At 57.1% G+C, this 111,979-nt stretch carries 111 protein-coding genes, 1 tRNA gene and 1 pseudogene (2 of these 113 cut by a window edge); 65 read left to right on the plus strand and 48 right to left on the minus strand.

Annotated features, from left to right (window positions below; genetic code table 11):
- The 3 genes from NIZ92_RS02855 to gcvH form a co-directional block, all read left to right on the plus strand.
- Positions 1–1,333 carry the 3' portion of an arginine/lysine/ornithine decarboxylase gene (locus tag NIZ92_RS02855; protein ID WP_026485019.1) on the plus strand. The gene continues 941 nt to the left of window position 1, outside the view, so 1,333 of the gene's 2,274 nt are visible here — the last part of the coding sequence; the start codon falls outside the window, past its left edge; it ends in the stop codon at positions 1,331–1,333.
- A gap of 6 nt (positions 1,334–1,339) precedes the next feature.
- Positions 1,340–2,569 (plus strand): NAD(P)/FAD-dependent oxidoreductase, encoded by a 1,230-nt coding sequence (locus tag NIZ92_RS02860; protein WP_009461126.1) that lies wholly within the window; start codon positions 1,340–1,342, stop codon positions 2,567–2,569.
- 86 nt (positions 2,570–2,655) lie between these two features.
- On the plus strand, positions 2,656–3,030 hold the full coding sequence (gene gcvH, locus NIZ92_RS02865) for a glycine cleavage system protein GcvH (RefSeq protein WP_021446974.1): 375 nt from the start codon (positions 2,656–2,658) through the stop codon (positions 3,028–3,030).
- A 171-nt stretch (positions 3,031–3,201) separates the two neighbouring features.
- Here the strand turns inward: gcvH and NIZ92_RS02870 are convergent, their stop codons facing one another.
- The 3 genes from NIZ92_RS02870 to NIZ92_RS02880 are packed head-to-tail and all read right to left on the minus strand — an operon-like array spanning position 3,202 to position 4,923.
- On the minus strand, positions 3,202–3,696 hold the full coding sequence (locus NIZ92_RS02870; RefSeq protein WP_254002672.1) for a dihydrofolate reductase: 495 nt from the start codon (positions 3,694–3,696) through the stop codon (positions 3,202–3,204).
- Positions 3,693–4,487 (minus strand): thymidylate synthase, encoded by a 795-nt coding sequence (locus NIZ92_RS02875; protein ID WP_301555097.1) that lies wholly within the window; start codon positions 4,485–4,487, stop codon positions 3,693–3,695. Before NIZ92_RS02875 ends, NIZ92_RS02870 begins: the two co-directional genes overlap by 4 nt.
- A 13-nt stretch (positions 4,488–4,500) precedes the next feature.
- Positions 4,501–4,923: an OsmC family protein gene (locus tag NIZ92_RS02880; protein WP_009461122.1), complete on the minus strand. Its 423-nt coding sequence runs from the start codon at positions 4,921–4,923 to the stop codon at positions 4,501–4,503.
- A gap of 593 nt (positions 4,924–5,516) precedes the next feature.
- On the opposite strand from NIZ92_RS02880, the gene NIZ92_RS02885 reads away from it, so the two are divergent.
- From NIZ92_RS02885 to coq7, 6 genes are read left to right on the plus strand one after another with little or no spacing between them, the layout of a single operon-like run.
- On the plus strand, positions 5,517–7,172 hold the full coding sequence (locus tag NIZ92_RS02885) for a cbb3-type cytochrome c oxidase subunit I (RefSeq protein ID WP_035271261.1): 1,656 nt from the start codon (positions 5,517–5,519) through the stop codon (positions 7,170–7,172).
- A gap of 7 nt (positions 7,173–7,179) precedes the next feature.
- Entirely contained in the window at positions 7,180–7,770 is a 591-nt protein-coding gene (locus NIZ92_RS02890; protein ID WP_026485025.1) for a cbb3-type cytochrome c oxidase subunit II, read from the plus strand.
- Positions 7,771–7,825: 55 nt separating this feature from the next.
- On the plus strand, positions 7,826–8,413 hold the full coding sequence (locus NIZ92_RS02895) for a cytochrome c (RefSeq protein ID WP_026485026.1): 588 nt from the start codon (positions 7,826–7,828) through the stop codon (positions 8,411–8,413).
- A 21-nt stretch (positions 8,414–8,434) separates the two neighbouring features.
- Positions 8,435–9,070, plus strand: a complete 636-nt coding sequence (locus NIZ92_RS02900) for an SCO family protein (protein WP_009461119.1) — start codon at positions 8,435–8,437, stop codon at positions 9,068–9,070.
- Positions 9,070–9,705 (plus strand): hypothetical protein, encoded by a 636-nt coding sequence (locus NIZ92_RS02905; RefSeq protein ID WP_035271257.1) that lies wholly within the window; start codon positions 9,070–9,072, stop codon positions 9,703–9,705. Before NIZ92_RS02900 ends, NIZ92_RS02905 begins: the two co-directional genes overlap by 1 nt.
- A 31-nt stretch (positions 9,706–9,736) precedes the next feature.
- Positions 9,737–10,405, plus strand: a complete 669-nt coding sequence (gene coq7, locus NIZ92_RS02910; RefSeq protein ID WP_009461117.1) for a 2-polyprenyl-3-methyl-6-methoxy-1,4-benzoquinone monooxygenase — start codon at positions 9,737–9,739, stop codon at positions 10,403–10,405.
- A gap of 616 nt (positions 10,406–11,021) precedes the next feature.
- Here coq7 and pyk read toward each other — a convergent pair.
- From pyk to gcl, 6 genes are all read right to left on the minus strand, one after another.
- Complete coding sequence (gene pyk / locus NIZ92_RS02915) at positions 11,022–12,443, minus strand: pyruvate kinase (protein ID WP_009461116.1); 1,422 nt, start codon at positions 12,441–12,443, stop codon at positions 11,022–11,024.
- A 29-nt stretch (positions 12,444–12,472) separates the two neighbouring features.
- Positions 12,473–12,871, minus strand: a complete 399-nt coding sequence (locus tag NIZ92_RS02920) for a heme-binding protein (protein WP_009461115.1) — start codon at positions 12,869–12,871, stop codon at positions 12,473–12,475.
- A gap of 22 nt (positions 12,872–12,893) precedes the next feature.
- Positions 12,894–14,171, minus strand: coding sequence for a glycerate kinase (locus NIZ92_RS02925; protein ID WP_254002674.1), 1,278 nt, complete (start codon positions 14,169–14,171; stop codon positions 12,894–12,896).
- Between the two features lie 224 nt (positions 14,172–14,395).
- The gene (locus NIZ92_RS02930) at positions 14,396–15,280 is read right to left on the minus strand and encodes a 2-hydroxy-3-oxopropionate reductase (protein WP_035271253.1); all 885 of its coding nucleotides are present in this window, start codon (positions 15,278–15,280) and stop codon (positions 14,396–14,398) included.
- A gap of 39 nt (positions 15,281–15,319) precedes the next feature.
- The gene (gene hyi, locus NIZ92_RS02935; RefSeq protein WP_254002675.1) at positions 15,320–16,108 is read right to left on the minus strand and encodes a hydroxypyruvate isomerase; all 789 of its coding nucleotides are present in this window, start codon (positions 16,106–16,108) and stop codon (positions 15,320–15,322) included.
- Positions 16,109–16,136: 28 nt separating this feature from the next.
- Positions 16,137–17,912 (minus strand): glyoxylate carboligase, encoded by a 1,776-nt coding sequence (gcl, locus tag NIZ92_RS02940; protein WP_035271252.1) that lies wholly within the window; start codon positions 17,910–17,912, stop codon positions 16,137–16,139.
- A gap of 110 nt (positions 17,913–18,022) precedes the next feature.
- Between gcl and NIZ92_RS02945 the strand changes: the two genes are divergently transcribed.
- Positions 18,023–18,940 carry a LysR family transcriptional regulator gene (locus tag NIZ92_RS02945; protein ID WP_026485032.1) on the plus strand — a complete coding sequence of 306 codons (918 nt, stop codon included), beginning with the start codon at positions 18,023–18,025 and terminating at the stop codon, positions 18,938–18,940.
- A gap of 63 nt (positions 18,941–19,003) precedes the next feature.
- Here the strand turns inward: NIZ92_RS02945 and NIZ92_RS02950 are convergent, their stop codons facing one another.
- The 6 genes from NIZ92_RS02950 to uraD form a co-directional block, all read right to left on the minus strand.
- A complete protein-coding gene (locus NIZ92_RS02950) occupies positions 19,004–19,879 on the minus strand; it encodes a hypothetical protein (protein ID WP_115634274.1) in 876 nt (291 codons plus the stop codon).
- A 195-nt stretch (positions 19,880–20,074) separates the two neighbouring features.
- A complete protein-coding gene (locus NIZ92_RS02955; RefSeq protein ID WP_254002676.1) occupies positions 20,075–21,559 on the minus strand; it encodes a nucleobase:cation symporter-2 family protein in 1,485 nt (494 codons plus the stop codon).
- A 373-nt stretch (positions 21,560–21,932) separates the two neighbouring features.
- Positions 21,933–22,118, minus strand: coding sequence for a 4-oxalocrotonate tautomerase (locus NIZ92_RS02960; RefSeq protein ID WP_009461108.1), 186 nt, complete (start codon positions 22,116–22,118; stop codon positions 21,933–21,935).
- A 27-nt stretch (positions 22,119–22,145) separates the two neighbouring features.
- Positions 22,146–22,937, minus strand: coding sequence for a class II aldolase/adducin family protein (locus NIZ92_RS02965; RefSeq protein WP_254002677.1), 792 nt, complete (start codon positions 22,935–22,937; stop codon positions 22,146–22,148).
- Positions 22,934–23,446: an ureidoglycolate lyase gene (locus NIZ92_RS02970; protein ID WP_035271249.1), complete on the minus strand. Its 513-nt coding sequence runs from the start codon at positions 23,444–23,446 to the stop codon at positions 22,934–22,936. Before NIZ92_RS02970 ends, NIZ92_RS02965 begins: the two co-directional genes overlap by 4 nt.
- A gap of 145 nt (positions 23,447–23,591) precedes the next feature.
- Positions 23,592–24,122, minus strand: a complete 531-nt coding sequence (gene uraD, locus NIZ92_RS02975; protein WP_035271248.1) for a 2-oxo-4-hydroxy-4-carboxy-5-ureidoimidazoline decarboxylase — start codon at positions 24,120–24,122, stop codon at positions 23,592–23,594.
- Between the two features lie 289 nt (positions 24,123–24,411).
- Here uraD and NIZ92_RS02980 point away from each other — a divergent pair, with 289 nt between their 5' ends.
- The 9 genes and pseudogenes from NIZ92_RS02980 (at position 24,412) to NIZ92_RS19665 (ending at position 35,149) form a co-directional block, all read left to right on the plus strand.
- Positions 24,412–25,368 (plus strand): LysR family transcriptional regulator, encoded by a 957-nt coding sequence (locus NIZ92_RS02980; protein ID WP_009461103.1) that lies wholly within the window; start codon positions 24,412–24,414, stop codon positions 25,366–25,368.
- Positions 25,369–25,566: 198 nt separating this feature from the next.
- Positions 25,567–26,691, plus strand: coding sequence for a glycosyltransferase (locus NIZ92_RS02985; RefSeq protein WP_009461102.1), 1,125 nt, complete (start codon positions 25,567–25,569; stop codon positions 26,689–26,691).
- Positions 26,692–26,746: 55 nt separating this feature from the next.
- Positions 26,747–28,021 (plus strand): Vi polysaccharide biosynthesis UDP-N-acetylglucosamine C-6 dehydrogenase TviB, encoded by a 1,275-nt coding sequence (tviB, locus tag NIZ92_RS02990; protein WP_026485039.1) that lies wholly within the window; start codon positions 26,747–26,749, stop codon positions 28,019–28,021.
- A 14-nt stretch (positions 28,022–28,035) separates the two neighbouring features.
- Positions 28,036–29,061 carry an SDR family oxidoreductase gene (locus NIZ92_RS02995; RefSeq protein WP_022983250.1) on the plus strand — a complete coding sequence of 342 codons (1,026 nt, stop codon included), beginning with the start codon at positions 28,036–28,038 and terminating at the stop codon, positions 29,059–29,061.
- Positions 29,058–30,419, plus strand: coding sequence for a murein biosynthesis integral membrane protein MurJ (gene murJ, locus NIZ92_RS03000; RefSeq protein WP_035271247.1), 1,362 nt, complete (start codon positions 29,058–29,060; stop codon positions 30,417–30,419). The genes NIZ92_RS02995 and murJ overlap by 4 nt, the downstream gene beginning before the upstream one ends.
- Positions 30,420–30,425: 6 nt before the next feature.
- Positions 30,426–31,568: a glycosyltransferase family 4 protein gene (locus NIZ92_RS03005; RefSeq protein ID WP_137430719.1), complete on the plus strand. Its 1,143-nt coding sequence runs from the start codon at positions 30,426–30,428 to the stop codon at positions 31,566–31,568.
- Positions 31,569–31,631: 63 nt separating this feature from the next.
- Positions 31,632–32,759, plus strand: a complete 1,128-nt coding sequence (locus NIZ92_RS03010; protein WP_009461098.1) for a glycosyltransferase family 4 protein — start codon at positions 31,632–31,634, stop codon at positions 32,757–32,759.
- A 5-nt stretch (positions 32,760–32,764) separates the two neighbouring features.
- Positions 32,765–33,778, plus strand: a pseudogene (locus NIZ92_RS19660) (glycosyltransferase); the annotation flags it as partial.
- 255 nt (positions 33,779–34,033) lie between these two features.
- The gene (locus tag NIZ92_RS19665; RefSeq protein WP_031232434.1) at positions 34,034–35,149 is read left to right on the plus strand and encodes a glycosyltransferase family 4 protein; all 1,116 of its coding nucleotides are present in this window, start codon (positions 34,034–34,036) and stop codon (positions 35,147–35,149) included.
- A 294-nt stretch (positions 35,150–35,443) separates the two neighbouring features.
- Here NIZ92_RS19665 and NIZ92_RS03020 read toward each other — a convergent pair whose 3' ends face one another.
- Positions 35,444–36,832: a phosphomannomutase/phosphoglucomutase gene (locus NIZ92_RS03020; RefSeq protein ID WP_254002679.1), complete on the minus strand. Its 1,389-nt coding sequence runs from the start codon at positions 36,830–36,832 to the stop codon at positions 35,444–35,446.
- 129 nt (positions 36,833–36,961) lie between these two features.
- Here NIZ92_RS03020 and NIZ92_RS03025 point away from each other — a divergent pair, with 129 nt between their 5' ends.
- Entirely contained in the window at positions 36,962–38,377 is a 1,416-nt protein-coding gene (locus NIZ92_RS03025) for an FAD-binding oxidoreductase (RefSeq protein WP_009461095.1), read from the plus strand.
- 93 nt (positions 38,378–38,470) lie between these two features.
- Positions 38,471–39,085: a phosphatase PAP2 family protein gene (locus NIZ92_RS03030; protein WP_235332480.1), complete on the plus strand. Its 615-nt coding sequence runs from the start codon at positions 38,471–38,473 to the stop codon at positions 39,083–39,085.
- Between the two features lie 136 nt (positions 39,086–39,221).
- Here NIZ92_RS03030 and fahA read toward each other — a convergent pair whose 3' ends face one another.
- The 6 genes from fahA to mutM form a co-directional block, all read right to left on the minus strand.
- Positions 39,222–40,547, minus strand: coding sequence for a fumarylacetoacetase (gene fahA, locus NIZ92_RS03035; protein WP_009461093.1), 1,326 nt, complete (start codon positions 40,545–40,547; stop codon positions 39,222–39,224).
- Positions 40,544–41,848: a homogentisate 1,2-dioxygenase gene (gene hmgA / locus NIZ92_RS03040; protein ID WP_254002680.1), complete on the minus strand. Its 1,305-nt coding sequence runs from the start codon at positions 41,846–41,848 to the stop codon at positions 40,544–40,546. Before hmgA ends, fahA begins: the two co-directional genes overlap by 4 nt.
- Before the next feature lie 15 nt (positions 41,849–41,863).
- Entirely contained in the window at positions 41,864–42,073 is a 210-nt protein-coding gene (locus NIZ92_RS03045) for a DUF2783 domain-containing protein (protein ID WP_009461092.1), read from the minus strand.
- Positions 42,061–43,734 carry an FAD-dependent oxidoreductase gene (locus NIZ92_RS03050; RefSeq protein ID WP_254002681.1) on the minus strand — a complete coding sequence of 558 codons (1,674 nt, stop codon included), beginning with the start codon at positions 43,732–43,734 and terminating at the stop codon, positions 42,061–42,063. Before NIZ92_RS03050 ends, NIZ92_RS03045 begins: the two co-directional genes overlap by 13 nt.
- A gap of 24 nt (positions 43,735–43,758) precedes the next feature.
- Positions 43,759–44,715 (minus strand): MBL fold metallo-hydrolase, encoded by a 957-nt coding sequence (locus NIZ92_RS03055; protein WP_009461090.1) that lies wholly within the window; start codon positions 44,713–44,715, stop codon positions 43,759–43,761.
- A 164-nt stretch (positions 44,716–44,879) separates the two neighbouring features.
- Positions 44,880–45,707, minus strand: a complete 828-nt coding sequence (gene mutM, locus NIZ92_RS03060; protein ID WP_035271243.1) for a bifunctional DNA-formamidopyrimidine glycosylase/DNA-(apurinic or apyrimidinic site) lyase — start codon at positions 45,705–45,707, stop codon at positions 44,880–44,882.
- A gap of 122 nt (positions 45,708–45,829) precedes the next feature.
- On the opposite strand from mutM, the gene NIZ92_RS03065 reads away from it, so the two are divergent.
- The 9 genes from NIZ92_RS03065 to ychF all read left to right on the plus strand — a co-directional run bounded on the left by NIZ92_RS03065 (position 45,830) and on the right by ychF (position 53,734).
- A complete protein-coding gene (locus tag NIZ92_RS03065) occupies positions 45,830–47,575 on the plus strand; it encodes a tetratricopeptide repeat protein (protein WP_254002682.1) in 1,746 nt (581 codons plus the stop codon).
- Entirely contained in the window at positions 47,572–48,168 is a 597-nt protein-coding gene (locus NIZ92_RS03070; RefSeq protein WP_254002683.1) for an outer membrane lipoprotein LolB, read from the plus strand. The genes NIZ92_RS03065 and NIZ92_RS03070 overlap by 4 nt, the downstream gene beginning before the upstream one ends.
- A gap of 21 nt (positions 48,169–48,189) precedes the next feature.
- A complete protein-coding gene (gene ispE, locus NIZ92_RS03075; protein WP_254002684.1) occupies positions 48,190–49,128 on the plus strand; it encodes a 4-(cytidine 5'-diphospho)-2-C-methyl-D-erythritol kinase in 939 nt (312 codons plus the stop codon).
- A 5-nt stretch (positions 49,129–49,133) separates the two neighbouring features.
- Positions 49,134–49,210 (plus strand) — tRNA-Gln (locus tag NIZ92_RS03080).
- A 104-nt stretch (positions 49,211–49,314) separates the two neighbouring features.
- Positions 49,315–50,265, plus strand: a complete 951-nt coding sequence (locus tag NIZ92_RS03085) for a ribose-phosphate pyrophosphokinase (protein ID WP_009461085.1) — start codon at positions 49,315–49,317, stop codon at positions 50,263–50,265.
- Between the two features lie 96 nt (positions 50,266–50,361).
- Positions 50,362–50,961 carry a 50S ribosomal protein L25/general stress protein Ctc gene (locus NIZ92_RS03090; protein WP_254002685.1) on the plus strand — a complete coding sequence of 200 codons (600 nt, stop codon included), beginning with the start codon at positions 50,362–50,364 and terminating at the stop codon, positions 50,959–50,961.
- Between the two features lie 128 nt (positions 50,962–51,089).
- Positions 51,090–51,686 carry an aminoacyl-tRNA hydrolase gene (gene pth, locus NIZ92_RS03095; RefSeq protein ID WP_009461083.1) on the plus strand — a complete coding sequence of 199 codons (597 nt, stop codon included), beginning with the start codon at positions 51,090–51,092 and terminating at the stop codon, positions 51,684–51,686.
- Positions 51,687–51,689: 3 nt separating this feature from the next.
- On the plus strand, positions 51,690–52,511 hold the full coding sequence (locus NIZ92_RS03100; protein ID WP_060186287.1) for a CPBP family glutamic-type intramembrane protease: 822 nt from the start codon (positions 51,690–51,692) through the stop codon (positions 52,509–52,511).
- A 131-nt stretch (positions 52,512–52,642) separates the two neighbouring features.
- Positions 52,643–53,734: a redox-regulated ATPase YchF gene (ychF, locus tag NIZ92_RS03105; RefSeq protein ID WP_026485056.1), complete on the plus strand. Its 1,092-nt coding sequence runs from the start codon at positions 52,643–52,645 to the stop codon at positions 53,732–53,734.
- Between the two features lie 144 nt (positions 53,735–53,878).
- On the opposite strand, the gene NIZ92_RS03110 is transcribed toward ychF, so the two are convergent.
- Positions 53,879–54,676, minus strand: coding sequence for a helix-turn-helix domain-containing protein (locus NIZ92_RS03110; protein WP_035271234.1), 798 nt, complete (start codon positions 54,674–54,676; stop codon positions 53,879–53,881).
- A gap of 96 nt (positions 54,677–54,772) precedes the next feature.
- Here NIZ92_RS03110 and NIZ92_RS03115 point away from each other — a divergent pair, with 96 nt between their 5' ends.
- The 4 genes from NIZ92_RS03115 (at position 54,773) to NIZ92_RS03130 (ending at position 59,373) form a co-directional block, all read left to right on the plus strand.
- On the plus strand, positions 54,773–55,543 hold the full coding sequence (locus NIZ92_RS03115; RefSeq protein WP_115634262.1) for a crotonase/enoyl-CoA hydratase family protein: 771 nt from the start codon (positions 54,773–54,775) through the stop codon (positions 55,541–55,543).
- Between the two features lie 103 nt (positions 55,544–55,646).
- Complete coding sequence (asnB, locus tag NIZ92_RS03120; protein ID WP_254002686.1) at positions 55,647–57,554, plus strand: asparagine synthase (glutamine-hydrolyzing); 1,908 nt, start codon at positions 55,647–55,649, stop codon at positions 57,552–57,554.
- Between the two features lie 50 nt (positions 57,555–57,604).
- Positions 57,605–58,489: an EamA family transporter gene (locus NIZ92_RS03125; RefSeq protein WP_254002687.1), complete on the plus strand. Its 885-nt coding sequence runs from the start codon at positions 57,605–57,607 to the stop codon at positions 58,487–58,489.
- A 107-nt stretch (positions 58,490–58,596) separates the two neighbouring features.
- On the plus strand, positions 58,597–59,373 hold the full coding sequence (locus tag NIZ92_RS03130) for an aminoglycoside adenylyltransferase domain-containing protein (RefSeq protein ID WP_254002688.1): 777 nt from the start codon (positions 58,597–58,599) through the stop codon (positions 59,371–59,373).
- Positions 59,374–59,461: 88 nt separating this feature from the next.
- On the opposite strand, the gene NIZ92_RS03135 is transcribed toward NIZ92_RS03130, so the two are convergent.
- Positions 59,462–61,075: an ABC-F family ATP-binding cassette domain-containing protein gene (locus tag NIZ92_RS03135; RefSeq protein WP_254002689.1), complete on the minus strand. Its 1,614-nt coding sequence runs from the start codon at positions 61,073–61,075 to the stop codon at positions 59,462–59,464.
- Between the two features lie 488 nt (positions 61,076–61,563).
- Here NIZ92_RS03135 and NIZ92_RS03140 point away from each other — a divergent pair, with 488 nt between their 5' ends.
- Positions 61,564–62,205, plus strand: a complete 642-nt coding sequence (locus tag NIZ92_RS03140) for a DsbA family protein (protein ID WP_035271231.1) — start codon at positions 61,564–61,566, stop codon at positions 62,203–62,205.
- A gap of 85 nt (positions 62,206–62,290) precedes the next feature.
- On the opposite strand, the gene NIZ92_RS03145 is transcribed toward NIZ92_RS03140, so the two are convergent.
- Positions 62,291–64,090: an autotransporter outer membrane beta-barrel domain-containing protein gene (locus NIZ92_RS03145; protein ID WP_254002690.1), complete on the minus strand. Its 1,800-nt coding sequence runs from the start codon at positions 64,088–64,090 to the stop codon at positions 62,291–62,293.
- 260 nt (positions 64,091–64,350) lie between these two features.
- Positions 64,351–65,001: a carbonic anhydrase gene (locus tag NIZ92_RS03150; RefSeq protein WP_035271229.1), complete on the minus strand. Its 651-nt coding sequence runs from the start codon at positions 64,999–65,001 to the stop codon at positions 64,351–64,353.
- A gap of 108 nt (positions 65,002–65,109) precedes the next feature.
- Between NIZ92_RS03150 and cynR the strand changes: the two genes are divergently transcribed.
- Positions 65,110–65,997, plus strand: coding sequence for a transcriptional regulator CynR (gene cynR / locus NIZ92_RS03155; RefSeq protein WP_035271228.1), 888 nt, complete (start codon positions 65,110–65,112; stop codon positions 65,995–65,997).
- 45 nt (positions 65,998–66,042) lie between these two features.
- Here cynR and NIZ92_RS03160 read toward each other — a convergent pair whose 3' ends face one another.
- A complete protein-coding gene (locus NIZ92_RS03160) occupies positions 66,043–66,579 on the minus strand; it encodes an ureidoglycolate lyase (protein ID WP_254002691.1) in 537 nt (178 codons plus the stop codon).
- 222 nt (positions 66,580–66,801) lie between these two features.
- On the opposite strand from NIZ92_RS03160, the gene ccmA reads away from it, so the two are divergent.
- From ccmA to NIZ92_RS03210, 10 genes are read left to right on the plus strand one after another with little or no spacing between them, the layout of a single operon-like run.
- Positions 66,802–67,422, plus strand: coding sequence for a cytochrome c biogenesis heme-transporting ATPase CcmA (gene ccmA / locus NIZ92_RS03165; protein WP_254002692.1), 621 nt, complete (start codon positions 66,802–66,804; stop codon positions 67,420–67,422).
- Positions 67,416–68,084 carry a heme exporter protein CcmB gene (gene ccmB / locus NIZ92_RS03170; RefSeq protein ID WP_022983243.1) on the plus strand — a complete coding sequence of 223 codons (669 nt, stop codon included), beginning with the start codon at positions 67,416–67,418 and terminating at the stop codon, positions 68,082–68,084. Before ccmA ends, ccmB begins: the two co-directional genes overlap by 7 nt.
- Positions 68,085–68,089: 5 nt before the next feature.
- Positions 68,090–68,821: a heme ABC transporter permease CcmC gene (gene ccmC / locus NIZ92_RS03175; protein ID WP_009462363.1), complete on the plus strand. Its 732-nt coding sequence runs from the start codon at positions 68,090–68,092 to the stop codon at positions 68,819–68,821.
- The gene (ccmD, locus tag NIZ92_RS03180; protein WP_080655600.1) at positions 68,821–69,006 is read left to right on the plus strand and encodes a heme exporter protein CcmD; all 186 of its coding nucleotides are present in this window, start codon (positions 68,821–68,823) and stop codon (positions 69,004–69,006) included. Before ccmC ends, ccmD begins: the two co-directional genes overlap by 1 nt.
- Positions 68,999–69,448, plus strand: a complete 450-nt coding sequence (ccmE, locus tag NIZ92_RS03185; protein ID WP_022983242.1) for a cytochrome c maturation protein CcmE — start codon at positions 68,999–69,001, stop codon at positions 69,446–69,448. The genes ccmD and ccmE overlap by 8 nt, the downstream gene beginning before the upstream one ends.
- The gene (locus NIZ92_RS03190; protein ID WP_035271224.1) at positions 69,445–71,412 is read left to right on the plus strand and encodes a heme lyase CcmF/NrfE family subunit; all 1,968 of its coding nucleotides are present in this window, start codon (positions 69,445–69,447) and stop codon (positions 71,410–71,412) included. Before ccmE ends, NIZ92_RS03190 begins: the two co-directional genes overlap by 4 nt.
- Positions 71,409–71,939, plus strand: a complete 531-nt coding sequence (locus NIZ92_RS03195) for a DsbE family thiol:disulfide interchange protein (protein ID WP_009462261.1) — start codon at positions 71,409–71,411, stop codon at positions 71,937–71,939. Before NIZ92_RS03190 ends, NIZ92_RS03195 begins: the two co-directional genes overlap by 4 nt.
- Positions 71,936–72,409, plus strand: coding sequence for a cytochrome c-type biogenesis protein (locus tag NIZ92_RS03200; protein ID WP_009462259.1), 474 nt, complete (start codon positions 71,936–71,938; stop codon positions 72,407–72,409). The genes NIZ92_RS03195 and NIZ92_RS03200 overlap by 4 nt, the downstream gene beginning before the upstream one ends.
- The gene (ccmI, locus tag NIZ92_RS03205) at positions 72,406–73,281 is read left to right on the plus strand and encodes a c-type cytochrome biogenesis protein CcmI (protein ID WP_022983240.1); all 876 of its coding nucleotides are present in this window, start codon (positions 72,406–72,408) and stop codon (positions 73,279–73,281) included. Before NIZ92_RS03200 ends, ccmI begins: the two co-directional genes overlap by 4 nt.
- A 1-nt stretch (position 73,282) precedes the next feature.
- On the plus strand, positions 73,283–74,020 hold the full coding sequence (locus NIZ92_RS03210) for a cytochrome c biogenesis CcdA family protein (RefSeq protein WP_254002693.1): 738 nt from the start codon (positions 73,283–73,285) through the stop codon (positions 74,018–74,020).
- 64 nt (positions 74,021–74,084) lie between these two features.
- On the opposite strand, the gene NIZ92_RS03215 is transcribed toward NIZ92_RS03210, so the two are convergent.
- The 4 genes from NIZ92_RS03215 to NIZ92_RS03230 all read right to left on the minus strand — a co-directional run bounded on the left by NIZ92_RS03215 (position 74,085) and on the right by NIZ92_RS03230 (position 76,951).
- Positions 74,085–74,834 (minus strand): SDR family oxidoreductase, encoded by a 750-nt coding sequence (locus NIZ92_RS03215; protein WP_254002694.1) that lies wholly within the window; start codon positions 74,832–74,834, stop codon positions 74,085–74,087.
- A 117-nt stretch (positions 74,835–74,951) separates the two neighbouring features.
- Complete coding sequence (gene ada, locus NIZ92_RS03220; protein WP_254002695.1) at positions 74,952–76,016, minus strand: bifunctional DNA-binding transcriptional regulator/O6-methylguanine-DNA methyltransferase Ada; 1,065 nt, start codon at positions 76,014–76,016, stop codon at positions 74,952–74,954.
- A 229-nt stretch (positions 76,017–76,245) separates the two neighbouring features.
- Positions 76,246–76,440, minus strand: a complete 195-nt coding sequence (locus NIZ92_RS03225; RefSeq protein WP_022983238.1) for a heavy-metal-associated domain-containing protein — start codon at positions 76,438–76,440, stop codon at positions 76,246–76,248.
- Between the two features lie 73 nt (positions 76,441–76,513).
- Positions 76,514–76,951: an Ivy family c-type lysozyme inhibitor gene (locus NIZ92_RS03230; protein WP_254002696.1), complete on the minus strand. Its 438-nt coding sequence runs from the start codon at positions 76,949–76,951 to the stop codon at positions 76,514–76,516.
- A gap of 325 nt (positions 76,952–77,276) precedes the next feature.
- Here NIZ92_RS03230 and NIZ92_RS03235 point away from each other — a divergent pair, with 325 nt between their 5' ends.
- From NIZ92_RS03235 to serA, 7 genes are all read left to right on the plus strand, one after another.
- Positions 77,277–78,446: an ABC transporter substrate-binding protein gene (locus NIZ92_RS03235; RefSeq protein ID WP_009462245.1), complete on the plus strand. Its 1,170-nt coding sequence runs from the start codon at positions 77,277–77,279 to the stop codon at positions 78,444–78,446.
- A 20-nt stretch (positions 78,447–78,466) separates the two neighbouring features.
- Positions 78,467–79,387, plus strand: a complete 921-nt coding sequence (locus tag NIZ92_RS03240; protein WP_022983237.1) for a branched-chain amino acid ABC transporter permease — start codon at positions 78,467–78,469, stop codon at positions 79,385–79,387.
- A gap of 3 nt (positions 79,388–79,390) precedes the next feature.
- Positions 79,391–80,353 (plus strand): branched-chain amino acid ABC transporter permease, encoded by a 963-nt coding sequence (locus tag NIZ92_RS03245; RefSeq protein WP_254002697.1) that lies wholly within the window; start codon positions 79,391–79,393, stop codon positions 80,351–80,353.
- Positions 80,350–81,171 (plus strand): ABC transporter ATP-binding protein, encoded by an 822-nt coding sequence (locus NIZ92_RS03250; RefSeq protein WP_009462241.1) that lies wholly within the window; start codon positions 80,350–80,352, stop codon positions 81,169–81,171. The genes NIZ92_RS03245 and NIZ92_RS03250 overlap by 4 nt, the downstream gene beginning before the upstream one ends.
- Positions 81,164–81,868: an ABC transporter ATP-binding protein gene (locus NIZ92_RS03255; protein ID WP_009462239.1), complete on the plus strand. Its 705-nt coding sequence runs from the start codon at positions 81,164–81,166 to the stop codon at positions 81,866–81,868. Before NIZ92_RS03250 ends, NIZ92_RS03255 begins: the two co-directional genes overlap by 8 nt.
- A gap of 275 nt (positions 81,869–82,143) precedes the next feature.
- Positions 82,144–83,145, plus strand: coding sequence for a cytochrome-c peroxidase (locus NIZ92_RS03260; RefSeq protein ID WP_009462237.1), 1,002 nt, complete (start codon positions 82,144–82,146; stop codon positions 83,143–83,145).
- Between the two features lie 219 nt (positions 83,146–83,364).
- The gene (serA, locus tag NIZ92_RS03265) at positions 83,365–84,573 is read left to right on the plus strand and encodes a phosphoglycerate dehydrogenase (RefSeq protein ID WP_045930875.1); all 1,209 of its coding nucleotides are present in this window, start codon (positions 83,365–83,367) and stop codon (positions 84,571–84,573) included.
- 226 nt (positions 84,574–84,799) lie between these two features.
- On the opposite strand, the gene NIZ92_RS03270 is transcribed toward serA, so the two are convergent.
- A complete protein-coding gene (locus NIZ92_RS03270; RefSeq protein ID WP_009463896.1) occupies positions 84,800–85,252 on the minus strand; it encodes an Rrf2 family transcriptional regulator in 453 nt (150 codons plus the stop codon).
- Positions 85,253–85,254: 2 nt separating this feature from the next.
- Positions 85,255–85,659, minus strand: a complete 405-nt coding sequence (locus tag NIZ92_RS03275) for a group III truncated hemoglobin (protein WP_009463895.1) — start codon at positions 85,657–85,659, stop codon at positions 85,255–85,257.
- A 343-nt stretch (positions 85,660–86,002) separates the two neighbouring features.
- Here NIZ92_RS03275 and NIZ92_RS03280 point away from each other — a divergent pair, with 343 nt between their 5' ends.
- Together NIZ92_RS03280 and NIZ92_RS03285 are read left to right on the plus strand one after the other, a co-directional pair.
- Positions 86,003–87,022 (plus strand): glycosyltransferase family 2 protein, encoded by a 1,020-nt coding sequence (locus NIZ92_RS03280; protein WP_060186300.1) that lies wholly within the window; start codon positions 86,003–86,005, stop codon positions 87,020–87,022.
- A 142-nt stretch (positions 87,023–87,164) separates the two neighbouring features.
- Positions 87,165–88,835: a glycosyltransferase family 39 protein gene (locus NIZ92_RS03285; protein ID WP_254002698.1), complete on the plus strand. Its 1,671-nt coding sequence runs from the start codon at positions 87,165–87,167 to the stop codon at positions 88,833–88,835.
- Here the strand turns inward: NIZ92_RS03285 and NIZ92_RS03290 are convergent.
- The gene (locus NIZ92_RS03290; RefSeq protein ID WP_254002699.1) at positions 88,774–89,151 is read right to left on the minus strand and encodes a GtrA family protein; all 378 of its coding nucleotides are present in this window, start codon (positions 89,149–89,151) and stop codon (positions 88,774–88,776) included. The two genes, NIZ92_RS03285 and NIZ92_RS03290, sit on opposite strands and share 62 nt — an antisense overlap.
- Before the next feature lie 60 nt (positions 89,152–89,211).
- Between NIZ92_RS03290 and NIZ92_RS03295 the strand changes: the two genes are divergently transcribed.
- Positions 89,212–89,970, plus strand: coding sequence for a ChbG/HpnK family deacetylase (locus tag NIZ92_RS03295; protein ID WP_254002700.1), 759 nt, complete (start codon positions 89,212–89,214; stop codon positions 89,968–89,970).
- A gap of 9 nt (positions 89,971–89,979) precedes the next feature.
- Here NIZ92_RS03295 and NIZ92_RS03300 read toward each other — a convergent pair whose 3' ends face one another.
- Positions 89,980–90,576: a GNAT family N-acetyltransferase gene (locus NIZ92_RS03300; protein ID WP_254002701.1), complete on the minus strand. Its 597-nt coding sequence runs from the start codon at positions 90,574–90,576 to the stop codon at positions 89,980–89,982.
- Between the two features lie 50 nt (positions 90,577–90,626).
- Between NIZ92_RS03300 and NIZ92_RS03305 the strand changes: the two genes are divergently transcribed.
- A complete protein-coding gene (locus NIZ92_RS03305; protein WP_009463890.1) occupies positions 90,627–90,968 on the plus strand; it encodes a TIGR01244 family sulfur transferase in 342 nt (113 codons plus the stop codon).
- Between the two features lie 87 nt (positions 90,969–91,055).
- Positions 91,056–91,517 (plus strand): universal stress protein, encoded by a 462-nt coding sequence (locus tag NIZ92_RS03310; protein ID WP_035271213.1) that lies wholly within the window; start codon positions 91,056–91,058, stop codon positions 91,515–91,517.
- Positions 91,518–91,578: 61 nt separating this feature from the next.
- Here NIZ92_RS03310 and NIZ92_RS03315 read toward each other — a convergent pair whose 3' ends face one another.
- Genes NIZ92_RS03315 through NIZ92_RS03335 form a run of 5 tightly spaced genes read right to left on the minus strand, consistent with a single transcriptional unit; the run spans position 91,579 to position 97,732 of the window.
- Positions 91,579–91,830 carry a formate dehydrogenase subunit delta gene (locus tag NIZ92_RS03315; protein ID WP_009463888.1) on the minus strand — a complete coding sequence of 84 codons (252 nt, stop codon included), beginning with the start codon at positions 91,828–91,830 and terminating at the stop codon, positions 91,579–91,581.
- Positions 91,827–92,693, minus strand: coding sequence for a formate dehydrogenase accessory sulfurtransferase FdhD (gene fdhD / locus NIZ92_RS03320; RefSeq protein ID WP_254002702.1), 867 nt, complete (start codon positions 92,691–92,693; stop codon positions 91,827–91,829). The genes NIZ92_RS03315 and fdhD overlap by 4 nt, the downstream gene beginning before the upstream one ends.
- Positions 92,694–92,725: 32 nt before the next feature.
- The gene (gene fdhF, locus NIZ92_RS03325) at positions 92,726–95,647 is read right to left on the minus strand and encodes a formate dehydrogenase subunit alpha (RefSeq protein WP_060186304.1); all 2,922 of its coding nucleotides are present in this window, start codon (positions 95,645–95,647) and stop codon (positions 92,726–92,728) included.
- Positions 95,648–95,660: 13 nt separating this feature from the next.
- Positions 95,661–97,229, minus strand: a complete 1,569-nt coding sequence (locus NIZ92_RS03330; protein WP_083054150.1) for an NADH-quinone oxidoreductase subunit NuoF — start codon at positions 97,227–97,229, stop codon at positions 95,661–95,663.
- The gene (locus NIZ92_RS03335; RefSeq protein WP_254002703.1) at positions 97,226–97,732 is read right to left on the minus strand and encodes a formate dehydrogenase subunit gamma; all 507 of its coding nucleotides are present in this window, start codon (positions 97,730–97,732) and stop codon (positions 97,226–97,228) included. Before NIZ92_RS03335 ends, NIZ92_RS03330 begins: the two co-directional genes overlap by 4 nt.
- Positions 97,733–97,932: 200 nt before the next feature.
- Between NIZ92_RS03335 and NIZ92_RS03340 the strand changes: the two genes are divergently transcribed.
- From NIZ92_RS03340 to mobA, 3 genes are all read left to right on the plus strand, one after another.
- Positions 97,933–99,039, plus strand: a complete 1,107-nt coding sequence (locus NIZ92_RS03340) for a substrate-binding domain-containing protein (protein WP_026485086.1) — start codon at positions 97,933–97,935, stop codon at positions 99,037–99,039.
- A gap of 69 nt (positions 99,040–99,108) precedes the next feature.
- Positions 99,109–100,353, plus strand: a complete 1,245-nt coding sequence (gene moaA, locus NIZ92_RS03345) for a GTP 3',8-cyclase MoaA (protein ID WP_254002704.1) — start codon at positions 99,109–99,111, stop codon at positions 100,351–100,353.
- Positions 100,350–100,949: a molybdenum cofactor guanylyltransferase MobA gene (gene mobA, locus NIZ92_RS03350; RefSeq protein ID WP_115634241.1), complete on the plus strand. Its 600-nt coding sequence runs from the start codon at positions 100,350–100,352 to the stop codon at positions 100,947–100,949. Before moaA ends, mobA begins: the two co-directional genes overlap by 4 nt.
- A gap of 229 nt (positions 100,950–101,178) precedes the next feature.
- Here the strand turns inward: mobA and glp are convergent, their stop codons facing one another.
- The 7 genes from glp to NIZ92_RS03385 all read right to left on the minus strand — a co-directional run bounded on the left by glp (position 101,179) and on the right by NIZ92_RS03385 (position 106,950).
- Complete coding sequence (glp, locus tag NIZ92_RS03355; RefSeq protein ID WP_254002705.1) at positions 101,179–102,384, minus strand: gephyrin-like molybdotransferase Glp; 1,206 nt, start codon at positions 102,382–102,384, stop codon at positions 101,179–101,181.
- A gap of 100 nt (positions 102,385–102,484) precedes the next feature.
- The gene (locus NIZ92_RS03360) at positions 102,485–103,015 is read right to left on the minus strand and encodes a molybdenum cofactor synthesis domain-containing protein (protein ID WP_060186308.1); all 531 of its coding nucleotides are present in this window, start codon (positions 103,013–103,015) and stop codon (positions 102,485–102,487) included.
- Entirely contained in the window at positions 103,008–103,487 is a 480-nt protein-coding gene (locus NIZ92_RS03365; protein ID WP_042483149.1) for a molybdenum cofactor biosynthesis protein MoaE, read from the minus strand. Before NIZ92_RS03365 ends, NIZ92_RS03360 begins: the two co-directional genes overlap by 8 nt.
- 1 nt (position 103,488) lies before the next feature.
- Positions 103,489–103,746, minus strand: a complete 258-nt coding sequence (gene moaD / locus NIZ92_RS03370; RefSeq protein ID WP_009463873.1) for a molybdopterin converting factor subunit 1 — start codon at positions 103,744–103,746, stop codon at positions 103,489–103,491.
- A 19-nt stretch (positions 103,747–103,765) separates the two neighbouring features.
- The gene (gene moaC, locus NIZ92_RS03375; RefSeq protein WP_009463872.1) at positions 103,766–104,269 is read right to left on the minus strand and encodes a cyclic pyranopterin monophosphate synthase MoaC; all 504 of its coding nucleotides are present in this window, start codon (positions 104,267–104,269) and stop codon (positions 103,766–103,768) included.
- 79 nt (positions 104,270–104,348) lie between these two features.
- Positions 104,349–104,987, minus strand: a complete 639-nt coding sequence (locus NIZ92_RS03380; RefSeq protein ID WP_254002706.1) for a response regulator transcription factor — start codon at positions 104,985–104,987, stop codon at positions 104,349–104,351.
- A complete protein-coding gene (locus tag NIZ92_RS03385; RefSeq protein WP_170978552.1) occupies positions 104,980–106,950 on the minus strand; it encodes a PAS domain S-box protein in 1,971 nt (656 codons plus the stop codon). The genes NIZ92_RS03380 and NIZ92_RS03385 overlap by 8 nt, the downstream gene beginning before the upstream one ends.
- 115 nt (positions 106,951–107,065) lie before the next feature.
- Between NIZ92_RS03385 and NIZ92_RS03390 the strand changes: the two genes are divergently transcribed.
- The 3 genes from NIZ92_RS03390 to NIZ92_RS03400 all read left to right on the plus strand — a co-directional run bounded on the left by NIZ92_RS03390 (position 107,066) and on the right by NIZ92_RS03400 (position 110,126).
- Positions 107,066–108,049: a TRAP transporter substrate-binding protein gene (locus NIZ92_RS03390; RefSeq protein WP_026485094.1), complete on the plus strand. Its 984-nt coding sequence runs from the start codon at positions 107,066–107,068 to the stop codon at positions 108,047–108,049.
- Between the two features lie 119 nt (positions 108,050–108,168).
- The gene (locus tag NIZ92_RS03395; RefSeq protein WP_035271196.1) at positions 108,169–108,804 is read left to right on the plus strand and encodes a TRAP transporter small permease; all 636 of its coding nucleotides are present in this window, start codon (positions 108,169–108,171) and stop codon (positions 108,802–108,804) included.
- Positions 108,801–110,126, plus strand: coding sequence for a TRAP transporter large permease (locus NIZ92_RS03400; protein ID WP_035271195.1), 1,326 nt, complete (start codon positions 108,801–108,803; stop codon positions 110,124–110,126). Before NIZ92_RS03395 ends, NIZ92_RS03400 begins: the two co-directional genes overlap by 4 nt.
- A 187-nt stretch (positions 110,127–110,313) precedes the next feature.
- On the opposite strand, the gene tetR is transcribed toward NIZ92_RS03400, so the two are convergent.
- Entirely contained in the window at positions 110,314–110,949 is a 636-nt protein-coding gene (gene tetR / locus NIZ92_RS03405; protein ID WP_035271194.1) for a tetracycline resistance transcriptional repressor TetR, read from the minus strand.
- A 194-nt stretch (positions 110,950–111,143) separates the two neighbouring features.
- Between tetR and tet the strand changes: the two genes are divergently transcribed.
- Positions 111,144–111,979 carry the 5' portion of a Tet(A)/Tet(B)/Tet(C) family tetracycline efflux MFS transporter gene (gene tet, locus NIZ92_RS03410; RefSeq protein ID WP_254003199.1) on the plus strand. Its footprint extends 352 nt past the window's final position, so 836 of the gene's 1,188 nt are visible here — the first part of the coding sequence; its start codon is at positions 111,144–111,146; its stop codon lies off the right edge, out of view.

Here is a 111,979-nt window from a genome sequence, read left to right on the forward strand (position 1 = left end):
CTTTGCCAGCAAGGCCAAGAACAAGAAGCCTCGTATTCTGACGCTGACGCAAAGCACCTATGACGGTGTGATCTACAACGTGGAAATGATCAAGGAAACCCTGGACTCCAAGATCCCCACGCTGCACTTTGATGAGGCCTGGTTGCCGCATGCGGCTTTCCACGACTTCTATCACGACATGCATGCCATTGGTGCGGACCGTCCGCGCACCAAAGACACCATGATTTACGCTACGCACTCCACGCACAAAATGCTGGCTGGCTTGTCGCAGGCTTCCCAAATTACGGTGCAGGATGCGGAAAACCGTCCCTTGGACCGCAACGTGTTCAACGAAGCCTACCTGATGCACACCAGCACCAGCCCGCAGTACGCGATTATTGCGTCCTGTGATGTGGCGGCGGCCATGATGGAGCCGCCCGGCGGTACCGCACTGGTCGAGGAAAGCATTTGCGAGGCCATGGACTTTCGTCGCGCCATGCGCAAGGTGTCCAAGGAATACGGCGAGAACGACTGGTGGTTCAAGGTTTGGGGACCAGACAATCTGCCTGAAGAAGGCATAGGCGAGCGCGACGACTGGATTCTGCGCTCCGATGCGGAGTGGCACGGCTTTGGCAAGTTGTCGACCAACTTCAACATGCTGGACCCGGTCAAAGCCACGGTAGTGACTCCTGGCCTGGATATTTCCGGCACCTTTGCTGAACAGGGTATTCCTGCCGCTCTGGTCTCCAAGTATCTGGCCGAGCACGGCGTGGTAGTCGAGAAAACCGGCCTGTACTCCTTCTTTATTCTGTTCACTATTGGCATCACCAAGGGCCGTTGGAATACCTTGTTGACCGCCTTGCAGCAGTTCAAGGACGATTACGACCGCAATCAGCCCATGTGGCGCATTTTGCCGGACTTCTGCAAGACTCAGCCTACCTACGAGCGCATGGGTTTGCGTGACCTGTGTCAGCAGATTCACCAGGCCTATCGCAAGTATGATCTGGCCCGCCTGACCACCGAGGTGTACCTGAGCGACATGATTCCCGCTCTGAAACCCTCGGACGCCTATGCCAAGATGGCGCACGGCGATATCGAGCGCGTTGGCATTGACGAACTGGAAGGCCGTGTGACGGGTGTCTTGCTGACGCCTTACCCCCCAGGCATTCCTTTGCTGATTCCTGGCGAACGCTTTAACTCGCGCATTGTGGAGTACCTGCAATTTGCGCGCGAGTTCAATGCCCGCTTCCCTGGCTTTGAGACCTATGTGCATGGACTGGCGCAGGATATCGGCCCTGATGGACTGCCACGCTACTACGTAGATTGTGTGCTTGAGTCTGAAACCAACGAGTAACCCCGCGTGATCCCTTTTTTTGATGTTGCCGTCATCGGCGCAGGTGCGGCCGGTATGATGGCTGCCAGTATCGCAGGCCAGCGTGGCCTGCGAGTGGTACTGATTGATCACGCTGAAAAGCTGGCCGAGAAAATCCGTATTTCCGGTGGAGGGCGCTGCAACTTCACGAATACGGGCACCTCGCCCGAGAATTTTCTGTCCAAGAACCCGCATTTTTGCCGTTCGGCCTTGGCGGGCTATACCCCCCAGGATTTTCTGGAGCTGGTGCGGGAGTACCGCATCGGCTTTCATGAAAAGCACAAAGGCCAGTTGTTCTGTGATGACTCCAGCGAGTCCATCATCCAGATGCTGCGTCAGGAGTGTTTGAAAGGGCAGGTGTCCTGGCGCATGCCCTGTTCGGTGCAGTCCATCGGCCGTACCGAGGATGGCTTTGTACTGCGCACCGGTCAGGGGGATTTGAATGCCTTGCAAGTGGTGATTGCCACGGGCGGCATGGCGATTCCGCAGCTGGGTTCCACGGACTATGCCTTGCGCGTGGCACGTCACTTCGGCTTGAAAGTGATTGAGCCACACCCCGCTCTAGTCCCTTTGACCTTTGACGGTCGGGATTGGAAGCCATTTTCTGCCTTGAGCGGCATGGCTTTGGAGGTGGAGGTCAGCACAGGGCAGGGCAAGCAACGTCAGGCCTTTTTGGAAGATCTGCTGTTTACGCACCGTGGCTTGTCCGGGCCGGGTATCTTGCAGATCTCCAGCTACTGGCAGTCGGGCGAGAGCATTAGTGTGGACCTGGCTCCCGGTCAGGACATCGCGCAACAATTATTGGATCTGAAGGCGGGTAACCGTCAGCAACTGGTCACTGTCTTGTCGACCTTGTGGCCGCGCCGTCTGGTCGAACAATGGCTGGATACCTCGGACTTGTTGCCCAAAGGCGTGGGACAGCAACGTCTGGCTGATCTGCCGGATCGCGTGTTGCGCACGGTGGGACAGGTGATTAATGGCTGGGAGTTGAAACCTAGTGGCACCGCAGGCTATAAAAAGGCGGAAGTGATGAGCGGTGGCGTGGATACACGCGAGCTGAATCAGAAGAGCATGGAAGCGCGTAAAGTACCTGGTCTGTACTTCATCGGTGAAGCGGTCGATGTCACCGGCTGGCTGGGCGGGTATAACTTCCAATGGGCCTGGGCGTCGGCAGCAGCGTGTGCACGCGCCTTGAAGACACAGGCAGAGCAGGGTTAAGTATGCGAGCAGGAAGGGCAGTGGGCATGGTCTGCTGCCGTTTCTGAAATCATCGGAATTGTTGGCTGGTCAGTCAGGGAGGCGATATGCAGCTGCCAGGAGATAGAAAGTACGTGGTAAGCCACGAGTGGGCCAAAGATGAAGACGGTGTTGTGCTGGTTGGCATTACCGACTTTGCTCAAGATCAGTTGGGCGACCTGGTGTTTGTGGGTGACTTCACCCCAGGGACGCGTCTGGCTGCGGGTGCTACAGCGGGTGTGGTGGAGTCGGTGAAGGCCGCCTCCGACATTTACGCGCCTGTGGCGGGCGAGCTGGTGGAGTTCAACCAGGCCCTGTCCGATGCACCGCATCTGATCAATGAAGCTCCATTTGATACCTGGATTTTCAAGCTCAAGGCTGACAATCCGGCTGATCTGCAAGGTTTGCTGGATGGCCCTGCTTATGCCGCGGTGGCTGAGTAAGTTCAGATATTGAGTTAGCAGGAATACGCCTTGGTCTTGCCTGATTTCGGCGGACTGATCGCAAAAAAGGCCTGAATCCGTGTCATCGGATTCAGGCCTTTTATTTGGTTTCGAGCCTACGCGGTTAAGCCTGCAGTGAGACGGATAGCTTGGGCCAAGTAGCCGGTTTTCTTAACTACGGCGGCGGTACGTCACGTAGTCGTAAGTGAAACCGTTTTCCTCAGGCTGAGGCAGGCGCTCCACTTCTTGCCACTCTCCGGTAGGCAGTTCGGGAAAGAACGTATCGCCATCCACATCAGCCTTGATCTCGGTTGCGATCAGTTCCTGCGCCACAGGCAGGGCCAGACGGAAAAGTTGTTCGCCACCAATCACACAAGCGGTTTCAAAGCCGGGGCAGGCTGCCAGGGCTTCGTCCAGATTGCTGAATACCTGCGCACCTTTTGCCTGGTAATCCGCATTGCGGCTGATCACCAGATTCGGGCGGCCGGGCAAGGGGCGGCCCAGAGACTCCCAGGTTTTACGGCCCATGATGATGGGCAAACCCATGGTTACGCGTTTGAAGTGCTGCAAATCGGAAGGCAGGCACCAGGGCAGGTCATTGTCCTTGCCAATGCAGCGATTGGCCGCATAGGCAACGACCAGGCGAATGAAAGGAGTGGAACTCATACGGCAACCGGCGCCTTGATGTGGGGATGAGGATCGTAGTCGGTGATTTCGAAGTCTTCGTACTCGTAATCAAACAGACTGGCAGGTTTGCGCTTGATCGTCAGCTTGGGGTAGGGGCGAGGTTCACGCGACAGTTGCAGTTCAGCCTGCTCGAAGTGGTTCGAGTACAGGTGGCAGTCGCCGCCTGTCCAGATGAAATCACCCACTTCCAGATCACATTGCTGGGCCATCATGTGGGTCAGCAAAGCGTAGCTGGCGATATTGAAGGGTACGCCCAGGAAAATGTCGGCGCTGCGCTGGTAGAGCTGGCAGGAAAGCTTGCCATCGGCCACGTAGAACTGGAACAGGGCGTGGCAAGGGGGCAGAGCCATCTGGCTGACATCGGCCACGTTCCAGGCCGAGACGATCAGGCGACGCGAATCGGGATTCTTGCGGATCTGCTCCACCAACTGGCTGATCTGGTCGATATGACGGCCATCGGGAGTAGGCCAGGAGCGCCATTGCACACCATAGACCGGACCCAGATTGCCGTTTTCATCAGCCCATTCGTCCCAGATGGACACGCCGCGCTCTTGCAGCCAGCGCACATTGGACTCGCCGCGCAGGAACCACAGCAATTCAATGAAGATGCTGCGGGTATGCAGTTTCTTGGTGGTGATCAGCGGGAAACCCTGCGACAGATCGAAGCGCATTTGGTGGCCAAATACCGAGTTCGTGCCGGTGCCGGTGCGGTCCCCTTTGGGAGTGCCTTGGGTGTAGACCAGGCGCAGCAGGTCTTCGTAGGGATACAGGGACATGGTGGCCTCAGGCTTGCTGAATGTCGACGGAATAGGTGATCTCGGCTGTTTTGCCCAGCATGGCCGAAGCGGAGCAGTACTTGTCGTGCGACAGTTGTACGGCACGCTCAACGGCGGCCTGGGGCAGGTCCTTGCCAGTGACCACAAAAGTGAAGTGAATCTTGGTAAAGACTTTGGGGTCGGTGTCGGCGCGTTCGGCCGTCAGCTTTACCTGGCAGCCGGTAATGGCGTGACGACCACGCTTGAGGATCAGCACCACGTCGTAGGCTGCGCAGCCACCGGCGCCGGTCAGCAGCATTTCCATGGGGCGTGGAGCCAGGTTATTGCCGCCACCTTCGGGTGCACCGTCCATGGCCGTCACATGACCACTGCCTGTACGGGCAACGAACAACATTCCGTCTTTGCCGCCCCAGTCGATTGTGCATTCCATATGAATTCCTTTGTTTGCAGTGCGAGCCAAGACTCGTCAGTAGATTGATAGCGGTGATTGTACTTTTTGATGAGGGCTGTGTCGCGCCTGGATGGAAACCAGGTTTAGCGTGATTTGATGCGGATTTTTGCAGCTTTATTGCTAATTGAAATGTGAAGCCCGGATGTGGGCCTGGTTACTTCTCAGGGCATGTGATGGTGGCGGATGTGGCACCCGTATAAGAAATTCCATATGGACAAATCAGAGCAGAACCATGCTCTTTGTAAGATTTAGACTGGTTTTGTTGTTTGTCCTAGGATAAACTGCTGTGCGGTACACGGCATTTTGAAACAGATATGTCACAGGGGTTTACCCTCGCCTATAATGGCTGTCGCCCGTATACCAAAAAATGTCGTGCTCGTATTTGTTCTGTCTCAATAAACCTTGCTTTCAATGGGGGCTTTATTCGGACGTCACAAGCGGGTGTTTTAACATGACGGCTCTCGCGACCTAGGCAGTCGCAGATTTTTTGCGTCCATGCTCTTTTGATCTGCGACGCGTCAAGGTGCCGCCGAGCTGCTTGGCAGCTTCACATTAACCAGGCCTGGATCATTGTGAATACCGTTTCAATACTGCTACTAGCTTTCATATTGTCCGTTACAGGACTCTTTGTTTTCATCTGGTCGTTACGCCGTAACTTCTTTGACCACAGTCCCGCTGCTTCGCGAGAGATCTTCTCCAAAGGCGAAATCGGGCAGGTAGATGACCCCTCCGCCACCCCTGAGCAACGTCAGGCACTTCAAGAAGAAATGGGCCGCAAGGCAATTTCGGCTGAAGATCGTCAGGCGCTGAGCCTTGAATTGGCAGAACGCGTGGAAGCCGACCGCTCCTCCGCCAAGGTCACTTTCATTTTGCTGGCCTGTTCGGTCTTCTGGCTGATCTTTGCCTCGACGGCAGGTTTGATCAGCTCGATCAAGCTGCACGATCCCGAATTTCTGACGCAACACGCCTGGATGACCTTTGGTCGCATGCGTACGTTGCACCTGAACGGTGTGGCTTACGGCTGGGCTCCAATGGCCGCGTTCGGCGTTGCCATGTGGATGCTGCCTCGTTTGCTCAAGACTCCCCTGATCGGTGCGCGTTATGCCATCACGGGCGGGATCTTGTGGAACATTGGCCTGGCTATCGGCCTGACATGTATCGCGATGGGTATCACCGACGGTATGGAATGGCTGGAAATGCCTTGGCAGGTTGATATCCTGATGGTTATCGGTGGTGCCCTGGCTGCCTTGCCTTTGGTCTTCACCTTGCAAAACCGTCGTGCTCACCACCTGTATGTGTCGGTGTGGTACATGGGCGCAGCCCTGTTCTGGTTCCCCATCCTGTTCCTGGTCGGTAACCTGCCTGCCGTGCACGTGGGTGTTGAACAGGCAACCATGAACTGGTGGTTTGGCCACAACGTGCTGGGTCTGTTCTACACCCCGATGGCTCTGGCTTCGGTGTATTACTTCCTGCCCAAGATCATCGGTCAGCCTATCAGCTCCTACAACCTGTCTCTGGTGGGTTTCTGGGGTCTGGCATTTTTCTACGGTCAGGTTGGTGGTCACCACCTGGTTGGCGGTCCTGTGCCGCAGTGGATGGTTACCCTGTCCATCGTGCAAAGCATGATGATGATCATCCCCGTGCTGGCTTTCTCGATCAACCAGCACTACACCATGAAGGGTCACTTCCGTACCCTGATTCACTCGCCCACCCTGCGCTTTATCGTGCTGGGCGGCATGATGTACACCGTCAGCTCCATTCAAGGTTCTTTTGAAGCGCTGCGCAGCATCAACACGATTACCCACTTCACGCACTTCACGGTTGCCCACGCCCACATCGGCTTGTACGGCTTCTTTACCATCGTGATGTTCGGTGCCATCTACTACGTGATGCCACGCGTGCTGTCCTGGGAGTGGCCTTACCCCAAACTGATCTCCCTGCACTTCTGGCTGGTTGTGATTGGTTTCTCCATCTACGCTATTGGTCTGAGCATTGGCGGTTGGCTGCAAGGTCTGGCCATGCTTGATCCTGCCAAAGCCTTCATGGAATCGGTGTTTGTCACGATGCCTTACCTGAAGTCGCGCTCGATTGGTGGTGGTTTGATGACTCTGGGTCACCTTGTGTTTGCCTTCCACTTTGTGGCAATGGCTTTGCGCTATGGCAGCCGTCGTATTGGTCCAGCCCTGTTTCACCAGCGCTCGGCAACTCGCAATGTAGTGGAGGCATGATTTAGTCATGGAAAGCGAATACAAACTATTGGGCGGCGCCATGGTGACGCTCGCCCTGGCCACATCGGCTCTGGTCGTTGTCCCTTACCTGCAAGTTAAAAAGGTGGAGCCTTCTCCAGGCCTGAAGCCTTACACGGAAGTGCAACTGCGCGGCCGTCAGCAATACATTGATATGGGCTGTGTCTACTGTCACTCGCAGCAGCCACGCAGCCAGAACCAGGCTCCTGACTTCCAGCGTGGCTGGGGTCGTGCCTCGGTAGCAGGCGACTACTTCTACGACACACCTCACCTGCTCGGCACCATGCGTACTGGTCCAGACTTGCTCAATATTGGTGCTCGTCAGCCTAGCGTGGACTGGCACCTGGGTCACTTGTATCAGCCTCGTGCTTATACCCCTGGCAGCAATATGCCTTCTTACCCCTTCATGTTCGAGCTCAAGGACAAGGCAGAGGAAGGCGACAAGGTTGTCAACTTGCCAGGTGATTTCGCACCAGAAGGCAAGGTGGTTGTGGCCAAGCAAGAGGCCCTGGACCTGGTTGAATACCTGTTGGCGCTGGATCGTACGTATCCCGTAGCGCCAGCCAGCGTTATCAAATAAACAGGCATTGCTGAGCTAGCGCGCCCCGCAAGGCGGGGCGCCTCGGAGAATTAGAATGAGCGACAATCGTAAATATGAAGCACAGCTGCGTGAGCATTCCGATCCGGAAGAAAACGCAGCACCGATCCCTTGGGTGGTTCTGCTGATCATTGCAGGTCTGTTCCTGTGGGGCATCTACTATATTTTCAGCAGTGACCTGAGCCATGACGCAACCGTGGGCGACAACCGTATCGTTGCCGACTTCGAATTGCCAGAAGGCGCGGTAGATGGTCAGCAGCTGTTCGTAGCCCAATGTGCCGCCTGTCACCAGGCAACGGGTGCCGGTGTTCCAGGCGTGTTCCCTCCGCTGGTGGGTTCCGAATGGGTACTGCGCAAGCCTGAAGTTTTGGTCCAGATCATGCTGCACGGTATTACGGGTGAGATCACGGTCAAGGGGAATAAGTACAATGGTGCGATGCCCGAGTTCCGCGAGAAGTTCAATGACGAGGAAATGACGGCCGTTGTTAATTACCTGCGTACAGAATTGGGTGGCAATAGCGCCGATCCTGTGGACGTGGCCTTTGTCAAAGCCGAACGTGAAAAAACAGCTGATAAAACCGATCATTGGAATGGGGACGCTGATCTGGCTCCCATGGAAGAGTAAGACTGAAACGATGGGCCAGCGATGAGACTATTTATAAGTATTCTCCTGGTCTTCGCCCTGGGTATTGGGGCACTGGCCCATTTGACGCAAGGGTTCTCCGCCCTGACAGCCGAGACGGCCCGTCGCAATGATGTTGCCGCCTCGCCGCGTCTGATCTCCGATGTCGAAGTACTGCTCCCTGCCGGGGGCAGTACCCAGCTAAGCTCTCTGCTGCAAAACGATGGCCGTATTACCATCGTCAATTTCATCTATACCCGCTGTGTCACGCTATGTCTGGCGATGGGCTCGGAGTATCAGCAACTGCAAAAAGCGATTGTGGACGAAGGCTTGCAGGACCGTATCCGCCTGCTGAGCATCAGTTTTGATCCCACCGATTCGCCTGATCACCTGCGCCGCTATAGCAAAACCATGAAGGCCAACCCGGATGTCTGGCAATTTGTCACCATGATGCCCGGCGAACAGCGTCAACGTGTGCTGGATGATTTTGGTATCGTCGTTATTCCCGCCCCTTTTGATGAGTACGAGCACAACGCGGCCTATCACGTTGTCAGTGCCGAACCGCGCCTGGGTCGTATCGTGGATTACGGTGAACCTATGTTGGCCCTGGCGTATGCCAAGCGTGCCCTCGAGGATCTGGATAAGAAGGGAGCGATGTAATGTCTTTAAAACGTGTCGTCGAATCCCCTAAAGTACGTCCTTATTTTGGTAGTGCCCTGGCATTGGTGGCAGCTTTGCTGTTTGCTGCCGCCGCCTTCTGGGATCGCCCGCTGACCGCCTCCATGAGTCTGCACATGCTGGTGCATATTCCCTTGTTGGTCCTGTCGGGCATTACCTTGCAACTGGCCTTGCGCTACCAGGGAGTTGGACGTTCGGCTGCCATGCAGTCTTTACTACGCCCGTATTACGCCTTGAATGAGTATGGTTTGCCTGGCCTGATCATGGTCAGCTTTGCGGCGGCTTACTGGATGGTTCCCAAAGCACTGGACGATGTGCTGGTATCGCCTCCCATGGCTACTGCCAAATATATCGGTCTGGTCTTGATGGGCATGTTGTTCATGGAGTCCTGGCGCCGCGCCCATCTGGTGTTTCGTCTGTTCTTCTTTGGTAACTTCAGTTGGATGATGGCCATTGTTGGTCTGCTGTATTACGACAATCCGGTTCGGCTCTGTAATTTCTATCTGCAGTCTGACCAAGAGATTGCCGGCATAGGCCTGGTTATCATGGCTTGTGTGCTGCCATTGCTTTGGCTCTTGTCTGAGAGCAAGGCAGTGATCGCCTTTTTGCGGCAATAATACCCATCCATTTTGTTTTGCAGGTGTCCTCATGAGCCATACCGTTTCCAACAGCGATACCCGTCTGTACCGACGCAACAGCTTTTTTGACCAGATTCTGAGCGAGACGAATCGGGCCCTGGAAGTATTGGGACGTTCGGCACGCGCGTCGCGCCCGAATCCCGCTGGCAAGGAAGTGTCCGAGATTACGGCTGACGAAGCCCGCCATGCTGCCGGCTTGATGCGTGTGAACCATGTAGGCGAGATTTGCGCCCAAGCCTTGTACCGTAGCCAGGCCATGTTGTGCAAAGATCCCCAGGCAACCGAAGTGCTGCTGCAAGCTGCGCAGGAAGAGGTGGATCACCTGTCCTGGTGCGATGACCGTTTGCGCGAGCTCGATAGCCGCCCCAGCGTGTTCAACCCCTTGTGGTATGCCGGTTCTTTCGCGTTAGGCTTGCTCGCCAGCCGGGCAGGGGTGCCTTATAACCTGGGCTTTATGGCCGAGACCGAGCGCCAGGTTGAAGAGCATCTGGAAAGCCATCTGGAGTCCTTGCCTGCTACAGACAATCGCTCGCGCCGGATCGTAGAAAAAATGCGCGATGACGAGATTGAGCATCGTCGTACAGCCGAGAATCACGGGGCTGTGGGTTTGCCTCCACCCGTTAAAACCTTGATGCGCATGATGTCCAAAGTCATGACGACGACGGCTTATCGCCTGTAAAAGGGAGCTCTGGGCCAAATCATTTATTGATGAGTGCCGAGCCTTCATGGATGCAAGTAGCAAAACGGGTCAGTAATTGACCCGTTTTTCTTTGTAGGTTTGGAGCTTGTTTGGCGGCTTAGGGTTAACGACTAGATACCTGGAATGAGATTTGCGCTAGGAAATTGATGCATTAAAGCGACAAGATGGGCATCTAAGGGTTTTCCACAGCATTTATCTTGCATTGCACCATTTTTGTGGGTAGACTTTAGTTATTGGATGTTGAAAAGAAAGCGGGAAATAAGCAAAAGCACAAGCGTAATAACCCTTAGCTTTCTGGCTCGATACTTTATCTGGTAGCCCAACTTGCCACGATTGTCTCCTCCACCCTCCTCCTTTGGTGGATTTGCCCGAGATCTCTAGATCTCGGGTTTTTTTTTGCCCGTATCCTTTGTTTGTGAATGTCCTGCCTTGAAGGGCCAGTGTTTACGGGGCTTCTGGCCTTGTTGATGCCCGTGCGGCTCGTCGTCGCTGTTTTGGCTTCACATGAAAAAAATACTGCACAGTCTGAATAGGAAAAGCCTTGCCCATCATTGTGGATGGACAAGGCTTTTTTTATCGCCAAGGTTGAGCGAACTTACTTCTGTGGAACCGTGGCCACATGCAGCAGGTTGGTGCGACCGCTGGTGCCAAAAGGAACACCGGCAATCATCACGATGGTGTCGCCCGCCTGGGCGAACTCATGTTGCGCTGCCATATCGGTAGCGTGGTCGATCATCTCGCCCAGATCGCTGACGTCCTCGCAAGGCACGGCATGGACGCCCCAGGCCAAGGCCAGACGGCGTGCGGTTTCCACACGGGGTGTCAGTGCCAGGATAGGGGCGATGGGCCGTTCACGGCTGGCACGCAAGGCGCTAAAGCCAGTCGTGGTGTAGGCCACGTTCGTTGCCGGTTCCAGAATGCTGGCCACGCGACGCAGGGCGCAGCAGATCGCGTCTGCGGTGCTGGCTTCAGCGGTGCTGTGGTTGGCTTCCAGAATGGTGCGCCAGCTAGGATCGTTTTCGATCTCCTTGATGATGCTGTCCATGATGGACACCGCTTCCAGTGGAAACTGGCCGGAGGCCGATTCGGCGGACAGCATGACGGCATCGGCACCCGAATAGATGGCGGTAGCTACGTCGGAAGCTTCAGCTCGTGTAGGCACAGGCGAGGTAATCATGGATTCCAGCATCTGTGTAGCGACAACCACCGGACGGCCTGCCGCACGGGCAGTACGCACGATTTGACGCTGCAACACAGGCACGCGCTGGGGTGGGACTTCCACGCCCAGGTCGCCACGTGCCACCATCACGCCATCACACAGCTGGACAATTTCTTCCAGGTGTTCCAGCGCTTGTGGTTTTTCCAGCTTGGCCATGATCCAGGCCTTGTCGCCGATCAGCTCGCGGGCTTCACGGATGTCGCCAGGACGTTGCACAAAGGACAGCGCAACCCAATCCACGCCCAATTCCAGTCCAAACTTCAGATCGATCAGGTCTTTTTCGGTCAAGGGCGAGATAGGCAGTACCACGCCGGGTACGTTCACGCCCTTGCGGTCGGACAGCGGGCCGCCGACCATGACCGTGGTTTCTGCAAAATCCGGACCAAAGCTGTCCACACGCAGACGCAGCTTGCCGTCATCGAGCAGCAGGTCTGTCCCATCTTCCAGTGCAGCGAAGATTTCGGGGTGAGGCAGGTAGGCACGCTGGCTGGTCCCTTCGGCGGGGTCCAGATCCAGGCGGAATTTCTGGCCGGTTTCCAATGTCACGCGGCCATCTTGCATTTTGCCAACGCGCAGCTTGGGCCCTTGCAGGTCCATCAGAATACCGATGCTGCGACCGGTTTCCTTTTCAATCTGACGAATGGTGTGATAGCGCGCGGCATGGTCTTCATGTGTGCCGTGGCTGAAGTTCAGGCGGAACACATCAGCGCCGGCCTCGAACAGTTCACGAATGCGTTCTGGCGTAGAACTGGCAGGACCCAGGGTAGCCAGAATGCGGGAATGACGTTGACGTTTCATGGGTTGTTGTCCTTAGGGGGATCGATAGCTCAAAGAGCAGCGATACCGGCGCGGGCGATCTGAGCGTCTTCAGGTGCCTTTACGCCGGACACGCCGACTGCACCAATGACTTGACCGTCCACCACAATCGGCTCGCCGCCTTCCAGTGGCGTGATGGGCATGGACAGAGCGGCAAAGCGACCATTGTTGACCATGTCTTCAAAAACCTTGCTGGGCTTGCCACCGCCCAGCACGCATGTGTGTGCCTTGGCGGGAGCAACCTGCGCGCTCATCAAGGGAGCGCCGTCCATACGTTGCATCCAGAGCGCGTGACCGCCTGCATCGCAAATGGCGATGCTGACAGCCCAGTTGTTCTTCAGCGCTTCTTGCTCGGCAGCAGCAGCAATTTTTTTAACATCGGCCAGGGTCAGTACTTTCGTGTCTCTCATGTCCAGTCCTTTAAGAAAAGCGTTAATCGCTAGGGGGTAAAACCAGAATTGCACGGAAATCGTTGACGTTGGTCAGGGTAGGGCCCGTAACCAATGCGTCATCCAAGGCTTCAAAGAAGCCATGACCATCATTATTGTCCAGACTGGCCCTTGGGCGTATACCTTGTTGCCAAGCACGCTCCAAAGTGTCCGGACCGCAGAAGGCTCCGGCAATTTCTTCCTGGCCATCCACACCGTCGGTATCGCCTGCCAAACCGTAGACACCGGGTGCCCCGTTCAAGGCAATGGCGGTGGACAACAGAAACTCCACATTGCGACCGCCACGGCCCTGGCCGCGCAAGGTCACGGTGGTTTCTCCGCCCGAGAGCAGCACGCAGGGGGCCTGGGCAGGCTGGCCATGCTGGGAAACGCTCAGGGCAATACCAGCCATGACTTTGCCTACATCGCGCGCTTCGCCTTCAATGCTGTCGCCCAGCAAGACGGGACGCACGCCACGGGCTTCAGCGACACGAGCTGCAGCCAGCAGGGCCAATTGGGGTGTAGCAACCAGATGGGTGGTGACATGAGCCAGGCGTGGATCGTCGGGTTTGATGGTTTCGCCATCGCCGCTCTCCAGCAGGGCACGGGCTGCGGCTGGAATCTCGATGCCGTAGCGGGTAATGATTTCCAGCGCTTGCTCGCACGTGGTGGGATCTGCCACCGTGGGGCCAGAAGCGATGTCCATGGGCTTGTCGCCGGGAACATCGGAAATCAGCAGGTTCAGGACGCGGGCGGGGGCACAAGCCGCTGCCAGACGGCCACCTTTGATGGCAGACAAGTGGCGGCGTACCGTGTTCATCTCACCAATTGAAGCGCCCGATTTGAGCAGCGCTTTGTTGATGGCTTGCTTGTCCGCCAGGGTGATGCCTTCTCCGGCAAGAGGCAGCAGAGACGAGCCGCCACCGGAAATCAGGCAAATAACCAGATCGTCTTCGTTCAAATCGCTGACCGTGCGCAAAATTTCGCGGGCCGCGTCTTCACCGGCTTGATCGGGGACCGGGTGAGAGGCCTCCAGAATCTTGATGTGATCACAAGGCACGCCGTAGCCATAGCGGGTGACGACAACACCGCTGATGGGGCCTTTGTCCCAGTGACGCTCCAGTGCCTGGGCCATCGCCGCCGATGCTTTGCCAGCACCGATCACAATGGTGCGGCCTTTGGGCGCATCGGGCAGATAAGGCGGGATGCAATGTTCAGGCTGAGCCGCGTTGACGGCAGCTTGAAACATTTTGCTGAGTAAGTCTTGTGGCTCGATCTTCATGGGTCAATCCTAATGCAGAGTGACGGCAACAAACCATCTTACTGCGCTACAACACGCCTTCACATCCCCGCTTTGACTTGCAGCCTTCTAGAAAGGGGGGGCTGTCTGGGGGGGGGCTTGGCGGTAAAAAAAAGCGGGCCGCAGCCCGCTTGCTGGATGTCCCGGTCGTACTGGCTTGATATCTGGAAAAAATCAGTCCGGACGGGAGCATCCTTGAACCGATCTTATTGACCAATCTCGTAGTTGGCCATGATTTCCAGAGCGCGGACCATGGCGGAGTGGTCTTGTGCGGCGCCACCGTGGGCGGCGCAGGTATTGAACAGCTCCTGGGCCGTTGCGGTGTTGGGCAGTGCTACACCCAGCTGGCGCGCCGTGGTCAGGGCCAGGTTCAAGTCTTTCTGGTGCAGTTCGATGCGGAAGCCTGGATCAAACGTGCGCTTGACCATGCGCTCACCGTGAACTTCCAGAATACGGGAGTTTGCGAAACCGCCCATCAGCGCTTCACGAACCTTGCCCGCATCGGCACCGGCCTTGGAGGCCAGCAGCAGGGCTTCGCCCACGGCTTCAATGGTCAAGGCCACGATGATCTGGTTGGCCACTTTGGTGATCTGGCCGTCGCCGTAGCCGCCGACCAGGGTGATGTTCTTGCCCATCAGTTCAAACAGGGGCTTGACCTTGTCGAAGGCTTCTTGCTTGCCGCCGACCATGATGGTCAGCGAGCCAGCCTTGGCACCGACTTCGCCACCGGACACAGGCGCGTCCAGGTATTCGCAGCCCAGCTTGACGATGCGCTCGGCAAAGTCTTTCGTGGCCACGGGGGAGATGGAGCTCATGTCCACCACGATCTTGCCAGCGCTCAGACCGGCGGCAATGCCGTCTTCGCCAAACAGCGCATCTTCCACGTGCGGGGTGTCGGGCACCATCGTGATGATGATGTCAGCCTGACGGGTTACTTCGGTGCCGTTGGCGCAAACGGTGGCGCCGGCTTCTTTCACGCTTTTGGGGAAGTCGCCACGGGTGTAGGCAAACAGCTCATGACCACCTTTGATCAGGTTGACGGCCATGGGTGCGCCCATGATGCCCAAACCAATAAAACCGATTTTAGCCATTGTGTAATCTCCTAATAATTATCTGCAGGTATTCGACGATCAGGCAGTGACTTCAGTCAGTTCAGTCATCCAGCTCAGGCCATCCTTGGTCACGCCGGCGGGCTTGTACTCGCCGCCGATCCAGCCCTGGTAGCCAATGCTGTCGATGTACTTGAACAGCCAGGCGTAGTTGATCTCGCCTGTGCCCGGTTCGTTGCGGCCTGGGTTATCCGCGATCTGGATGTGTGCAATCTTGTCCAGGTGCTTTTTCATGGTGGCGGCCAGCTCGCCTTCCATGCGCTGGGCGTGGTAGACGTCGTACTGGATGAACAGATTGTCCGAACCCACGTCCTGCAACAGCGCCGCGGCCTGTTCGGTACGGTTCAGGTAGAAACCTGGAATGTCGAAGGTATTGATGGGTTCAACCAGCAGGCGCAGGCCGGCGTCTTTCAACTTGGCGGCAGCAAACTGCAGATTGCTGACCAAGGTCTTGTGAGCCAGTTCGCGGTCTGCACCTTCGGCCAGCTTGCCAGCCAGGCAGTTGACTTGCTTGCAGCCCAGCGCGGTGGCGTATTCAATGGCACGGCCTACGCCGTCCTGGAATTCACCCACGCGCTCGGGCAGGATTGCAATGCCGCGCTCGCCGCTGTCCCAGTCGCCCGCAGGCAGGTTGTGCAACACTTGGGTCAAACCGTGTTGTTGCAGTTTGTCAGCCAGCTGCTGTTTGTCGTAGGCGTAGGGGAACAGGTACTCCACTCCCTTGAAACCAGCTTCGGCCGCTGCCTGGAAGCGATCCAGGAAGTCGTGCTCGTTAAACAGCATGGTCAGGTTGGCGGCAAATTTTGGCATAGTGCTACTCCGTTTTTTAAATCAGCAATCAGTCCATCAGCGAGATGGCGGTGGGGGCGTCAATACCCGCTTCGGCCAGGGACTCGAATTCCGTCACATTGTGCAGTTCGGTACCCATGGCAATGTTGGTGACGCGCTCCAGGATCAGTTCGATCACAACCGGCACGCTGAACTCTTTCATCCATGCGCGAGCCTGTTCAATGGCGGGCTGGATGTCTTCGGGTTTGTGTACGCGGATGGCCTTGCAACCCAGACCTTCCACCACGGTGATGTGATCCACACCATAACCTTCGGTTTCAGGGGCGTTGATGTTGTCAAAGGCCAGCTGTACACAATAGTCCATCTCAAAGCCGCGCTGTGCCTGACGGATCAGACCCAAGTAGGCGTTGTTGACCAGAATGTGCAGGTAAGGCAGCTTGAATTGTGCGCCTACGGCCAGCTCTTCAATCATGAACTGGAAGTCGTAGTCGCCCGAAATGGCTACCACTTCGCGACCGGGGTCAGCCGCAACCACACCCAGTGCAGCAGGAATCGTCCAGCCCAATGGGCCTGCCTGACCGCAGTTGATCCAGTGACGTGGTTTGTACACGTGCAGGAACTGGGCGGCAGCAATCTGCGACAGGCCAATGGTGCTGACGTAGGTGGTCGAAGGGCCAAAGGCGCGGTTCATTTCTTCGTAAACGCGCTGAGGCTTCAGGGGCACGTTGTCAAAATTGGTCTTGCGCTGCAAGGTGGCCTTGCGTTTCTGGCAGTCGGCTACCCAGGCGGCGCGGTCGCGCAGCTTGCCGGCAGCCTTGTACTCCTTGGCCACTTCAATGAACAGCTTCAGTGCAGCGCCAGCGTCCGAGGCAATACCCAGATCAGGGCCAAATACACGGCCAATCTGTGTCGGCTCGATGTCCACGTGCACGAACTTGCGGCCTTCGGTGTAGACGTCTACGGAACCGGTGTGGCGGTTGGCCCAGCGGTTACCGATACCGAATACAAAGTCCGATGCCAGCAAGGTCTGGTTGCCGTAGCGGTGCGAGGTTTGCAGGCCAACCATGCCAGCCATCAATGGGTGATCGTCGGCCACAGTACCCCAGCCCATCAGGGTCGGGATAACGGGTACGTTGACCAGCTCGGCAAATTCCTGCAGCAGCTCGGATGCGTTGGCGTTGATGACGCCGCCACCGGATACGATCAGCGGACGCTCGGAAGCGTTCAGCAGTTCGATGGCTTTTTCAGCCTGGGCACGGGTGGCAGCAGGCTTGTAGGCTTCCAGCGGGGAGTAGGTATCCAGATCAAATTCGATCTCGGCCATTTGCACGTCGATAGGCATATCGATCAGTACAGGACCAGGACGGCCAGAGCGCATGATGTGGAAAGCCTGCTGGAACACGCGCGGGATCAGATCGGGTTCGCGCACGGTGACGGCCCACTTGGTCACAGGCTTGGCAATGGATTCAATATCCACAGCCTGGAAGTCTTCCTTGTACAGGCGGGCACGAGGGGCCTGGCCGGTAATGCACAGAATTGGGATCGAGTCAGCCGATGCGGAGTACAGGCCGGTGATCATGTCTGTGCCAGCGGGGCCGGAAGTACCGATACATACGCCGATATTGCCGGGATTGGCACGGGTAAAACCTTCGGCCATGTGGGAAGCGCCTTCCACGTGGCGGGCGAGAATGTGATCAAAGCCACCTTCCTTGCGCAGTGCGGAGTAGAAGGGGTTGATTGCGGCGCCAGGCACGCCAAATACGGTGCTCACGCCTTCTTTACGTAAAATCGCGGCGGCGGCGTCCACTGCTCTCATTCGAGCCATTGATATCTCCTAGATCATCGTTTGACGAAATTCACAACTCGATAATAAGGAGTGATAGCCCTGCCTAGAAATGGTGGTACGATTGTTTCTATCGATACTTGGAGTATTGAATGAGCCGTTATACCGAAATTCGAAGTTTTGCGCTGGTCGCTGAAAAAGGCAGTTTTGCGGCTGCGTCCGTGATCGAAGGCGTTACCCCGGTGGTGATGGGTAGGCGCCTGGATGCCTTGGAGCAGAGACTGGGAGTGCGTTTGATGCACCGGTCCACGCGCGGGCTGACGTTGACTGATCTTGGCGAGCAGTTTCTGGAGCAGTGCAAACAAATTCTGAAGGACTTTGAAGAGGCCGAAGCCAGCATCAGCGCCCAGCGTAAAGTGGTGCGCGGGCACCTGGTGGTATCGGCTCCGGCTGCCTTTGGGCGTCGTCATGTGGCACCGCATGCCTTGTCCTTCAAGAAGCGTTACCCCGAGCTGAAGCTGTCTTTCAACTTCACCGACAGCGTGGTGGATCTGGTGCGCGAAGGTTATGACATGGCCTTGCGTATTGGCGAGGTCACCGACCCCAACTATGTGGCGGTACGTCTGTATCCGAACCGGCGTGTGGTGTGTGGTACGCCCGAGTATTTCGAGCGTCACGGGGTGCCGCGCGTACCGGAAGATCTGGCTCGTCATAACTGCCTGGCGTTCAACTTGCAGGGTGGGCAGCAACGCGGCTGGACCTTCTTGCGGGATGGTCGTCCTTTGGCGGTACGGGTTGATGGTGATCTGGACTGCAATGACGGTGAATTGCTCTTTAATTGGGTCAAGCAAGGTTGGGGGATTGGCTGGCGCTCCACCTGGGAAATTCAGCCAGAACTCAAGCGGGGCGAGCTGGTGACGGTGCTGAATGAGTTCGAGATTCCCAGCTACGACATCCAGGCGGTGTATCAGCAACAGCGTTATCTGCCAGCCAAAGTGCGACGTTTTATCGACTATTTGCGAGCCATCTACAACACCCCGGGTTATTGGGACGGCGAGGTGCAGTTCTAACTGCTTTGGTCTTCTGAAAAAAAAAACCGCTTCGAAAAGCGGTTTTTTTATGCTGCATGGCGCTTAGAAGTGCCATTCCACTTGTACGGTGGGGGCGCTGGTTTTGATGCCAGGCTTCAGGTTGCCGTTCGCCATATAGCGATTACCGAACTTGTTGTACCAGTACTCGTAGCCAATACCCACCCACAGGGTGTTCTTCTTGTCGAAGGCCACTTTACCCACGTCAGCCATCAGGGAGGTACGGACCAGCACTTCAGACTTGGTGCTGATGCCTGCGTAATCGTCACCCTTGGGGCCGGCGTAGTTGGCAAAGCCCTGGAACTTCAGCGGGACCGAACCCACATCGAAGGGCAGGTTCCAGTTCAGGCTGGCCAGAAACTGGGTGTGGAAGGAGCTGCGACTGTCGGGGCAGGCGGGAGCACCCAGACCGCAGTGGTTCCATTCCTTACCTACCATCAGGCTCAGGTCCACAAAACCTCGGGGGACATCGAATTTGAAGGTCGGGCCCAGTACCAGCAGGCGTTTGCGCGGTGCAAAGGCAGTGTTCTTGGTGTTCAGGTCAAACCCTGCAGTAATGGCCACATCTTTCACGGGACCGAAGCTCAGATCCTTGTCGAATACCTTGCCCATGGAGAGCTGGTGACGGTAGGTGGCGTAGAACTCGGTGGCGCCATTGCTGCCATTGCCGCTGGACGGGTCGTAGCGATCCGACTGCAGAATATCCAGGTTAAAGAAGTTCTGGCCCAGGCTGTAGCCGTTGACGTGTGTCAGGCTCAGGATGTGCTTCTGGATAGTCCGATCGTTCATCGGCTCGGTGTATTGCGTGCTGAAACGGTAGCCTAAAAAGGTGTCGCTCCAGTCGGCTGCCAAGGCGGGGCTGGACAGCAGTGGGGCGGCCAGCAGGGCGCATGCCCAGCGAGCAGGGTGTAGCTTTTTCATGGTGTCTCCTCTTTGTTTGAGCGCAAGCAGGTCCTTGGGATCTGATGTCCCTTACGGCCTGCGGCCTTAGTTTTCTTTGAGTGGGTGTTACTGACCTTGCTTAGATTAATTATGGACAGTCGATACTTTTATGAAGGTACTGCGGAAATTTGAACAGCCGCCCATTTCAGGCAGGGCGGCTGATCAAAAAGGGGCTTAGCCGTTTTGCGAGGCCAGGTGATTGCCGCTGTCTTCAGTCGCGTTTTGAGCGGCGGCCTGTTTGCGGGCCTGGGTAGCAGCGGTGGATTCAACGGTGTGACCTTGGTCGGCGTATTTTTCCATGCCGTTGAAAAACAGGTTCAACAAGATGGCAGATACGGCAGCCAGCAAGATTCCGCTATGCAGCAAGGGAGCCAGAGCAGGGGGCATCTTGTCCAGCAGGTGCTCGGCAACCAGGGGAATCATGCCAAAGCCCAGGCTGATGGCCACGATATAGGGGTTGTAAGGGTTACGGTTCAGGTTGGCCGACATCAGGATCTTGATGCCGGTAGCGGCCACCATGCCGAACATCACAATGCCAGCACCGCCCAGAACGTAGTTGGGGATGGAGGCCACAATGAAAGCCATTTTGGGGAACAAGCCCAGCATGATCAGGAAGGCACCGCCCATGACACATACCCAGCGGCTGCGCACGCCGGTCACGCTGACCAGGCCCACGTTTTGCGAGAACGAGCTATGCGGGAAGGTGTTCATGATGCCGCCCACCAGGGTACCCAGACCGTCGGTACGCAGACCGCGCACCAGCGCTTCTCGGTCGGTAGGACGGCCGCAGATGGAACCCAATGCCAGGAACATGCCCAGAGACTCAACCATGATCACAACCATGATCAGGGACAGGACTGCCGCTGCGCCCAGCAGGGCCCAGCTGAAAGTAGGCACGCCAAAGTGGAATGGAGTCACCACCGCAAACCAGCTGGTCTGATCCAGACCTTCAAAGGTGATGCGACCCATGGCCAAAGAGACAAAGAAACCGACCAGCAGGCCAATCAGCACTGCCACGTTTGCCAGGAAACCGCGTGCAAACTTGGTGATCAGCAGGATCACAATCAGCACCATCAGGGCAATGCCCAGGTTTTCCAGCGAGCCGTATTCGGGGTTGGGGATGGACAGGCCGGTGGCGGCGTCAGTAATAGTAGGGGAGCCGCCGCCGATCCAGTTCAGGCCCACGCGCATCAGCGTCACGCCAATCACGGTAATGATGATGCCGGTCACGACCGGGGGGAACAGGCCCATCAGACGGCTAAATACCGGAGCAATCAGAATACTGAAGATACCGGCCAGAATGGTGGCGCCGAAAATACCGGGCAGGCCCAGTTGCGGATCCAGGCCAATGGCGATCATGGGGCTGACCGCTGCAAAGGACACGCCCATCATGACGGGCAGTTTGATACCAAACATACCCAGGCCACGAGCCTGGATGATGGTGATCAGGCCACAGCACAGCAGGTCGGCATTAATCAGGAATGCGATCTGTTCCTTGGACAGGCCCAAGGCCGCACCAATGATCAGGGGGACAGCAACTGCGCCCGCGTACATCACCATGACGTGTTGCAAACCAAGGGTTGCCAGGCGCCCCGTTGGTAGGCGTTCGTCTACACCGTCACAAGCAGCAGGTGTGGACACTTCTGGGTTGGCGGACATCCGGGTCTCCTTATTAATACGTTATGCGCAGCCGATGCCTGGGCCGCGTAAGCATAAAGTTATCGGATGGGCCGTATCACTGGAAGGCAGTACGGCTTGATAAGTAGAATACGTAAAAGCGTATGGCAGGCTGATGCTGACAGGGGGGAAAGGATATAAGCCCTGTAGATGGGGCCTGTGTTCAGGCCACGCCCTAGCAGATTCCTGCTTTTTTCATGCATTTTTCAGTGCTAGGGGTATTGCCCACCTAGTCCGTCCTGAAAATCTATGTTAGCAGCCTCCAAACTACTGTTTGATTTACGTTTGAGGATTCGTTAAGGTGTTGAAAGATATAAAAAAAGCGGCCCTGTGGCCGCTTTTTCATGGGTCTGATTTATTTGTCCGACCACAGGACGCCGGCCGTGGCCCAGTCCTCGCGTTTGACGTCGGTAAAGACCACATCGACGGCCTCCGGGGTACAGCCAAGCACGCGACAGGCTTCTTTAGTCAGGGCCTGGGCGAGCTCACGCTTGATTTCCACGGGACGGCCGTCGAATAGTTGTACGTTAATAGAAGGCATAAAAGCTCCGTAGGGGTGGAAAGGGTCTTAGCGGCAAAAATCCGGCTCGCTCTGATAGAGCTTGCGCAGCAAGGCTGGCCATTCTAACAAGCCCTCTGGCTCATCCCCGGGTAAAAGCTGGCGATGTGTCAAATCCAGCACATCCGTCGGGGGCAGGTGCAGTTGCGGGCTGGCAGCCATGGCCGAGAGCTGAATGCGACAGGCGCGCTCCAAGGCATCCATCAGGACATAAGCTTCGGCAACAGTACGGCCACAGGTCAGGGCGCCGTGATTGCGCAAGAGCAGGGCGGGATAGGAGCCTAATTGCTTGAGCAGGGCCTCTTGCTCCTGGGGCGGGAAGGCCAGACCGGCATAGTCGTGATAGCCAATATCCTGCCAGAACCGCATGGCGTGTTGCGATAGAGGCAGCAATCCACAGGACAGAGCCGAGACGGCAATCGAGGCATCTGTATGTAAGTGGATGACACAGTGTGCATCCGCTCGGGCGCGGTGAACGGCGCCGTGAATGGCAAAACCGCTGGGGTTGGCACGACGGCCTGTGCCGTCCACAACCTGGCCCTGGGTATCAATCAAGAGCAGATTGGAAGCGCAGATTTCATCAAAGCGCAAACCGAAGGGATTGATCAGGAAAGTGTCGTCGTGGCCGGGCAGGCGCAGGGAAATATGGGTGTAGATGATATCGTCCCAGCCCTGGCGGGCCGCCAGCCGGTAGGCGGCGGCCAGATTGACACGGGCGCGCCAGTGCTCAAGATCAATATCGGCCGGACGATGGGCGTAAATGGCCGCTATGTCCGGCGTGATGGGACAGGACTGGCTCACGCTGCTGTGGTTTCCAGTTCAGCAATGATGGCTTTTTCTTCCAGCTGAATCACATCGCAGTTGTCGCCGGGACCTTTGCGATCAATCACGATGAAGTCGGCCACTTGATTCAGTGCCATCAAGGGGTGGTGCCAAACGCCAGTTGCGTAGTTCACGCCCTGGTCGCCACGGGCCAGGAACAGGCGTAGATCGCTTGCCTTGGGAGTCGGGCCAGCAGGGGCCACAATCACCAGATACGGTTGGCCGGACTGCGGAATGAAGGCCTGGCTACCTTTGGGGTGGCGTTCCATCATTTCCACGGTAAAGGGCAGGGTGCGTGGCTGACCACGGAAAATGGACACAATCGCGTGGCCGTCTGCACCCGGCTCGATCTTGGCCAGGTCGTGGTAGCGCTCGGTATTGCCTTCATTGATGGTGAAATGCTGAACCGTGTCGGAGGCCTCGATGACATCACCAAAGGGGGCGAAGGCTTCGGCTGTCAGGGTTTCCAACTTCAATGTGATTGTCATGGCAGAGGTCCTTGATAAGGCAGACCCGCGTGGGGCTGAAAGCAGCCGCGCCACGAAGGGTCAGAGGAAACAAAGGGCAGCGTGCCCGCAGGCTGGCGCTACCCCGTGAACTGGATGGGTCAACAAGACCCGGCAGGCAGCAAAATCAGCCCAGCAGCGCATCCAGACGGAAACGGGCAATCTTGCCGATTTCAGTCAGACAAGCTTGAAACTCGGTTTCAGCACTGTTGTTCAGACGAGCTTCTACTGTATCCATGATTTGGTAACGGCTCAAACCCTTGACGGCAATCACGAAGGGAAAACCGAAGCGCTCACGGTATTGGGCATTCAGGCCACGCAGACGGGCCAGCTCTTCGGCCGAACACTGATCCAGGCCGGCGCCACGTTGTTCGCCTGTCGATGCGGTGGTCAGTGTCCCTTGCTCGGCTTCTTTACCAGCCAGCTCGGGGTGAGCACAGATCAGGTTCTTCTGTTCTTCGTGCGATGCTTCTTGGACCACTTGCACCATGCAGGCGTGCAACTGATCCACGCTTTCAAAGGGACGCTGGTTCCAGCTACGCTCAGGGACCCAGGGGGAATGTTCAAAAATACCTTCGAGCTTGTCCACAAATTGGCTCTGATCCAGGCTGGAGAGTTCGGTGAGCGCTTGTGTGGTGGTAAGGGTTTGAGTAGTCATGTGTCAGTCCGATTATCTAAGCGTAAATAGTGCGAGCCGAGGCGGCTCCAGGGCCAGGCCTGGAGGCCGTTTTATCAAGGGTAGTGGGTGGGCGTTTACACGGTATGTTTGAATTATTCAAACCCTTATAAACCACCGCCTGTGGGCTATGATTTTCTTATATGGGACCAGTTTAAGTTTTCTGTTTATAAATAAAATAGAATTAGGCGTATAAATGATATATGCCATCTCGTATTGTGCATGTATGTCATTATCATGCTGGAAAAAAGCGTAAGAAGGAGAGAATAAGATGGCCGCCCGACGTGGGGATAACCCGCTTGATACCTATCTCTTGAGGGTATTTTGCTTACTCGTTACCGAGCGCAGCGTCTCGCGTACCGCGTTCAAAATGAACCAGTCGCAGCCTGCTATCAGTGCGGCCTTACGACGCTTGCGTGACATTATTGGCGATCCTTTGCTGGTGCGCGAAAAAGGGGGCATGGTGCCTACCGAGCGCGCCATTGGCCTGCTGGCCCACGCTAAAGGAGCTCTGGCCGAGATCGACTGTATGGTTAATGCACCCGACAGTTTCGACCCACAGGTAAGTCGCAGTGAGTTTCATATCGGAGCGCCAGATTATCTGGCGCCTGTCTTTATTGGCGGAGTGGTCGAGCGCATGCGTCGCGAGGCACCGGGGGCACGCTTGAATCTGCATTCCCTGGATGCCAGCTTTGATTTTGAGCGTTCTTTGGCGGAAGGCGACCTGGATATGGTTATTGGGAACTGGCCCGAACCGCCCGATCGCATGCACCTGTCCGTGCTGCTGGAAGATCAGATTGTCTGCCTGGTAGCGGCAACGCACCCCTTGGCTCGCAAGGGGTTGACCATGGATGATTACGTGCGGGCGCGCCATGTGGTGCCCATGCCGTATTCCATCAACCAGCGCGGTGTCATCGATACGACCTTGGCGACCCTGCGTATTCAGCGTGATGAAAGCGTGGCGGTGCAGTCCTTTTCGGCAGCACCGTATTTGCTACAGAATACAGACCTGATTTTTACGACTTCGCGTCATTTCGCCGAGTTTTATTGTCGACTATTGCCCCTGGCGATTCTGGAGGCCCCGCTGGAGTTTCCGCCCATGCGCTTTTATCAGCTCTGGCATGAACGTAACCGGCATTCGCCCAGCCATCGCTGGTTACGGCGACTCCTGACCGAGTGCGGTAATCAGCTGGCCTCGACAGAACCGTTGCCGCAACCCGATTCCTGAGCCCCAATCCCGCAAAATACTTGCTTTCGGGCTCGCGCTCGGGCAAATTAGCGAGCTACTCCTGCCTACACGAAAGTGATACGGGACTTGACGGAAATTGTTGCATTTAATGCGACTGGTCACGGACACAAGCCGGAAGGCAGGTTGATAATGTGTAGTTCCTAACCTAGCAGGTGTTTTGCGGTGTCTTTACCTCAGATGGGGGAGTCTCTTACCTGGTTGTATATCTGTGTCGTGGCTTTTATGGTCGGCGGGCTGATCGTGGCCTCCGAACGTTGGCATGGCCGTCTGACCGGGGACAGCGACCTTAGTAAACCCCAAGCGTCCCATTCTCGTCCTACCCCGCGTGTGGGTGGTCTGGCCGTGGTGGCAGGCAGTTTGGCTGGCTTGCTGGTCCTTGGGCCCAGCAATATGACACTGACCTGGCTGTGGCCGGTCTTGTTTCTGGCTGCCATGCCGGTATTTGTGGCGGGCCTGGTCGAGGACATCACCAAGGACGTAGGTTCTCTGAAACGCTTGCTGGCCGCTTTCCTGTCGGCCGCGATTGCCTGGTGGTTGCTGGGCGGCGTGTCGCGTGTTGGGGTGAGCTGGGCTGATTGGGTTCTGGGTTTCTGGCCCATTTCGCTGCTCTTTACCATGATTGCGGTAGGCGGCTGTACCCATGCCCTGAATATTATTGACGGTATGAATGGCCTGGCCGGCATGATCGCCACCTTGATGGCGCTGTCCCTGGCTCTGGTGGCCTTGCAGGTGCAGGACATTCCGATTTTCCTGATTGCCGCCTCGCTGGCGTCGGCCACCCTGGGCTTTCTGGTATGGAACTTTCCTTTTGGACGGGTCTTTCTGGGGGATGGGGGCGCATATTTCCTGGGCTTCATGCTGGCTGAACTGGCTGTGCAACTGGTGGTGCGCAACCCCAGTGTGTCGCCGTTTTACGCCTTGGCCGTGCTGTTTTACCCTGTTTTTGAAACCATGTTTTCGATCTGGCGTCGCCGTTTCAAACGCGGTGTGCCTGTGGATCAGCCGGACGCGCTGCACCTGCATCAACTGGTGTTCCGTCGTCTGGTGCGTTCCACGTTCAGTCGTGACAGTGGCGGAGCCTTGCCCGCGTTTTGTAATGCCATGACCTCGCCGTACCTGTGGGTACTGGCCCTGATCGGTTTGGTGCCGGCCACGATCTGGTGGGACAATACCTGGGCTTTGTGTGCCAGCATGCTGGCCTTCTCACTGGTTTATATCTGGCTCTATTCCCGTCTGGTTTCGTGGCGTCGCCCTTCCTGGCTGCTGCTACCCTCGGTACGGCGGCGGATAGATCGGGACTGATACTGTCAGGCGTTCAAGATTATTCCTTGCGCATAGCGCTAACTGGAGAATGAAGTTGCAACTTGAGAATGTGAAACTGGCCGTCATCGGCTTGGGATATGTCGGTTTGCCTTTGGCTGTAGAGTTTGGCAAAAAGCGTTCCGTTATTGGTTTTGACATTAACGCGCGTCGTGTCGCCGAACTCAAGGAAGGGGTAGACCGCACGTTGGAGGTCGAGAGCGAAGAACTGGCCCAGGCCAGTGGCTTGAGCTACTCCTGCGAGGCCGATGAACTGGCCCAGGCCAATGTGTTCATTGTGACTGTGCCCACGCCTATCGATGAATTCAAACAGCCTGATCTGACTCCCCTGGTCCGCGCTTCCGAGACCATCGGTAAAGTGCTCAAGCGTGGTGACATCGTGGTTTATGAATCCACGGTTTACCCCGGCGCGACCGAAGAAGTGTGTGTGCCTGTGCTGGAGCAAGTGTCGGGCCTGCGCTTTAACGAAGATTTTTACGCGGGGTACAGCCCGGAGCGTATCAATCCGGGCGACAAGGAACACCGCGTCTCCACCATCAAGAAAGTCACTTCCGGCTCGACCCCTGAAGTCGCTGAATTGGTCGACGCCTTGTACCGCGAGATCATTGTGGTGGGTACCTTCAAGGCCAGCTCCATTCGTGTGGCAGAAGCGGCCAAGGTGATCGAGAACACCCAACGCGACGTGAACATCGCCCTGATCAACGAATTGGCTCTGATCTTCAACCGCCTGGGCATTGACACCCTGGACGTGCTGGAAGCGGCGGGTACCAAGTGGAACTTCCTGCCTTTCCGTCCTGGTCTGGTGGGTGGTCACTGCATTGGCGTGGACCCCTACTACCTGACCCACAAGGCGCAAGCCATTGGCTACCACCCCGAGATCATTCTGGCTGGCCGCCGTCTGAACGACTCCATGGGCGGCTATGTGGCCTCCCAACTGGTTAAAGCCATGACCAAGCGCCGCATTCAGGTGCAAGGTTCGCGCGTCCTGTTGCTGGGTCTGGCCTTTAAAGAAAACTGCCCTGACCTGCGTAACACCCGCATTGTCGATATCGTGCATGAACTCAAGCAATACGATGTTCACGTAGATGTATACGATCCATGGGTTGACCCTAAAGAAGCGCAACATGAATACGGTATTACTCCGGTCGAGACTCCTAAAGCGGGTGAGTACGACGGGGTGATCGTGGCTGTGGCCCACAAGCAGTTCAAGGAACTGGGTGTGGAAGGTGTGCGCCAATGGGGCAAGCCCGAGCATGTGCTCTACGACTTGAAGTATGTGTTTGATCGCGAACAATCCGATCTGCGTCTTTAATTTTGGAAAGCATTATGAGCGCTGCATTTGAACAGGCGAGCCAGCAACTGCGTAATCAGCCTAAAACCTGGCTGGTTACGGGTTGTGCCGGCTTTATCGGTTCCAACCTGCTGGAAGCCCTGCTGAAAATGGATCAGCAGGTGGTAGGTCTGGATAACTTTGCAACCGGCCATCAATACAATCTGGACGAAGTGCGCGATCAGGTTGGTGCCGAGCGCTGGGCTCGTTTTCGCTTTATTGAAGGCGATATCCGCAATCTGGATACCTGTCGCGAAGCTGTTAAAGGCGTGGACTATGTGCTGCACCAGGCCGCTTTGGGGTCGGTGCCTCGTTCCTTGAACGATCCGCTGACTTCCAATGAGGTCAACGTGAACGGCGCCTTGAACGTGATGGTGGCTGCGCGTGACGAACAGGTTAAAGCCTTTGTTTATGCGGCTTCCAGTTCCACCTATGGCGACCATCCCGGTTTGCCCAAGGTGGAGGATACGATTGGTCGTCCACTGTCCCCCTACGCCGTCACCAAGTTCGTGAACGAGCTGTATGCGGACGTGTTTGCCCGTGCCTATGGCTTTTCCAGCGTGGGCCTGCGTTACTTCAATGTATTTGGCAAACGTCAGGACCCTAACGGTGCTTACGCTGCGGTGATCCCCAAATGGGTATCGGCCATGATCCAGAACCAGGATGTGCAAATCAATGGGGATGGCCAGACCAGCCGCGATTTCTGCTTTATCGACAACGTTATTCAGATGAATATCCTGGCCGCCGTGCAGCAAAAACCCGCTGTGGCCGAAGTCTATAACGTGGCCGTCAATGCTCGCACCAGTTTGAACGAGCTGTTCGAGCACTTGAAGCAGACCTTGAGTGCAAATGGTGTGAACTACACCAAACAGCCCATCTATGCGGACTTCCGCGCGGGCGATGTGCTGCACTCTCAAGCCGATATCACTAAGGCTCGCACCCAATTGGGTTACGAGCCGACTCACACGATTTTGCAGGGCCTGAACACAGCCATGCCCTGGTACGTGGCGTTTCTGAGTTGATTTGGGCCAGCCTGAAAGCACGTCTGTCTAGTTTGCATGACGACCACCGTCGCATCGCCCTGGGGGCGATGCGGGTGGCGTTTTTTCTGTTGCTGGGCAAGGCAGCGGGCGCTTTCAAAGAAATGGCGGTGGCTTATCGCTACGGTGTGAGCGATGTAGTCGATGCCTATCAGTTCACGATGGTCATGGCCAATTGGCTGCCAGTGACAATCGTTGGCTCCATGTCCGTTGTGCTGATTCCCGTTCTGGTGCGCTTGCATCGTCTGGAACCGGCTGCGCGCAGCCGTTTTCTGGGTGAACTCAAGGCCTGGTGCATTGTGCTGGGCTGCGTGCTGGGTGCATTGATCTGGATTAGCTGGCCCTGGGTGCTGCAATGGACGGGACAGGGTTTAAGCCCTGCAGTCCATGAAATGAGCCAGGAACTGCTGTTTGCCTTTGCGCCAGCGGCGGTTCTGACCCTGATGATTGGCCTGAGTGCCGCCCGTTTGCGGGCGCATGAGCGTCACATCAACACCTTGCTGGAAAGTGTTCCTGCCTTTGTCATCCTGATCTGGGTGCTGGCCGCAGGCGCCAATGCTGGCATTGGCCCCTTGTTGTGGGGCACCTTGCTGGGCATGACTATCCAGGCCGTGTGGCTGATGATTCTGGCTTCTCGGGCTGATCAGATCTGGGCTCGTCCCACGATCAGCTTGCGTGCCGAACAGTGGCCGGATTTGCTCAAGGCCGCCACCATCATGTTAGTGGGGCAGGTTGCCATGAGCTTTGTCGGCCCTATCGACCAATATACGGCGGCCAATCTGGGCGCGAATGCCAACGCGACCTTGGGTTATGCCACGCGCTTGCTGGCCCTGGTTCTAGGTGTGGGGGCGGCCTCTGTAGGCCGTGCTGCCTTGCCTGTGCTGGCTGATATTCAAAGCCGGGGCGATAACGCCCGTGCTCGTTCCATGGCCTTGAAATGGTCGGTCATGATGTTGGCGGCTGGTGGAGTAGCGGCGGCCATCGGCGTCCTGCTGGCTCCTTGGGGCGTGGCACTGCTGTTTGAGCGTGGCGCGTTTACCGCGCAGGATACGGCCACCGTCGCCCAGGTTTTTAGCTGGGGACTGGTGCAACTGCCTTTTTATTTTGGGGTGCTGATTCTGGTGCAGCTACTGGCCAGTCAGAACCGTTATAAATCCATGGCAATTATTGCCGTGATCAATTTTTTGGTGAAAGCGGCCCTGAACCCGATTCTGGCGGCGCGCATGGGTCCGTCGGGCATCATGCTGGCGACCAGCCTGATGTATGCGGCTTCTTTCACTTGTTATTTCATCTTGGCCTTGAAGCCAGCCAGTGCCTTTGCGCCTGGTTCGCAGGAATAGGAAAACGTGCACAGTCATTCGGTAGTTCGCCCTCATATCATGCTGCTTATCCACTCTTTGGGTGGGGGCGGGGCAGAACGTGTCGCCGTCGATTTAAGCGCAGCCTGGGTGGCGCGCGGCTATCGAGTGTCTCTGGTGACGCAGGCCGGCCGTGACAAAGACGCGTATACCGTAGCAGAGGGCGTAGAGCGCCACGTGCTGGGAACGGCAGGCAGCAGTCGTGGCCGCCTGGATGCCTTGTGGAAGAACTGGCGGCGCGTGAGCCGGGTGCGATCCCTGATACGCAAGACCAAACCCGATGTGGTTCTGGGCATGATGACCACTTCCTCGGTACTGGCCATTTCTGCCGCCAAAGGCTTGCCCTGCAAGGTGATTGCTACCGAGCATACGCATCCGCCCTCCCAGTCCTTGTCCTCTTTTTGGCAAAAAGCCCGTTTGCGTACCTATCCGCAAGCTCATGCCGTGATCGCGCTGACTGCTGGTACTGCAGACTGGTTGCGCGAGCATGTGCCCGGCAGCCAGGTTCAGGTAATTCCTAATGCCGTACGCTGGCCTATGGATAGTGCCGAGCCTGTCGTGCCGGTGCCCGAACTGCCAGAAGGCCGCAAACGTTTGCTGGCTGTGGGGCGACTGCACCCGGTTAAAGGGTTTGACACCCTGATCGAATCCTTTGCCATGTTGTCCAACTATTTCCCGGATTGGGACTTGGTGATTCTGGGCGAAGGCGAGCAGCGTGCTCCTCTGGAAGCACGAATTGAAGAGTTGGAGCTGCAAGAGCGGATTCAGCTTCCCGGCCGCGTCGGCAATATGGCGGACTGGTACGAGCAGTCAGATCTGTATGTACTCAGCTCCCGCATGGAAGGCTTGTCCAACAGCCTGCTGGAAGCCATGGCCAGCGGTTTGACCGCTGTTGCCTTTGATTGCGATACCGGCCCGCGCGAGATTATCCGCGCCAATATTGACGGCGTCTTGGTACGCCCGATTGAAGACGTGGAAGCCCTGGCAGCCCATTTATCCGACCTGATGTCCAACGACGACAAGCGTCAGCGATTGGCACGCCGCGCCACGGATGTGCGCGATCGTTTTTCCTCGGCCCGAGTTCTGGCGCTATGGCAGCAAGTGTTGGAACAGTGCTTGCGTCGGCCTTAAAATGGCGCTTTGCCTAGTGCCAGCAGGCCCAAGCTACCCGGTCGATGAGCCCACGGAGGCCCAGTGAATATTCTGTTTTTCGTCAGCTCCCTGAACGCAGGCGGCGCCGAGCGCGTCGCTTCCACCCTGGCCAATGCCTGGGGTTTGCGGGGCGATCAGGTCACCCTGGTGCCTACTTATAGTGGAGGAGGCAGCGCCTTTTACCCTATTGACTCCAAGGTGGAACTGGTGTGGCTGGCCCATCGCATGCGCGGTAGCTGGTTGCCCAAACCCTTGGCCAAGCTGCGCGCCATGCGCAAGCTGGTGCATGAAAAACAGCCTGATGTCATCGTGTCTTTTCTGACCAATGTGAATATCAATGTGTTGCTGGGGCTGGGCGGCATGGGCGTCCCTATTGTGGTGGGTGAACGCACCAACCCGGCCTTTAGCAGCAGCGCAGGCAAGCTGCTGCAAAGCCTGCGCCGCCGTCTGTACCCCAAGGCGCAGGTAGTGACTGTGCAAACCCGAGCCAGTGTGGCGGCGTTCCAGGCCATGGTGCCGGGCATGAAGCAGGTCATGGTGGTTCCCAACCCCTTGCCGCAGGCCTTGAATGCCGTGCAGCGCGAGGTGCGGGTGGAGGAGAACCGTCACTGCACCTTGATGGCCATGGGGCGTCTGGTGCCCTCCAAACGTTTTGATGTCTTGATCCGCGTATTTGCAGGCCTGGCCGCCGAGCATCCGGAATGGAAATTGAAAATCTGGGGCGATGGCCCGCAGCGTGCCCAATTGGTGCAGCAGATTGCCATGTCCGGCGCGGGCGATCGTATCGAACTGGCCGGCAAGACCGCTGAGCCCTGGCAGGAAATGGCGCGCTCCCATGCCTTTGTCATGACTTCGGAAGTAGAGGGTTTTCCGAACGTGTTGCTGGAAGCCATGGCCATGGGCCTGCCCGCCGTGACGGTTGATTGCCCCAGCGGCCCGCGCGAAATCAGTTCCGATGGCAAGGATGCCCTGCTGGTGCCGGTAGGGGATGAAGGTGCCTTGACTGCCGCCCTGGCCGAGCTGATGGGGGATGGCGTCTTTCGGGGCGTCTTGGGCCGTCGTGCCGCTGCAGCGGTGCGTCAGCGTTATGAACTAGAGCAGGTTTTGCTTAACTGGGACCAGGTCTTTCAGGCCGCCCGTGGCGGTATCGAAGAGGGAGCCAAAGCATGAGTGCAATGCAGCCAAGGTCGTTGAATCAGGAAACAGACGCCGTGGATGACAAGCTGGAAAAAGTAACGCCGCCTTTGCGAGTCGTGCATATTATTGCTGGGCTGGGGCAGGGGGGGGCAGAAACCGTCTTGTTTCGCTTGGTGACGGCGCCAGGTCAAGAAACCGAGCATATTGTGATTTCTCTGGGCGAGGAAGACGTTTTCGGGCCGCAATTGCGGGCTGCAGACATTCCTTTGTACTGCCTGCACATGCACTCGCCGCTGGGCTTTTTGAAAGGTCTGCGATCGCTGACGCGCTTGCTGCGCGATTTGCAGCCCGATGTGGTGCAGACCTGGATGTATCACTCCGATCTGATCGGTGGTGCCGCAGCGCGACTGGTCGGGATTCCGGCTGTGTCCTGGGGTATTCGTAATTCCGGCGCGAATCTGTATCAAGGCAGCCCGAAAGCTCGTATGGTGGCCTGGCTGTGCGCCCGCCTGTCACGCTTTATTCCCAATTTGATTGTGTCCTGCGCAGAAAATGCCGCCCGACGTCACAAGCAGTGGGGTTATCGTGCGGACATCATGAAAGTGATTCCCAATGGCTACGATCTAAGCCGTTGGCATCCTGACCCGCAGGCACGTGAAGAAGTGCGCGAAGAATTGGGCCTGTCACTGGATACGCCTGTTATTGGCAGTGTGGCCCGCTGGAATCCGCTTAAAGATCATCCCAATCTGCTGGCCGCCTTAGCTCGCAGCCTGCACCGTCATCCGGGCTTGCGTTGCCTTTTGATTGGCGATGGCATGGACAGCAATAACGAAACCTTGATGCGCTTGCTGGATCAGCATCAGTTGCGCGAGAGCGTCATCCTGATGGGACGACGCAGCGATGTCCCTCGCCTGATGAATGCGCTGGACGTGCATGTCTTGTCCAGCTCGGCAGAAGGTTTTCCCAACGTGGTCTGCGAAGCAATGGCTGCGGGGGTGTCCAATGTGGTCACCGATGTGGGTGATGCTGCCTTGATCGTCGGTAATGAGGGCTGGATTGTTCCCCCCAGCAATGCTGAAGCCTTGGCAGGCGCGATCAATAGCGCGGTTGATGAACTGGGTGCGCCTTCCTGGCAGGCTCGTCATGAGCATGCGCGTGAACGGGTTGCCCGCCTGTTCTCCCTGGAAGGCATGGTCAAGAATTACACGCAGGCCTGGAAGACCTTGACGGCGCAGTATCCCCCCAAGCGCAAGCGCAGCCGTCAGGCCTTGAGTGCCTTGACGGACGAAACCAGCAAGAAAACGCGCATGCTGATGTTCGTGGTCAATAACCCCGCTTTTTTCCTGTCACATCGTTTGCCTTTGGCGCAAGCCGCTCAACGTGAGGGTTATGACGTGCATGTCGCCACCATGGACGGCCCGGCGGTTGCCGAGATCGAGCGTCACGGCCTGCATCACCATGCTTTGCCCATGACACGCAGCGGGACCAACCCATTGCAAGAGCTGCACACCATTTGGGCTCTATGGCGCTTGTTTCGCCGTGAGCGTCCGGAGCTGGTGCATGCGGTCACCATCAAGCCGGTTCTGTATGGCGGGATTGCAGCGCGACTGGCCGGTGTGCCTGGTTTTCTGGCCGCTGTATCCGGGCTGGGCTATGTATTTACCAAGCGCGACAAGTCCTTTGATCCGGTGCGCTGGATTGCCCTGCAGCTTTACCGCATTGCCTTGGGACATCCGAATAGCCGCGTGATTTTCCAGAACAGCAATGACCGTGATGTCTTGCTGGAAGACCGTGTTGTCAAACGCGATCAGTGCGTCCTGATTCGTGGCTCAGGCGTGGACTTGAATCAGTTTCAGGCTTTGCCGGAGCCCGAAGGCCCGCCCGTTGCCCTGATGGTATCGCGCCTGCTGGTAGATAAAGGTGTGCGTGAGTTTGTTGAAGCTGCACGCATCAGCGCTGCTCAAGGTAGCCCGGTTAAATGGGTACTGGCCGGCAGTCCCGACCCCGGTAATCCGGCCAGTATCAGCGATCAGGAGTGGCAGAGCTGGCAAAAGCAGGGCGTGGTGGAGTGTCTGGGCGAACGTAGCGATATTGCGCAGCTTTACGCTCAATCACACATTGCCGTGCTGCCGTCCTACCGTGAGGGCCTGCCTAAGTCCTTGGTAGAAGCCGCAGCCTGCGGGCGCGCGGTGGTTACAACGGATGTACCCGGTTGCCGTGATGCCATCGAACCTGGAGTAACGGGCGTGCTGGTGCCAGTACGTAATGCACAGGCTTTGGCGGCGGCTGTGATGGACTTGGGTGAAGATACGGCCAAGCGGCAAGCCATGGGGGCGGAAAGCCGCCGTCTGGCTGAAGAGGCTTTTGATATAGGCCGTATCAGCGAGGCTCATCTGGATCTGTATCAGTATTTGAGCCGTTAAGGCTTTGGCTGCCTTGGTCCTGGGCCAAAGCATAAAAAACGGGCTGAACTGCTTGCTGTGACTTAGGGTTGAATTCAAGGTTTCAGAGGCAGTGCAGCTCTTTTTTTATCGCTGGGCTGCCCCAAGGCTGGTCGTCCCGGTAAAAAGTGCCCCCTTGGGGGACAGCAAGCCAAAGTTGCCGCGTGGAGGCATTTTTATACTGCGCTGGAGACTAGAGACTAGAGACTAGAGACTAGAGACTAGAGACTAGAGACCAGCGAGCAGGGATCTGGGTATGAGTGCACTTCCACGGCCTTAGAAAGGCAATGCTGCATCCGGCTTCAAAGCCAACAGTGCCGCCCGGAATTCTCCCTGGATCCGATCCAGCGCCTCTTGGGACTGGGCCTCAAAACGCAGCACAATCACTGGAGTGGTATTGGAGGCGCGAGCCAGACCGAAGCCGTCCGGATACTCGGCACGTACACCATCAATCGTGTTGAGCTGATTGGAACTGGGGAAACGGCCTTCTTTTTGCAGGCGGGCAATCAAGGCATGAGGCTCGCCTTCGGCCAGCGGCAGTTTCAGTTCCGGTGTGGACAGGTCTTGCGGCAAGGCTTCCAACTCTGCCGTCGGGTTGTCACCGCGCGAGAGAATCGCCAGCAGACGTGCGCCTGTGTACAGGCCATCATCAAAGCCGTACCAGCCTTCCTTGAAGAACACGTGGCCGCTCATTTCGCCCGCTAAAGGGGCACCCGTTTCGGCCAGTTTGGCCTTGATCAGCGAATGGCCGGTTTGCCACATCAAGGGCTCACCCCCGGCCTTGGCAATTTCCAGAGCGACGTGGCGGCTGCATTTCACGTCAAAAATAATCGTGGAGCCAGGTTCGCGCTGCAAAATATCGCGGGAGTACAGAATCAACTGACGATCAGGCCAGATGATCTGACCCGTTCGAGTCACCACACCCAGGCGGTCGGCATCGCCGTCAAAGGCCAGACCCACTTCGCAGTCCGTGTTTTGAACATGGGTGATCAGGTCTTGCAGGTTGTGCGGCTCGGCCGGGTCCGGGTGGTGATTGGGGAAGCTGCCGTCTACATCCTCAAACAGCATGTCCACTTCGCAACCCAGGGCCTTGAACAGGCGAGCAGCCACGACGCCACCCACGCCGTTGCCGCAGTCCAGGGCGATTTTCATGGGACGGGCCAGTTTGACACGTTCGGCGATGGTGCTGACGTACTGGTCCAGCAAGTCCTTTTTCTCGCCAGTACCTGCTTGAGCCGCAGGCTCAATACCGGCTTGCATGCGTTTCATCAGGCCCTGGATATCCTGGCCGTGCAAGGTCTTGCCGGCCATCATCATCTTGAAGCCGTTGTAGTTGGACGGATTATGGCTACCTGTGATGGCTACGCCCGAGCCGGTTTCCAGTACATTGGCCGCAAAATAGACGACGGGAGTAGGAACCATGCCCAGATCGACTGTGTTGATTCCGCCTGCCTGGATCCCTTGTTGCAGGGCACGAGACAGAGCAGGGCTGCTGTGGCGGCCGTCGTAACCCACTACCAGGGTTTGCACGCTTTGTTCACGGGCCAAGGCCGCCAGGGCCAGACCTAATTGGTAGGCGAAGTCGGGATTCAGTTGCTCGGGAACGGTGCCCCGAATATCGTAGGCTTTGAATACAGCGGTCGGTAGAGTGGGAATGTGGGTCACTGTCACGTCCTGAACGAATACACAAAGAAAGAAGTTTAGCGCGAATGCCACCGGCTTTCGTGAGTTACCATTAAGAGCTGTAGCGCGACAGCAAGAGCGCCTGATTGTTTTTCTTGAGTGGCTTGGGTCATGACTTTTCTGAACGAACTTGAACAGCGTATTGGTCAGCAACATGTGCTGACAGGACAATCCATGCAGCAGTACCTGGAGGATTGGCGTGGACGCTATACCGGTACTGCCTTGGCGGTGGCCCGGCCTGCAACGACGGAAGAAGTGGCCCAGGTTGTGCGTCTATGCGCGCAGCACCGCGTGCCTATTGTCCCTCAAGGCGGCAATACCGGTTTGTGCGGGGGCGCAACGCCGGACAACAGCGCCACTGCGCTGGTGCTGTCTTTGGAGCGCCTGAACAAGATTCGCAGCGTGGATACCGACAACGACACCATGGTGGTGGAAGCAGGCTGCATTTTGCAAAATGTGCAGCAGGCCGCCCGTGATCATCAGCGTCTGTTCCCCTTGAGCCTGGCCGCAGAAGGCAGTTGCACGATTGGCGGCAATCTGGCCACCAATGCAGGCGGTACGCAGGTTTTGCGTTACGGCAATGCTCGCGACCTGACCCTGGGACTGGAAGTGGTGACTGCCCAAGGTGAAATTCTGCATGGGCTGCTTGGGCTGCGCAAAGACAATACCGGTTACGACCTGCGCAACCTGTTTATTGGTAGCGAAGGCACCCTGGGTATCATCACCGCCGCGACCATCAAGCTCTATCCCCAGCCCGTAGCAGCGTGCACCGCTTTGTTGGCGCTCAACACAATTGAAGATGCCGTACAAGTGCTGGCTCTGGCCCGTCAGGGTCTGGCCGCTTCCTTGACGGGCTTTGAGTTGATTGCAGGCAACTGCTTGCAAGCTGTGTTGCACTGCTACCCCGATCAACGCATGCCTTTCCAGGGCCCAGCTGAAAAAGCAGCCTGGTATGCCTTGCTGGAGCTGTCTGATAGCGAAAGCCTGGAGCATGCCCGCGAGCGTTTTGAAAGCGTGATCGGTCAGGCTCTGGAACAAGATCTGGTGCAAGACGCCGTTATCGCCGAGACCATCGCACAAAGCAAGGCGCTCTGGCATTTGCGTGAAAGCATTCCACTGGCAGAGAAAGCCTATGGGAAAAGCATCAAGCATGATGTGTCCATCCCTGTGTCCGTGATGTCCCAGTTCGTGCACGAGACGGACAAGGCTTTGCAAGAAGCCTTCCCTGGTTTGGAGAATGTGACATTCGGGCACTTGGGTGATGGCAACCTGCACTACAACGTCGCGCGCGGCACCGCCTTCACGGAGGAAGAGCTGCTGAAGCGTCAGGACGAGATCTATGCGCTGGTCCATGACAGCGTGCACCGTTTCCATGGCTCCATCAGTGCCGAACATGGCGTAGGCCAGCTCAAGCGCCAACTGCTGCCCCGTTATAAAGACCCGGTTTCCCTGGCCTTGATGAAGCAGATCAAGACGGCGCTGGATCCTTTGGGGATCATGAACCCCGGTAAAGTATTGCCCGACTGATTGAAGCTACTTGGTGTGTAGATGTTTTTTCGTCCTTATATCGTTGCCAGTGCCGTTTTTTTTACTGTTTTGGGAATCGTTGCGGCAGTGACGATGGGTTCAGCAACGGACCTGTCACTCAGTGCCTATTTCTATGACCCACAAGTCCAGGATTTTTCCTGGCGATTGCAGCCTTTTGTCGATTTATTCGGGCGCAGGCTGGTGTGGTTCGTTCCCTTTGGCGGCGCAGTGGTATGGACGATCGTGGCCTGGCGGCAGCCCAAGGGTTCCCGCCGCCAACTGGCTTGGGCGGGGGCGGCTTTCTTCATGGGTAGTGGCCCGTTAATGGTAGGCGTACTGAAACATCTGACCGCCATGCCAAGACCCTTTAATCTGGCCATGTTTGGCGGTATAGAATCCATGCCCACCTACTTCTGGGCGCATTCCTGGGCTGAGGCAGGCAATGCCTTGCCCAGTGCTCATGCCGCATCCGGCTTTGTGCTCCTGTCCCTGTTCTTTGTGGGCGTCATGACAGGCTGCCGCAAACTGGCCGCCGGGGGCTTTGTGCTGGGTATCAGCGCCGGTTTGCTGTTCGGCTTTCTACGCATCATGCAGGGCTACCATTTTCTTAGCCAGGTGCTGGCTTCAGGCGCTGTTCTGGGGCTATATGGCTGCGTTCTGTTTTATATCCTCTGGTCTTGGGCCAGACATAAGCAATTGCCTGCCTAGGGCTCTCCGAGTTTGCAGAAAGGGGACTTCAAGTCCCTTTTTTGTTTTTACGAGCCTGTTTCGATAAAGCTTTACGTAAAAACACCCCGAAGCCAGATACCGGCTGCGGGGTGTCGTTTACAAGGGTGTCTTGAACTTAAGGAACGGCAGGCAATACTCGACCGGCACATTCACCAAAAGACAGGGTCGGGTAGCCATCTTGACGGCACAGGCCTTTCAAAATGATCTCGTCCTGATCTTCCAGGAATTTACGCTGTTCGCCCCAAGGCAGGTCGATGGGGTTTTTGCCGCCCTGGTTCATTTCCAGCAAGGAGCCTTCCTGACCCTTGGCCGGGCCGGACAAGGTGCCGGTGCCCAGCAGGTCTCCAGTTTGCAGATTGCAGCCGTTGACGCTGTGATGGGCGACCAGTTGGGCCACAGTCCAATACGCTTCCTTGAAGTTGCTGCGCGAGAGCAAAGCGGGGTCTTTCTTTTGCTGGCGAGACTGCTCGGTGCTCAGGTACACCTCCAGTTCCACGTCCAGAACGCCACTTTCCTGGTTGGTCTGATCCTGCAAATAAGGCAGAGGCTGGGGATCAGACTCGGGGCGGCTGAAGGGGCGACGGAAGGGAGCCAGGGCTTCCAGCGTCACTACCCAGGGGGAGATCGTCGAGGCAAAGTTCTTGGCCAGGAAGGGGCCCAGAGGCTGGTATTCCCAGGCTTGCAGATCGCGCGCCGACCAGTCATTGAACAGGCACAGGCCAAAAACGTGCTCGTCTGCCTGAGCGATAGGGATACGGCGACCGGCTTCGTTGCCTTTGCCAATCAGAATGCCCATTTCCAGTTCGAAGTCCAGGCGTTGGCAAGGACCAAAATTGGGCTGCTCCTGCCCTTCGGGTGGGCGGGTCTGGCCGACGGGTCGTGGGAATTGCTGGCCGGACACACCGATGCTGGAGGCACGGCCGTGGTAGCCAATGGGTACCCACTTGTAGTTGGGCAGCAAGGGCGCATCAGGGCGGAACTGTTTGCCCACCGCCGTTGCGTGGTGCACGGAAATATAGAAATCGGTGTAGTCCCCAATTTGGGCGGGCAGGGCGTATTCCAGCTTGCTGCGCTCGATCAGCATGGGGCGCAGGCGCGACTCAGCTGAGGAGCCTTGGCGCAAGTCATGTGACAAGGCGGCACGCAGCGCGCTCCAGTATTCCTGGCCCAAGGCCATCAGGCCGTTCAGTGCAGGTTTGACGCAAGCGGCCAGGGCGTCGGCGGCTTTGCCGTGCCAGGGGGTATCGCAGGCCAGCAGGCCCAGGTCCAGCGCGTAAGGGCCGATAGCCACCATGACGCGGAAGTCTTCCTGACTGTCACGGCGACGGGCCACGGCAAAGGGCAGGTTCTGGATGGGGAAACCGTTATCGGCCTCGTTGGCGCCGGGCACCCAGCTTTGCAGCTTGGGGTCGTGAGTGTCATTCAGATAAGGTCGGGTCATGCCTTTTGTTCCGTAGAGAAGTGTTTTTCCAGTCCGTCCCAGACGGCATCGTAATTGGCTTGCAGGCTGCCGTTTTGCAAGGCCTGTGGCGAGGGGCGGATGACTTTGCGGGTCTCGAACATAAAGGCCATGGTACCGCGCAGATAGTCTGCCTTGCTCAAGTCCGCACTGCTGGCCTTGTCAAAGGTGTTGGCATCGGGGCCATGCGGGCTCATGCAATTGTGCAGGCTGGAGCCGCCGGGGGCAAAGCCATCGGCCTTGGCATCGTACACACCCTGGATCAGGCCCATGAATTCGCTGGCGAAGTTACGGTGGAACCAAGGGGGGCGGAAGGTGTTTTCCATGGCCAGAATGCGTGGCGGGAAAATCGCAAAGTCCAGGTTGGCCGTGCCGGGGGTGTCGGAGGGCGAGGTCAATACACTGAAAATGCAGGGATCGGGGTGATCGTAGCTGATCGAGCCGATCACATTGAAGTCGCGTAAATCGTATTTGTAGGGGGCGTGCGTGCCATGCCAGGCCACCACGTCCAGCGGCGAGTGCGTCAGTTGCGCAACCCAGAAGCCGCCTGTGAATTTGGTGACCAACTCATGAGGCTCGCTGACATCTTCGTACCAGGCTACCGGCGTTTTGAAGTCACGGGCATTGGCCAGGCCGTTAGAGCCGATCGGACCCAGTTCGGGCAAACGCAGAGGGGCGCCGAAGTTTTCCAGCAAGTAACCACGGGCCACATCGTCCAGCAACTCTACCTTGAAGCGCACGCCACGCGGCATGACGGCAATCTCGCAAGGCTCGATTTCCATGATGCCCAATTCGCTGACCAGACGCAGGCGGCCCTGTTCAGGCACGAACATCATTTCGGCGTCGGCGTTGTAGAACACGCGCCGCCCCATGGACTGGTTGATGGCGTACAGATGGATGGCAACGCCGCTTTGCGAGTCGCTGCTGCCATTGCCTGCCCAGGTATGGACACCAGCCAGAAAATCGGTCGGTTTGCTGGGCAGATTCAGCGGGCTCCAGCGCAGGCGATTGGGGTTGGCCGGGCCTTGACCAAAGTCTTCATTCCAGTGGGGAGCGCCTTCAAATACCGTAAATGCCCCTTGCTTGGCGCTGGGGCGAATGCGGTACAGCCAGGAGCGGCGGTTATCGGCGCGCGGAGCGGTAAAGGCCGTGCCGGACAACTGCTCGGCATACAGCCCATAAGGGCAACGCTGCGGCGAGTTGCGTCCCAGTGGCAGCGCGCCGGGCAGAGCCTCGGTGGCAAAAGCGTTACCAAAACCAATCTGATAATTCAAAGAGCTCATTAGGGGTCTCCAGATTCAGGCAGCCTGCTCCAGGCAGGTCTGGCGGGCGGCGTCCAAGGCTTGCTTGATCACATCCAGCGAGCCGACATGATTGCACAGCAACAGCACCAAAGCGGCATTCATGGCATGACTTTGTGCTGTGCTCAGGCCTTGGTGGGCATCGATCAACATTTGGTAGAAATCGTCAGCCCGTTCCAGGGGGGTATCGGTATTCAGTGTAGACATGAAGCACTCTCCAGGAAATGGCCACAGGCTTTGTACAAGGCAGCCTGGACAGCTTGCCCATCCAGATGACGCCAGCGGGCGCACAGGTGTTGATCGGGGCGAATCAGATAGCAGGAACCGGGTTGGGCGTCGTAACGCTGACGCAGCATATCCTGGCTGTCGATGATGCCGCCCTGGGCCTGGGTAGCGCTGGTGCCAGCGGGCCAGACACGCAGGCGGGTCAAGAGACCTTGGGCGACCAGTTCGTCTACCACTTCAGACTGGCTGGCCTGGCCTTCGCCAAATTCCAGCAGGGTGAAGCCGCTGCCCAATTGACCCAGCCACCAGCCTTGCTGACCGTTTTGTTCTATAGGTGCATCGGGGACGCAGGCTCCTAGCGGTGTGGCCGTGGCGGAGAACTCGTGTGTGTCAGCCGTATTCAAGGGGCTGTCTGGGTAGGCGCTGGGCAAGGACAGGCGGCCGCTATTGACCAGTACACGGGCAAAGGTGTGGCGACGCGCCAGAATCAGGGCCGCATCACGGAACAGGCGACTGACTTCGCTTTTAGGCGTGATGAAATCTGTTGAACGGCTGGAATGGCGAATGTTCTCGTCTGCAGCCAATTCACGTTCATGGCTGTAGCTGTCCAGCAGGCTGTCGGGAGCCTGGGCATTCAGAACCAGATTCAGCTTCCAGGCCAGGTTGTCGGCGTCCTGGATACCGCTGTTGGCGCCGCGTGCGCCAAAAGGCGAGACACGGTGGGCCGAGTCTCCGGCAAACAGAATACGGCCATGGCGAAAGCGCTCCATGCGCTCGCAGGCAAAGGTGTAAATGCTGACCCATTCCAGTTCAAAGGGGGCGTCGGCACCCAGGAGGGCACGAATGCGGGGCAGCACGTTTTCTGGTTTGACGGCTTCAACCGGGTCGGCATCCCAGCCCAATTGGAAGTCGATACGCCAGACGTTGTCCGGCTGGCTGTGCAGCAAGACAGATTGATTGGGGTGGAAGGGTGGGTCAAACCAGAACCAGCGCTCGGCGGGGAAGTCGGCTTGCATGCGCACGTCTGCAATCAGGAAACGGTCCTTGAATACGCGTCCGCTGCTGCTTTCACCCAAGGCACGGCGAATGGCCGAGCGCGAGCCGTCGCAGGCCAGCAGCCATTCTGCTTCCAGGGTGTAATTGCCTTGCTGCGTTTCTACGTCCAGATGCACGCCTTCTGCCTGATTCACCACGTTCAGCACTTTATGGCCGGACCGCAGTTCGATCAGGGGCTGAGCGCAGACTGCTTCGTAGAGATAACCTTCGCAGTAATACTGCTGCAAATTGATAAAGGCGGGGCGCTGGTGGCCTTCTTCGGGCCGCAAATTGAAGCTCCAGACTTCCTGATTGCGGAAAAAAACCTTGCCCACATTCCAGGACACGCCTTTGTCCATCATGCGCGAGCCCACGCCCAATCGATCCCAGATATCCAGGGTGCGTTTGGCAAAGCAAATGGCCCGCGATCCTTTGGACAGCGTGGTGTCGTCGTCCAGAATCACGACCCGGTGGCCTTTGGCCGCCAGATCCAGGGCCATGGTCAGCCCCACCGGGCCGGCACCCACCACCACAACGGGGTGGCGGGCATGGGTAGCCGGTGGGGGCGCTTGCGTCAGCTCCAGGGTCTGGTAATTAATGTCTCCCATTTTCTTTCTCCCTGGCCTTGCGTCTTACTGACCTTCGAGTTGTTTCCACATCTCCAGATCGCGTTCGGCGGTCCAGATGCGTGGGTCTTCGTGTCCGTTGACTTCGTCGTAGGCACGGGACACGTCAAAGGGCATGCAGTGATCAAAAATGACCCAGTCTGCGTAGCGAGGCTTCATGAAATCGTAGGTTTCGCGGTAAATGGTCTTCAGGTCTTTACCGGCGGCTGCGCCTTGCTGCACGCTGGAGTACAGGTCTGTCAGAAACGCGCGTGTGCCAGCCAGGGCTTGACGCACTTCGGTGGCGTTTTTCAGTGCCGGGCCACGGCCAGGAACCATTTGTTCAGCTTTGAAGTCTCCCAGACGGTCCAGTGTGCGTGGCCATTCGCGAAAGTAGCAGTCGCCTGCGTACGGGGTGGATTGGTATTCCACCAGGTCACCGGCGAACAGGATTTTTTGCTTGGGCAGCCAGGCAATGGTGTCGCCCTTGGTGTGGCCACGACCCACTTGCATCAGGTGCACTTCCAGATTGCCCAGGTCCACGGTCATGTGGCCTTCAAAGGTCATGGTGGGCCAGGTCAGGCCGGGAGGAATGGATTCGGCGTTGCGGAACAGGCGGGGGAAACGGCCGATTTCGCTGGCTTTGTCCTGCTCGCCACGTTCCACGATCAGGTCGTAGGTGTCGCGGCTGGCCAGGATTTCCTGGGCGTTGTAGGCCGAGGCACCCAGCACCCGTACGGCGTGGTAGTGCGATAGCAAGACATACTTGATCGGTTTGTCGCTGACTTCGCGGATGCGGCGAATCACGTCTTCAGCCATGACAGGCGTGGCCTGGGTGTCGATCACCATAATGGCCTCGTCACCAATGATGATGCCCGTGTTGGGATCACCTTCAGCCGTGTAGGCGTAGGCGTTGTCGGACAGTTTTTCAAAGGCAACGACTTTGTCTTCCAGGTCGTTATGCGAGGCGAAGGACTTGCTCATGAAAATGACTCCACAGTCGATAGGGATGGTGTCAGATTAGTTTATGGTGAATCAGTTAGATATAGGTGAATACCTGAATAGGGTAGGCTTAGTTGGAAAAAAAGCAGACGAGCGCCTGCCTGCCGGAACCGGCATCAGACGCTGTCAGAAAAAAGGGGGAGGGTTTAGCGGCGCTGGCAGCGCGAGCAGTAATAGGTCGCGCGTTGGCCTTGGACTATCCGTTTGATAGGCTGTTGGCAGCGTGGGCAGGGTTTGCCGGCACGCTCATATACATTGGCGTGAATGTCGAAGTAAGCGCCCGGTTCACCACTGGCATTGACGTAATCGCGCAAGGTGCTGCCCCCGGAGTCCAGGGCGGATTGCAAGGTGCTCAAGATGGCCGAGTGCAGTTTTTCGCAGCGATGCAAGGAAACTTCACCGGCGGGCAGTTCGGGGTGAATACCGGCCAGGAACAAGGATTCGGACGCGTAGATATTGCCTACTCCCACCACAATCTTGCCGCCCAGCAGGGCCTGTTTGATGGCGACGCGCCGCCCTTGCAGATGTCGGTGCAGATACTCGGGGGTGAACAGGGGATCGAAAGGTTCTACGCCTAAAGTACGTAGTAAAAGGTGGTTTTCCAGAGGGCCGTCCCTATGGGCGTGCCATAATATCGCACCAAATCGTCGTGGGTCGTGCAGCAGGAAGCGGGCCTCATCAAAGATCCATTCCGCATGATCGTGCTTGCGGCGTTCTTCATCCAGATCCACACGACGCAGGGAGCCGGACATTCCTAAATGGATGATCTGGACGCCTTGTTCAAAATGCAACAACAAGTATTTGCCTCGACGCGTGCAATTCTGGACGGCCTGGCCTTCAATCCATTGCGGCAAAGAGGCAGGCACGGGCCAGCGCAGACGGGGCTCGTGAACCAGGAATTGTCGGACATTTTTTCCCTGGATAACCGTCGCAATTCCGCGACGAGTTGTTTCAACTTCTGGCAGTTCAGGCATGGGGGGGTGATACCATCAACAAATCTGATTCCTTTATTGTGCCATCGGGCGTTTTGTCGCGCGTATCAGGGCACGGGTTTTTCTGGATGAATGCTCTGACCTTAGCACTAAAGCTGGGCCTGATGTCGTTGCTTGCAGCGGTTTCGGTGCAAGCCCAACCCTCACTTCCCATACTCAAGGCGGAGCCGCCTGCTGACAAGATTCGTTTGCGCAGCGGGCAATTGCCTTTGGTCAGCCTGACTTCGGACATTCTGTATCGCATTCTGGTTGCCGAAGTGGCTGCTTCGCGTGGTGAATACGACGTTGCCAGCCAGACTTTCCTGTCTTTGGCGCGTGACACCAGCGATCCTCGCCTGGCTCAAAACGCCTTTCAATACGCCATGGCCGACCGTGATTTGGGTCGTGCGCTGCGCGCCGCTAAAGAATGGGCCTTGCTGGCCCCGAATGATCCCGAAGCTAAAGCAACGGCTCTGGCCCTGGAAGCCTCCAGCGGTCAGACCGAAGGCTTGGCCGATGCCTTGTGGCTGCGTATCTCTCGCGCCCAGGATAAAGAGCAGGCCGTGGTGCAAGCCATGAGCATGGTCAGCAAGATGGTGGATCGCCGTTTGGCGCTGGAAGTGCTGGACAAGGCCTTGCAGCAACCCGTGCGCTCCTTGCCCATTGCCCGTCTGGCCTTGGCGGATACCGCCTGGAGCGCCGGGGATATGAGCCGGGCCGAGCGCGAAGCACGGGAAGCCCTGAAGCTGGACCCGCATTCCGAAGCCGCCGCGCAGCGCGTGCTGGAATACGGTATCAAGATTGATCCTTCGGCTGCCTTGCAAAGTGCACGTACCTTTGTGCGAGCCAATCCGGATAGCCGCAAGTTGCAACTGCTGCTGGCCAACCGGCTGGTAGAGCGCCAGCAGTTCGACGAAGCCCAATCCATCGTCAGCACCTTGCAACGCGCCAATCCTGAAGATTTTGATCTGCTCTACACCCAGGCCGAAATTCATATTCGTGCCCAGGAGTTTGACCAGGCCCGTAAATTGCTGGAGCAATACATTGCGGTCCAGCAGCAGCGCCGCCAGTCCTTGAACGACGCCGTCAATACGGCTTTGGCCAGTATTTCTGAAGCCCGCTTGTCCTTGGTGCAAATTGCTGAAGCTCAGGGCGATATGAACGAAGCCATTCGCCAGCTGGACTTGATTGAAGAGCCCGCGCTGCGTTTCCAGGCCCAGATTCATAAAGCCGTCCTGCAGGCTCGCCAAGGCAATCTGCCGCAAGCACGTCGTACCCTTGAAAACTCCCGGCCACGCGACATGAGCGAGCAGGTCGTTGTGGCTTTGACGTATTCCTCTATCTACCAAGACAGCGGTCGTACCGACCAGGCTCTGGAAGTGCTGGAGCGGGCGGACCGTGAGTTGCCTGATAGCGCCGAGATCAAATACAACCTGGCCATGTTGTACGAGCAGCGCGCCAAGCACGACAAGTTTGAAACCTTGATGCGTCGTGTTATTGAGCTGCGCCCGGACCATGCCAATGCGTATAACGCCTTGGGCTACACCTATGCGGATCAGAATCGCCGTCTGGACGAGGCCCAGGATTTGCTGGAACGCGCCATGGAGCTGGAGCCGGACAATCCTTATATTCTGGACAGCGTGGGCTGGTATCTGTTCCGTGTTGGCGATCTGCAAGCCGCGCTGGAATACTTGCAGCGTTCCTACGAGCGCCTGCCTGAAGCGGACGTTGCCGCCCACTTGGGTGAAGTGCTGTGGGTCAAAGGCCGTCGTGATGATGCCATGCTGGTCTTTCGGGCTGGCTTGAGCAAAGACCCCGAAAACCGAACACTGACAGAAACCATCAAGCGTCTGGGAGTACCGCTGCCGTGAGTATCTTGAAACAGCGGGCTTGGACCCGAGCAGGGGCTTTGGCCCTGGTTGCTTTGCTCAGTGCTTGTGCGACACCGCCCAAATCTGACCTTGGCAGCGTTACGGATGCGTCGCAAGAGGCAAGCGCCTTGTCTCGTTCAGGCCGTTTTGCGCTGAGCGTGACTCATTCCAGCTCGCAGGTCGAAGCCGTGCAGGGGGGCTTTTCCTGGCGCGACGACGGCCAAAAGCTGATGCTGGATTTGAGCAATCCTTTGGGTAATACCTTGGCGCGAGTCTGGGTGTTACCGGGGCGCGCCATTCTGGAACGCACAGACGGTAGTCAGGAAATGGCCTCCCATCCCGATGCCCTGGTTGAACAGGTCTTGGGCAGTCCCGTTCCTGTTGCAGGCTTGCGTGACTGGCTGCATGGCCGCACGGGTAGTGCCCCGGTTCAAAGCGAACGCCGGGATGACCAGCAAAAGCTAAGCAGTTTTGAGCAGTCCGGCTGGCGTGTGACGCTCTCGCGTTACGACGAACAAGGCCCGCGCCTGCTGCAATTGAATCGTCATGAAGCCAACCGCTCCATCAGCGTGCGCTTGGTCGTGGATCAGTAAAGTCCCGAGCAGGTTTGTGTAATGGCGCTCTACAACGTCCCGGCTCCGGCCAAGATCAATCTGTTTTTGCACGTCACGGGTCGTCGTGAGGACGGCTACCATTTCTTGCAAACTGCTTTTCGTTTTGTCGACCTGAATGATTACCTGAGCTTCGTTCCACGTAGCGATGGGCAGATCCATCGCGCACACAGCACCCTGAGCAATGTGGAGCCTGAACAGGATCTGGTGATCAAAGCCGCTCGTGCCCTGCAACAGGCGACCGGCGCTCGGCAAGGCGTAGATATCTCTTGTATCAAGAACATCCCTTCGGGAGCAGGGATGGGCGGCGGCTCCAGCGATGCGGCCACCACCTTGATTGCCCTGAATCGTTTATGGAACCTGGGCCTGAGCCGTCAGGCCTTGATGGATATTGGCTTGCCCCTGGGCGCCGATGTACCGGTTTTTGTATTCGGACAGGCCGCATTTGCCCAAGGGGTGGGCGAGCAGTTGCAGGCCATTCAGATGCCGCCACGACACTACATCATCATCCGTCCGCCGCAATTTATATCCACGGGGGAAATATTTACTTCCGAATGCTTGACACGTGATGAAAAACCCATCACAATGACGTTCTTTACTGATTGGCAAGAAAAATTCTGGCAAGCCAAGGACGACAATCCTTATTTTGGCAGAAACAATCTGGAGTCAGTAGCATTCAGTCTTTATCCTGGTTTAAGAAATTTAAAACAGGGCTTGCAAAGATTAAAATTGAATGCTAGAATGACGGGCTCAGGTTCTTGTTTGTTTGTTGAGTGCAGAGACGAACAAAGCGCCAAGACAGGTCAGTTTGAAATTGACCAAAATAGCAGTAAAATAGATTTTTCTGGTAGCGAAGAATCAAATAGTGGTAAATTGCTGGTCGAACAAACTTGGGTTTGTTCAGGTTTGCAAGATCATCCGCTACGCGACTGGATTAAGTAAGTATTTGGGGAATCGCCAAGCTGGTTAAGGCACTGGATTTTGATTCCAGCATGCGAAGGTTCGAATCCTTCTTCCCCAGCCACCTTTCAGGCCTAGCCTGCGATAATGTAAAGCTGTTGAGTCGTTTCCTTGTAGGGGTTTCGATCAACAGCTTTGCTTTTCCTGCATCAAAATCTATCTCCCATCATGGCACAAGACCGATTCATGATCTTCACCGGCACGGCTAATCCTCGCCTTGCTGTCGATGTCGTCAACCACCTTGATATGTCGCTGGGGAAAATGACGGTGGGTCGCTTCTCTGATGGGGAAGCCATGGTTGAAATCAACGAGAACGTGCGCGGTCGCGATGTTTTCGTTCTGCAGCCCACCTGTGCTCCCACCAACGACAATCTGATGGAAATCATGGTGATGGTCGATGCCTTGCGCCGTGCTTCGGCCGGTCGCATCACCGCCGCCATCCCTTACTTTGGTTACGCCCGCCAGGATCGACGCCCCCGTTCGGCGCGTGTGTCGATCTCTGCCAAGGTCGTGGCCAATATGTTGCAAGTGGTCGGTGTCGATCGCGTCATGATGATGGATCTGCACGCTGACCAAATCCAGGGTTTCTTCGATATCCCTGTCGACAATATCTACGCTTCCCCCATTTTGCTGGGCGATATCTGGCGCTGTAACTACCAGGATATGGTGGTTGTCTCGCCTGACATCGGTGGTGTGGTGCGCGCACGTGCACTGGCCAAGCAACTGGAAGTGGACCTGGCCATTATCGACAAGCGTCGCCCACGTGCCAACGTCTCCGAAGTCATGAACATCATTGGTGATGTCAATGGACGCACCTGCATCCTGATGGACGATATGGTGGATACGGCCGGTACGCTGTGCAAAGCGGCTGAAGCTCTGAAAGAGCGCGGTGCCAAGGCGGTTTACGCCTACTGTACGCACCCTGTGCTCTCGGGCGAAGCTATCGAACGTATTACGCAGTCCCAATTGAACGAGCTGGTTGTAACGGACACCATTCCTTTGTCCGCCAAGGCACGTGAATGCAGCAAGATTCGCCAGCTGTCCTGTGCAGCACTGTTGGGCGAGACCATCTTGCGTATCTCCAACGCCGAGTCCGTCAGCTCCTTGTTCACTGATTAAGTTTTTTAGCGTGCGCTGGTCGCGGCGCACGTCAACTTGGTAGTTCGCTACCACTTTCCGCAGTACGTATTAAGCGTTCTGCAATTGGAGTTCTACATGAAATTCACCGCTACTTCGCGTGATGTACAGGGTACGGGTGCGAGCCGCCGCCTGCGTCGCGCTGGCCAGGTTCCCGCTATCGTTTACGGTGGCGACGAACAACCCGTCGTGATCGCTCTGGATCACAACGAGACCTACCACAACCTGCGCAAAGAAGCCTTCCACGCTTCCATCCTGACGATGGAACTGGACGGTAAAGCTGAAAAAGTGCTGTTGCGCTCGGTTCAGTGGCACCCTTACAAGCAGCAAGTTCTGCACGTTGATTTCCAACGCGTTCTGGCTTCGCAAGCCATCACCACCAAAGTTCCTCTGAACTTTGAAGGTGGCGATGTGTCCCCAGCCGTCAAGCTGAGCAGCCAAGTTATCAGCCACATCCTGACCGATCTGGAAATCACCTGCTTGCCAGCTAACCTGCCAGCGTCCATCACTGTGGACCTGAGCGGCATGACTGCCAACGCCAACATGCACCTGGACAGCATCAAGCTGCCACGTGGTGTTACTTACGCTGGCAACGAAGCCAACCCTCTGCTGGCTGCTGCTTTGCCAGTTGGCGGTGGTGCTGCTGCTTCGGAAGCAACAGAAGAAAGCGCCGAGTAATCAAGATTGCCAGCCGGCTTCGGTCGGCTCGCAGCTTGGCGAATCAACCCCTGTCAGCGTATGCTGGCGGGGGTTTGTTATTTGTGCCTGCGCCTTTGCCGGAGCAGGCGCTTTCTGCGAAAACATTCATGTCTGAGCCTATCCGTTTGATTGTTGGCCTGGGTAATCCTGGCCCTGAGTACGAAACCACCCGTCACAATGCGGGCTTTTGGTTGGCAGACCAGTTGGCTGATGATCTGCATGCAACGTTCAACCTGGAAAAATCCTTTTTCTCCTGGGTGGCCAAAGCGCGTTTTGAAGGTGAAAACGTCATCATCGCCAAACCCATTACCTTCATGAACAAGTCCGGGCAAGCCGCCGGCGCCTTGATGCGTTTCTACAAGCTCAAGCCCGAACAGGTGCTGGTCCTGCATGACGAACTGGATTTGCTGCCCGGTCAGGTGAAGATGAAAAAAGGCGGTGGGCACGCCGGGCATAACGGCCTGCGCGACATCCAGTCCGCCTTTGGGACACCGGATTTCTGGCGCTTGCGCCTGGGCATTGGTCACCCTCGCACCTTGGGCCTGGCCCAGCAAGTGGTGAACTTTGTACTGCATACCCCTCGCAATGAAGAGCTGCGCGAGATCGAGGACGGTATGAACCGTTGCCGCGTCATGATGCCTGCTTTGCTGCGTGGCGACTTTGAGCAGGCGACCCGCCAGCTTTACGCGCCCCAGAAGGCTTGACGCATGAAGCCAGCGCCAAGCAGCCAGATGCGTTTCCGGGACGAGCTTAAAGATTTCTTTTATTTTCTGCGTCACCCTCGTAGCGCCCGGCGTTTGCCTGGCAGAGTCCAGGGTGACGGCTGGTATCTGGATTGGTTTGCTCCCTTGCCCTGGAAGCGTCTGCTGCAATGGGCGGGCATGCTGTGGCTGATTAATGCGCTGGTACTGGGCCCGATCGCTGTCTCGGTAGCAGGTGTGGGCGGTGCGCAGCATCGTCTGGACCCGACTCGTATTCCCTGGGTGCAAGCCATTATCTGGGCACCTATTGTGGAAGAGCTGGTCTTTCGTTTCGTGCTGAGACGGCCGTCACAATGGCTGACGGTTGTTCCGCTGGCGGTGTTCCTGATGTTTCAGGGACCAGGCTGGTGGTTGATACAAGGCTTGCTGGTCTTGTGCCTGGCTGTCTGGATTAGCCGTTATACCGGCATGCCACGCCAAGCCTTGCCCGCAGGCAGTAGCTGGTGGCGCAAGCTGGTGGGTGCCTTGCAGGGAAGGGCATGGCGCTTTTCATCCATGCGACGCTATTGGCGTTTCTTTCCCTGGGTGTTTTATGGTGCAACGCTGGCCTTTGGAGCGCTGCATTTGTATAACTTCCAGCTCAACAGTATGAGCTGGTATTTGCTGCCCATGCTGGTGCTGCCCCAATGTTTGACAGGGTTGGTACTGGCCTGGCTGCGAGTGCGTCGAGGCATTGGTGCATCGATCGTGCTGCATGCCATCTTCAATGGTGGCCCGGTCTTGCTGATTATTGGCTTGCTCAAGCTGTTTGACGGCATTCCAGTCTAGACAAGCCCGCGTCTCAAGGCGCTATCCTGTGTCCCCGGCACGACTGTTCTGATCTGTCTGCAGGCTCTGTAGCGCCCAAGGGCGCTACAATAGCGCATCGTTTATATAACTCTTTGATTTTCAGGATACTCATGGCACTGCAATGCGGCATCGTTGGCTTGCCCAACGTTGGTAAATCCACTCTGTTCAACGCTCTGACCAAAGCCGGCATTGCGGCTGAAAACTACCCCTTCTGCACCATCGAACCGAACGTCGGTGTGGTCGAAGTTCCTGACCAGCGTTTGCAAGATCTGGCCAAGATCGTGAACCCCGAGCGCATTTTGCCTGCCGTGGTGGAATTTGTAGACATCGCTGGTCTGGTCGCCGGTGCTTCCAAAGGCGAAGGCCTAGGTAACCAGTTCCTGGCCAACATCCGTGAAACCGACGCCACCGTGCACGTGGTGCGCTGCTTTGCCGATGACAACGTCATTCACGTTGCCGGTAAGGTTGACCCCTTGGCTGACATTGAAATCATCAACACCGAGCTGGCGCTGGCCGACTTGGGCGTGGTTGAAAAAGCCGTGCACCGTAACCAGAAACTGGCTCGCTCGGGTGATAAAGACGCTGCCAAGCTGGTAGCCCTGCTGGAGCGTATCGAGAAAGCACTGGGCGAAGGCAAGTCCGTGCGTTCGTTGAAACTGGACGCTGAAGAGCTGCACCAGATCAAATCCTACGGTTTCATCACCGCCAAGCCCACCATGTACGTGGCCAACGTGAAAGAAGACGGCTTCACCAACAACCCACACCTGGAAGCTGTGCAGAACTACGCTGCTGCTGATGGTGCTCCTGTTGTGGCTGTCTGTGCTGCTGTAGAAGCCGAAATCGCTGAGCTGGATGATGCAGACAAGCTCGAATTTCTGTCTGATCTGGGCATGGAAGAGCCTGGCCTGAACCGCGTTATCCGCGCTGCCTACAGCCTGCTGGGCCTGCAAACTTACTTCACTGCAGGTGTTAAAGAAGTCCGCGCCTGGACCATCCGCGTGGGCGATACCGCCCCTCAAGCTGCAGGCGTGATCCACACCGACTTTGAGCGCGGCTTTATCCGTGCACAGACCATCGCTTTTGATGACTTTGTGGCCTGCAAGGGCGAACAAGGTGCCAAGGAAGCCGGCAAGATGCGCGCTGAAGGCAAGGAATACGTTGTGAAAGATGGTGACGTGCTGAACTTCTTGTTCAACGTCTAATACCCTAGAGCGTCTTTTGACGTGCAGAGTAAATAGCAGGCCTTTGGATATTCCAAAGGCCTGTTTTTTTATGACGCGTGACGTTGCTCTTAAAGTTTATAAAAAAAGCCAGAAAATTAAGCTAATGAAAAGCGAGCGTTAGACTTAATAAACCGGCACTTCCCTGCTCGTCGCCAGATACTGGCTAGGCGGTTGCCCCAAAGCGCGACGAAAAATAGTAGAAAATGCGCTGGGGCTGCTAAAGCCCAGATCCGAGGCCACTCGGGTGACCGGCTCTCCATTTCCCAAACGAGTAATCGACACCAGCAGGCACATTTGCTGTCGCCAGGCCAGGTACGTCATGCCCATATGCTCCTTGAAGCGACGGGTGAAGGTGCGGCGGCTTAGCATGGCCCAGGCGGCCATCTCATCAGTAGAGATATTCTGGGTGGGATTATCCAGAAAGCGCTGACAGGCGGCCCCGAGTCTGCTGTCAGAGGGCAGGGGGGCACTCAGGCCCAGCCTGGGCATCAGCCGGATTTCTTCTACCAGTAGACCAATGACGTGATGAGTACGTTCGCAATCCGGCCGTTCGGCAGGTAGTTCCATGGCCGCGCTGAACAGATGCCGCAGCAAGGGCGAGACGCCGAACACCTGGCAGTCATCAGGCAGTTGCGCCTGTTCGATTGCCTGCCGTGTCAGATAGGTATTCACCATCGTGACATCGCCACGCATATGCATTTCATGCGCCACGCCCGGCGGCACCCACAGTGCCCTTTTGCTGGGCACGACCCAATTCCCCTTTTCCGTAAACATCGACAAAACCCCCGATGCGGCATAGGCAAGCTGCCCGCACTGGTGCACGTGCCTGGGAAAGATCGACCCTGATGTGAAGGCACGCAGGCTGACTTCCACATCCCAGTTCGAGTTTTCCAGAGGGTAGTCATTCACGGAAATGCTCATGGCCCAATTTTGCCAAAAACTGACCCACTTTTAAAGGTGGGAATCCGGCAGTCCCCATAAGATCAGCAAACATTAATTACTTGGGGATAAGAGGGAATGGACGATTTTGAGTATTTAACGGTGCAGCAGGAAGGTGCGGTGCTGCTGGTGGGTTTGAACCGGCCAGAAAAGCGCAATGCCATGTCCTTGGCGGTGATGCATGAATTGCGTCGTGTTTTTTCCACGATAGGCAGCGACATTGGGGCCGCTGTTCTCTACAGCACCAGCAAGCATTTTTGTGCGGGCCTGGATCTGGGTGAAGTGCGCAATCAGTCGGTGATTGATTGTGTGCATTTCTTCCGTGAGTGGCACGAGACCTTCGAGCTGATTCAGTACGGCAAGGTCCCCGTCGTGGCGGCCATGTCGGGCGCGGCAATTGGTGGTGGACTGGAAATTGCCACGGCATGCCATATCCGAGTGGTCGATGAGACTGCCTTTTTCTCTTTGCCTGAAGGCATGCGTGGTCTTTACGTGGGGGTAGGTGGCTCCGTGCGCCTGCCTCGTCTGGCGGGCTTGAGCCTGATGACGGACATGATGCTGACAGGCCGTAGCGTTTATGCCGAGGAGAGCATCACCAAAGGTATTGCCCAGTATCTGACGCCCGAAGGCGAGGCCCTGGCCAAAGCCAAGGAGCTGGCCAGGACGATTGCCTCCAATCTGCCCATGACCAATTACGCCATTACTCATGTGCTGCCGCGTATCACGGATCAAAGCCAGCAAGACGGTTTGCTGACCGAGGCCTTGATTGCCGCCGTGGTTCAGTCTGATCCGGAAACCAGTGCCAGGCTGGCAGATTTTCTGGACAAGAAAAAGAACAAGGTGAGCTAAGCCCGGCATCAGCAAGAAGCAGAAGTTTCTCAATTAAATCGCCAATCAAGCGATGGCGCTGTGACTTGGCATCAAAAACAAATGAGCAGTAAGGGAGAGCTGTATGTGTGGTTATGTCGGTGTGTTCTCTGCAGTCCCTACGGACTTGCCCCGAAATATGTTTGATCAGGCTTTGCGCGAAATTCACCATCGCGGGCCCGATAGCTCCAGCACCTGGTTTGACCCCATGGGGCAAGTGGGTTTTGGTTATGTGCGACTGGGTTTGGTGGGCCTGGGAAATGGCACCCAGCCTATTGTCGCGGACGAGGGTGATCTGGTTCTGATGGTGAATGGCGAGTTTTATGACTACAAACGCATTCGCAAAGAACTGGAAGACAGTGGTTGCCGCTTTAAAACATCGTCAGACAGTGAAATTGCACTGCATTTGTACCGGCGACATGGTGTGCGTGCGCTTAAAGAGCTGCGCGGCGAGTTCTCGATTCTGTTGTATGACCGTGCACGTCGCCAACTGATTGCGATCCGGGACCGGATCGGGGTCAAGCCCCTGTACTACGCCGAGCATAATGGCCGATGGTACTTCGGCTCCGAGATCAAAGCCTTGCTGGCAGCTGGTGTGCCGGCTCAGTGGGATGAGGATTCGTACGCGAATCGCTATTTCATTTTGCGCGATCGTACCGTGTTCCAGAAGATCCGCAGCGTGCGACCAGGCTCTTGGCTGATCGTGGATCAAAGCGGCGTTCAGACCGAGAGCTATTGGGATTGGAGCTTTCCGGATTCAGGCCAGACTCTGGAAGCGCGCTCTGAACAAGAGCAGATTGAGGGGCTGCGCGCAGTGGTCGAGGAGTCGGTCAAACTGCGTCTGCATGCGGATGTACCAATTGGGGTTTGCCTGAGTGGTGGCCTGGACTCTTCAGCCATGCTGGGCATGTGCACGCAATTGCAAGGTCAGCAGCTGCAAGCATTTCACCTGTCTTTTGAGGGTGAAGAGGGTTACGACGAGCGCCATTTTGCCGAGATTGCTGCCCGGCATAACCAAGCACACATGAATGTGCTTAGCGTCAGCTCCAATGACCTTGCAGACAATTACGAACATGCTCTCTGGCACGCTGAAGTGCCCTTCACCAATGCTCATAGCGTAGGCAAGTACCTATTGTGCAAATTTGTACAGAGCAATGGGATGCGAGCCGTTATTACCGGCGAAGGGGCTGACGAGGTGTTTGCCGGTTATCCCTATAGCCGCCGTGACATGCTGTTGTACGACAACCAGGGCCAGGATCAGACCGTAGTGTCCGAGTTGTTGCAGCAGATGGGGGCAGGTTCTGGTCGTTATCTGGATAGTCAGGAAGTAGGGACGGCCTGGGTGAATCGCGAGTTGGGACACAAAGTCTCTTGGCTGGATGGGCAGGCCGGAATTTTTGATCCTTTGGCCAGCTTGTACAGCACGGGCTTTATGGACAGAAATGCGTATCGCGATCCCTATGGCCAGTTCTACAACCGCCTCAAACCGCATTCCTTTGCGTCCTGGTCGCCTGTGAATCGGGCCCTGTATATGGTGGCCAAATCCAGTTTGCCCAATCTGGTGCTGACGTCGCTGGGTGACCGCATGGAGATGGCAGGCAGTCTGGAGGGGCGTCCTCCGCTGCTGGATCACCGTGTCGTGGAGTATGCGTGCAGCTTGTCCATCCCCATGAAAGTACGTGGCAAAACGGAGAAGTACGCCTTGCGTGAAGCCATGCGGCCTTACCTGCCTGCTGAAATCTACGAGCGCAAAAAACAGTACTTCCGTGCGCCGCCAGCCAGCCTGGCACCTCAGTCGCGGCTGCATCAGTTTGTCAGTGACACCCTCCATAGTGATCTCCTGAATCGGGTGCCCTTTTTCGATGCCAGTCGAGTCAGAAATTTCCTGAAGAAAATCCCCACGCTTTCCTGTGAGCAGCGCTTGTCGGCTGATCACTTGCTGATGGAAATCGCGGGGCTTTGCTTGATGCAGAAACGGTTTTCAATCAACTAGTGGAGCAGGCCGGGGAATTGAACCCCCGGCCTTGTCTGGAGCTGTCGGACATGCAAAAAAAACACCTGATTCTTGCCATTTTGGTCACTCTGGTTTGGGGAGTGAATTTCCCGATCACCAAGCTGGGCTTGCTTTCCATGGAGCCTTTTCTGCTTACGGGGATACGTTTTACTCTGGCGGCCTTGCCGCTGGTGTTCTTCATTCCCAGACCCAATATCCCGTTTCGCTATGTGGTGATTTATGGCTTTATTTTTGGCCTGGGCATGTGGGGGATTATCAACTATGGCATTCAGGTGGGTGTCCATCCGGGCGTGGCCTCGCTGCTGATTCAGCTTAGTGCCTTCTTTACGATGGGCTGGGGCGCTTTGCTGTTCAAGGAACGCTTGCGAGCGACGCAGTGGCTGGGGGCCTTGATCGCGTTTGTGGGCCTGGTGGGTATTATCTTGTCTCAGGGTGGCGGGGATGCCACTTTCGGGTTGGTGCTGGTTGTGTTGAGTGCCGTGTCCTGGAGTATCGGGAATGTGATCATCAAGCTGTCCGGTGTGAAGGAGATTTTCTCGTTCATGGTGTGGGCCAGCCTGTTTCCACCTATTCCACTTTTTCTGGTTTCGTACTGGCTGCACGGGGCCGAACCCTTCACGACTCTGCCAGAGGCGATCAACCTGATGTCGGTCATGTCGATTCTGTTTCAGGTTTATCTGGCTACGCACTTTTCTTACTGGGGCTGGAATTCCTTGCTCAAGCTGTATCCGGTGTCCACGGTAGCCCCCTTGTCCTTGCTGATTCCGGTGTTTGGTTTGGGCAGTTCCATGCTGATATTGGGCGAGCAAGTAAGTTTTGTGGAGGCCTTGTCGATCTGCGCGATTATTGCGGGTCTGGCCTTTGGGCTTTATAAAGGGCCGGTGCGTCCGGTTTCGTATCCAGCGACGCGCTAAGAGTTTGACGGGCAGTCGGGGTGTGTGAGGGTGCATGGCAGGAAGGGGCCACCAACCTTGATGGCTGTCTTATGTCGCTAATCCTGTTTTTGAAGAGACTTTGTTGAATGCTGGATTCAGAAAATCCAAACAGCCAGTTGCGCGCTACCTTGGAACTCGTACAAAAAATCTTGACCCCTAATGTGCAAGCTCTTTATCTGCACGGTTCCGCTGTGGCCGGAGGGCTCCGGCCACAAAGCGATCTGGATATATTGGCGGTGGTTGATGCTCCCCTGTCAGATGAACAGCGGCAGGACCTGATTGCAGCTTTATTGCCTGTTTCAGCCCCTCATCCGGCCACGCCTGGTGGTCCGCGTTGTATCGAGCTGGTGGTGTGTCATATGGCAGATATTCAACGCAATGTTCATCCGGCCCAGGTGGAGTTCATTTACGGTGAATGGCTGCGGGATGCCTTCAAGGAGGGCTACTTGTCCGACGCCGCTGCTGACCCGGAATACACCTTGCTCTTGGCCCAGGCCCGCCAGCAGGCGCAGTTGTTATGGGGTAGGGATGTGCTGGCCGATATGCCTGCCACGCCGATCGAGCATATACGCCAGGCAATGCGGGATGGTGTAGATCCCTTGTATGAAGGGTTGCGTGGAGACGAGCGTAATGTTCTGCTGACCTTGGCACGGATGTGGCGCACAAGTGTTCAAGAGGACTTTGTGACTAAGGAGCAGGCTGCTGAGTGGGCTATTCCCAGGCTGTCCGCGGAGCTGGCCAAGACCTTGGAATATGCGCGTCTGGCGTATGTCGGTGAGGTGCTTGATCGCTGGGACACAAGGGGCAAGGAAGCAGAGCGTTTGGCGCAGGCACTACTTGGGAACATTAAGCAGGCTTTGTAAGAGTGCGCCCTGAATTTGGCCCTCGGTCCCACCGCTATCAGTGGTTGTCGTTCAGATGGCGGGGGAGCGCCACTTATGTTTTGCGCCGCTACCAAGGTAGCAATCTCCAGCCTTCTTCACTAAATTCCAGCCGTTCCGTCAGCCCAAGATTGTTCATGAAGGCATCGTCGTGCGAGACCACCATCAGCGTGCCCTGGTAGCTGCTCAACATGGTTTCCAGGGCCAAGGTTGAAGGCAGATCCAAATGGTTGCTGGGTTCATCCAGAAGCAGCAGTTGTGGCGGAGGATCCGCGTACAGCACGCAGGCTAGGGCGGCTTTCAGGCGTTCGCCACCGCTCAGGGCAGCGCTGGGGCCGGTGACTTTTTGGGCGTCCAGTCCCAGCTGTGCCAGACGCATGCGTAAATCGCCCTCGCTGCTTTTGCGGTTGACGGCCTGTATTTGTTCCAGCACGGTTTGCTGTGGATCCAGATCGGCCAAGCCCTGATCCAGATAAACATGTTGTGGCACTACTTTGCAGTGGCCTGAAACGGGTGCCAATTGGCCTGCAATGACCTTGAGCAGCGTGGATTTGCCGCAGCCGTTCGGACCTATGACTCCTACTCGTTGCTGGCCGCTTAACAGCAGTGTGACCAGGGCTTGGTTGGCCGGGACATAGGGGAGCTTCACCTCATCCAGTTCCACAACGCGCTGGCGGGTCAGCGGCATCAAGGGCAGGGCGTGCAGATTGATAGCGGTGTCCTGCTCGATCAACTCGGCAGCCTCCTGTACGCGTTGTGCCAACTGCTTTTGGGCCGTCACGTGTTGCTGACGCAGTTTGCCGGTGGTGGCTTCACTGCGGCCCTTTTGCCTGTCCAGCAGGATTTTGGCCTGATTGGCCTGCTTGCCCTGTTGATTGCCGCGTGCCTGTCTACGCTCCTGACGTTGACGCTGCTCTTGCATGGTGCTTTCTGCGCGCTGACGCTCCAGCTTGCGGTGCTCCAGCTGGTCCATGGCGCTTTGCTGCTCCAAGGCTTTCTGCTCGGCGTAGTGGCTGTAATTGCCGCCATAGCTACGCAGCCCCAGGGAAGACAGCTCCACAATGCGCTCCATCGTGCCCAGTAGTTGGCGATCATGGCTGATGACCAGCAGGCCATGGGGCCAGTGTCGTAATTGTTCGATCAGGGCAAGCCGGTTGTCGCGATCCAGGTGGTTGCTGGGTTCATCCAGAATCAGGAAATCGGCCTGAGACAGCAAGGCATTGATCAGCGACACCCGCATGGCCTGGCCGCCGCTTAATGTTTCGGCAGGCGTCTCGGCAGTCAGATGACCCAGACCATTGCGCTCCAGCGCTTCCTGCAATTGCTGTCGAATATCCCAACGGTCTTCGATCAGAGTGAAGTCTTCTACGGCGCTACTGCCGGCTTCAATCCGGGCAAGGGCGTCCAGTGCCGGTCCTACGCCCGCCAGATCGGCGACGCGCAAGCCACTGACAGAAGCCACTTGCTGCGCCAGATAATGCACTTTTCCCGAGCGCAGGCAACGGCCACTGCTGGGCTGGAGTTGCCCGGCTAGGATTTGAGCCAGAATGGTTTTGCCCACACCGTTGCGTCCGACAAGGCCAGTGCGCCGCGAGTCGAAGGTTTCGTTCAGTTGGGAAAACAGGGTCTTGCCTTGCGGCAAGGTATAGGACACGCTTTCCAGCGTCAGATAAGGATTCGTCATGCGTAATGCTTCCATTAATGCCAAGAACTCCCCCTGCGTTGTGGGGGCGGGTGGAGACTGGCCGTCAAAGAGACGGCGGCATTAGTGGCGCATTGGACGAATACCTCACGGGAAATGAATCGAAGCCACACTATAAAAGCATTTTGCCGGGAAGGTAAAGCCGGTCGGGCTTTCAAGGGAGCCATGAAGGTCGTGTGATTCCAACACAGGAGCGGGTTTGGGTTCAGAAGCCTGGGCTTGTCTCACAGTTTTGGGATCTTGTTTTACAAGCTTCAGCGCGGTGAGGCCTGTGCTGCTGCAGGCCGCTTGAAATATTGAGCCGCGAGAGGCTGCCACCCGTCAGGAAATGAAGTTTATTTCCTGACGTTTATTCAATAAAGTGGAGTCCTCGTCTTTTTATCCTCTGCGTCATTTCATGTCTGGGGGCCAGGATCAGGAGTGCCGTTTCTCTCCCATTCCGGGAAGCTACACCATTTTTAGGGAATGTCATGAACACATTCAATTTACCCGCTCGTTCGATTGTGTATGTGCAGGATGTGTATTGCGGTTGGTGCTGGGGTTTTGCCGAACGCATGGTCGAGTTCGAGGCGGCCAACAAGCATCGCATTCCTTTTACCGCTGTCTCGGGTGGCTTGTTCGTGGGTGACCGGGCTGCTCCTATGTCCCGCTACCCTTATATTTCCGAATCCAACGAGCGCATCGCGCAAATGACGGGGGCGACGTTTGGGGCTGCTTATAAAGCCTTGGCAGAGGAGGGCTCGACTGTCATGGATTCACTGGAAGCGGCCACGGCCTTGGCGGTGCTGCGAGCGCAAGATCCGGAGCAGGCCATTCATTGGGTGCACGAGTTGCAGCAGGCTTTTTACTTGAACGGACGCAGCTTGTCTGATCAGGAGGTCTGCCTGGGAATCGCTGCTGCCAATGGCCTGGATGTAGATGCTGTGCGACGCCATTTGACTGACGGTTCAGGCCGGGAACAAGCCTTGGCTGATTTTGCCTTGGCACGGGCTTTGGGCGCGCAATCCTATCCGACCTTGCTGTATGTGGATGGTCGAAAAGTGACTAAGCTACCCGCGGTTGGTACTCCTTTGGAAACGCTGAATCAGACCCTGGATTCCTTGTTGGGCTGATCAGCAGATCGGTACGTAAAGCAGATTGAAATTGCGGCATCCTGGCCAGGCCAGGATGCCGCAATAGTTGTGAAGACTTGCCGACTTAGAAGCGGTAAGCCGTATTCAGGTACAAGGCTGTTTGAGCGCTGGTGCCTTTACCAACCTGGGTGCTGACACCGGCTCCCAGCGTCCAGTTATTGCTTAGCTGACCCGTCGCACCCAATTCCAACAGGCCTGTGTCACGCACGCGCTCCTGATCCGTAGGCAGATAAAAGTGGTGGTGGTTGTAGACGCCGTCCTGCAAGCGTGCGCCCAGCAGCTCTGCCGGTTTCTTGAATTCATGCAGCCACTGTGCGGAGGCATAAACGGCCCACTGATTGCTGACAGCAACATTGATCTGGTAACCGAGGCTGCTTTGTACCGAAGTCTGGTCCTGAGCATCAAAACCCATGGAGGTAGACAAACCTCGGCCATCTTCTGACAGAGCCTTGATCTTGGATTTCTGCATGCTCAGGCTTAACAGCGGGCCATGGATGACGGCACCGGCCTGCCAGTCATAACCCGTGCTGATCTTGCCGCCGTATTGGCTACCGCCTGCTTTGGCCTGGTGCTCGCGCGTGGCGGCACCCAGACGGATATGACGGCGGGTTTTATTGTCCAGATCGCTGTAGAAAAGCTGGGCGTTCACCCATAGATTCTCGGCCTGCCAGCGGCCGTACAGACCAGCGGACTGACGCTTCTGGCTATAAGTGCCTTTTTCGTCCGTATCGCCATCCAGATTGTCGTAAGACAGGTAGGCACCGACCGTCCAATCAGCCAGACGCTTATCCAAACCCAGCTTCCAGGCTGCCTGCGTGCCATCCAGACGTGAGTTCGCACTGCTGCCATTGCGCGTGATGGCCTCTCCCTGGAACCAGACTGCCAGATCCCTGTCTTGTGACGAACTGACGGTTTGCAGACGACGGTCAATGTGCTGCATTTGCATCTGCCCGGCGGTATTGGCTGCGGAGGCCAGCATGGCTACCTGACTGGGGGCGCTGACGACAGCGTGGGCATAGTCGGCAATAACAGCATGGCCGCCTGACGTGGGGTGGACACCATCAGCAAACAGATAGTTCTGGTCTGCACCAGGAGCCACCAGATCGGCAGGCGTACACAGGCGAGAGGATACACTGCCGCAAGCTGCTGTATTGACGTTGCTGACGCCGTAGGCCTGCGGGTCGGCAGCCACTTCGTGCAAGAGTGCCGAGACGTTCAAGGGAATGATATTGGCAGAGCTGGAACTGAGTTGCTGGGTAAACGCCTGGTTGTAGCTGTCACTGAGCAAGGTGGCGATACCCGCGCTGATAGGGGAGGCGGCGAACTCTGGAGTCATGCCCAGATCAGGAATGTTGGGGACCAGAATGTAGCGAGCGCCCGCTTGCGATAGCGTGTTGATCAAGGCGGCTTGATTGCCGACGGAATCAGCCACGATTTGGGACATATTGAACGGATCTTTTACGGCGGCAAACAAGTCATTTGCGCCACCCCAGACGGTGTACAGGGCCTGTCCGTCCAGGCGTCCATTGTGCATGGCCAGCAGTTGAACGGTCTGCGTGGTCATGGCGGGCAAAGGGGGATTAGTGGGGCTGGGAGGCTTGCTAGGATCCAGCAGCTCATCGACAGCCACGCGGGCTCCGCCGACGGCATAGTTGTTACCACCTTGGCTGCTAGGGGCCGCGTCGGTTCCCAGTTTCTGAGCCAGTACCTGGGACCAGACCTGGCCAGGATTGGTGGTAAAGCGCGAGCCGAACTGCCCACTGTCAGTCAGGCTGTCGCCGATAAAGTAGGTGTTGGAGAAGCCTTGTGCCTGTGTCCCGGCATGCAAGGCCATCAAGGCCAGGGCAAGACATGTTTTTTTCATTGTTCAGCCATTAAAAAAGAGTCTCCGAGCGGCATGTTCTGAACAGCGCTTTGCTTGTTATATCGTGATGTTCAAGATGAACGCGCTACTCGGATGGAATAGAGGGATGAAAAGATCATCGGATCAGGACCATCATAGTAGGGAGGCGTTTATTCCTGACACAGACAGGCACAGGTTTTTGAGGGCGGGATAAACGTAGGCAGGTAGCAAAAAAAACGCCATGCAAATGCATGGCGTTTTTTGTTCTGTCCGGGAGGAACTTATCGGCGTACCAAGGGAGCAACACACACATTCGGGTTGTCAGCCAGAGGCACAAATTTCATGCTGCCACCGTCATAGGCGTCGATCGTGCCCGATTCAATGTCGTAGACCCAGCCGTGCAGGGTCAAGCGGCCTTCGGACATGGCCAGACGCACGGAAGGGTGAGTCTGGATATTGGCCAGTTGGGCCACCACGTTTTCACGCACCATGGAAGAGATGCGTTCTTGCTCGTTGGCGTGGGTGCGGGCTTCGTTCACCAGGCGGGCCGAGTCGGCATAGCGTAGCCAGTGTTCTACAGCGGGCATATGGTCCAGGCACTGACAGGAGGCAATGGCGGTCATGGCACCACAATCCGAGTGTCCACAAATCACGACGTCGGATACACGCAGGGCGGACACGGCGTATTCCACGGAGGCGGTCACACCACCGGGTTCCGGGCCGTAGGAGGGAACGATGTTGCCAGCGTTACGAATCACGAACAGATCGCCGGGTTCACGTTGTGTTACCAGCTCGGGGACCAGACGGCTATCGGAGCAAGAGATAAACAAAGCGCGGGGGTTTTGTTGTGTGGCCAGATTTTTGAAGAGCTTGGCGCGCTTGGGATAGGCTTCCCGTTGGAATTTCAGGAAACCGTCGATAATGTCTTTCATCCTTGTCCTTGTAGTTCGGCTTGGATAGAAGATTAACCCTTCAGGGTCATAAGGTAAAATACCGATTTCTGATGCTTTGCATTGGGTTTGCTTATAGAAGGGTCCCTTATGCTTTTGCGCCATCTTAATTATTTTCTGGCGGTTGCCCAGTATCAAAGCTTTACCCGCGCCGCACGCGCCTTGCACGTGTCTCAACCTGCCTTGTCTCAGCAGGTACGCCAGCTGGAAGAACATCTGGGCGCACAACTGTTTGATCGCACCGGACGTCTTGTGCGTTTGACGGATGCGGGCGAGGTCTACTTGCGCTATGCCCGGCAAGCCTTGCAGGATCTGGAAGAAGGGCGGCGGGCCTTGCATGACGTCAGCGATTTGAGTCGAGGCTCCTTGCGAGTGGCGGTGGCGCCTACCTTTACGTCTTATTTGATTGGCCCTCTGGTAGAGGCCTTTTACCGCCGCTATCCCAATGTGCGCCTGGTGGTGCAGGAAATGCTGCAGGAGCGCGTGGAAACGCAATTGGTCGAAGACGAGCTGGATATTGGTATCGCTTTTGAAAAGCCGACTTCGGCTGCCGTGGAGTTTCAGCCTTTACTGGTGGAGACGCTGGCGTTGGTGATGAGCCGCACGCACCCCTTGGCCGAGCGCCGGAGCATCGATAGGGACACGCTGATGCGTGAGTCTTTGGTTTTGCTGACGCCCGAGTTTGCCACGCGTGGGCAGATCGAACGCCATTGTCGTCAGCATGATCTGGATTTGAACGTATCGATGGAATCGAATTCGCTCAATGCCGTGATCGAGGTGGTTCGGCGCACGGGTCTGGCGACTTTGTTGCCTGCCGCGATTGCCGGCAATAGCGAGTATTTGGTGGCTGTGAGTCTGGACCCGGCCCCGCCGCAACGACGGGCCATTTTGATGCAGCGCAAGGGCGCCTATCAATCTGCTGCAATGCGCGCCTTTATTGAGCTGGCGCTGAAATACGGCGCGGCATCGACGTTTTGATGCGGGTGCCGGGCAGAGCGATGGTCCCCCTCTGCTGCGGGCACCTTATAGCGTCACCACCACACTTTGTTCCAGAGGGCGAAGCTCGCTTTCCGTGGCGGGTTTGCCCTCGTTCAAATGGGCGACCAGATCTACCGTGGTAGAGATGCGCGTCAACATCAGACAGGCCACTTCACCCCCAGCAACCCGACTGCTGTGCCAGCAACCGGGTCGCATGCACACACCTTGTCCTTGAGGGATACGGAAGGCTTTCAAGGTGGACAGATCCGGGCCGCCTTCGGCTTTGCTTTCGGCCACGATATGGACTACTTCGCCAGTCAGCGGGATCAGTGCCTGTTGCGTCAGCAGGTGGTTTTCCAGGGTCGTGATGTTGGGGTCTTGAATGCGGTAATTCACCCATAGCACTTCGGTCTGACCGCTTGGACCTGTGTCAAACGCATGTTCGTGCCAGAAGTCAGTGGCGGCATTGCTGAAGGCGGCCGTCGCTGGCGCCGTGGCCAGACCTTTACCCAACATCCAGCCATAAGGAGCAAAAGCCTCGGGGCTGAGGGGCTGGGGAGACAGGGTGATTGGGGTGCTCATGGTTCATTGCTCAAAGAAAGTACTAAGGCAGCATCTTATCAAGAATGCAGCCTTGAACCCGGATTGGCCTAGATCAATAAGCTTGAGTTTCTCGTGGGTATTGTGGAACTAAGTAAAACATCCCCTGTCTTGAAGAGGGCTCGTCTTTACTTAGCGAGCTAAGCAAGCCGCCTTTTTTCAGGGGCGGCTTCGCTCTGTTTGCTTTCTTGACAAGGGGTTGCTGTGCTTCAAGCTGTTTCGCTGACCTGTAGACGGGGCCAGCGTCGTGTGTTCTCCGAGCTGAGCCTAAGGCTTGAAGCTGGCCAATGCTGTTTGGTCAGTGGGCCCAATGGCAGCGGCAAAACCAGCTTGTTGCGTATCCTGGCCAATATCGCCCAGGCCGACGAAGGCCAACTGATCTGGCACGGCCGTCTCGTGCAAAGCAATGATAGCGATTACCGACGGCAGCTGGTGTATGGCGGGCATGCGCCGGGGCTCAATGGCAGCTTGTCGGTGCAAGAAAATCTGGACAGCCTGCTCATGCAGGATCGCGTTCCCCTAGACCGGGACGCTTGCGACCAAGCGTTGTTAGCTGGCGGTTTGCTGGCTTACCGTCGCGTGCCTGTACGGCAACTGTCAGCCGGACAACGTCGCCGCGTGTTTCTGGTGCGCCTGTCCCTGAGCAATCGCCCCTTGTGGATTCTGGACGAGCAGCTGACTGCGCTGGACAGCGCCGGTCAGAAGTTTCTGGGCGAGTTGATTGCGCAGCATCTGCATAAGCAGGGCGCTGTCATTCTAACTAGCCACCAGACCTTGCCCTGGGATTTGAAGGTGCAGCACCTGGATTTGGGGCAGGCATGTTGAGTCTCTTTTTAGCCTTGATGAAGCGTGAGTGGCGCCTGGCGATGCGTCGCCCCGGCGATGTCCTGATTCCACTGGTTTTCTTTTTGGTGGTGTGCAGCCTGTTTCCCTTGGGTGTGGGGGCGGATGCGGCCTTGCTGTCCAAGATGGCGCCTGGCGTGCTGTGGGTGTCGGCCTTGCTGGCCACCATGCTGTCGCTAAGCCGCCTGTTTGAACAGGACGAGCAGGATGGTGCACTGGAGCAGGTTCTGTTTTCTCACCTGCCGCTTAGCCTTTGGGTTTTGGGCAAGGTGCTGGCACATACCTTTTTGACAGGCCTGCCCTTGCTTTTGCTGGCTCCGATTCTGGGGCTGCAATTCAGTCTGCCTACGTCCAGCCTGGGCGTGCTGATGCTGTCCCTGGCGCTGGGCCTGCCCGTTCTGACCTTGTTGGGGGCGATTGGCGCGGCTCTGGTGTTGGGCCTGCGCTCGGCAGGGGTTTTGCTGGCTTTATTGATTTTGCCCTTTTACGTGCCCGTGCTGGTTTTCGGGGCGGGGGCGGTGCAAGCGGTTCAGGCCGGATTGGGTGCGCAAGCGCATCTGTCCGTTCTGGCCGCTTTTTTACTGTTGGCTTTGTTCTTTGCGCCACCTGCTACGGCAGCGGCGTTGCGCCTTGCTCTTGAGTAAATTCCATGAACTTTCTGTATCGCTACGCCGCTCCTCAAAACTTCTATGTTCTGGCCGGACGCATTATCCCGTGGGCTGCCATCCTGGCCTTTCTGCTGTTTCTGGTCGGCGCTTATGTAGGCTTCTTTTTGGCCCCTACCGACTTCCAGCAAGGCGAAGGCTATCGCATCATTTTCCTGCATGTGCCCGTGTCCTGGATGTCCATGCTGATCTATCTGGCCATGGGTTTCTGGTCCTTGATCTGCCTGGTTTTCAATAGTCGTACCGCCGCCATGATGGCAGCCGCGCTGGCCCCGACCGGGGCGATCTGTACGGTCTTGTCCCTGGTCACCGGAGCCCTGTGGGGCAAGCCTATGTGGGGCGCCTGGTGGGTCTGGGATGCCCGTCTGACTTCCGAATTGTTGCTGCTGTTCCTGTACATGGGTTTCATGGGCTTGCGTGGTGCCATCGACGACCCGCGCCGCGCAGACAAAGCCGCTTCCATCCTGGCCTTGGTCGGGGTGGTGAATGTGCCCGTTATCTATTTCTCGGTGCAGTGGTGGAACACCTTGCATCAGGGGGCTTCGGTATCGCTGACCAGCTCGCCATCCATGGCCACCGTCATGCTGACAGGCATGTTGCTGATGAGTCTGGCCATGTGGTGCTACAGCATTGCCATCGCACTGTACCGGGTGCGCAATTTGATTCTTGAACGTGAGGCGCATACCGCCTGGGTTCGCAACTTGACGGAGGGCTGATGATGCATTGGTCGAGTGTGGGCGATTTTTTCGCTATGGGCGGCTATGCCGTGTATGTGTGGGGCTCGGTGCTGGCCTGTACCGTGTTGATGCTGGGTGAAGTGCTCAGCGTCCGGGCAGGGCGGGCACGGGCCTGGCAGCGGGTACGTGACGAGCGCGCCCTGGGGGACCAGCGCCATGACTAAGCGACAAAATCGTCTGGTCCTGATTCTGGGCGCATTGATCGTGCTGGGGGCGGCAACCGCCCTGATCCTCAATGCCTTCCAAAGCAGCCTGGTGTTCTTTTTTACCCCTACTGAAGTCAGCCAGGGGCAAAGCCCTGAAAACCGGACCTTCCGGGTGGGTGGCATTGTGCAGATGGACAGCATTCGCCGTGGTGGCGCCCAAGGCATGGCCGTGAACTTTGTGGTGACAGACGGCGCGGCCCAGGTGCCTGTCAGCTATACGGGAATTTTGCCGGACCTGTTTCAAGAGGGGAAAGGCGTGGTGGCCCAAGGTCGCTTGAACGAGCAGGGCCATTTTGTGGCGGAAGAAGTGCTGGCCAAGCACGATGAAAACTACATGCCGCCCGAGGCCATGCATGCCATGGAGCAGGCCGAGCGCGCGAAACAAGGAGCCCAGCCATGATCCCGGAGCTTGGACACTTTGCCCTGATTCTGACTTTTGTACTGGCGCTGGCCCAAGGCATTGTGTCCTTGTATGGTGCCTGGCGTGGCAATTTGGCCTGGATGGCTTTTGCGCGTCCCGCGGCCCGCTGGCAATTCGGTTTGGTGGCCTTCAGCTTGCTGTGTCTGGCCTGGTCCTTTGTGAGCTTTGATTTCTCTGTTGCCTATGTGGCGCAGAACTCCAGCACCAAACTGCCTTTGTTCTACCGGATTGCTGCTGTGTGGGGCGGGCATGAGGGCTCGCTGCTGCTCTGGATGTTCATGCAAACGGGTTGGGCCTTTGCTGTCAGCATTTATTCGCGTTCCTTGCCGGAAGCCATGCTGGCCCGTGTGCTGGGTGTATTGGGTCTGATTACCGCCGGTTTCCTGCTGTTTGTCCTGATTAGCTCCAACCCCTTTGAGCGCATGTTCCCGGTTCCGGCTGAAGGCCTGGATCTGAATACGCTCTTGCAGGATATTGGCCTGATTGTTCACCCTCCCTTGCTGTATATGGGTTATGTGGGCTTTTCGGTGGCCTTTGCTTTTGCGATTGCCGCTTTGCTGGCAGGCCGTCTGGACGCCAGTTGGGCACGTTGGTCGCGTCCCTGGACAACCTCGGCCTGGCTTTTTCTGACCTTGGGTATTGCCGTAGGTAGCTGGTGGGCCTATTACGAGCTGGGTTGGGGCGGCTGGTGGTTCTGGGACCCGGTAGAGAACTCCTCCTTTGTGCCCTGGTTGGCGGGTACCGCCCTGATTCACTCGTTGGCGGTCACGGAGAAACGTGGCAGCTTCAAGAACTGGACCGTGTTGCTGGCAATCAGCACCTTCTCGCTATCCATTTTGGGCGCTTTCCTGGTGCGCTCCGGCGTGCTGACGTCAGTACACGCGTTTGCTACAGATCCGGCTAGAGGTGTGTTCATTCTGAGTCTGTTCGCGGTCATTGTGGGCAGCTCTCTGATCCTGTTTGCCTGGCGCGCACCGCGTGTCGGAGCAGGTGGGCAGTTTGCCGTGGTGTCGCGTGAGTCCTTGCTGCTGGTCAACAACGTTTTGCTGGTAGTGGTGACGGGCACGGTGCTGTTGGGCACCTTGTATCCCCTGATTATGGATACGCTGGGCCTGGGAAAAATCTCCGTGGGGCCACCTTATTTCAACAAGGTGTTTGTGCCTTTGATGATCCCGGCTCTGGTTCTGATCGTGTTTGGCGTCATGGCGAATTGGAAGCGTGCCAGCATGATGGATATGGTGCGCCAACTGGCCCTGGTGATCCTGTTCAGTATCGTGCTGGGTGCAGCCATTCCTTTGCTGTACGGCCAGTGGCAGGGCACTGCCGCCTTGGGCGCGGGTCTGGCCATGTGGATTGTTTTGGGCAGCTTGTTTGATGTGGTCAAGCGTGTGCGCGCCACGCGGTCCGGCGTGTTCTCGCAACCACGCAGTTGGCTGGGTCAGCACCTGGCCCATATCGGGGTCGCTGTCTTTGTCCTGGGGGTGACCATGGTCAGCCACTACGAGACAGAAACCGATGTCTTGTTGCAGCCCGGTCAGACGGCGCAGGTGGGCGCGTATGACGCGCGCTTCCAGGGCGTGCGTATTGTGCCCGGCCCGAACTATTCGGCCGAACGCGGCACGGTAGAACTGCTGCAGGATGGCAAGGTGGTGTCCACCTTGTATCCGGAAAAGCGCACCTATCTGTCCTCGGCCTTGCCCATGACGGAATCGGCCATCAACGCCAATGGTTTGCGTCATATTTACGTGGCGCTTGGCGACAACTTTGATCAGGGCGGTTGGAGTGTTCGTCTGTACTACAAGCCTCTGGTGGACTTTATCTGGCTGGGTTGTTTGCTGATGGCCTTGGGCGGTGCGCTGGCAATCAGTGATCGACGTTATCGCGCCAAGCAAACCCGTGCCGCTGTGCAAAACAAAGCCATGAATACGCAGGTGCAGGCATGAACCGTTTTACTGTTCCCTTGATCGGCTTTGTACTGTTGCTGGTATTTCTGGGCATAGGTTTGACCTTGAAGCCCAGCGAAGTGCCTTCGCCCTTGGTCGATAAACCGGCTCCGGCGTTCAGCCTGCCTCAATTGCACAATCCCGAAGCCAGTTTTTCGGGGGAGCAAATGAAGGGACGCGTCTGGTTGCTGAACGTGTGGGCCTCGTGGTGCTACCCGTGCCTGACCGAACATGCTTTCATTAAAGAGCTGTCCACCAAGCACAAGGTGCCGATTGTGGGCTTGAACTACAAGGACGTACCTGAAGAAAGCCGCGAGTGGCTGCTACGCAATGGCAATTCTTATGAGGTCTCTGTCATGGACAGGGACGGTCGTGTGGGCATTGATTTCGGCGTGTACGGTGTGCCGGAAACCTTTGTGATCGACAAGCAGGGCATTGTGCGCTTCAAGCACATAGGCCCCGTGTCGCGTGAATCCATGGAGGAAACCTTGTTGCCTTTGATCCGTCGTTTGGAGCAGCAGCCATGATGATGCGTCAATGGATGGTGGCCTTGATGGCCAGTGTGTGGTTTCTGGTGCCGGCGGCGCAGGCCCAGTCGGGGGAGCAGGGTGCCCAGGAATCGGTGATGCTGGAAATTGCGGCCGAGCTGCGTTGTCTGGTGTGCCAGAACGAATCCATTGCGGCATCGCGTGCCGAGCTGGCGGTGGACTTGCGTCAGCAGATCATGGAGCAGTTGGGGCAGGGGCGTAGCCCCGATCAGATCCGCACGTATATGGTGGATCGCTATGGCGACTTCATTTTGTATCGCCCGCCCTTTAAATCCACCACCTTGCTGCTCTGGTTCGGGCCAGCTCTGTTATTGCTGACTGGCTTTCTGGTTTATGCCTTTACCCTGCGCCGTCGACGCCGCGCGGGTGATGACACGGCCTTGACCGAGGAACAACGTCGTCAAGCCGATGCTCTCTTGCAGGGCTCTTCTCGGGATGAACAATCGTGACTATTGTTTTTTATATTGTGGCCGCGCTACTGGTGCTGCTGTGCGCGGTGTATTTGATGTTGAGCGTCAAGCGCAAGCCCGCCGTGCAGCGTGTGGTTGAACACAAGCAGGCCAATCTGGCGATTCTGCGTGAGCAGCTCAAGGAAATCGAACGGGACAAGCAGGCCGGTGTCTTGTCTGCTCAGGACTTTGAACAGGCGCAGATGGATTTGCGCCAGCGTGTGCTGGAAGAGAACGAAGGGCTGAAAACGGAATCTGTGCAGCAAGCAGGCGCACCGAAGCTGGCCTGGACCTTGATGGTCAGCATTCCGGTCGCGGCTATCGCCTTGTACTTTTATCTGGGAAATCCGGCCATGCTCGATCCTGCCGCCGTGCAGCAGCAGGCCAACGCACAGCCCGTGGATATTGAGGCCATGGTGGCCCGTCTGGAGCAGCGTCTGAAAGAAAACCCGGACGATCCGGGCGCCTGGTTGATGATGGCCCGTTCGCATCGCTATTACGGCCGCCATCAGGAGGCGACACAGGCGTATGCCAAGGCCATGGCCGTGGTGGATGGAGACCCGACGGCATTGGCTGAGTATGCGGAATCCATGCTGCTGGCCGGTGTCGATACCTTGGACGGTTTGCCGGGTCGTTTGGTCAAGCGATCACTGGAGCTGTATCCCGAAGAGCCATTGGGCTTGATGCTGGCCGGCGCTGCCGCTTTGCATAAAGAGGAATATCCGGCGGCGATCGACTACTGGCAGCGTTTGCTGGCGCAGTTTCCACCTGATTCGGAAACTGCCAAGGTCGTGAACCAGGGCTTGCAACTGGCGCGCGAACGTATGCGTATGCCGGCCGCCCCTGCAGCGGAACCTGCCACGGCCCCTTGATATGGAAATAGTGTCTTTGGATTTGGGCCTGATCGCCCTGATAACGGCATTTCTGGCGGGGATGGCTTCGTTTCTGTCCCCCTGCGTCTTGCCCTTGGTTCCCGGTTATTTGTCTTATCTGGCCGGGGACGGGCAGGTGTATACGCAGGTCAAGCGCAGCCAGCTACTGGGTCGCAGCGTTTGCTTTGTGGCTGGCTTTTCACTGGTTTTTATCGCCTTGGGAGCCAGTCTCTCTTACCTTGGCCAGCTGTTGATGGCCTATCGCTACGAGTTGAATGTGGCGGCAGGTGTCATGGTGGCTTTAGCGGGTTTGAGTGTGATGGGGGTGCTGCGCATGCCCTTGAGTCTGCAACGTTACTATCGCTTTGAATCCGGCAAAGCGGCAGGCCCTGGCGGGGCAACGGTAATGGGGCTGGCGTTCGGCTTTGGCTGGACTCCCTGCATCGGCCCGATTCTGGCGGGCATTTTGATGATGGGAGCCAGCACGGCCAGTGCGGGCAAGGCCAGTATCCTGTTGTCCGTCTACGCTTTGGGTCTGGGTGTGCCTTTCATCCTGGCCGCCTGCTTCCTGACCCCCTTCTTGCAGCGCATGACCCAGATCAGGAAGATCGGGCGCTATGTGCGCTGGGGGGCGGGTCTGGTGCTGATTGTGATGGGCTGGGCCATGGCAACCGGCGAGCTGGCGCGGTTTGCTATCTGGGTGCTCAGGACCTTCCCGGTGTTAGGGCAACTGGGCTAACAAGCTTCAGCATTTGCCTGTTATCAGTGTGGTGCTTCATCAGCTATCAGGAAGCACCGCATTGTCACTTCACGGCCGCATTGCCTCCATCCGCGAACAAGGCGGAGCCGGTCACAAAACTGGACATGGGGCTGGCCAGAAAGAGCGCTGCGGACGCAATTTCTTCAGGTTGGGCGATTCGCTTCATGGCGTGCAGCCCCGCCGCCCAATCCTTGGTGCTCTGATCTCCGGCAATGTCTGTGTCAGTTCCGCCAGGCAAAAGAGCGTTGGCACGTATACCTTGCGCCGCATAGTCCGCCGTGATGCCTTTGACCAGCCCCATGAGCGCCGCTTTAGCGGCACCATAAGCGCTCATACCGGGCAGGCCGACACTGGTACCTACAAAGCTCGATGTGAAAACAATCGAGCCGCCTCCGCGATGGAGCATGGCCGGAATCTGGCTACGGGCACCCAGAAAGGCTGCCTCAAGATTGGTATCCAGTGTTGCTTGCCATTCTTCCAGGGACATCTCGGTCAGCGGCTTGAGGGCACCGACAATACCGGCGTTATTGATCGCAATATCCAGCCCACCGAATCTGCTGTTCGCGGCTTCGATCACTTGCTCATGGGTTTCAGCCTGCGTAATGTCCCCCGTCACAAACTCGGCACGGCCGCCAGACTGCCGGATCTCCTTGGCGACGGCATCAAGCAATGCGCCACGCCTTGCCGTAAGAACAAGTGCCGCTCCCTGCTCAGCAAACTTCAATGCGATGGCGCGTCCAATACCAGAGGATGCGCCGGTAACAAGGGCAACCTTTCCATCAAGCAAAGCCATGAGTGAAATCTCCTGTATTTCTATTGGGAGCTCACATCGTATGTGTCCTGGCCTGACGGGGAACTCCGTTTCTTGCCTTCAAAACCCGTTCTTGATGATTGGGCAGGCAGCCGACTATCAGTCTTGTACTTCGCGGCGTAGCAGTTCACGTTTTCGGTCTATCCCCCAGCGGTAACCGGCCAGATCGCCATCTCGGCGTACGACGCGGTGGCATGGGATGGCCACGGCAATGTGGTTGTTGGCGCAAGCCTGGGCCACGGCACGCACAGCTTTGGGCGAGCCTATGCGTTCGGCGATGTCGGTGTAGCTGACGGTGACGCCTGGCGGGATCTCACAGAGCGCGCGCCAGACTCGTTCCTGGAAGGCCGTTCCTTGTACATCCAGTGGCAGGTGCAAGCCAATAGAGGGCGTTTCGATGAAGCCCACGACTTGAGCGATCAATTGCTCGAACTCGCCGTCGCAGCCGATGATTTCGGCTTTGGGAAACTGATCCTGCAGGTCACGAACCAGTTGATCGGGATCGTCGCCCAGCAAGATGGCGCAGATGCCGCGTTGGCTTTGGGCTACCAGAATCGCTCCTAGAGAGCACTGACCTACAGCGAAACGGATGACAGCACCGGCCCCTCCAGCCCGGTAGTCCCGTGCACGCATGCCTAACAGCTGTTCAGAGGCTTCGTAGAATCGGCTGTTGGAGTTGAATCCGCTGTCGTAGATCGCATTGGTGATGGTCGTATCCGGACTGCTCAGTTCCTCGCGCAGTCTGCGAGCACGATAGGCCGAGCTGTATGCCTTGGGCGTCAAACCTGTTTCGGCTTTGAACAGCCGATGAAAATGGAAGGGGCTTTTGCCCACCGCGGCTGCCAGCGTGTCCAGCGATGGCGGCGTCTCCGAAGTTTCGATCAGGCGGCAGGCACGAGCCACGATGGCGGCCCGTTCGGCTGCGGTGCTGGTTTGAGAGCCATGGGCCCTACGGCTATAACGATAGCCTGCCGCTTCAGCGCTCTGGGGCGAATCGAAAAATTCGACATTCTCGCGCTTGGGCAACCGTGTTGTTGAGCTGGGTTGGCAGTACACGCCTGTGGTACGCACCGCATAGACGAACTGGCCATCGGCAGCGGGGTCTCGTGCCTGCACAGCCGCCCAGCGCTGATCGTCGGTTTTGTAAGCAGGGTTCGTAGTCATAGGGCAGGGATCCTGACATCATCAATTACGAAGCCAGAATACGCGGGTCTTTCATCGCAAGCACTCCGATTCTTGCGGTCAATATTGACAGACCCGGCTGACACCACACAAGAGCCTGTCAGTTGTTGACGGTATGTGCGTGCTAAACGAAGCAGTATGAAAAAAGGCCGGTATCAACCGGCCTTTTTATTGGCTCTGAAGCGCTGGCACCGTGAAAGGCGCGTCGTGCTTACAGGGCGCTGGGGGTGTAACCCGCTTCTTCAATCACTTTCAGGGCTTGTGCGCCATCCAGACCTTGAACGGTAACCTGGTGTTTTTCCAGATCCGTGCTGACGGTGGCTTGAGGGGCGACAGCCTGAATGGCTTCAGTGATGCTGCGTACACAGTGGCCGCAGGTCATGTCGGGTACGGAGAAGGTGGACATAGCTGACTCCTTTGATAAAAACAATGGAGTCAGCTTAAGGCTTGCCACGGGGGCAAGGTCAAGTGCTGTTTTTTTAAAACAGGGCCGGTGACATCAGGCGGATCTGATCAAATTCGGGATTGCCTAGCCATTCAATCTGGCTGCTGGCCAAACCTGGGCCTGATTCCTTGTTTTCCACAAAAGCACCGTAGGAGATGGTCTGCTTTTGGGTGTCCAGTAGCACTACGTAGCTGGAGCTGGTGCAGTCATGGGGTTTGCAGCCCTGGAAAACCTGGTAGTCGCGGCCATCCAGAGACACGGTTTCGCCCGGCGAAGCCGTACCGAAATCTTTAACCCAGCTGGCGTTTTTGGCGACGTCCTGCATCAGGCTCTGATACTGCTGGGCCACTTGCTTGTTGGACTTGGCCAGGTCAGCCAGATAAACGGATTCCGAGGACTGTGCATTGCTCAGGAAAGGGGCGAGCAGGGCGCTGCCAAGGACAAGGCGGCACAGAGAATGGGAAATACGCATGGGATCTCCAATAATGAGGCGAGCCCTCAGTTTAGCAGCGCGCTTAGTGCGGAATTGTTAACAAAATCAAGGAAAACCTGCATAAACGGCTATCCCTACAGTCGTTATAGTGCTTATCCGTCCATGGGATTGGCACGGGGCTTTGTTTCCTGTCGAATTACCAGGGCATTTGAGGGGTGTAGGTAAAAACCACAGCTTGCCAGCAAAATTGTTTCATAACTAAACTATTTATAAATGAATGGTTGGCATAGTTGAATTTGTAGTTCGATCTGCTGTGCATCTTATTTAAAGACAGCCTATAAGCGCGGTGGCGCAAGGAGATAACATGAAACGTATTGCATTGACCGTAGCTCTGGCGGCGGCTTTTGGCGGTTCTTTGGCTCATGCCGATACCATCAAAGTGGGGATGGCAATGGACACATCCGGTCCGTTCGCTGCCGTTGGTGGTGAAGTTCGTGATGGCTTTAATCTGGCCATCAAACAACTGGACGGCAAGCTGGGCGGTTTCCCGGCCGAGTTCATTCAACAAGATATGGCCGGTAACCCCGACCAGGCCCGCCAATTGGTCAATCGCTTCGTGCAGCGCGACAAGATCGACTTCTTTACTGGCCCCGTGGGCTCCAACGTGGCACTGGCAGTGGCTCCCGCCCTGTTCTCGGCCAAAGTGCCTTACCTGACCAGCAACCCGGGCCCCAGCCAACTGGCCGGTGCCGGTTGTAATCCGTACTTCTTTGGTGTTTCCTACCAGAACGACGCCTTTGACGAGGCCGCCGGTAAAGTGGCTGCGGATCGCAACTACGAAAAAATGTTCATCATTGCCCCTGATTATCCAGCCGGCAAGGATCACCTGAACGGCTTCAAGCGTGGTTACGGCAAACCCGTCAACGACGAGCTCTACACCAAGCTGGGCCAGATCGACTACTCGGCTGAACTGGCACAGATCCGTGCGGCCAAGCCCCAGGCCGTGTTCTTCTTCCTGCCCGGCGCCATGGGCATCAACTTCATCAAACAGTTCGTGGCCGCTGGCCTGAATAAAGATGTGGTGTTGCTGGGCCCAGCCTTCTCGGGTGACGAGGACATCATCCCCGCCGTGGGCGAACCTATCCTGGGCATGTTGAACACGGCTCAGTGGTCGCCTGACCTGGATGTTCCTGCCAACAAGACCTTTGTGGAAGAGTTCCGCAAAGCCTACGACGGCCGCTATCCATCGGTTTACGCTGCTCAGGCCTATGACGTGATTCTGGCTATCGACGCCGCCGTCAAACAGGTTGATGGCAAGGTGTCCGACCGCGAAGCGGTGCTCAAGGCACTGAAAGCCGCCGACTACAACTCGGTTCGCGGCCCATTTACCTACGGCAACAACAACTTCCCCGTGCAGGCTTATTACTTGCGTGAAGTGGTCAAGGATCAGGACGGACGTCTTGTGAACCGTATGGTCAGCAAGGTGTTTGACTCCTACCAGGACGTCTACGCCAAAGAATGCAAACTTAATTAAGATTCACAGGTGGTAAAAGCATGTCGCTCATTCTGATTAGCGAGCAATTGCTGAATGGTTTGCAGTTTGGTTTGATGTTGTTTCTGATTGCCGCGGGCCTGACTTTGGTCTTCGGCATTATGGATATCATGAACCTGGCCCACGGCTCCCTCTATATGGCGGGAGCCTATGTGGCCGCGGAAACCATGCAGCGTACAGGGTCTTTTACCGCCGCCATTGTGGTGGCGGTGGCGGTGACAGCCCTGGTCGGTATTGCCTTGGAAATTCTCATTCTGCGCAAGCTGGTCACTCGTGATCACCTGGCTCAGGTACTGGGAACCTATGCCGTTATTTTGATCGCCAATGATGTGGTCAAAATGATTTGGGGCCCAACCCCCGTTATGTTGAATATGCCTGCCTTGTTGTCCGGGCCGGTAGAACTCTTGCCTGACTTTCTCTATCCCGCCTTCCGTCTGATGATTATTGCGGTCGGTCTGGTGATGGCGCTGGCCCTGTATGCCTTCGTAACCAAAACACGAGCTGGGGTGCTGGTGCGTGCAGGCGCCTCCAATCGACAAATGGCCACCCTGATGGGGGTGCGTGTGCCTATTCTGTTCCTGGGTGTGTTCACTCTGGGAGCCGCTCTGGCTGCGCTGGCCGGTGCCTTGTTGGGTCCGATTACCGCGGTTCAGATCGGTATGGGCGAGGACATTCTGATCCTGGTTCTGGTCTGCATCGTGATTGGCGGGATTGGTTCGATTCGTGGCGCGTTTGTAGGTGCCTTGCTGGTGGGTATGGTTGATACCGCTGGCCGTGCATTCCTGCCCATGTTGCTGCGTAACGTCTTCCCGGCAGATGTGGCTTCCAGCGTCGGTCCTACGATTGCCGCCATTTCGATCTATGTCCTGATGGCTGTTGTTCTTGTTTTCCGTCCTTCGGGCCTGTTCCCGGCGCGAGGTTAATGTATGTCTACTTCGCGTATTTTTTCCGCCCTGGTGCTGGTGGCCTTATTGGCTTTCCCCTTGATTGCACCGATGTACGGACTTGAGTTCTACATTTCGTTTGTACGCCGTATCTTCATCTATGCCCTGGCTGCCAGCGCTTTGAATCTGGTGCTGGGTTATGGCGGGATGGTGGCCCTGGGCCATGCCGCGTTTTTCGGGGCAGGGGCCTACACCGTGGGTATCCTGGCTACCGAAGGCGTGCAAAGCGGCCTGATTGCCTGGCCTGCCGCCATGGTGATCTCCGGCTTGCTGGCTTTCCTGACCGGTGCCGTGTCGCTGCGTACTCGTGGTGTGTACTTCATCATGATCACGCTGGCGTTTGCCCAGATGATCTTTTATCTGTTCATTTCCTTGCGCCAGTACGGTGGCGAGGACGGCCTGAACATGTACAGCCATTCATCCTTGCCCGGGATTGATCTGAGCAATGAGCTGAGCTTTTACTACCTGGTTCTGGCTATTCTGGTGGGGGTGCTGTTCCTGTTCAATCGTCTGGTTAAAGCCCGTTTCGGGCAGGCCTTGATGGGCACGCGTGAAAACGAAAGCCGCATGACAACCTTGGGTTACCCCGTCTACCGCATTCGCCTGACGGCTTACACCTTGAGCGGAGCCATCATGGGTCTGGCCGGTGCCTTGCTGGCTAACCACAACCTGTTTGTCTCGCCTAGCCTGATGAACTGGACCCAGTCGGCTGACCTGATCATCATGGTGCTGGTGGGGGGTATTGGCTTGCTGTATGGCGGTGCTCTGGGTGCGTTCGTGATGTTGGTGCTGGAAGAGTTGCTGCGCAACTGGACCGAGTACTGGCACATGCCTTTGGGTATCTTGTTGCTGCTGGTGGTGTTTTTTGCACCCAAGGGGCTGGCCGGACTGGTGCGTGTCCGCTCGGCCGCTGATCCCGCTACTACCGCCAAGGAGCAAGCATGACGAACACGATAGCAACCGCCTCCAAGGCGGGTAGCGGCTCGGCCGCTTTGCAAGCCCGTGGTCTGATGAAGCGCTTTGGTGCTTTGCAGGCTACCAACGATGTGTCCCTGGACCTGGTGCCTGGTGAAATTCATGGTTTGATCGGCCCGAACGGGGCTGGTAAATCGACCCTGATTCATTTGCTGTCGGGCACCTTGACCCCGGATTCGGGCCAGCTCTTGCTGGGTGGCCGGGATGTGACTTCCTTGTCGGGTCACCAGCGTGTGGCTGCCGGTCTGGCACGCTCGTTCCAGATCACCAACATCTTCAAGAACTACACGGTCCTGGATAACCTGGTGCTGGCTTTGCAGGCATGCAGTGGCAGCAGCTTCCGCTTCTGGCGTGCTCGTCAGGCGGAAACCGAGCTGTACGAGCAAGCCCGTGCTTTGGCCGCCGAATGTGCCATTGATGCGTCCTTGCTGCATACCCAGGCCGGTGTGTTGCCGCATGGCGAGCAGCGCAAGGTGGAATTCGCCCTGGCTTTGGCCAGCCGTCCGCAAGTTCTGCTGCTGGATGAGCCTATGGCCGGGATGGGGCCGGACGAAACGCTGCGCCTGACTGAATTGATCGAAACCATGCGTGGCAAAGCCACCATGTTGCTGGTCGAGCATGATATGGAAGCCGTTTTCCGTCTGGCTGACCGGATTTCTGTGCTGGTGGCGGGGCACATTATTGCTACCGGCACGGCTGCCGAAATCCGCGATAACGAGGCTGTGCGTCAAGCTTATCTGGGCGACGACGACACGCCAGTTCCAACCAAGGTGGAAAGCCATGCTTGAAACGACTCAATTACAAAGCGGCTATGGCGCCAGCCAGGTGCTGTTCGGGGTAGATCTGTCCATTCGTAGCGGGCAGGTTGTGACTGTGCTGGGCCGTAATGGCATGGGCAAGACCACCTTGCTGAAAACCATTCTGGGCCAGTTGCCGGTGCGCGGCGGCGATGTGAAGTTCGACGGCCAGTCCATTGCGGGCTGGAATCCGGACCGTATTGCCCGTGCCGGGATTGCCATTGTGCCCGAAGGGCGTCAGTGCTTTCCCAACCTGACCGTGGCCGAGCACTTGACGGCCTTTGCCTGCAATCGCAACCCCAAAGCCAACAAGACCTGGACGCCCGAGCGTGTCTATGACTTTTTTCCGCGCTTGCGTGAGCGTGCGTCCAATATGGGCAACCAGCTCTCGGGCGGTGAACAGCAAATGCTGGCCATTGGCCGTGCGCTGGTCACCAACCCCAAGCTGCTGATTCTGGATGAAGCCTCCGAGGGACTGGCGCCCAAGGTGCGTGAAGAAATCTGGAACTGTCTGGCCGTCTTGCGTGAGGAAGGGCAAACCATCTTGCTGATCGACAAATATGTCGAGCGGCTGATGGCCTTGTCGGATCACCACATTATTCTGGAACGTGGCAAATTGGTCTGGCAGGGGAACTCCGAAGCATTGGGGGCTGATCGCACCTTGTGGACGCGCTATTTGGGCGTATAAAAAAACACAAACTGCAACAATCCCAAGATGCCGCCTGCTTGATTGCAGGCGGCATTTTTTATGCGTTTCGTCAAGGCGCTATAGGGGATTGTGGCGGAGTAGTTGCACTTTCTTCTGAAAGTTCCCTAAACATCTCTGGAAAGATTATTTCCTTGCGATGTATCAATGTGTAATGAAATGGCATTCCTTACGATGTCCATAAGGCCAGCAGGGTTATGGGTCCTAACCGGACCACTCACTGGCAGGAAGCTCTGTCATCCCATAAGGAAGTTGTTATGAAATTACGCCTGTTCACTCTCTCTGCTCTGGCCGCCGGTCTACTGCTCGGCAGTGCCGCGCAAGCTCAGGAAAATGAGCCTGTACAGCCGATTCCCGCCGCAGTTGTCACTGATCCGGCACGCGTTGAACTGGGCAAGAAGCTGTGGTTTGAACCTCGCCTGTCCCGTTCTGGTTTCATCTCCTGTAACTCCTGTCATAACCTGAGCATGGGTGGCACGGACAATATCCGTACCTCCATCGGGGATCGCTGGCAGGAAGGCCCCATCAACTCGCCTACCGTCCTGAACTCCAGCCTGAACGTGGCCCAGTTCTGGGACGGCCGTGCCAGCGACCTGAAAGAGCAGGCCGGTGGCCCGATTGCCAACCCCAAGGAAATGGCGTTCACACACGAGCTGGCCATGGAGTTCCTGAGCTCCATCCCCGAGTACAAGGCCGAGTTCAAGCAAGTCTTTGGCAAGGCCGACTTCGGTATTGATGAAGTCACCTCCGCAATTGCTGCCTTTGAAGAAACCTTGGTGACGCCCGATTCCCGCTTTGACCTGTGGTTGAAGGGTGACAAGAAAGCCATTACCGATCAGGAGCTGGCTGGCTATCAACTGTTCAAGAATAGTGGTTGCGTGGCCTGCCACAACGGTCCCAATCTGGGCGGTACCTCCTTCCAGAAAATGGGTCTGATCGAACCCTACCAAACGACCAATCCGGCCGAAGGCCGTGCGGCTGTGACAGGGAAAGATGCCGACCGTTTCAACTTCAAGGTTCCTACCTTGCGTAACGTCGAGCTGACCTACCCTTACTTCCACGATGGTGCTGTCAATACCTTGACCGAAGCCGTGGATACAATGGGTCGTCTGCAGTTGGGTCGCAGTTTCTCTGCAGAGGAAAATGCCCAGATCGTCGCGTTCCTGAAAACGCTGACGGGCAAACAGCCTGAAATCGTGCTGCCAATCCTGCCACCTTCGCGTGACAACACACCACGTCCGGTGCCATTTGGTTCTTGATAGCAGGCTATTCAGGCGGCTTTTCATGAGCTAGGCCGCCTTGAAGTGACCCAGGTCCTGGATTTTTTATTTTCCTGGCCTGGGTTTTTGTATTTGGCTGTGGATTCATGGCCTTGCTTGGTTTCAAGACAAGAATCCCCTGCTGTTATTGTTGATGCTCGATCAGGCGGGCTAAAAAAATAGTACCATTTAGATACTATTTCAATGACTGGAACCATCATGAGTCGCATTGTCCTGTTTGAGAACATTCATCCTAGCGCCCGTGAAGTTTTTGAGGCTGCGGGTTTGACCGATATTCAGACCTACAAGGGAGCCTTGTCGGGTCAGGAGCTGCTGGACGCTGTCAAAGGCGCCGAAGTTGTCGGAATTCGTTCCCGTACCCAGTTTGACAGCCGGGTGCTGGAGCACGCAGACCAGCTCAAAGTGCTGGGATGCTTTTGTATTGGTACCAACCAGGTGGATCTGGATCAAGCCCAGAACCATGGTGTACCGGTCTTTAATGCGCCGTTCTCCAATACCCGCTCCGTTGCCGAGCTGGTGCTGGGTGAGGCCATCTTGTTGCTACGTCGTATCCCCGAGAAGAACCTGCGCGTACACCAGGGTTTCTGGGACAAAAGTGCCGATGGCGCTTTCGAGATCCGTGGCAAGACTTTGGGCGTGATTGGTTACGGCAATATTGGTTCCCAAGTCGGTACTCTGGCCGAAGCGCTGGGTATGCGCGTGCTCTACCACGATGTGGAATCCAAACTGCCGCTGAGCAATGCCCGTGTCTATGGCAGCTTGAAGCAGATGCTGGCCGAGTCCGATGTGGTCACCTTGCACGTACCAGGCGGGCAGGGCACGCACAACATCATGAATGCCGAGACGATTGCGGCCATGAAACCCGGTTCCATCCTGATCAATGCTTCGCGCGGGACGGTGGTGGATATTGATGCCTTGCACCAAGCCTTGGTCAGCGGTCATCTGGCGGGTGCTGCGCTGGACGTGTTCCCAACCGAACCGAAAAGCGTGGACGAACCTTTGAAGAGCCCCTTGATCGGTATGCCTAATGTGATCCTGACGCCGCATATTGGCGGTAGTACTCAGGAATCCCAGGAAAACATCGGCCGTGAAGTGGCCGAGAAACTGGTTAGCTATTTGCGTAGCGGCGCTACCAAGGGCGCGGTGAACTTCCCCGAAGTGTCTTACTACGACATCCAGGGTGCTGTGCGCCTGCTGCATGTTCATCGCAACGTTCCCGGCGCGATGGGTGGCTTGAACAATATTCTGGCTCAGCACGGTATCAACATCACCCGCCAGCAGCTGCAAACGCAAGGCGAGTTGGGTTATGCCATGACGGACCTGGATCGTGTGCCCGAGCAGGGTTTGCTGGAAGCTGTGCGTGCCCATCCTGGTACTGTACGGAGCGATCTGATTTTCCCGGCTTGAAGCGGTAGTCGGACCCTAAACAAACGGCCCCGGATTCTTTTGAATCCGGGGCCGTTTGCTATCCGTCCGTCTGCTATCCGTCCGTCTGCTATCCGTCCGTCTGCTATCCGTCCGTCTGCTATCCGTCCGTCTGCTATCCGTCCGTCTGCTATCCGTCCGTCTGCTATTCGTCCGTCTGCTATTCGTCCGTCTGCTATTCGTCCGTCTGCTATTCGTCCGTCTGCGATCAGGCCGAGTGCATGGACTTGGTGGGCCAGGCAATCGTCTGTTCCGGGCTGCTGCCGGGAACAATAATGTCGCGCAAGGTGTAGTTATCCAGATAACTCAGGAACTGGACCAGCGCCTGTTTAAGGATATTGCTCAGGTTGCATCGACCGCTCAGGATGCAGTGGGTGCCGCTGCCCAGGCACTCCACCACCGCCAGATCGGTTTCGGTATAGCGCACCAGCTCGCCCAGATTGATGTCTTCCGGCGCACGGGCCAGCCGCATTCCGCCGTTTTTCCCGCGCTGTGTCTGAATCCACCCGCCCTTGGCGAGCAGGTGGGTGACTTTCATCAGATGGGCTTGGGAAATCTGGTGGTACTGGGCAATTTCCGCGATGGTACAGAGCCTGTCTTCGTTCTGACCCAGATACATCAATTGACGCAGGGCGTAGTCAGTAAGGTTGGTCAGACGCATGATCAGGGCAGTTGCAGCTCGCTGGCCACTTGAGTGGGGTTGTGCTGGAACTGGTAGCCAAACCAGAAGCTGCGGGCGATGCGCTGGGCATATTCCAATGCCAGCGCGGCCATGGCCTGGTTTTCACGCTCCTGGCAGGTTTCCTTGAACAGGCGTAGCCATTGTTCAAAGTGGCTGGCCTGAATATGCTTGAGTGACAAATGCTTGGCCATGGGATTGCCATTGAAGCCATCGGTCTTGAGCAATAGAGATGACCAGAACTCTTCCATTACGCCCAGATGCGTATCCCAATCCTTGATGCGCTCGGAGAAAATGGGGCCAAGGACGTCGTCCATGCGGATGCGATCGTAAAAGTCCCAGACCAGGTCATGAATTTCCTGGCGGGTACACAAAGGGTTGAGAGCCATAATATTTTGAATTTAAAGATATATATTTTATCTATCTTATTGGTATGACTCATCGGGGTCAAGCCGGAAAGAAAACGCTTGGGAACGGGACATTTTCACGCCGGATTTCACGCTGATTCAACGCTTGCTTTCCTACACTGCTTGCACGTTTCAGCGTATGGATGTTGCGTTTGCGGTGTTTGGCCAGTCTGGCCGGCTTGCAAGGGCTGTACAAGTCTTGAACGGTGCTCTTTAAGAAAGACAAGTATCACCGAAGGTAAATTGCACTAGGCGGTCTGGCGGGCTACGATTACTTTTTGTTGGCTAGACCTTGGTTTTGTTACAGCACGGTGCTCAAGGAATAATGATTACAAAACGACAGGCCCAAACGCTTTCTTGCGTTATCCCTGGTTTGAATGAAGCAGAAAACCTGCCCGCATTGCTGCCGGTTTTGGTGGCGAAGTTGCGCGAACTGGTTCCGGACTTTGAAATCATTTTCGTTGACGATGGCAGTACCGACGCAACGCCTTTGGTTATTGAGCAATTGCGTCAAACCTACCCTCAATTGGTCTATTTGCAGTTATCGCGCAACTTTGGCAAAGAGGCGGCGTTGACGGCAGGGCTGGAGGCCAGCCGCGGGCAGGTAGTCGTGTGCATGGATGCGGATTTGCAGCATCCCCCTGCCTTGATCGAAGCCATGCTGGAGCGCTGGTCCACAGGCCTGGAAATGGTCTATGCCGTGCGGGAAACCCGTGACGACGAGACCTGGATGAAGCGGGCGGGCACCAGTTTGTTTTACAAGCTGATGCGCACATCTAACGGTTTGCGTGTGCCGCGTGATGCAGGCGATTTTCGCCTGATGGATCGCTGTGTCGTTGATGCCTTGATGGCCTTGCCCGAGCGCAGCCGCTTCATGAAAGGCTTGTTTGCCTGGGTGGGTTTTCCGTCCGAGCCCATTTACTACTCGCCTGCCGAACGCTTGCATGGTGTCAGCCGATTCCGCCCCACTAAACTATTGCGCTTTGCGGTGGATGGTTTGACGGCATTCACCACCTGGCCACTGCGGTTGTTGAGCCTGTTAGGGGCAGTGTTGGCCATGCTGTCTTTCAGCTACGGCTTGTTCATTATCTTCAAGCACTTGTTGTATGGGGATGCCGTTCGGGGCTGGGCAACCTTGATTACGGTGGTACTGTTTTTCGCGGGGGTGAATATGCTCTCGCTGGGTGTGGTGGGCGAGTATGTCGCCAGCATCTTTGCCGAGGTCAAGCACCGGCCCTTGTATCTGGTGCATCGTCGCCGGGGGCAGGGACTGGCTCAGGCCTCTGAACCGGCACCTGACCAGAAGCAGTTAGCGACCCCCGATCAGGACCCGCAGCAAGGCTGAAGGCAAGCCTGGTTTTGAAGGCAGGCCGGATCGTTTAATTGGCGAACTGCTCTCATTTGTAATTGAACGCTACATCGATATTCTGAATCGCTTCGACAGCTACACAAGTAGCTGCCTACCCCTAATGGTTTGGCTTTGAGCGATGAGTATCGATAATTCCTTTTCCTCTTCCGGTGCAACACTACCGCTTGGACAAGCGCGTGGACCGGCCTACTGGTTACGTTGCGGCGTCCAGCGCCTGGGTACGCTCTCTAGTGTGTCCGTGGGGCTGCTGGCACTGCTGTGGTTTGCGCTGACCCTGGGGGCGTACCCCTTGTTGATTCCGGATGAGGGGCGTTATGTCGGCGTGGCCCTGTCCATGCTGGAATCCGGTGATTATCTGGTGCCGCGTCTGGACGGCCTGCCGTTTTTCCATAAACCTCCCTTGCATTATTGGCTGACTGCCCTGAGCCTGAAAGTGTTGGGTGTGAATTTTGTGGCTGCTCGTCTGGTACCTGCCTTGATGGCGGCCTTGTTGATTGCCGGTATGCACGCGTTCTTGAAGCGTCACGCCAGCCAGCAACATGCGGGCTGGACGGCTTTGATTCTGGTCAGCAGCCCCTTGCTTTTCGGTGCTTCCCATTACGCCAATCTGGACATGACGGTTGCTGCCTTGATCAGTAGCTGCGTGCTCTTGGGTGGTCATGCTGCCTTGCAGATGGAGCAAGGGCGCTCCTATCGTTGGGCCTTGATGGGGCTGTATGCCACCGCAGGCCTGGCTTTTCTGGCAAAAGGCTTGATCGGGATTTTGATCCCCGGCGGTGTCTTGGTGTTCTGGCTGCTGGGTCGAGGCCAGTGGCGTACGTTGTTGCGTCTGTTTTCTGTGACAGGCCTGGGAGTCTTGCTGCTGGTTGCCACGCCCTGGATGTGGGCCATGCAGGCGCGCTACCCCGGATTTTTTGACTATTACATCGTCTATCAACACTTCCAGCGCTTTCTGGAAACCGGCTTTAACAACCCTCAGCCTTTCTGGTTCTACTTTGCCCTGATGCCTGTTGCCACCTTGGGTTGGACGCCATTCTTGTTCAAGCGCTTTCGTGGTTCTGCTAATGCTTCCGACGGTTTGGGAGCAGTACGAGGCTTGATGCTGTCGGCATTGCTGACTGTGCTGGTTTTCTTTTCCGTTCCTACGTCCAAGCTGGTGGGCTATGTCCTGCCTGCGATTGGCCCTTGGGCTTTTTTTCTGGCGGATGTGGTGGTTCGCCGCAGTCAGCGGGATGGGGAAGCAAAGGTAGAGCGCTTTGCGGTCTGGAGCCTGGGTGTTTGTGTTGCGATTTGTGCGTTTGCCGTGGTGACGATGATGTTGCGCCCACAGGTTAACAGTCAGGCCTTGGGCCGTGTACTGGCCAGTGAATACCAAAAGGGTGACCGTGTCGTCTTTCTGAATAATTACCGTTATGACCTGGGCTTCTATGTTCCGGGCCTGCAGAACATCAGCGTGATGGGACGCTGGGATGATCCGGAAATCATGCGCACCGATAGTTGGCGCAAGGAGCTGCTGGAGGCAGCTCGCTTTGAGCCGCAACGTGGGGCGCTGACCTTGATAGATCGGGCAACCCTTCGTCAGCAGCTATGTCGGGACAGCAAGGCGGTCGTCTGGCTGATCGGCTCGCCAGATGCCGTGCGCCAAAGCCAGGTGCTCAACCATGCCCAGCGCCTGTACGAAGACCAGCGTATCGCCTTGTGGCGCTTTGATCACGACGAGTACGAGCTTATGTGCGGCGGAACGCCCAAAGCCGCCCAGCCAGAAACGTCAGTACAGCCAAACCGATAAGAATCAGGCCCAGCAGCAAGTCGTAGCGCAGACCGGAATGATTCAGTAAAAACGCATAGCTGGCTTCGTTGACGGCGAAGCCAGCGGAAGACACCAGAAAAAAACGTGTCAGAGCTGGCAGAAAGCGGGCATTCTGGGAGCGGAATGTCAGCCAGTAGTGGCCACCAAAGGACACCAGGAACGCAATCAGCCAGCCAAAAAGATTGGCCAGCAGCGGAGACAGGCTCAGCGTTTGCACCAGGGCGATTACAATGCCCCAGTGCGTGAAGGCGGCCAAAGTGCCGACCAGTATGAACAGAATGATTTGACGAGACATAAAGCGGAGCGAGCAGTGGCCAAGGACAGGCAGATCAGTATATGCGCGGATGATTTTGGCATGGCCCCCGCCGTGGACGAGGCCATACTGAAATTGGCCCAGGCCCGACGCCTGACAGGAACATCCTGCCTGGTCGATGGGGACAGCTTTGTGCAAAATGCACCAGCACTGCGCCAGAGCACGCTGCAAAAAGGTTTGCACCTGAATTTTACCGAGTTTGCTTCCCAAGCGGGCGTGTATGCCATGCCGCTCAAGCAGGTGATTATCCGCAGCCTGCTGCATCGTCTGGATGATCAGAAGGTCAAGGATAGCGTGGCTCGCCAGCTGGATCGTTTTGAAGAGGTGATGGGGCAGGGCCCGGACTATATCGACGGGCATCAGCACGTGCATCAGCTACCCATGATTCGCGAGGCCTTGCTGGCAGAAATGGAGCGTCGTTACGCGGCTTCCATGCCTTGGCTGCGTTATACCGGTGCCCAGCGTCTGGCTACGGGTTTTGCGTTTAAAGACCGATTCAAGGCGCAGATTATTGCCGGGCTGGGTTCCAGAGATTTGTTGCGTCTGGCCAGAGCCAAAGGTGCCACCTTGAATAGCAGCTTTACCGGTGTATACGACTTTCAGGGTGGCAAGGAGCGCTACAGTGCCCTGGTCAAAGCCTGGCTGGCGGTGATGCAGCACGGGGACAGCATGATGTGCCATCCCTCCTTGAGCAGCGTGCAGGACGATCCTGTGGGCTTGCAACGTCAGGCAGAGTACGAGGTGCTGGCTGGCGATGAGATGCAGCAATGGCTGGATCAATACAGCCTGCGCATTGCCTGAGAAGGAAGCTCAGGGCGTCTGGGCTGGCTGGCTTTGGCTGCCGTCACCCAGACTGCGCTGCATGATGACCACGTCAATCCACTGCTGGAATTTATAGCCTACCGCTGGCTGAGTACCTACATGGGCAAAGCCCAGCGAACGGTGCAGAGCAATCGAGCCCCGGCTGTCATGGCCGGAGATGATGGCCACCATTTGCCGCCACGGGCCTTTCTCGCATTCCAGCAGCAATTGTTCCAGCAAGGCTTTGCCCAGACCTTTGCCAATCTGACCTTGAGCCAGATAGATGGAATCTTCTACCGTGAAGCGGTAGGCCGGGCGGGAGCGGTACGTGCCTGCATAGGCATAGCCCACGATCTGCCCGTCCAGTTCCGCGACCAGCCAGGGCAAGTTTTGCTCGCGCACTTGTATATAGCGGGCACCCATTTCCTGTTCGTCGGGCGGGCTTTGTTCAAAGGTCGCCGTGCTGTGCAGCACGTGATAGGCATAGATATTTTGCACTGCTGCCATATCGTCCAAGGTCGCGTGACGTATCAGCAAGGCGCTGGCGTGATTGCCTTGTGGCAGGGACGCAGAGAAAGGGGCTTGCGTACTCTCGGGGGGGAACATACTATTTTTCCTTTGAACTGATTTAGTTTATCCCGATTTCAGGAGTTTCTATGTCCTTCCCGCACCAGTTTTTGACCGAGCAATTGGCCGTCGCCCCTCAATTATCGGGAGAGGACATGCAAGCCGTGGCCGATGCCGGTTTTAAAAGTGTCATCATCAACCGTCCCGATATGGAAGGCGGTCCCGACCAGCCCTTGTCGGCAGACGTGATGAAGGCCGCCCAGGCGGCAGGTTTGCAGGTGGAGTATCAGCCAGTAGTGGGTAGCGCTATTACTTCTGCTGATGTTGCCCGTTTTGGTCAATTGCTTGAAGCCTTGCCTGGCCCGACTTTGGCCTACTGCCGCACGGGTACTCGCTGTGCCGTATTGTTCCGCGCATTGAACGAATCCTGACCTGGCTCAAGGTTCAGGTCTGTACTAGCTTGTCCTGTGCCGGTATGCAGCGGTAAGCTATCTGTCTCCATTCAAAGGGGTTATGCCATGTTCAAGAAAATTCTGATTCCAACTGACGGTTCCGAGCTCTCCTCCCAAGCAGCCAACAAAGGCGTGACCTTTGCCCGCCAAATTGGTGCCGAGGTTCTGGCTTTGCACGTGACGCAGCCATTTGCTGCCACCGTTGGTTTTGATGGTATGGCTGCTGCCTACGCCATCACCGACGAGGACTACGACAAGACCGCCAAAGAACAGTCGCAGAAATACCTGCAACAAATTCTGGACCGTGCCGAGACCGCTGGCGTCAAGGCTACCGGCAAATCCGTATCGAACTTCAACGTGGCCGACGGTGTGGTTCAGGTTGCCGAGCAGGAAGGCTGCGATCTGATCTTTATCGGCAGTCACGGCCGCAGTGGTCTGTCCCGCCTGTTGTTGGGTAGCGTGACCATCAAGGTGCTGAATATGGCCAAGAACACCGTGCTGGTGTACCGCGTCAAAGAAAGCGATTAATCGTTTTTCAGCCCAAAGAAAAAGCCCGCCTAGGCGGGCTTTTCTGTGTCTGCGGCAAGTCTTATTGGCTGCGTGGCTCCAGTTGCTGTTTATGGGTCACGACTGCCTGCAAAACAATAGGCAGCAGCTCGCCATCCTCGCTTTTACCGCTGGGATTTTGTTCCACAAAATCCAGCAGGGAGCGGCGCATGCGCGGGTCCCAGAATTTCTGGATATGTTCCGCAATCTCGCGCAGTCCTTGTTCCCGATTGCTCAGGATTTCAAAGAACTGACCGATCTGGTTGGCCATGGGAATCAAAGGAACAATGTTCATGGTGATGTGGCCGAGCGTGACTCGGCAGAATTCAGATAGTGGGGATGGCTGTACAGCGTGAAGCTGCGGTCACGGGCGAAGGCGGCCAGCATGACACCCAGTTCATCGGCAATCTGCACGGCATAGGCGGTGGGGGCGGAGACGGCCACCACAAAGTTGATGCCCATGGCAGCGGCCTTCTGGACCATCTCGAAGCTGGCACGGCTGGAGATCAGCACCATGCCAGAGCGGGGATCAATATCGTTGCGCAGCATGTGGCCCAGCAGCTTGTCCAGCGCGTTGTGGCGACCTACATCCTCACGCACGGCCAGAATATCACCTTGCAGATTGCACCAGGCAGCCGCATGGGTAGCGCCCGTCAGACGATGCAAGGGCTGGCTGGAGCGCAAGGCATCTAGGGCCTGGAAGATAGCAGCAGCATCGGGGCAGTGCTCGGGAGCGTCCAGGCGGGGTAGCTGTCGGCGCACCTCGTCCAGACTTTCCAGACCACACAGGCCACAGCCTGTACGGCCAGCCAGCTGACGGCGACGCGCCTTGAGCTGATGCTGGCAAGCACTGGCAATCTCGATTTGCAGCAGGCTGTCGCGCTCGCCTTCCAGCACATCCACGCCGCGTATATCGTCAGCGGTACGGATGATGCCCTCGGTCATGGAAAATCCGTAAGCCAGATCCTCCAGATCGCTGGGGCTGCATAACAAGGCACTATGGCTGATGCCATTGAACTCCAGAGCCACGGCCTGTTCGCGCGCCAGCACATCCTGATCCTCTTGGGGCAGGGTGTCAGCTTGTGCTTCTGCTGGGGTACGCGCCTGCCGCCATACGGTGGCAGGGGCGCTGGCATCACGAAAATCTGCCTGGCTCACGTGGGCAACTCCTTAGGGCCTGTTGGGACGCATCATACTTTCGCGACGGCCTCGGCATGCTCATGCGAATGGCTGTGATCCGCCTGGGCCAAATCCTCGGCCGGGACGGTCTCGCCTTGCAGGAGGCGCTGCTGAATATCGTGGAAACGGTTCCAGCGATTTTGCCAGGCCGACTCGGAGGTCACGCGCTGAATTTGCACGGCCGTCACCTTGTACTCGGGGCAGTTGGTTGCCCAGTCCGAGTTGTTGGTGGTGACCACGTTGGCGCCCGACTCGGGAAAGTGGAAAGTAGTATAGACCACCCCTGGCTGCACTCGTTCGGTCACCGTCGCGCGCAGGGCGGTCTCGCCCGCACGGCTCTTGACCGAGACTTTGTCGCCACTGCGAATGCCACGATCTTCGGCATCCACCGGGTGAATTTCCAGCAAGTCCTCTGCATGCCAGGCCACGTTGTCGGTACGGCGGGTTTGTGCGCCCACGTTGTATTGCGACAGGATACGGCCGGTGGTCAGCAGCAAGGGGAACTTGCGGCTGCTGCGCTCTTCGGTGGGCACGTACTGAGTCAGCATGAAGCGGCCCTTGCCACGCACGAACTCGTCGATGTGCATGGTGGGGGTGCCTTCAGGCGCCTGTTCGTTGCAAGGCCATTGCACGCTGCCACCCAGTTCCTGGATGCGATCGTAAGACACGCCGGCAAAGGTCGGGGTCAGACGGGCGATCTCGTCCATGATCTGGCCGGGATGCTCGTAATTCATGGGGTAGCCCAAAGCACGGGCCAGAGCGCAGGTGACTTCCCAGTCGGCCATGCCCGCCTTGGGCTCCATCACTTTGCGTACGCGCGAAATGCGGCGCTCGGCGTTGGTGAAGGTGCCGTCTTTTTCCAGGAAGGATGAACCGGGCAGGAACACGTGGGCGTACTTGGCGGTTTCGTTCAGGAACAGATCCTGCACCACCACACACTCCATGGCGGCCATGGCGGCGGCCACGTGCTGGGTGTTCGGGTCGGACTGAACAATGTCTTCGCCCTGGCAGTACAGCCCCTTGAAGCTGCCACTCAAGGCGGCGTCAAACATATTGGGAATGCGCAGACCGGGTTCAGATTGCAGAGATACGCCCCAGGCCTCTTCAAACTGCTGGCGTACGCTGGTGTCGGAGACGTGACGGTAGCCGGGGAACTCGTGCGGGAAGGAGCCCATATCGCAGGAGCCTTGCACGTTGTTCTGACCACGCAGCGGGTTCACACCCACACCTTCGCGGCCTACGTTGCCGGTGGCCATGGCCAGGTTGGCAATGGCCATCACGGTGGTGGAGCCCTGGCTGTGTTCTGTCACACCCAGGCCGTAGTAAATCGAACCGTTGCCGCCGGTGGCGTACAGACGGGCTGCGCCACGGATGTCGTCGGCGGACACACCGCAGATCTCGGCCATGGCTTCCGGCGAGTTCTGGGGCTGGCTGACAAAGCTGCGCCATTCATTGAAGGCCGCGGTATCGCAGCGTTCGGCCACATAGGCCTCGTTCACCAGATTTTCGGTGACGATCACGTGGGCCATGGCGGTCAGCATGGCGGTGTTGGTGCCTGGACGCAGGGGCAGGTGATAGTCGGCCTGGATGTGCGGCGAGCTGACCAGTTCAGTCTGACGCGGGTCGATCACGATCAGGCGGGCACCTTGGCGCAGGCGACGTTTCAGGCGCGACGCAAATACGGGGTGAGCGGCGCTGGGGTTGGCACCCATCACGATCACCACGTCGGTGTGCATCACCGAGTCAAAGGTTTGCGTACCGGCGGACTCACCCAGGGTCATCTTCAGGCCGTAGCCGGTCGGGGAGTGACACACGCGGGCGCAGGTGTCTACGTTATTGGTACCAAAGGCGGCACGAACCAGCTTTTGCACCAGATAGGTTTCTTCGTTGGTGCAACGCGAGGAGGTGATACCGCCCACCGCGTCACGACCGTGCTGATCCTGAATGCGACGGAACTCGGAGGCGGCGTAATTGATGGCCTCGTCCCACGACACTTCCTGCCAGGGGTCCGTAATGCTCTTGCGTATCATGGGGCTCAGGATACGGTCCTGGTGCGTGGCGTAACCCCAGGCGAAACGACCTTTCACGCAGGCGTGGCCACGGTTGGCCTTGCCGTCTTTCCAGGGTGTCATGCGAATGACTTTGTCGCCCTTCATCTCGGCCTTGAAGCCGCAACCGACACCGCAATAGGCGCAGGTGGTGATGACGGCGTGCTCGGGCTGACCCAGGTCGATAACCGACTTTTCCATCAAGGAAGAAGTCGGGCAGGCCTGGACACAAGCACCGCAGGAGACGCAATCGCTGCCCAGAAAACCATCGTTCTGGCCGGCAGTGACGCGCGATTCAAAACCACGCTTGTCGATGGTCAATGCAAAGGTGCCCTGAACTTCCTCACAGGCGCGCACGCAGCGATTGCAGACAATGCATTTGCTGGAGTCGTAGGCAAAGTAAGGGTTGGAATTATCGGTAGTATCGTCCAGGTGGTTGGCACCATCAAAGCCGTAGCGCACGCTGCGCAGGCCCACCACACCGGCCATGTCTTGCAGTTCGCAATTGCCGTTGGCAGGACAGGTCAGGCAGTCCAGCGGGTGGTCGGAGATGTACAGCTCCATCACGTTGCGGCGCAGCTTGTGCAGGGTGTCGTTTTCGGTTTGGACGACCATGCCTTCTTCCACCAGGGTGGTGCAGGAAGCAGGGTGGCCGCGACGGCCTTCAATGTCCACCAGGCACAGACGGCAGGAGCCAAAGGCCTCCAGCGAATCGGTGGCGCACAGCTTGGGAATATTGATGCCGGCCAAGGCGGCTGCGTGCATCACGGAAGTGCCGACGGGCACTTCAATCAATTTGCCATCGATGGTCAGGTTGACCATCTCGGTCTGGGTCGAGGCTGGGGTGCCCAGGTCACGTTCGCGTACGGCGACTGTTTCTTTCATGGTGATCTCCGTCTTAGACCTTGGCCAGGTCCTGCTCGGTTTGCGGGGCCAGTCCAAAATCCTGGGGGAAGTGTTCCAGCGCGGACAGGACGGGATAAGGGGTCATGCCGCCCAAGGCGCACAAGGACCCGGAGAACATGGTGTCGCACAGGTCGCGCAGCAGCTCGACATGGTTGTCCATGTCTTCGCGGCGACGGATCTTCTGGATGGTCTCCACACCACGCGTAGAGCCGATGCGACAGGGTGTGCATTTGCCACAGGATTCGATGGCACAGAATTCCATGGCGTACTGCGCCATGTGGGCCATGTCCACCGTATCGTCAAAAGCCACCAGGCCACCGTGGCCGACCATGGCATTGATCTTCATGTAGGCTTCGTAGTCCAGCGGGACATCCCACTGGTGTTCGGGCAGATAGGCTCCCAAGGGGCCACCGACTTGCACTGCACGCAAGGGACGACCGCTGGCACTGCCACCACCGTAGTCGTACAGCAATTCGCGCAGGGTGACGCCAAAGGCTTTTTCCACCAGGCCACCGTTTTGCAGATTGCCGGTCAATTGGAATGCCAGCGTGCCACGCGAGCGGCCCATGCCGTAGTTCTGGTAGTAAGCACCGCCCTTGGCCAGAATAACTGGCACGGAAGCCAGGGACACTACGTTATTGATGACCGTAGGCTGACCAAACAAACCTTTGATGGCGGGCAGAGGCGGTTTCACACGCACCACGCCGCGCTTGCCTTCCAGACTGTCGAGCAGGGCGGTTTCTTCACCACAGATGTAGGCGCCGGCTGCCTTGCGTACTTCCAGATCGAACTCGCAGCCGCTGCCTTGAATGTTCTTGCCCAACCAGCCTGCTGCGCGCGCCGCCACAATGGCTTCGTTCAGCGCCTGCACGGCCAGCGGGTATTCGGAACGCACGTAGATGTAGCCATAGGTCGCACCGACGGCCAGACCGGCAATTGCCATGCCTTCAACCAGGCACAGCGGATCACCTTCCATCAACATGCGATCCGAAAATGTGCCCGAGTCGCCTTCGTCGGCATTACAGACAATGTACTTCTGCTGTGCCGGGGTGTTCAGTACCGTGTTCCACTTGATGCCGGTCGGGAAAGCGGCACCGCCACGACCACGCAGGCCGGAGTCGGTCACTTCTTTCACAATGGCGGCCGGTTCCATGCTCAGCGCCTTGCGCAAACCTTCGAAGCCACCACAGGATTGGTAATCGGCCACGCTGACCGGATCAATAATCCCCACACGGGCAAAAGTCAGGCGTTCCTGATTCTTCAGGTAAGGGATGGCGTCCGTCAGGCCGTGGCACAACTTATGTGCACCGCCTTGCAGGAAACCAGCGTCGAACAGACCGGGCAGATCTTCAGTCTGGACAGGGCCGTAAGCGACGCGGCCTTCAGCCGTTTGCACTTCCACCATGGGCTCCAGCCATAGCAAACCGCGCGAGCCATTGCGCACAATCTGCACATCCAGACCGCGCTCCTGAGCCTGGGCCGCCAGTTGCTGGGCAATCTCATGGGCGCCCATGGCGACCGCTGCGGTGTCGCGCGGAACGTAAACGGTAATGGTGCTCATGACTGGGCCTCCTGGCTGCTTAGCAGGGCATCCAGTTTTTCGGGGGTGACGCGTGCATGGGGTACGCCATCGAGCATGACGGCGGGGGACTGAGCACAGAGGCCCAGACAGTAGACAGGCTCCAGCGTGTACTGGCCGTCGTCGCTGTTTTCATGGAAGTCGCAGTTCAGGCGGCGACGGGCATGAGCGCTCAGCTCCAGTCCGCCCCGCGCCTGACAGGCTTCAGCCCGGCAGATTTCCAGGGTATGAGTCGCGTGGGGCTGGGTGCGGAAATGGGCGTAAAAAGAGATAACGCCATGGATTTCCGCACGGGACAGAGCCAGCTGTTCGGCCAGCACCGGCACCACGGACTCGGGAATACAGGCAATCCGGTCCTGAATCGCGTGCAAAATAGGCAACAGGTTACCTTTCTGGCCGGCGTGCTCCTGCACGGCCTGCAAGGCGACCTCTTCAGGAGTCAGACCGGACAGGTCCTGCTCCTGGTGATGAGGGGTTGTTTGCATGTCCTGTGTGCGCGGTGCCCGAATAGGGTGCCTGCGCCTCCATATTTTTTATGCACAGCCGTGCATATTATTTGACAGTGTTTTCCCTTGTAATCTAACCACTTAAGTCCATAACTTCAATAAGCAATATTTCGCATATATAATGTTTGGTACATGCAGCACAAAACATAAATACGAAAACACACTGGTCTTAAAAACACATGACCAAACAGAAATTCAAAGCCCGGCTGCGCTCTGAATGGATTCTGGAAAATGCAGACGGCGTGGACCTTCCCATGGGGGATGTGTTGCGTTTGTTGGGTGCCATCGAGCGACTGGGGCACTTGGCGGGAGCCAGCAAGGAATGCCAGTTTTCCTACAGACATGCCTGGGGCTTGTTGCGTAATGCCGAAAAACAGTTTGATGCGGCCTTGCTGGAAACCTCCCGGCGCAAAGGTACCAAGCTGACCGAGTTCGCCCAGCGTTTGCTGTGGGCGAATCGGCGACTGGATGCGCGTCTGACGCCAACCCTGGAGAGCATGGCTTCCGAGCTGGAAGAGGAGCTGGGCCGCTTGTATGCGCAGCCTCTGGACCGTTTGCGCTTTCAGGCCAGTCACGGATTTGCGATTGAAGGCCTGATGCGTTTTGCCAATGAGCACGATGGTCTGCCGCTGGAGCTGCGCTACCGCACAGCCATTGAAGCGCTGGCTTCGCTGGAGCGCGGGGATTGCGATCTGGCCGGTTTTCAGGTTCCGGTGGGTGAGTTCGAGGTGGCTGCCATGCGCCGTTATGGGCAGTGGCTGTCTCCGGCGCGTCACAGGCTGATTTTCCTTTCCACTCGCCGGACCGGCTTGTTTGTGGAGAAGGGCAATCCCAAGAACATCACCGGCATGGCCGACTTGTTGCGGCCCGATGTGCGCTTTGTGAACCGTCAGATGGGGTCCAGTACCCGCTTTCTGGCGACCTTGCTGCTGGGGCAGTTAGGGGTAAACACGAATGCGGTGCTGGGCTTTGAAACAACAGAATTGACACATATGGCGGTGGCGGCTCACGTTGCCAGTGGCATGGCCGATACCGGCCTGGGTGTGGAAACAGCGGCCAGCCGATGCGGGCTGGAGTTCATTCCCCTGGCCCAGGAGCGTTATTTCATTGCGGTCGAGCAAGAAGCGCTGGATAAGGCTCCTATGCAGGAACTGATGAACGTGATTGGCGGTTCCGCGTATAGTCAATTCATGGAAGATCTGGTGGGTTACGACCCACGGGGTTTGGGACAGATCATGACGCTGGAACAGGCATTCGGGCAGGCTGCCGACATGCTCTGGCGTTAGACCCCATTGCATGACGAAAACACACACCATGAGACGGGGACGAACCCTGTCCTTGAAAAAGAGAACACCATGAGCGATGAGCATGGGCCAAAACGTGAACCGGTGTCCGTAGACCAGGTTCAGTACAGGCCATATCAAGAAGCAGCTCCCCCAGGTTCCGAGGCCCGGCCCTTGGAGCCGAGTGACCCGCAGCCTGCTGGAGCGGGAGTTATGCCGTCCGGCGTCGAGCAGGGGGCGCAAGCGGGTGCTGCAGAGCCTGCACGCCGCCCGACCGTGCGGATTGCCGCTGTGTCAGGGCAACCTTTGGACAAGCGTCACCGCCCATTTCGTGACCTGCGCATTTCCCTGACTGACAAGTGCAATTTCCGCTGTACCTACTGTATGCCGCGGGAAGTCTTTGGCACGGACTACGAGTTCCTGCCTCATTCTTCCCTGCTCAGTTTTGAAGAGATTGAGCGCGTAGCACGGCAGGCCGTTGCTCTGGGCGTGCGCAAGCTGCGCCTGACGGGTGGCGAACCGCTATTGCGTCGAAATATTGAAGTGCTGATTGCCATGTTGGCCAAGCTGCGTACACCGGAAGGGGATGCGGTGGAGCTGACTTTGACCACCAATGGCACCTTGCTGGGTCGCAAGGCTCAGGCCTTGAAAGACGCGGGGCTGAATCGTGTCACCGTCAGCTTGGACGCCTTGGACGATGCCCGTTTTACTCAATTGAGTGATAGCGGCGTGTCGGTCTCCACCGTACTGGATGGCATTGCCAAGGCACAGGCCGTGGGTTTGAGCCCGGTAAAGGTCAATATGGTGGTGCGCAAAGGGTTGAACGATGATCAGATCTTGCCCATGGTGGAGCACTTCAAAGGCTCGGGCCAGATTCTGCGTTTTATTGAATATATGGACGTGGGCACCAGCAATGGCTGGAATCTGCAAGAAGTGCTCAGCGGTGCGGAGATTGTGGAACGTATCCAGTCCCGTTTCGAGTTGGAGCCAGTGGCCGCCCAATACCGTGGCGAAGTCGCCAGCCGCTGGCGCTTCAAGGATGGGACGGGCGAAGTTGGCGTGATCACCAGCGTCACTCAACCCTTCTGTGGAGACTGTTCGCGCATGCGTCTTTCGCCCGAAGGACGCCTGTTTCTGTGCCTGTTTGCTTCCCAGGGTTATGATGTGCGGGCGCAATTGCGCTCGGGTGCGTCCGACGAACAGTTAGCCGCCTATATGCACGGCGTCTGGACGGGACGGCAGGACCGATATTCCGAGATTCGGGGTGAGCAAACCACGAGTCGTGACCGTATCGAAATGAGTTATATCGGCGGATGATAAGCACACAGGACATCAGCGGTATTGTGCTGGCGGGCGGACGAGCCCGCCGTTTTGATTTGTCGGGCCAGATCGATAAAGGCTTGCTGCTCTTGCAGGGTCAGCCTTTGGTGCAGCATCTGGTACGTCGCCTGCGTCCGCAGGTGGGGACTATCCTGATCAGTGCCAATCGCAATCCCGAGCAGTATGTCCATTGGGGGCGTGTGGTCCCTGATGCCTTGGAGCTGGAGGGCTATCTGGGTCCGCTGGCCGGTTTGGCCAGTGTGCTGGATCAGATCAGTACGCCGTGGGCCTTGTCCTGCCCGGTGGATTTGCCTTTTGTGCCAGTGGATCTGGGCAAGCGTTTGATCAAGGCCGTTGAGGAGCAGGGCGCTGTGGCTGCCTACGCGCAGGCAGAGCGTAGCCACCCTTTATGCCTGTTACTGCGCACCGATCAGGCTGCGGGCCTGAAAGACTATCTGCTTAGCGGCGAGCGCCGTGTCATGAGCTGGCTGGAGAGCATAGGTGCGGTGGAAGTGGATTTCCGCGATGCGCCTGAACATGCTTTTTTCAATATCAACACGCCGCAGGATCTGGATCAGGCGCAAAGCTGGTAAGTCTGTTGCAGTGGCTTTGCTGCGCAAGTATTGATGAGCAGAGGAAAGCAGAGGCGGGGTTGGTTGTTCGTGCATGAGCGTTCCGTTATGCGGCCCTCCTGAGCAGTCGGCTGTCTTTTCGTGAAGTAACTTTAAATAGCTCCAAACCAAAACAAACAACACAAAAAAAACCGCCCTGATCAGGGCGGTTTTTGTATGGCTAGTCCAAAGCGTGAATAAGCGTCCGAGCTTATGCCTGCCACTGGCTGTATTCGTACAGACGCACCACATCGCCGGGGGCGATATGAGAGTCAGCAGGGATACGTGCCAGCGCTTGTGCCCAAGGTAAGGAGCTGATGACGCCCGAACCCTGATTGTCGAAGGGGCGCACCAACAGGCGGCCTTGCTCGTCGTTGTCTACTTGTACTCGGATGAATTCTTCGCGGTCACCTTCAAAGTGGCGTTCACCTTGCAGCACGCCGTAACGTGTGGTCGGCAGCACGTGCTGCCGACCTTGCAGACGACGAATCAGCGGCGAAACCATCAAGGAAAACACGGCGTAAGAAGATACCGGATTGCCGGGCAGGCAGACCAGAGGCTTGTCGGCAATGTAGGCTAGCGCCAGCGGTTTTCCCGGCTTCATGCGCACTTTCCATAGATCCAGCTGGCCGCCTATGCCTTCGATGGCAGGCTTCACAAAGTCTTTTTCCCCGACCGAGACACCGCCTACGGTCAGTACCAGGTCGCAGCGTTGCAGCAGCTCTTTCAGAGCGTCCTGAATGGCTTCCAGCGTGTCTTTGGCATGCACTGCATGCACAGTTTCAACACCCAGCGCCTGCAGTTGCGCACGCAGCATGGGGGCGTTGGAGTTGTAGATCTGGCCGGCTTTCAAAGGCTGGCCAGCAGGAGTCAGCTCGTCGCCTGTGGTCAGAATGCCGACGGTCAGCAGCGGGTACACCTGTAGCTGAGCATGGCCTTGCGCGGCCAGCTGAGCAATATGGGCTGCGGTCAGTTTGGTGCCTGTTGTGATCAGCACTTCACCAACGCGCATGTCCTCGCCCCGGCGGCGGATGTTCACGCCAGCCACGGGCATTTCCAGAATGCGCACACCTTGTTCGTCCTCCTGGCAGTTTTCCTGAATCACCACCGTGTCCGCACCGGGTGGCAGCATGCTGCCGGTAAAGATGCGAATCGCCATGTTCTCTTTCAGTGTTTCAGGAATGTCGCCGGCATAGCAGCGCTGCTGAATGGGCAGGACCTTGCCGTCGGCAATATCCGCCAGGCGCAGGGCATAGCCATCCATGGCGCTATTGTCGGCGGGCGGCATGTCCAGCTGGGCTTGAATATCCTGGGCCAGAATGCGTCCCAAGGCTTGCGACAGATCGCAGGTTTCGGTTTGGGTGGGAACTTGCCCTGCCTGGGCCAGCCTTTGCTGTGCTACGTCAAATTCGATCATAGGATGGATAAATTCGATAAAACAATTCGTGGCTCGGTGCGTCAGAGCACGGTGGAAAGGAGGTCGTTCGGGAGCTGTCGCTGTCATACCGTTGCAGGTATCAGGGCTTGGCTGGCTCCAGATATTCAGAGGCAAAATTGCAAGGGCGATGGTGGCTGTCCAACTGCTCTTTCAAGATTTTTTCCCAAGCCAGCTTGCACGCACCGCCCGAGCCGGGAATGCAGAACAGCAAGGTTCGGTTGGCTGTTCCCGCCAGAGCATCGGATTGCAGGGCAGAGGAACCAATATCCTGATAGGACAAGTAGCGGAACTGCTCGCCAAAGCCGGTAATGACCTGATCCAGCAAAGGCGTAACCGCTGCAATCGTGGATTTTTTATGACTGAAACCCGTACCGCCATTGCAAATAATGACATTGATTTCCGGGTCCAGAATCCATTGGCTGAGCAGGGCGCGGATGGCGTAGATATTGTCCCTGCTGATGGCGCGCTGCACGCAGTAATGGCCGCTGTCAGTCAGGCTGGCCGCCAGATAATCGCCGGAGGTGTCATCATCCGGGCCACGGCGGTCCGAAATGGTCAGCACAGCAGCGTTCAGGCGAACAGCGGGTAAATCGGTCTTGGCTTTAGACATGCTTGTCGGTGTCCGCAGAGGTATTCCAGGAGTCCGTTTTCTGGGCGTCGCTGTCGCGCTGCTGTACCCAGAAACGCTTGCCGTCAGCCAGGGTTTCGCGCTTCCAGAAAGGGGCGCGGGTTTTCAGCACGTCCATGATGAATTCGCAGGCGCGAAAAGCGTCGCCACGGTGGGCGCTGGTGACGCCGACATAAACGATTTGTTCGGTCAGGTGCAGTTCGCCCACGCGGTGCACGACCAGCGTATCCAGTATGGGCCAGCGTTGACGGGCCTGATCGCAAACCGCTTCAATTTCGCGCTCGCACATGCCGGGGTAGTGTTCCAGGAACAGGGATTCGGTGGCGGTGCCATCGGCCTGATCGCGCACATAACCGGTAAATGTCACCATGGCACCGGCCTTGCCGCCAGCCGTGGCGCGCAGCTCGGCATTCAGGGCGGCAACATCAAAATCTTCAGTCTGGATACGAATCATCTCAACCTCCGGTGACGGGCTCGAACACGGCCACTTCATCGCCGGGGCGGACAGGGTCGGTAGGCTTGGCGTGAAACTGGTTGACGGCCACATGCAGGCGGCCGGCCATATCGCTTAAATTCGGGTGGCGTTGCAGCAGGGCCTCGGTCCATTGCTGGACAGTGCCTTCCTGGGGCCATTCCCAGTTTTCCTGGCGCTGGCCTGTGCGTTCGGCCACTTGGGCGAAGTACAGGACGCGCAATGTCAAAGGGCTTGTCATGCTATCTCCGTGAAAGGGCTTAGAGCTGGGCAGTCCAGGTCCCGCTTTTGCCGCCGGTTTTCTCCAGCAAACGGGTCTGTTCGATCACAATGCCTTTGTCGGCCGCTTTGCACATATCGTAAATGGTCAGGGCGGCAATGGAGCAGGCCGTCATGGCTTCCATCTCTACGCCGGTGGTGTAGCGGGTGCGGCAGGTGGCCAGCACGGCAATGGTGCCTGCTGCGGCGTCGCTTTCAAAATCAATGCCGACAAAATCCAGGGGCAGGCTGTGGCACATGGGAATCAGTTCGGCACAGCGCTTGGCGGCCAGCACACCGGCCACGCGTGCGGTGTTCAGCACTTCGCCCTTGGCATTGTGCTGAGCCGACAGCAACTGGTAAGCAGCGGGACTCAAACGCACCACGGCGCGGGCCGTGGCCGAGCGGGAGGTGGCGGATTTGTGGCTGACATCGACCATCTGAACTTTTCCATCTTCATCCAGATGGGAAAGGTGCAAATCTGTGTTTTCGGTAGTGGTGCTCATGATCGCTCCGGGACCGGGCCTAGTGCGCGGTTCTAATTGTTTATGGTTGCATTATATACACCCGGCGCGGTGGCTCTGGCTAAGGCCCCGGCGGGTTGCGGTCTTCCCGCAAGCGGGCCGGGTCCAGCAGTCGGGCCAGTTCGATCAGGGTGCGAGCCTGCATTTTTTCCAGTGCCCGAGCGCGGTGCACTTCCACAGTGCGCATGGTGATGCTCAGGTCCTGGGCAATCTGCTTGTTCAGCCGTCCCTCCAGGGCCAGGGCCAGCACTTCGCGCTCGCGCTGCGACAGGGTGTCCAGCCGCTCCTCCAGTGCCTGCTCGTTGTCCCGTTCTTCCTGACTGGCTTCGTAGCTGCGCAGCACGTCCAGTACCCGGTCCACCAGATCGTTATCGTTAAAGGGCTTTTCGATGAAATCCGCCGCGCCTTGTTTCAGCGCGGTCACGGCCAGAGGGAGGTCGCCGTGGCCGGTCAGGAAAATAACGGGCAGACGGGATTGGCGCTCGCGCAATTGCTCGAACACTTCCAGGCCGGACAGTCCATCCATACGTATGTCGAGCAGGATGCAGCCCTGCGTTTCGGGGCTCAGGTCATTTAGAAAAGCCTCGCCGCTGTCCCAGAGTTCGGTGTTGACCTGACGGGTGGAGAACAGCCAGGCCAGGGCATCGCGGATGGCCGGGTCGTCGTCCACGATGTGGACCAAAGGAGCGCGCTTAGTCATGTTCGATCAAGGGTAGGGAAAACAGGAAAGTGGCACCGTGGGGAACCCCGTTTTCAAACCAGAGTTTGCCATGGTGCAACTCCACGATGGAGCGGCAAATATTCAAGCCAATACCCAGACCTTGGGCTTTGGTGGTGGTAAAGGCCTGGAACACTTCTGCCATGATCGTTGCTGCCACGCCGGGGCCCTGGTCGGCCACCATCACAAGCACGACACCATTGCTGGCCTGCATGGTCACTTCCAGTACCCGGCGTTCTGGCTCCAGGCCCGACATGGCTTCGGCGGCATTGCGCAGCAGGTTGAAAATCAGTTGTTCCAGCAGTACCTTGTCGCCCATTACGGGCAGGTTTTCGGGGTGGGAGGGCACAATCAATTGAATCTGGTGATGGCGCAGACCTGCCTTGGCCATGGCCAAGGCGCCTTGCAAGGCATCGGGCAAATTCAGAGGGCTAAGCTGTGGATCGCGCTTGCGCACAAAGTCGTGAATGCGGTGGATGATTTGCCCTGCGCGGCGGGTTTGTTCCGCCAGGCTTTCCAGACCGCGACGCAGTTGTTTCGGGTCCAGCGGTTCATTTCCCAGCAGGTTCAGGGAACCAGCCGCATAGCTGGCAATGGCCGAGAGCGGCTGGTTCAGCTCGTGGGCCAGTGTGGAGGCCATTTCACCCATGGTAATGAGCTTGGCCGTGTGGTGGAGCTGTTCGGATTGGGAACTGGCCAGGGCTTCGGCCTGCTTGCGCGAGCTGATATCGATGATGGAACTGATCCAGCCCACGTGCCGTTTTTGCGCGTCAATCAGCGGGGATTCAAAGACCTGCACATCAACACGTGAGCCGTCCGGGCGCTGGAACAGGGTGTCAAAAACTTGCACCGAGCGGGAGGATTTCAGTCGATCTCGACGCTCCAGTGTTTCATCCATCATCTCCGGCACCCACCAGGGCATGGGTGGGGCCAGACCAATAATTTCTTCGCTGCTGCGGCCCACCAGTTCGCAAAACGCCGGGTTCACATACAGCACCTTGCCGTCCAGATCGCGGGCGCGCATGCCAGTCACCATGGAGTTTTCGATTGCGCTGCGAAAGGCTTGCTCCTGCATCAGGGCCAGCTCGGCATCACGGCGTTTGCGAGCGTAGTGATGTTGCATGGCCAGGTTCACCACAGCCAGCAGGGCCAGGCCCGCAATCACGGTCAGTAGCAAGGTGAAGGTGGGGATGTTCTTTTGCGGGTAAGGCGTCATCAGTAAACGCACACCATGCAAGGGCGGGTCTACCGACATGGCGTAGCGCAACTGGCTTTCGCCCGGCTCGCCTTTGGAGCGTGTGGCCAGTGTCTGGTCGCTTTGGTCGATCAGGGAGACGTGATATTGCTCGGCAATCCACCAGGGCACGTTTTCCATCAGGATGGTGGCCAGGGAAAAGGTGGCGCGCAAGGTGCCGACAATATCGTTGTCTTCGTAGATCGGAACCACCAGGTCCAGCACGCTTTCCTGGTGTTCATTGGAGTAGTAGGCCGGTAGCCAGGTGGACGTGCGCGGCGTGCTGACGTGGGCTGCAATCCGCGTATCAGCACCGGGCGGGCGCACCAGCAAGGTGGTGCCAAAGCGATCCTGCACGGCCACTTTCAGCAGATCCGGGTGGATGGTCTTGAAGTGCTGTAATTGCGTCAGCGCGGTCTGGGTCGTGACGGGCTGGGACTGGACTTCAATTTCGCTGGCAATGCGGCTTAAATTGTTCTCGTGCGAGCGCAGCTGAAAGGACAGGGATTGCTCCACCCACAAGGCATTGCGTATCAGCTCGTTGGACTGCTCCTCATCCCGTTCCTTATTGACCGCCCAGGCAAACACGCCCATCAGCAGCACAATAATCAGGATGGCCAAAATAGGCACATAGGTGCTGATCGGGTAGGCCGCCAGAGTGCGCGAGGCCGCTTGGCGTATGAATCCGGACGGACGGGCAAGACGCATCATGACAAATGGTTTCGGATTTCCACAATAGATAATTCGGGACCGCTTTTTTAAGCTACACGCTTTCAAGCACATCAATCAATAAAACGTGTCGGCTCTTAACCGACCGGAGGCAAACATGAAAAAGACCCTTGTGGCCAGCTTGCTGGCGTCCGTATTCTTGTCCGCGCCTGTTCTGGCTAACCCCATGATCATCAAGTTCAGCCACGTTGTATCGCCAGATACACCCAAGGGCAAGGGCGCCGTGCGCTTTAAGGAACTGGCCGAAAAGTACACTGAGGGCAAGGTGGTTGTCGAGGTCTACCCGAACTCGCAACTGTACAAGGACAAGGAAGAACTGGAAGCCCTGCAACTGGGCGCCGTGCACATGCTGGCTCCGTCGCTGGCCAAGTTTGGCCCTCTGGGCGTACGCGAATTTGAAGTGTTCGACCTGCCTTTCATTTTTCAGAACCGTGAGGACCTGCGTAAGGTGACCGAAGGTCCTGTAGGCCGCATGTTGCTGGACAAGCTGGAGCCCAAGGGCATCAAGGGTCTGTCCTACTGGGATAACGGCTTCAAGGTCATGAGCGCCAACACGCCCCTGAAAAGCGTGGATGATTTCCTGGGTCTGAAGATGCGCATCCAGTCCTCCAAGGTTCTGGAAGCCCAGTTCAAGGCACTGGACGCTGTGCCTCAGGTGATGGCTTTCTCCGAGGTGTACCAGGCTCTGCAAACGGGTGTGGTCGACGGCACCGAGAACCCGCCATCGAACATGTACACCCAGAAAATGCACGAAGTGCAAAAGCACGCCACCGTGTCCAACCACGGTTACCTGGGTTATGCCGTGATCGTGAACAAGAAGTTCTGGGAAGGTCTGCCTGACGATATTCGCCAAGGCATGGAAAAAGCCATGGAAGAAGCCACGGTTTACGCCAACGACATTGCTGAGCAAGAGAACAACGATTCCATGAAGGCCATGGAAGAGTCCGGCAAGACCCAGTTCTACCAACTGAGCGATGCCGAGCGTCAGGAATGGGTCAAGCAGCTGCGTCCCGTGCACAAGGAAATGGCTTCGCGTATCGGCCAGGACGTGATCGACGCCTTCTACAAGGCTACCGAATAAAGCCTGCTTCATCTGATTGTCTTGTACAGGTCTGATTCAGACCTGTTCTTCTTTTCTTCCCGCTACATGCTTGTGTCTGCCCGGCCCCCGGGCGGGCAGACTGTAGTCTGGAGCTACCCATGTTTTTACGATTTCTGGACCGCTTTGAGGAAATGTTCATCTCATTTCTGATGGTGGCGGCCGTAGTGATTATTTTTGTAGCGGTCTGCCAGCGCTACTCGGTCAGCCTGCTGGCTGATCTGGTGTCCTGGTCGCGGGCTCAGGGTTATGAGTCCATTACCGCCATGGCCCGTTCTACCTACCGAAGCGTGGCCGGCGTCAACTTGCTCTGGGCACAGGAGCTGTGCATTTACCTGTTTGTCTGGATGGCCAAGTTCGGCGCCGCTTACGGCGTTCGTGTTGGTATCCACGTGGGTGTGGACGTGCTGGTAAACGCTGTGGGCCCACGCTGGCGTCATCTGCTGGTGGTGATTTCCCTGTTCGCCGGTGCCTTGTTCACAGCCATTGTTGCCTGGATTGGTGGCCGCTTTGTGTATGGCATTGCCCAGACTGCTCAGGTGTCGGCTGACCTGGAAGTGCCGGTATGGATTGTGTATCTGGCGGTGCCCGCGGGCTCCCTGCTGATGTGCTTCCGCTTCCTGCAAGCCTTGATGAACTTTATCCAGACGGGCCATTTGCCTCATCACGAGCCTGCGGCGGATCTGATCGCTGAAACAGAGCGCGGTGTGTCTGAATCCGAAGGAGCGCGCGCATGACCGCCCTGATTATTTTTGCCTTGCTGGCTATCCTGTTGCTGACAGGCATGCCGGTATCGATTGCCCTGGGTCTGACGGTGATGGGTTTCCTGTTCACCATGACCGAAGTTCCGATGGACAGTATTGCGCTCAAGCTGTTCACCGGGATCGAGAAGTTCGAGATCATGGCGATTCCGTTCTTCATCCTGGCCGGTAGCTTCCTCACGCATGGCGGGGTCGCACAACGCATGATTCGCTTTGCCGCTTCCATGGTCGGCCACTTGCCTGGCGGCATGGGTCTGGCTGCGGTGCTGGCTTGCGCCCTGTTTGCGTCTATCAGTGGTTCCTCGCCTGCCACGGTGGCGGCCATTGGTTCCATCATGATTCCGGCCATGGTCAAACAAGGCTACCCCGTGCAATTCGGGACTGGCATTGTGGCGACTTCCGGCGGTTTGGGCATCTTGTTGCCACCCTCGATTGTGATGGTGATGTACGCCGTGGCAACCAGCGGCATGATGGTTGAAGGCCCGGATGGGGTCAAAGTCGGTACGGCTTCTATTGGTCAGCTGTTTATTGCCGGTGTGGTTCCGGGTTTGATTCTGGCGTTTTTCCTGGGTGCTACGACCATGTTCCGCGCCTGGAAACTGGGTTACCCCCGTATGCCCCGCGCATCCTACAAGGAACGCTGGCGTGCCTTCATGGACTCCATCTGGGGCCTGATGCTGATCGTTATCGTGATGGGCGGGATTTACTCCGGTGTGTTCACGCCTACCGAAGCAGCAGCCATCAGTGCGGTTTACGCCTTTGTGATTGCGGTCTGGGTCTACAAGGATGTGAAGCTGCGCGAGGTCAAACGCATTGTGCTGGAATCGGCAGCCATGAGTGCCATGCTGCTGTACATCATCACCAACGCGGTCATGTTCGCCTTCATTCTGACGTCCGAGCAGATTCCACAGGCCATTGCGGAATGGATCGTGTCGCAAGGCATGGGCCTGATCGCCTTCCTGCTGTTCGTGAACGTCCTGTTGCTGGTGATCGGTATGGTGATGGAGCCCTCGGGACTGATTCTGATCATGGCTCCCATCCTGTTCCCTGTCGCCATGAAGCTGGGCATGGACCCGGTTCACTTTGGCATCATGCTGGTGGTGAACATGGAGATTGGGCTGGCGACACCACCAGTGGGTTTGAACCTGTATGTGGCGTCCAGCATATCGAAGTTGGGCCTGACCGAAGTTACCAAGTCCACATTGCCTTGGTTGCTGACTGGTTTGGCCTTCCTGTTGATGATTACCTTCGTACCTGAAATTACGCTTTGGCTGCCCCGCATGATGGGATGGCTGTAGTAGTCCTGATCGCTATCCGCGAGCAGGGCAAGGTGAGCCCATGATGTGGCAGTACGGCTTGATGCAAGCTGCGCAAGACGTGAATCACCTTGAAGGCCGGGCAAAAAGCCCGGCCTTTTTTGTGAGCGATCGCTTGGGATCTCGAAAAGTTTATCGCTGCACTGACTGGGTGCAGTGGGTTAACGGTTCAGCGTTCTGTACCTTGTTTACAAAAAGGCTCAAGACCAGCGATCAAGCTGTTCAAGCCGAAATCGAACGCGGCATCCATGCCTTCCTGTTCAACTTCCTGAAACAGGGACAGCAGGTCTGGGGGAGTGTCCGCTTGCGTTGCTGAAGTGCTGGGAGCATCCGTGTTTTGCTGCTCGGATTGCGCTGCTTGCTGTTCCAGTACCGACCCCACCACATAATGGCTGATCGTCCATAGCGCCCAAACGGCATTTTTCGCCTCAAAGCCTGCCTTGCACAAAAAGCCGATCTGGGCCTGTGCAATGTCCAATTGCAATTCAGTGGGCCGAGTCCCTGCGTGGATGCGGGCACCATCCCGGTAAGACAACAACGCCGCCCGGAAACCCTGAGCATTTTTCCTCAGGAAGATACGCCAGTCCTCGTTATCTTCCGGGAGGGCGTGGCTATGTTTATTGACTAGCATGGCATGGGCCAGGGCATCAAAGAGAGCGCGCTTATCCCGAAAGTGCCAGTACAGGGCGGGTTGCTGCACCTGAAGCCGTTCAGCCAGCTTGCGTGTGCTCAATCCGTCCATGCCCACTTCATTGAGCAGCTCCAGGGCTGTCTCGATGACGGTTTCTTTGCTGATCTTCTTCATGTGGGCTGGATCTCCGTGCTCGTAATTTATCAATGATAATCGACAGCGCATTAAGGTAAGGCTGCAAACGGCAGGGCTGCGCCTTGTTCTGCAGGGCAGTGGTGCTGTACTTGCTAATTTATCACTGATAAGTTAAAAACAAGGCTAACTTATCGGTGATAAATTAGATGCCTGATTCCAGTGCCCACCACAGTCTGTTGAACAATCGCTCTTGCTTGATTGCTCTGTTGATCCTTTGTCTGGATGCGGTAGGGATAGGTTTGATCATGCCGGTGCTGCCTTCCTTGTTGCGAGAAATGCTTCCAGTAGAGCAGGTGGCACGTCATTACGGCGTCTTGTTGTCTTTGTATGCGCTGATGCAAATTGTGTTTGCGCCTTTACTGGGGCGCTTGTCCGACAGGTATGGGCGGCGGCCTGTGCTGTTGGCCTCATTAGCTGGAGCAGCGCTGGATTACACCATCATGGCTTTGGCACCCGTTTTATGGGTGTTGTATATAGGGCGACTTGTCTCTGGGATCACGGGGGCGACAGCTGCGGTGGTGGCTTCCACCATTGCCGATGCTTCCCCGGAGCAAGAGCGGGCACGCTGGTTTGCTTATATCGGGGCATGCTACGGCCTGGGCATGATTGCCGGGCCTGCCTTGGGCGGGACCTTGGCGGGCTTGTCGACTCATGCGCCCTTTGTGGGAGCGGCGCTGCTTAATGCCAGTGCCTTTGTTCTGGCCTGCCTTTTTCTGCGTGAAACACGTGTAGCTTGTGGATCGGCGGAAAAGAAGCAGGCGCCGCCTCTCAGCTCCTTTGGTTTTTTGGGCTTGAAGCATTTAGGGCCGGGCTTGCTGGGCTTGGGCGTCGTATTCTTTATTGTCCAGCTGATCGGCCAATTGCCTGCCGCCTTGTGGGTGATTTTCGGAGAGGATCGCTTTGCTTGGGACACCATGACGGTGGGCTTGTCCCTGACCGCTTATGGCATCACTCATGCCTTGTTCCAGGCCTTTGCTGTGGGTCCCTTGTCGCAGCGCCTGGGTGAGCG

This window comes from Alcaligenes sp. 1735tsa3, from assembly GCF_024134565.1.
Taxonomy (GTDB): domain Bacteria; phylum Pseudomonadota; class Gammaproteobacteria; order Burkholderiales; family Burkholderiaceae_B; genus Alcaligenes; species Alcaligenes phenolicus.

Excerpts from the sequence above, each read along its gene's own strand:
- NIZ92_RS03195 (WP_009462261.1), top strand. The coding sequence starts at position 71,409 with ATGAACCGTTTTACTGTTCCCTTGATCGGCTTTGTACTGTTGCTGGTA.
- ccmE (WP_022983242.1), top strand. The coding sequence starts at position 68,999 with ATGACTAAGCGACAAAATCGTCTGGTCCTGATTCTGGGCGCATTGATC.
- NIZ92_RS03365 (WP_042483149.1), bottom strand. The coding sequence starts at position 103,487 with ATGATTCGTATCCAGACTGAAGATTTTGATGTTGCCGCCCTGAATGCC.
- NIZ92_RS03300 (WP_254002701.1), bottom strand. The coding sequence starts at position 90,576 with ATGTTCCCCCCCGAGAGTACGCAAGCCCCTTTCTCTGCGTCCCTGCCA.
- NIZ92_RS03215 (WP_254002694.1), bottom strand. The coding sequence starts at position 74,834 with ATGGCTTTGCTTGATGGAAAGGTTGCCCTTGTTACCGGCGCATCCTCT.
- NIZ92_RS03270 (WP_009463896.1), bottom strand. The coding sequence starts at position 85,252 with ATGCGTCTGACCAACCTTACTGACTACGCCCTGCGTCAATTGATGTAT.
- NIZ92_RS03255 (WP_009462239.1), top strand. The coding sequence starts at position 81,164 with ATGCTTGAAACGACTCAATTACAAAGCGGCTATGGCGCCAGCCAGGTG.
- NIZ92_RS03360 (WP_060186308.1), bottom strand. The coding sequence starts at position 103,015 with ATGTCTAAAGCCAAGACCGATTTACCCGCTGTTCGCCTGAACGCTGCT.
- gcvH (WP_021446974.1), top strand. The coding sequence starts at position 2,656 with ATGCAGCTGCCAGGAGATAGAAAGTACGTGGTAAGCCACGAGTGGGCC.
- NIZ92_RS02905 (WP_035271257.1), top strand. The coding sequence starts at position 9,070 with ATGTCTTTAAAACGTGTCGTCGAATCCCCTAAAGTACGTCCTTATTTT.
- hyi (WP_254002675.1), bottom strand. The coding sequence starts at position 16,108 with ATGCCAAAATTTGCCGCCAACCTGACCATGCTGTTTAACGAGCACGAC.
- NIZ92_RS03250 (WP_009462241.1), top strand. The coding sequence starts at position 80,350 with ATGACGAACACGATAGCAACCGCCTCCAAGGCGGGTAGCGGCTCGGCC.
- NIZ92_RS02930 (WP_035271253.1), bottom strand. The coding sequence starts at position 15,280 with ATGGCTAAAATCGGTTTTATTGGTTTGGGCATCATGGGCGCACCCATG.
- NIZ92_RS02950 (WP_115634274.1), bottom strand. The coding sequence starts at position 19,879 with ATGAAAAAGCTACACCCTGCTCGCTGGGCATGCGCCCTGCTGGCCGCC.
- mobA (WP_115634241.1), top strand. The coding sequence starts at position 100,350 with ATGATAAGCACACAGGACATCAGCGGTATTGTGCTGGCGGGCGGACGA.
- NIZ92_RS03390 (WP_026485094.1), top strand. The coding sequence starts at position 107,066 with ATGAAAAAGACCCTTGTGGCCAGCTTGCTGGCGTCCGTATTCTTGTCC.
- ispE (WP_254002684.1), top strand. The coding sequence starts at position 48,190 with ATGGCGCTCTACAACGTCCCGGCTCCGGCCAAGATCAATCTGTTTTTG.
- NIZ92_RS19665 (WP_031232434.1), top strand. The coding sequence starts at position 34,034 with ATGCTGATGTTCGTGGTCAATAACCCCGCTTTTTTCCTGTCACATCGT.
- NIZ92_RS03280 (WP_060186300.1), top strand. The coding sequence starts at position 86,003 with ATGATTACAAAACGACAGGCCCAAACGCTTTCTTGCGTTATCCCTGGT.
- NIZ92_RS03230 (WP_254002696.1), bottom strand. The coding sequence starts at position 76,951 with ATGCGTATTTCCCATTCTCTGTGCCGCCTTGTCCTTGGCAGCGCCCTG.
- NIZ92_RS03235 (WP_009462245.1), top strand. The coding sequence starts at position 77,277 with ATGAAACGTATTGCATTGACCGTAGCTCTGGCGGCGGCTTTTGGCGGT.
- NIZ92_RS03335 (WP_254002703.1), bottom strand. The coding sequence starts at position 97,732 with ATGCAAACAACCCCTCATCACCAGGAGCAGGACCTGTCCGGTCTGACT.
- NIZ92_RS03130 (WP_254002688.1), top strand. The coding sequence starts at position 58,597 with ATGCTGGATTCAGAAAATCCAAACAGCCAGTTGCGCGCTACCTTGGAA.
- gcl (WP_035271252.1), bottom strand. The coding sequence starts at position 17,912 with ATGGCTCGAATGAGAGCAGTGGACGCCGCCGCCGCGATTTTACGTAAA.
- NIZ92_RS03115 (WP_115634262.1), top strand. The coding sequence starts at position 54,773 with ATGGACGATTTTGAGTATTTAACGGTGCAGCAGGAAGGTGCGGTGCTG.
- NIZ92_RS03085 (WP_009461085.1), top strand. The coding sequence starts at position 49,315 with ATGGCACAAGACCGATTCATGATCTTCACCGGCACGGCTAATCCTCGC.
- moaC (WP_009463872.1), bottom strand. The coding sequence starts at position 104,269 with ATGAGCACCACTACCGAAAACACAGATTTGCACCTTTCCCATCTGGAT.
- NIZ92_RS03050 (WP_254002681.1), bottom strand. The coding sequence starts at position 43,734 with ATGGGAGACATTAATTACCAGACCCTGGAGCTGACGCAAGCGCCCCCA.
- NIZ92_RS03025 (WP_009461095.1), top strand. The coding sequence starts at position 36,962 with ATGACTTTTCTGAACGAACTTGAACAGCGTATTGGTCAGCAACATGTG.
- ccmB (WP_022983243.1), top strand. The coding sequence starts at position 67,416 with ATGTTGAGTCTCTTTTTAGCCTTGATGAAGCGTGAGTGGCGCCTGGCG.
- NIZ92_RS03150 (WP_035271229.1), bottom strand. The coding sequence starts at position 65,001 with ATGAAAGACATTATCGACGGTTTCCTGAAATTCCAACGGGAAGCCTAT.
- pyk (WP_009461116.1), bottom strand. The coding sequence starts at position 12,443 with ATGAAACGTCAACGTCATTCCCGCATTCTGGCTACCCTGGGTCCTGCC.
- NIZ92_RS02920 (WP_009461115.1), bottom strand. The coding sequence starts at position 12,871 with ATGAGAGACACGAAAGTACTGACCCTGGCCGATGTTAAAAAAATTGCT.
- ccmC (WP_009462363.1), top strand. The coding sequence starts at position 68,090 with ATGAACTTTCTGTATCGCTACGCCGCTCCTCAAAACTTCTATGTTCTG.
- NIZ92_RS03245 (WP_254002697.1), top strand. The coding sequence starts at position 79,391 with ATGTCTACTTCGCGTATTTTTTCCGCCCTGGTGCTGGTGGCCTTATTG.
- moaA (WP_254002704.1), top strand. The coding sequence starts at position 99,109 with ATGAGCGATGAGCATGGGCCAAAACGTGAACCGGTGTCCGTAGACCAG.
- NIZ92_RS03310 (WP_035271213.1), top strand. The coding sequence starts at position 91,056 with ATGTTCAAGAAAATTCTGATTCCAACTGACGGTTCCGAGCTCTCCTCC.
- asnB (WP_254002686.1), top strand. The coding sequence starts at position 55,647 with ATGTGTGGTTATGTCGGTGTGTTCTCTGCAGTCCCTACGGACTTGCCC.
- NIZ92_RS03225 (WP_022983238.1), bottom strand. The coding sequence starts at position 76,440 with ATGTCCACCTTCTCCGTACCCGACATGACCTGCGGCCACTGTGTACGC.
- NIZ92_RS03100 (WP_060186287.1), top strand. The coding sequence starts at position 51,690 with ATGAAGCCAGCGCCAAGCAGCCAGATGCGTTTCCGGGACGAGCTTAAA.
- NIZ92_RS03285 (WP_254002698.1), top strand. The coding sequence starts at position 87,165 with ATGAGTATCGATAATTCCTTTTCCTCTTCCGGTGCAACACTACCGCTT.
- NIZ92_RS03140 (WP_035271231.1), top strand. The coding sequence starts at position 61,564 with ATGAACACATTCAATTTACCCGCTCGTTCGATTGTGTATGTGCAGGAT.
- fahA (WP_009461093.1), bottom strand. The coding sequence starts at position 40,547 with ATGACCCGACCTTATCTGAATGACACTCACGACCCCAAGCTGCAAAGC.
- NIZ92_RS03260 (WP_009462237.1), top strand. The coding sequence starts at position 82,144 with ATGAAATTACGCCTGTTCACTCTCTCTGCTCTGGCCGCCGGTCTACTG.
- NIZ92_RS03045 (WP_009461092.1), bottom strand. The coding sequence starts at position 42,073 with ATGTCTACACTGAATACCGATACCCCCCTGGAACGGGCTGACGATTTC.
- NIZ92_RS03110 (WP_035271234.1), bottom strand. The coding sequence starts at position 54,676 with ATGAGCATTTCCGTGAATGACTACCCTCTGGAAAACTCGAACTGGGAT.
- NIZ92_RS03240 (WP_022983237.1), top strand. The coding sequence starts at position 78,467 with ATGTCGCTCATTCTGATTAGCGAGCAATTGCTGAATGGTTTGCAGTTT.
- NIZ92_RS02980 (WP_009461103.1), top strand. The coding sequence starts at position 24,412 with ATGGCCGCCCGACGTGGGGATAACCCGCTTGATACCTATCTCTTGAGG.
- NIZ92_RS03190 (WP_035271224.1), top strand. The coding sequence starts at position 69,445 with ATGATCCCGGAGCTTGGACACTTTGCCCTGATTCTGACTTTTGTACTG.
- NIZ92_RS03340 (WP_026485086.1), top strand. The coding sequence starts at position 97,933 with ATGACCAAACAGAAATTCAAAGCCCGGCTGCGCTCTGAATGGATTCTG.
- NIZ92_RS03160 (WP_254002691.1), bottom strand. The coding sequence starts at position 66,579 with ATGAGCACCCCAATCACCCTGTCTCCCCAGCCCCTCAGCCCCGAGGCT.
- NIZ92_RS02870 (WP_254002672.1), bottom strand. The coding sequence starts at position 3,696 with ATGAGTTCCACTCCTTTCATTCGCCTGGTCGTTGCCTATGCGGCCAAT.
- NIZ92_RS02880 (WP_009461122.1), bottom strand. The coding sequence starts at position 4,923 with ATGGAATGCACAATCGACTGGGGCGGCAAAGACGGAATGTTGTTCGTT.
- tetR (WP_035271194.1), bottom strand. The coding sequence starts at position 110,949 with ATGAAGAAGATCAGCAAAGAAACCGTCATCGAGACAGCCCTGGAGCTG.
- coq7 (WP_009461117.1), top strand. The coding sequence starts at position 9,737 with ATGAGCCATACCGTTTCCAACAGCGATACCCGTCTGTACCGACGCAAC.
- NIZ92_RS02900 (WP_009461119.1), top strand. The coding sequence starts at position 8,435 with ATGAGACTATTTATAAGTATTCTCCTGGTCTTCGCCCTGGGTATTGGG.
- ychF (WP_026485056.1), top strand. The coding sequence starts at position 52,643 with ATGGCACTGCAATGCGGCATCGTTGGCTTGCCCAACGTTGGTAAATCC.
- NIZ92_RS03135 (WP_254002689.1), bottom strand. The coding sequence starts at position 61,075 with ATGACGAATCCTTATCTGACGCTGGAAAGCGTGTCCTATACCTTGCCG.
- NIZ92_RS03090 (WP_254002685.1), top strand. The coding sequence starts at position 50,362 with ATGAAATTCACCGCTACTTCGCGTGATGTACAGGGTACGGGTGCGAGC.
- ada (WP_254002695.1), bottom strand. The coding sequence starts at position 76,016 with ATGACTACGAACCCTGCTTACAAAACCGACGATCAGCGCTGGGCGGCT.
- NIZ92_RS03305 (WP_009463890.1), top strand. The coding sequence starts at position 90,627 with ATGTCCTTCCCGCACCAGTTTTTGACCGAGCAATTGGCCGTCGCCCCT.
- NIZ92_RS03200 (WP_009462259.1), top strand. The coding sequence starts at position 71,936 with ATGATGATGCGTCAATGGATGGTGGCCTTGATGGCCAGTGTGTGGTTT.
- NIZ92_RS03395 (WP_035271196.1), top strand. The coding sequence starts at position 108,169 with ATGTTTTTACGATTTCTGGACCGCTTTGAGGAAATGTTCATCTCATTT.
- NIZ92_RS03295 (WP_254002700.1), top strand. The coding sequence starts at position 89,212 with ATGGCCCCCGCCGTGGACGAGGCCATACTGAAATTGGCCCAGGCCCGA.
- NIZ92_RS02995 (WP_022983250.1), top strand. The coding sequence starts at position 28,036 with ATGAGCGCTGCATTTGAACAGGCGAGCCAGCAACTGCGTAATCAGCCT.
- fdhF (WP_060186304.1), bottom strand. The coding sequence starts at position 95,647 with ATGAAAGAAACAGTCGCCGTACGCGAACGTGACCTGGGCACCCCAGCC.
- NIZ92_RS02895 (WP_026485026.1), top strand. The coding sequence starts at position 7,826 with ATGAGCGACAATCGTAAATATGAAGCACAGCTGCGTGAGCATTCCGAT.
- NIZ92_RS03065 (WP_254002682.1), top strand. The coding sequence starts at position 45,830 with ATGTCGTTGCTTGCAGCGGTTTCGGTGCAAGCCCAACCCTCACTTCCC.
- NIZ92_RS03315 (WP_009463888.1), bottom strand. The coding sequence starts at position 91,830 with ATGAACATTGTTCCTTTGATTCCCATGGCCAACCAGATCGGTCAGTTC.
- hmgA (WP_254002680.1), bottom strand. The coding sequence starts at position 41,848 with ATGAGCTCTTTGAATTATCAGATTGGTTTTGGTAACGCTTTTGCCACC.
- serA (WP_045930875.1), top strand. The coding sequence starts at position 83,365 with ATGAGTCGCATTGTCCTGTTTGAGAACATTCATCCTAGCGCCCGTGAA.
- ccmD (WP_080655600.1), top strand. The coding sequence starts at position 68,821 with ATGATGCATTGGTCGAGTGTGGGCGATTTTTTCGCTATGGGCGGCTAT.
- mutM (WP_035271243.1), bottom strand. The coding sequence starts at position 45,707 with ATGCCTGAACTGCCAGAAGTTGAAACAACTCGTCGCGGAATTGCGACG.
- moaD (WP_009463873.1), bottom strand. The coding sequence starts at position 103,746 with ATGACAAGCCCTTTGACATTGCGCGTCCTGTACTTCGCCCAAGTGGCC.
- uraD (WP_035271248.1), bottom strand. The coding sequence starts at position 24,122 with ATGACTACTCAAACCCTTACCACCACACAAGCGCTCACCGAACTCTCC.
- NIZ92_RS03125 (WP_254002687.1), top strand. The coding sequence starts at position 57,605 with ATGCAAAAAAAACACCTGATTCTTGCCATTTTGGTCACTCTGGTTTGG.
- NIZ92_RS03055 (WP_009461090.1), bottom strand. The coding sequence starts at position 44,715 with ATGAGCAAGTCCTTCGCCTCGCATAACGACCTGGAAGACAAAGTCGTT.
- NIZ92_RS02960 (WP_009461108.1), bottom strand. The coding sequence starts at position 22,118 with ATGCCTTCTATTAACGTACAACTATTCGACGGCCGTCCCGTGGAAATC.
- NIZ92_RS03400 (WP_035271195.1), top strand. The coding sequence starts at position 108,801 with ATGACCGCCCTGATTATTTTTGCCTTGCTGGCTATCCTGTTGCTGACA.
- NIZ92_RS02890 (WP_026485025.1), top strand. The coding sequence starts at position 7,180 with ATGGAAAGCGAATACAAACTATTGGGCGGCGCCATGGTGACGCTCGCC.
- cynR (WP_035271228.1), top strand. The coding sequence starts at position 65,110 with ATGCTTTTGCGCCATCTTAATTATTTTCTGGCGGTTGCCCAGTATCAA.
- NIZ92_RS03380 (WP_254002706.1), bottom strand. The coding sequence starts at position 104,987 with ATGACTAAGCGCGCTCCTTTGGTCCACATCGTGGACGACGACCCGGCC.
- NIZ92_RS03030 (WP_235332480.1), top strand. The coding sequence starts at position 38,471 with ATGGGTTCAGCAACGGACCTGTCACTCAGTGCCTATTTCTATGACCCA.
- NIZ92_RS03145 (WP_254002690.1), bottom strand. The coding sequence starts at position 64,090 with ATGAAAAAAACATGTCTTGCCCTGGCCTTGATGGCCTTGCATGCCGGG.
- glp (WP_254002705.1), bottom strand. The coding sequence starts at position 102,384 with ATGATCGAATTTGACGTAGCACAGCAAAGGCTGGCCCAGGCAGGGCAA.
- NIZ92_RS03385 (WP_170978552.1), bottom strand. The coding sequence starts at position 106,950 with ATGATGCGTCTTGCCCGTCCGTCCGGATTCATACGCCAAGCGGCCTCG.
- pth (WP_009461083.1), top strand. The coding sequence starts at position 51,090 with ATGTCTGAGCCTATCCGTTTGATTGTTGGCCTGGGTAATCCTGGCCCT.
- NIZ92_RS03290 (WP_254002699.1), bottom strand. The coding sequence starts at position 89,151 with ATGTCTCGTCAAATCATTCTGTTCATACTGGTCGGCACTTTGGCCGCC.
- NIZ92_RS02970 (WP_035271249.1), bottom strand. The coding sequence starts at position 23,446 with ATGACAATCACATTGAAGTTGGAAACCCTGACAGCCGAAGCCTTCGCC.
- NIZ92_RS02985 (WP_009461102.1), top strand. The coding sequence starts at position 25,567 with ATGGGGGAGTCTCTTACCTGGTTGTATATCTGTGTCGTGGCTTTTATG.
- NIZ92_RS02945 (WP_026485032.1), top strand. The coding sequence starts at position 18,023 with ATGAGCCGTTATACCGAAATTCGAAGTTTTGCGCTGGTCGCTGAAAAA.
- NIZ92_RS03275 (WP_009463895.1), bottom strand. The coding sequence starts at position 85,659 with ATGGCTCTCAACCCTTTGTGTACCCGCCAGGAAATTCATGACCTGGTC.
- NIZ92_RS02925 (WP_254002674.1), bottom strand. The coding sequence starts at position 14,171 with ATGAAGATCGAGCCACAAGACTTACTCAGCAAAATGTTTCAAGCTGCC.
- NIZ92_RS03330 (WP_083054150.1), bottom strand. The coding sequence starts at position 97,229 with ATGAGCACCATTACCGTTTACGTTCCGCGCGACACCGCAGCGGTCGCC.
- NIZ92_RS02955 (WP_254002676.1), bottom strand. The coding sequence starts at position 21,559 with ATGTCCGCCAACCCAGAAGTGTCCACACCTGCTGCTTGTGACGGTGTA.
- NIZ92_RS03210 (WP_254002693.1), top strand. The coding sequence starts at position 73,283 with ATGGAAATAGTGTCTTTGGATTTGGGCCTGATCGCCCTGATAACGGCA.